The organism is Serratia sp. CY31944, from assembly GCF_052169175.1.
In the GTDB taxonomy this organism is placed as follows: Bacteria; Pseudomonadota; Gammaproteobacteria; order Enterobacterales; family Enterobacteriaceae; genus Serratia; species Serratia sarumanii.
The window spans coordinates 171193-286535 of the sequence record NZ_JBJNLG010000002.1 but is presented as its reverse complement, the minus strand read 5'-3'; the positions used below and the strand labels follow the sequence as shown (position 1 = coordinate 286535).

The 115343-nt window shown below is 61.1% G+C and carries 104 protein-coding genes, 3 tRNA genes and 1 other annotated feature (2 of these 108 only partly in view); of the genes, 71 read left to right on the top strand and 36 right to left on the bottom strand.

Annotation, left to right across the window (positions count from 1 at the left end; translation table 11 throughout):
- From hpaX to hpaC, 4 genes are all read left to right on the top strand, one after another.
- Window positions 1-260 carry the 3' portion of a 4-hydroxyphenylacetate permease gene (gene hpaX, locus ACJ8IN_RS03655; RefSeq protein WP_033636986.1) on the top strand. 1111 nt of this gene lie to the left of the window's left edge, so 260 of the gene's 1371 nt are visible here — the last part of the coding sequence; its start codon lies off the left edge, out of view; the stop codon is at window positions 258-260.
- A gap of 34 nt (window positions 261-294) precedes the next feature.
- Complete coding sequence (gene hpaA, locus ACJ8IN_RS03650) at window positions 295-1191, top strand: 4-hydroxyphenylacetate catabolism regulatory protein HpaA (protein ID WP_308325404.1); 897 nt, start codon at window positions 295-297, stop codon at window positions 1189-1191.
- A 178-nt stretch (window positions 1192-1369) separates the two neighbouring features.
- Window positions 1370-2932, top strand: a complete 1563-nt coding sequence (gene hpaB, locus ACJ8IN_RS03645; RefSeq protein ID WP_047569441.1) for a 4-hydroxyphenylacetate 3-monooxygenase, oxygenase component — start codon at window positions 1370-1372, stop codon at window positions 2930-2932.
- 16 nt (window positions 2933-2948) lie between these two features.
- Window positions 2949-3464 (top strand): 4-hydroxyphenylacetate 3-monooxygenase, reductase component, encoded by a 516-nt coding sequence (gene hpaC / locus ACJ8IN_RS03640; RefSeq protein ID WP_308325405.1) that lies wholly within the window; start codon window positions 2949-2951, stop codon window positions 3462-3464.
- 33 nt (window positions 3465-3497) lie between these two features.
- Here hpaC and ampH read toward each other — a convergent pair whose 3' ends face one another.
- Both ampH and ACJ8IN_RS03630 read right to left on the bottom strand, forming a co-directional pair.
- Complete coding sequence (gene ampH, locus ACJ8IN_RS03635; RefSeq protein WP_047569437.1) at window positions 3498-4640, bottom strand: D-alanyl-D-alanine-carboxypeptidase/endopeptidase AmpH; 1143 nt, start codon at window positions 4638-4640, stop codon at window positions 3498-3500.
- 125 nt (window positions 4641-4765) lie between these two features.
- Entirely contained in the window at window positions 4766-5524 is a 759-nt protein-coding gene (locus tag ACJ8IN_RS03630) for a FadR/GntR family transcriptional regulator (RefSeq protein ID WP_033636991.1), read from the bottom strand.
- A 235-nt stretch (window positions 5525-5759) separates the two neighbouring features.
- Here ACJ8IN_RS03630 and ACJ8IN_RS03625 point away from each other — a divergent pair, with 235 nt between their 5' ends.
- From ACJ8IN_RS03625 to fucP, 7 genes are read left to right on the top strand one after another with little or no spacing between them, the layout of a single operon-like run.
- Window positions 5760-6500, top strand: a complete 741-nt coding sequence (locus ACJ8IN_RS03625) for an SDR family oxidoreductase (protein WP_016929185.1) — start codon at window positions 5760-5762, stop codon at window positions 6498-6500.
- Between the two features lie 25 nt (window positions 6501-6525).
- A complete protein-coding gene (locus tag ACJ8IN_RS03620) occupies window positions 6526-7371 on the top strand; it encodes a fumarylacetoacetate hydrolase family protein (protein ID WP_033648523.1) in 846 nt (281 codons plus the stop codon).
- Between the two features lie 14 nt (window positions 7372-7385).
- Window positions 7386-8663 carry an L-fuconate dehydratase gene (locus ACJ8IN_RS03615; protein ID WP_308325408.1) on the top strand — a complete coding sequence of 426 codons (1278 nt, stop codon included), beginning with the start codon at window positions 7386-7388 and terminating at the stop codon, window positions 8661-8663.
- Window positions 8664-8677: 14 nt separating this feature from the next.
- Entirely contained in the window at window positions 8678-9541 is an 864-nt protein-coding gene (locus ACJ8IN_RS03610; protein ID WP_060427246.1) for an amidohydrolase family protein, read from the top strand.
- Window positions 9519-10295, top strand: a complete 777-nt coding sequence (locus tag ACJ8IN_RS03605; protein WP_033636997.1) for an SDR family oxidoreductase — start codon at window positions 9519-9521, stop codon at window positions 10293-10295. Before ACJ8IN_RS03610 ends, ACJ8IN_RS03605 begins: the two co-directional genes overlap by 23 nt.
- Window positions 10292-10651, top strand: coding sequence for an L-rhamnose mutarotase (locus ACJ8IN_RS03600; protein WP_060426860.1), 360 nt, complete (start codon window positions 10292-10294; stop codon window positions 10649-10651). The genes ACJ8IN_RS03605 and ACJ8IN_RS03600 overlap by 4 nt, the downstream gene beginning before the upstream one ends.
- A gap of 40 nt (window positions 10652-10691) precedes the next feature.
- Window positions 10692-11921 carry an L-fucose:H+ symporter permease gene (gene fucP / locus ACJ8IN_RS03595; RefSeq protein ID WP_060427244.1) on the top strand — a complete coding sequence of 410 codons (1230 nt, stop codon included), beginning with the start codon at window positions 10692-10694 and terminating at the stop codon, window positions 11919-11921.
- Between the two features lies 1 nt (window position 11922).
- Here the strand turns inward: fucP and ACJ8IN_RS03590 are convergent, their stop codons facing one another.
- Window positions 11923-13122: an MFS transporter gene (locus ACJ8IN_RS03590; protein ID WP_060427243.1), complete on the bottom strand. Its 1200-nt coding sequence runs from the start codon at window positions 13120-13122 to the stop codon at window positions 11923-11925.
- A gap of 108 nt (window positions 13123-13230) precedes the next feature.
- On the opposite strand from ACJ8IN_RS03590, the gene ACJ8IN_RS03585 reads away from it, so the two are divergent.
- Entirely contained in the window at window positions 13231-14142 is a 912-nt protein-coding gene (locus ACJ8IN_RS03585) for a LysR family transcriptional regulator (RefSeq protein ID WP_033637002.1), read from the top strand.
- A 10-nt stretch (window positions 14143-14152) separates the two neighbouring features.
- On the opposite strand, the gene ACJ8IN_RS03580 is transcribed toward ACJ8IN_RS03585, so the two are convergent.
- Window positions 14153-15349 (bottom strand): MFS transporter, encoded by a 1197-nt coding sequence (locus tag ACJ8IN_RS03580; RefSeq protein ID WP_033637003.1) that lies wholly within the window; start codon window positions 15347-15349, stop codon window positions 14153-14155.
- Window positions 15350-15486: 137 nt separating this feature from the next.
- On the opposite strand from ACJ8IN_RS03580, the gene ACJ8IN_RS03575 reads away from it, so the two are divergent.
- Window positions 15487-16083 carry a TetR/AcrR family transcriptional regulator gene (locus ACJ8IN_RS03575; protein WP_060427242.1) on the top strand — a complete coding sequence of 199 codons (597 nt, stop codon included), beginning with the start codon at window positions 15487-15489 and terminating at the stop codon, window positions 16081-16083.
- 13 nt (window positions 16084-16096) lie between these two features.
- Here the strand turns inward: ACJ8IN_RS03575 and ACJ8IN_RS03570 are convergent, their stop codons facing one another.
- Window positions 16097-16999, bottom strand: coding sequence for a GGDEF domain-containing protein (locus ACJ8IN_RS03570; RefSeq protein WP_370739131.1), 903 nt, complete (start codon window positions 16997-16999; stop codon window positions 16097-16099).
- A gap of 442 nt (window positions 17000-17441) precedes the next feature.
- On the opposite strand from ACJ8IN_RS03570, the gene ACJ8IN_RS03565 reads away from it, so the two are divergent.
- Window positions 17442-17726: a DUF1435 domain-containing protein gene (locus tag ACJ8IN_RS03565; protein ID WP_033637006.1), complete on the top strand. Its 285-nt coding sequence runs from the start codon at window positions 17442-17444 to the stop codon at window positions 17724-17726.
- A gap of 89 nt (window positions 17727-17815) precedes the next feature.
- On the opposite strand, the gene ACJ8IN_RS03560 is transcribed toward ACJ8IN_RS03565, so the two are convergent.
- The 4 genes from ACJ8IN_RS03560 to ACJ8IN_RS03545 form a co-directional block, all read right to left on the bottom strand.
- Window positions 17816-17902: transfer RNA gene (locus ACJ8IN_RS03560), tRNA-Leu, on the bottom strand.
- Window positions 17903-17944: 42 nt separating this feature from the next.
- Window positions 17945-18031: transfer RNA gene (locus ACJ8IN_RS03555), tRNA-Leu, on the bottom strand.
- A 36-nt stretch (window positions 18032-18067) separates the two neighbouring features.
- Window positions 18068-18154 (bottom strand) — tRNA-Leu (locus tag ACJ8IN_RS03550).
- 72 nt (window positions 18155-18226) lie between these two features.
- Window positions 18227-19171 carry a LysR family transcriptional regulator gene (locus ACJ8IN_RS03545; RefSeq protein WP_041037819.1) on the bottom strand — a complete coding sequence of 315 codons (945 nt, stop codon included), beginning with the start codon at window positions 19169-19171 and terminating at the stop codon, window positions 18227-18229.
- Window positions 19172-19289: 118 nt separating this feature from the next.
- Between ACJ8IN_RS03545 and ACJ8IN_RS03540 the strand changes: the two genes are divergently transcribed.
- A complete protein-coding gene (locus tag ACJ8IN_RS03540) occupies window positions 19290-20282 on the top strand; it encodes an aldo/keto reductase (protein ID WP_308325409.1) in 993 nt (330 codons plus the stop codon).
- 50 nt (window positions 20283-20332) lie between these two features.
- On the opposite strand, the gene rsmC is transcribed toward ACJ8IN_RS03540, so the two are convergent.
- Window positions 20333-21373: a 16S rRNA (guanine(1207)-N(2))-methyltransferase RsmC gene (gene rsmC / locus ACJ8IN_RS03535; protein ID WP_308325410.1), complete on the bottom strand. Its 1041-nt coding sequence runs from the start codon at window positions 21371-21373 to the stop codon at window positions 20333-20335.
- A gap of 146 nt (window positions 21374-21519) precedes the next feature.
- Between rsmC and ACJ8IN_RS03530 the strand changes: the two genes are divergently transcribed.
- From ACJ8IN_RS03530 to yjjJ, 16 genes are all read left to right on the top strand, one after another.
- A complete protein-coding gene (locus ACJ8IN_RS03530) occupies window positions 21520-21957 on the top strand; it encodes a DNA polymerase III subunit psi (protein ID WP_033637012.1) in 438 nt (145 codons plus the stop codon).
- The gene (gene rimI, locus ACJ8IN_RS03525) at window positions 21902-22345 is read left to right on the top strand and encodes a ribosomal protein S18-alanine N-acetyltransferase (protein ID WP_033649119.1); all 444 of its coding nucleotides are present in this window, start codon (window positions 21902-21904) and stop codon (window positions 22343-22345) included. The genes ACJ8IN_RS03530 and rimI overlap by 56 nt, the downstream gene beginning before the upstream one ends.
- 155 nt (window positions 22346-22500) lie before the next feature.
- Entirely contained in the window at window positions 22501-22806 is a 306-nt protein-coding gene (locus tag ACJ8IN_RS03520) for a helix-turn-helix domain-containing protein (RefSeq protein WP_103772810.1), read from the top strand.
- Window positions 22807-22809: 3 nt separating this feature from the next.
- Window positions 22810-24075, top strand: a complete 1266-nt coding sequence (locus ACJ8IN_RS03515) for a type II toxin-antitoxin system HipA family toxin (protein ID WP_103772809.1) — start codon at window positions 22810-22812, stop codon at window positions 24073-24075.
- Between the two features lie 146 nt (window positions 24076-24221).
- Window positions 24222-25811: a peptide chain release factor 3 gene (prfC, locus tag ACJ8IN_RS03510; protein WP_004933094.1), complete on the top strand. Its 1590-nt coding sequence runs from the start codon at window positions 24222-24224 to the stop codon at window positions 25809-25811.
- A gap of 516 nt (window positions 25812-26327) precedes the next feature.
- Window positions 26328-26942, top strand: coding sequence for a molecular chaperone OsmY (osmY, locus tag ACJ8IN_RS03505; RefSeq protein WP_033637016.1), 615 nt, complete (start codon window positions 26328-26330; stop codon window positions 26940-26942).
- Between the two features lie 161 nt (window positions 26943-27103).
- Window positions 27104-27265, top strand: a complete 162-nt coding sequence (locus ACJ8IN_RS03500) for a DUF1328 domain-containing protein (protein ID WP_004857650.1) — start codon at window positions 27104-27106, stop codon at window positions 27263-27265.
- A gap of 68 nt (window positions 27266-27333) precedes the next feature.
- Complete coding sequence (locus ACJ8IN_RS03495; protein ID WP_033649120.1) at window positions 27334-27519, top strand: CsbD family protein; 186 nt, start codon at window positions 27334-27336, stop codon at window positions 27517-27519.
- Between the two features lie 10 nt (window positions 27520-27529).
- Window positions 27530-28648 (top strand): patatin-like phospholipase family protein, encoded by a 1119-nt coding sequence (locus ACJ8IN_RS03490; RefSeq protein ID WP_308325411.1) that lies wholly within the window; start codon window positions 27530-27532, stop codon window positions 28646-28648.
- Window positions 28645-29427, top strand: a complete 783-nt coding sequence (locus tag ACJ8IN_RS03485; RefSeq protein ID WP_033649122.1) for a TatD family hydrolase — start codon at window positions 28645-28647, stop codon at window positions 29425-29427. Before ACJ8IN_RS03490 ends, ACJ8IN_RS03485 begins: the two co-directional genes overlap by 4 nt.
- A 183-nt stretch (window positions 29428-29610) precedes the next feature.
- Window positions 29611-30888 (top strand): NupC/NupG family nucleoside CNT transporter, encoded by a 1278-nt coding sequence (locus ACJ8IN_RS03480; RefSeq protein WP_033637021.1) that lies wholly within the window; start codon window positions 29611-29613, stop codon window positions 30886-30888.
- A gap of 370 nt (window positions 30889-31258) precedes the next feature.
- On the top strand, window positions 31259-32038 hold the full coding sequence (deoC, locus tag ACJ8IN_RS03475; protein WP_033641793.1) for a deoxyribose-phosphate aldolase: 780 nt from the start codon (window positions 31259-31261) through the stop codon (window positions 32036-32038).
- Window positions 32039-32104: 66 nt separating this feature from the next.
- Entirely contained in the window at window positions 32105-33427 is a 1323-nt protein-coding gene (gene deoA / locus ACJ8IN_RS03470; RefSeq protein ID WP_060457174.1) for a thymidine phosphorylase, read from the top strand.
- A 70-nt stretch (window positions 33428-33497) separates the two neighbouring features.
- Window positions 33498-34721 carry a phosphopentomutase gene (gene deoB, locus ACJ8IN_RS03465; RefSeq protein WP_033649124.1) on the top strand — a complete coding sequence of 408 codons (1224 nt, stop codon included), beginning with the start codon at window positions 33498-33500 and terminating at the stop codon, window positions 34719-34721.
- Between the two features lie 96 nt (window positions 34722-34817).
- Entirely contained in the window at window positions 34818-35549 is a 732-nt protein-coding gene (gene deoD, locus ACJ8IN_RS03460; protein ID WP_004933059.1) for a purine-nucleoside phosphorylase, read from the top strand.
- A gap of 137 nt (window positions 35550-35686) precedes the next feature.
- Window positions 35687-37030 (top strand): type II toxin-antitoxin system HipA family toxin YjjJ, encoded by a 1344-nt coding sequence (gene yjjJ / locus ACJ8IN_RS03455; protein WP_049213065.1) that lies wholly within the window; start codon window positions 35687-35689, stop codon window positions 37028-37030.
- A gap of 1 nt (window position 37031) precedes the next feature.
- Here yjjJ and ACJ8IN_RS03450 read toward each other — a convergent pair whose 3' ends face one another.
- On the bottom strand, window positions 37032-37715 hold the full coding sequence (locus ACJ8IN_RS03450) for a YtjB family periplasmic protein (RefSeq protein WP_033637029.1): 684 nt from the start codon (window positions 37713-37715) through the stop codon (window positions 37032-37034).
- A gap of 110 nt (window positions 37716-37825) precedes the next feature.
- Here ACJ8IN_RS03450 and serB point away from each other — a divergent pair, with 110 nt between their 5' ends.
- The 4 genes from serB to ACJ8IN_RS03430 all read left to right on the top strand — a co-directional run bounded on the left by serB (window position 37826) and on the right by ACJ8IN_RS03430 (window position 43107).
- A complete protein-coding gene (serB, locus tag ACJ8IN_RS03445; protein WP_041037833.1) occupies window positions 37826-38803 on the top strand; it encodes a phosphoserine phosphatase in 978 nt (325 codons plus the stop codon).
- A 19-nt stretch (window positions 38804-38822) separates the two neighbouring features.
- Window positions 38823-40208 (top strand): DNA repair protein RadA, encoded by a 1386-nt coding sequence (gene radA, locus ACJ8IN_RS03440; RefSeq protein ID WP_025159617.1) that lies wholly within the window; start codon window positions 38823-38825, stop codon window positions 40206-40208.
- A 58-nt stretch (window positions 40209-40266) separates the two neighbouring features.
- The gene (gene nadR / locus ACJ8IN_RS03435) at window positions 40267-41541 is read left to right on the top strand and encodes a multifunctional transcriptional regulator/nicotinamide-nucleotide adenylyltransferase/ribosylnicotinamide kinase NadR (protein WP_060423293.1); all 1275 of its coding nucleotides are present in this window, start codon (window positions 40267-40269) and stop codon (window positions 41539-41541) included.
- A 132-nt stretch (window positions 41542-41673) separates the two neighbouring features.
- On the top strand, window positions 41674-43107 hold the full coding sequence (locus ACJ8IN_RS03430; RefSeq protein ID WP_060423296.1) for a glycosyltransferase family 39 protein: 1434 nt from the start codon (window positions 41674-41676) through the stop codon (window positions 43105-43107).
- Between the two features lie 31 nt (window positions 43108-43138).
- Here the strand turns inward: ACJ8IN_RS03430 and ACJ8IN_RS03425 are convergent, their stop codons facing one another.
- Complete coding sequence (locus tag ACJ8IN_RS03425) at window positions 43139-44140, bottom strand: zinc-binding alcohol dehydrogenase family protein (RefSeq protein WP_047569390.1); 1002 nt, start codon at window positions 44138-44140, stop codon at window positions 43139-43141.
- 97 nt (window positions 44141-44237) lie between these two features.
- Between ACJ8IN_RS03425 and ACJ8IN_RS03420 the strand changes: the two genes are divergently transcribed.
- The gene (locus ACJ8IN_RS03420; protein WP_060427236.1) at window positions 44238-45149 is read left to right on the top strand and encodes a LysR family transcriptional regulator; all 912 of its coding nucleotides are present in this window, start codon (window positions 44238-44240) and stop codon (window positions 45147-45149) included.
- A 41-nt stretch (window positions 45150-45190) separates the two neighbouring features.
- Here the strand turns inward: ACJ8IN_RS03420 and ACJ8IN_RS03415 are convergent, their stop codons facing one another.
- Both ACJ8IN_RS03415 and ACJ8IN_RS03410 read right to left on the bottom strand, forming a co-directional pair.
- Window positions 45191-46186, bottom strand: a complete 996-nt coding sequence (locus tag ACJ8IN_RS03415; RefSeq protein WP_308325412.1) for an NADP-dependent oxidoreductase — start codon at window positions 46184-46186, stop codon at window positions 45191-45193.
- A 13-nt stretch (window positions 46187-46199) separates the two neighbouring features.
- Window positions 46200-47168, bottom strand: coding sequence for an SDR family NAD(P)-dependent oxidoreductase (locus ACJ8IN_RS03410; protein ID WP_308325413.1), 969 nt, complete (start codon window positions 47166-47168; stop codon window positions 46200-46202).
- Window positions 47169-47331: 163 nt separating this feature from the next.
- On the opposite strand from ACJ8IN_RS03410, the gene ACJ8IN_RS03405 reads away from it, so the two are divergent.
- Window positions 47332-48237 carry an AraC family transcriptional regulator gene (locus ACJ8IN_RS03405; protein ID WP_161725373.1) on the top strand — a complete coding sequence of 302 codons (906 nt, stop codon included), beginning with the start codon at window positions 47332-47334 and terminating at the stop codon, window positions 48235-48237.
- A 29-nt stretch (window positions 48238-48266) separates the two neighbouring features.
- On the opposite strand, the gene ettA is transcribed toward ACJ8IN_RS03405, so the two are convergent.
- The 4 genes from ettA to ACJ8IN_RS03385 all read right to left on the bottom strand — a co-directional run bounded on the left by ettA (window position 48267) and on the right by ACJ8IN_RS03385 (window position 52468).
- A complete protein-coding gene (ettA, locus tag ACJ8IN_RS03400) occupies window positions 48267-49934 on the bottom strand; it encodes an energy-dependent translational throttle protein EttA (protein WP_025159620.1) in 1668 nt (555 codons plus the stop codon).
- A gap of 142 nt (window positions 49935-50076) precedes the next feature.
- Entirely contained in the window at window positions 50077-50574 is a 498-nt protein-coding gene (locus ACJ8IN_RS03395; protein ID WP_033649136.1) for an OmpA family protein, read from the bottom strand.
- A 38-nt stretch (window positions 50575-50612) separates the two neighbouring features.
- Window positions 50613-51860 carry a diguanylate cyclase domain-containing protein gene (locus ACJ8IN_RS03390; RefSeq protein WP_033649137.1) on the bottom strand — a complete coding sequence of 416 codons (1248 nt, stop codon included), beginning with the start codon at window positions 51858-51860 and terminating at the stop codon, window positions 50613-50615.
- A complete protein-coding gene (locus ACJ8IN_RS03385; protein ID WP_369783288.1) occupies window positions 51857-52468 on the bottom strand; it encodes a YfiR family protein in 612 nt (203 codons plus the stop codon). Before ACJ8IN_RS03385 ends, ACJ8IN_RS03390 begins: the two co-directional genes overlap by 4 nt.
- Before the next feature lie 633 nt (window positions 52469-53101).
- Here ACJ8IN_RS03385 and sltY point away from each other — a divergent pair.
- Both sltY and trpR read left to right on the top strand, forming a co-directional pair.
- Complete coding sequence (gene sltY, locus ACJ8IN_RS03380) at window positions 53102-55030, top strand: murein transglycosylase (RefSeq protein WP_442519481.1); 1929 nt, start codon at window positions 53102-53104, stop codon at window positions 55028-55030.
- Between the two features lie 54 nt (window positions 55031-55084).
- Entirely contained in the window at window positions 55085-55414 is a 330-nt protein-coding gene (gene trpR, locus ACJ8IN_RS03375; RefSeq protein WP_004933017.1) for a trp operon repressor, read from the top strand.
- An 11-nt stretch (window positions 55415-55425) separates the two neighbouring features.
- Here the strand turns inward: trpR and yjjX are convergent, their stop codons facing one another.
- Window positions 55426-55944, bottom strand: coding sequence for an inosine/xanthosine triphosphatase (gene yjjX / locus ACJ8IN_RS03370; RefSeq protein WP_033637040.1), 519 nt, complete (start codon window positions 55942-55944; stop codon window positions 55426-55428).
- Between the two features lie 101 nt (window positions 55945-56045).
- Between yjjX and gpmB the strand changes: the two genes are divergently transcribed.
- Window positions 56046-56693, top strand: coding sequence for a 2,3-diphosphoglycerate-dependent phosphoglycerate mutase GpmB (gpmB, locus tag ACJ8IN_RS03365; protein ID WP_025305227.1), 648 nt, complete (start codon window positions 56046-56048; stop codon window positions 56691-56693).
- Here the strand turns inward: gpmB and robA are convergent.
- Window positions 56690-57559 (bottom strand): MDR efflux pump AcrAB transcriptional activator RobA, encoded by an 870-nt coding sequence (gene robA, locus ACJ8IN_RS03360; protein ID WP_033637041.1) that lies wholly within the window; start codon window positions 57557-57559, stop codon window positions 56690-56692. The genes gpmB and robA overlap by 4 nt on opposite strands.
- 342 nt (window positions 57560-57901) lie before the next feature.
- On the opposite strand from robA, the gene creA reads away from it, so the two are divergent.
- Complete coding sequence (gene creA, locus ACJ8IN_RS03355; protein ID WP_033652887.1) at window positions 57902-58381, top strand: protein CreA; 480 nt, start codon at window positions 57902-57904, stop codon at window positions 58379-58381.
- A gap of 50 nt (window positions 58382-58431) precedes the next feature.
- Here the strand turns inward: creA and arcA are convergent, their stop codons facing one another.
- Window positions 58432-59148: a two-component system response regulator ArcA gene (gene arcA / locus ACJ8IN_RS03350; RefSeq protein ID WP_004933003.1), complete on the bottom strand. Its 717-nt coding sequence runs from the start codon at window positions 59146-59148 to the stop codon at window positions 58432-58434.
- Between the two features lie 629 nt (window positions 59149-59777).
- On the opposite strand from arcA, the gene ACJ8IN_RS03345 reads away from it, so the two are divergent.
- The 5 genes from ACJ8IN_RS03345 (at window position 59778) to thrC (ending at window position 65509) form a co-directional block, all read left to right on the top strand.
- Window positions 59778-60464 (top strand): tRNA/rRNA methyltransferase, encoded by a 687-nt coding sequence (locus tag ACJ8IN_RS03345; RefSeq protein ID WP_033652888.1) that lies wholly within the window; start codon window positions 59778-59780, stop codon window positions 60462-60464.
- Between the two features lie 194 nt (window positions 60465-60658).
- Complete coding sequence (thrL, locus tag ACJ8IN_RS03340; protein ID WP_071525951.1) at window positions 60659-60745, top strand: thr operon leader peptide; 87 nt, start codon at window positions 60659-60661, stop codon at window positions 60743-60745.
- Window positions 60684-60801, top strand: a sequence feature (Thr leader region). (Overlaps the previous gene by 62 nt.)
- 24 nt (window positions 60802-60825) lie before the next feature.
- Window positions 60826-63285, top strand: coding sequence for a bifunctional aspartate kinase/homoserine dehydrogenase I (gene thrA / locus ACJ8IN_RS03335; protein WP_033637046.1), 2460 nt, complete (start codon window positions 60826-60828; stop codon window positions 63283-63285).
- Window position 63286: 1 nt separating this feature from the next.
- A complete protein-coding gene (gene thrB, locus ACJ8IN_RS03330; RefSeq protein WP_047569370.1) occupies window positions 63287-64216 on the top strand; it encodes a homoserine kinase in 930 nt (309 codons plus the stop codon).
- A 3-nt stretch (window positions 64217-64219) separates the two neighbouring features.
- Window positions 64220-65509, top strand: coding sequence for a threonine synthase (gene thrC / locus ACJ8IN_RS03325; protein ID WP_308325415.1), 1290 nt, complete (start codon window positions 64220-64222; stop codon window positions 65507-65509).
- Between the two features lie 46 nt (window positions 65510-65555).
- On the opposite strand, the gene yaaA is transcribed toward thrC, so the two are convergent.
- Complete coding sequence (yaaA, locus tag ACJ8IN_RS03320; RefSeq protein ID WP_033638662.1) at window positions 65556-66332, bottom strand: peroxide stress protein YaaA; 777 nt, start codon at window positions 66330-66332, stop codon at window positions 65556-65558.
- Window positions 66333-66438: 106 nt separating this feature from the next.
- Window positions 66439-67875 carry an alanine/glycine:cation symporter family protein gene (locus ACJ8IN_RS03315; protein WP_033637048.1) on the bottom strand — a complete coding sequence of 479 codons (1437 nt, stop codon included), beginning with the start codon at window positions 67873-67875 and terminating at the stop codon, window positions 66439-66441.
- Window positions 67876-68258: 383 nt separating this feature from the next.
- On the opposite strand from ACJ8IN_RS03315, the gene tal reads away from it, so the two are divergent.
- The 3 genes from tal (at window position 68259) to ACJ8IN_RS03300 (ending at window position 71382) form a co-directional block, all read left to right on the top strand.
- Complete coding sequence (tal, locus tag ACJ8IN_RS03310) at window positions 68259-69212, top strand: transaldolase (RefSeq protein WP_033637049.1); 954 nt, start codon at window positions 68259-68261, stop codon at window positions 69210-69212.
- Between the two features lie 150 nt (window positions 69213-69362).
- On the top strand, window positions 69363-69950 hold the full coding sequence (gene mog, locus ACJ8IN_RS03305; protein ID WP_004932980.1) for a molybdopterin adenylyltransferase: 588 nt from the start codon (window positions 69363-69365) through the stop codon (window positions 69948-69950).
- A 124-nt stretch (window positions 69951-70074) separates the two neighbouring features.
- Window positions 70075-71382: an MFS transporter gene (locus ACJ8IN_RS03300; protein WP_033637050.1), complete on the top strand. Its 1308-nt coding sequence runs from the start codon at window positions 70075-70077 to the stop codon at window positions 71380-71382.
- 44 nt (window positions 71383-71426) lie between these two features.
- On the opposite strand, the gene satP is transcribed toward ACJ8IN_RS03300, so the two are convergent.
- Window positions 71427-72026 (bottom strand): acetate uptake transporter, encoded by a 600-nt coding sequence (satP, locus tag ACJ8IN_RS03295; RefSeq protein ID WP_033649275.1) that lies wholly within the window; start codon window positions 72024-72026, stop codon window positions 71427-71429.
- 324 nt (window positions 72027-72350) lie between these two features.
- Here satP and dnaK point away from each other — a divergent pair, with 324 nt between their 5' ends.
- From dnaK to nhaR, 4 genes are all read left to right on the top strand, one after another.
- Window positions 72351-74264 carry a molecular chaperone DnaK gene (gene dnaK, locus ACJ8IN_RS03290; protein WP_004932972.1) on the top strand — a complete coding sequence of 638 codons (1914 nt, stop codon included), beginning with the start codon at window positions 72351-72353 and terminating at the stop codon, window positions 74262-74264.
- Window positions 74265-74370: 106 nt separating this feature from the next.
- The gene (gene dnaJ / locus ACJ8IN_RS03285; protein ID WP_033637051.1) at window positions 74371-75495 is read left to right on the top strand and encodes a molecular chaperone DnaJ; all 1125 of its coding nucleotides are present in this window, start codon (window positions 74371-74373) and stop codon (window positions 75493-75495) included.
- A gap of 236 nt (window positions 75496-75731) precedes the next feature.
- Window positions 75732-76898 carry a Na+/H+ antiporter NhaA gene (nhaA, locus tag ACJ8IN_RS03280; RefSeq protein ID WP_308325416.1) on the top strand — a complete coding sequence of 389 codons (1167 nt, stop codon included), beginning with the start codon at window positions 75732-75734 and terminating at the stop codon, window positions 76896-76898.
- Window positions 76899-77090: 192 nt separating this feature from the next.
- Complete coding sequence (gene nhaR / locus ACJ8IN_RS03275) at window positions 77091-77990, top strand: transcriptional activator NhaR (RefSeq protein ID WP_004932962.1); 900 nt, start codon at window positions 77091-77093, stop codon at window positions 77988-77990.
- 71 nt (window positions 77991-78061) lie between these two features.
- Here the strand turns inward: nhaR and rpsT are convergent, their stop codons facing one another.
- Window positions 78062-78325 (bottom strand): 30S ribosomal protein S20, encoded by a 264-nt coding sequence (rpsT, locus tag ACJ8IN_RS03270; protein WP_004932960.1) that lies wholly within the window; start codon window positions 78323-78325, stop codon window positions 78062-78064.
- A gap of 390 nt (window positions 78326-78715) precedes the next feature.
- On the opposite strand from rpsT, the gene ribF reads away from it, so the two are divergent.
- Genes ribF through ispH form a run of 5 tightly spaced genes read left to right on the top strand, consistent with a single transcriptional unit; the run spans window position 78716 to window position 84432 of the window.
- Window positions 78716-79654, top strand: a complete 939-nt coding sequence (gene ribF / locus ACJ8IN_RS03265; protein WP_308325417.1) for a bifunctional riboflavin kinase/FAD synthetase — start codon at window positions 78716-78718, stop codon at window positions 79652-79654.
- Window positions 79655-79686: 32 nt separating this feature from the next.
- Entirely contained in the window at window positions 79687-82503 is a 2817-nt protein-coding gene (ileS, locus tag ACJ8IN_RS03260) for an isoleucine--tRNA ligase (RefSeq protein WP_197846571.1), read from the top strand.
- Between the two features lie 13 nt (window positions 82504-82516).
- Complete coding sequence (lspA, locus tag ACJ8IN_RS03255; RefSeq protein WP_041033196.1) at window positions 82517-83026, top strand: signal peptidase II; 510 nt, start codon at window positions 82517-82519, stop codon at window positions 83024-83026.
- Window position 83027: 1 nt separating this feature from the next.
- Window positions 83028-83498, top strand: coding sequence for an FKBP-type peptidyl-prolyl cis-trans isomerase (fkpB, locus tag ACJ8IN_RS03250; RefSeq protein WP_033637057.1), 471 nt, complete (start codon window positions 83028-83030; stop codon window positions 83496-83498).
- A complete protein-coding gene (gene ispH, locus ACJ8IN_RS03245; protein ID WP_033637058.1) occupies window positions 83479-84432 on the top strand; it encodes a 4-hydroxy-3-methylbut-2-enyl diphosphate reductase in 954 nt (317 codons plus the stop codon). Before fkpB ends, ispH begins: the two co-directional genes overlap by 20 nt.
- A 274-nt stretch (window positions 84433-84706) precedes the next feature.
- Here the strand turns inward: ispH and ACJ8IN_RS03240 are convergent, their stop codons facing one another.
- Entirely contained in the window at window positions 84707-85612 is a 906-nt protein-coding gene (locus ACJ8IN_RS03240; RefSeq protein WP_225369078.1) for a LysR family transcriptional regulator, read from the bottom strand.
- 211 nt (window positions 85613-85823) lie between these two features.
- On the opposite strand from ACJ8IN_RS03240, the gene pvcA reads away from it, so the two are divergent.
- The 8 genes from pvcA to kefC all read left to right on the top strand — a co-directional run bounded on the left by pvcA (window position 85824) and on the right by kefC (window position 97559).
- A complete protein-coding gene (gene pvcA / locus ACJ8IN_RS03235; RefSeq protein WP_033637062.1) occupies window positions 85824-86789 on the top strand; it encodes an L-tyrosine isonitrile synthase in 966 nt (321 codons plus the stop codon).
- 96 nt (window positions 86790-86885) lie between these two features.
- Window positions 86886-87749, top strand: coding sequence for a TauD/TfdA dioxygenase family protein (locus ACJ8IN_RS03230; protein ID WP_060427226.1), 864 nt, complete (start codon window positions 86886-86888; stop codon window positions 87747-87749).
- A 24-nt stretch (window positions 87750-87773) separates the two neighbouring features.
- Window positions 87774-89033 carry a glycosyltransferase gene (locus ACJ8IN_RS03225; RefSeq protein WP_060427225.1) on the top strand — a complete coding sequence of 420 codons (1260 nt, stop codon included), beginning with the start codon at window positions 87774-87776 and terminating at the stop codon, window positions 89031-89033.
- Between the two features lie 263 nt (window positions 89034-89296).
- A complete protein-coding gene (dapB, locus tag ACJ8IN_RS03220) occupies window positions 89297-90118 on the top strand; it encodes a 4-hydroxy-tetrahydrodipicolinate reductase (protein ID WP_060427224.1) in 822 nt (273 codons plus the stop codon).
- A 470-nt stretch (window positions 90119-90588) separates the two neighbouring features.
- A complete protein-coding gene (carA, locus tag ACJ8IN_RS03215; RefSeq protein ID WP_072021635.1) occupies window positions 90589-91737 on the top strand; it encodes a glutamine-hydrolyzing carbamoyl-phosphate synthase small subunit in 1149 nt (382 codons plus the stop codon).
- A gap of 17 nt (window positions 91738-91754) precedes the next feature.
- Complete coding sequence (gene carB, locus ACJ8IN_RS03210) at window positions 91755-94979, top strand: carbamoyl-phosphate synthase large subunit (protein ID WP_038873387.1); 3225 nt, start codon at window positions 91755-91757, stop codon at window positions 94977-94979.
- Window positions 94980-95155: 176 nt separating this feature from the next.
- Window positions 95156-95713: a glutathione-regulated potassium-efflux system oxidoreductase KefF gene (kefF, locus tag ACJ8IN_RS03205; RefSeq protein WP_033637069.1), complete on the top strand. Its 558-nt coding sequence runs from the start codon at window positions 95156-95158 to the stop codon at window positions 95711-95713.
- Complete coding sequence (gene kefC, locus ACJ8IN_RS03200; RefSeq protein ID WP_060427223.1) at window positions 95706-97559, top strand: glutathione-regulated potassium-efflux system protein KefC; 1854 nt, start codon at window positions 95706-95708, stop codon at window positions 97557-97559. The genes kefF and kefC overlap by 8 nt, the downstream gene beginning before the upstream one ends.
- A gap of 35 nt (window positions 97560-97594) precedes the next feature.
- Here kefC and ACJ8IN_RS03195 read toward each other — a convergent pair whose 3' ends face one another.
- On the bottom strand, window positions 97595-98209 hold the full coding sequence (locus ACJ8IN_RS03195) for a LysE family translocator (RefSeq protein WP_015376619.1): 615 nt from the start codon (window positions 98207-98209) through the stop codon (window positions 97595-97597).
- Window positions 98210-98336: 127 nt separating this feature from the next.
- Here ACJ8IN_RS03195 and ACJ8IN_RS03190 point away from each other — a divergent pair, with 127 nt between their 5' ends.
- The 4 genes from ACJ8IN_RS03190 (at window position 98337) to ACJ8IN_RS03175 (ending at window position 102294) form a co-directional block, all read left to right on the top strand.
- Window positions 98337-99137 carry a threonine/serine ThrE exporter family protein gene (locus ACJ8IN_RS03190; RefSeq protein ID WP_033637071.1) on the top strand — a complete coding sequence of 267 codons (801 nt, stop codon included), beginning with the start codon at window positions 98337-98339 and terminating at the stop codon, window positions 99135-99137.
- On the top strand, window positions 99134-99598 hold the full coding sequence (locus ACJ8IN_RS03185) for a threonine/serine exporter (RefSeq protein ID WP_033637072.1): 465 nt from the start codon (window positions 99134-99136) through the stop codon (window positions 99596-99598). Before ACJ8IN_RS03190 ends, ACJ8IN_RS03185 begins: the two co-directional genes overlap by 4 nt.
- 143 nt (window positions 99599-99741) lie before the next feature.
- Window positions 99742-100224 (top strand): type 3 dihydrofolate reductase, encoded by a 483-nt coding sequence (folA, locus tag ACJ8IN_RS03180; RefSeq protein ID WP_033637073.1) that lies wholly within the window; start codon window positions 99742-99744, stop codon window positions 100222-100224.
- A gap of 180 nt (window positions 100225-100404) precedes the next feature.
- Entirely contained in the window at window positions 100405-102294 is a 1890-nt protein-coding gene (locus tag ACJ8IN_RS03175; RefSeq protein WP_060427222.1) for a PhoX family protein, read from the top strand.
- Between the two features lie 44 nt (window positions 102295-102338).
- Here the strand turns inward: ACJ8IN_RS03175 and apaH are convergent, their stop codons facing one another.
- The 6 genes from apaH to lptD form a co-directional block, all read right to left on the bottom strand.
- On the bottom strand, window positions 102339-103190 hold the full coding sequence (gene apaH, locus ACJ8IN_RS03170) for a bis(5'-nucleosyl)-tetraphosphatase (symmetrical) ApaH (protein WP_060427221.1): 852 nt from the start codon (window positions 103188-103190) through the stop codon (window positions 102339-102341).
- Between the two features lie 2 nt (window positions 103191-103192).
- Window positions 103193-103570: a Co2+/Mg2+ efflux protein ApaG gene (gene apaG, locus ACJ8IN_RS03165; RefSeq protein ID WP_016929119.1), complete on the bottom strand. Its 378-nt coding sequence runs from the start codon at window positions 103568-103570 to the stop codon at window positions 103193-103195.
- A gap of 12 nt (window positions 103571-103582) precedes the next feature.
- Window positions 103583-104401 carry a 16S rRNA (adenine(1518)-N(6)/adenine(1519)-N(6))-dimethyltransferase RsmA gene (rsmA, locus tag ACJ8IN_RS03160; RefSeq protein WP_033637076.1) on the bottom strand — a complete coding sequence of 273 codons (819 nt, stop codon included), beginning with the start codon at window positions 104399-104401 and terminating at the stop codon, window positions 103583-103585.
- On the bottom strand, window positions 104394-105386 hold the full coding sequence (pdxA, locus tag ACJ8IN_RS03155) for a 4-hydroxythreonine-4-phosphate dehydrogenase PdxA (protein ID WP_033649277.1): 993 nt from the start codon (window positions 105384-105386) through the stop codon (window positions 104394-104396). Before pdxA ends, rsmA begins: the two co-directional genes overlap by 8 nt.
- On the bottom strand, window positions 105373-106674 hold the full coding sequence (gene surA / locus ACJ8IN_RS03150) for a peptidylprolyl isomerase SurA (protein WP_033637077.1): 1302 nt from the start codon (window positions 106672-106674) through the stop codon (window positions 105373-105375). Before surA ends, pdxA begins: the two co-directional genes overlap by 14 nt.
- 65 nt (window positions 106675-106739) lie before the next feature.
- Complete coding sequence (gene lptD / locus ACJ8IN_RS03145; RefSeq protein WP_049234050.1) at window positions 106740-109100, bottom strand: LPS assembly protein LptD; 2361 nt, start codon at window positions 109098-109100, stop codon at window positions 106740-106742.
- 227 nt (window positions 109101-109327) lie between these two features.
- Between lptD and djlA the strand changes: the two genes are divergently transcribed.
- The gene (djlA, locus tag ACJ8IN_RS03140) at window positions 109328-110149 is read left to right on the top strand and encodes a co-chaperone DjlA (RefSeq protein ID WP_033637079.1); all 822 of its coding nucleotides are present in this window, start codon (window positions 109328-109330) and stop codon (window positions 110147-110149) included.
- Between the two features lie 142 nt (window positions 110150-110291).
- Here djlA and rluA read toward each other — a convergent pair whose 3' ends face one another.
- From rluA to ACJ8IN_RS03125, 3 genes are all read right to left on the bottom strand, one after another.
- A complete protein-coding gene (rluA, locus tag ACJ8IN_RS03135; protein ID WP_033637080.1) occupies window positions 110292-110942 on the bottom strand; it encodes a bifunctional tRNA pseudouridine(32) synthase/23S rRNA pseudouridine(746) synthase RluA in 651 nt (216 codons plus the stop codon).
- 57 nt (window positions 110943-110999) lie between these two features.
- The gene (rapA, locus tag ACJ8IN_RS03130; protein WP_033637081.1) at window positions 111000-113906 is read right to left on the bottom strand and encodes an RNA polymerase-associated protein RapA; all 2907 of its coding nucleotides are present in this window, start codon (window positions 113904-113906) and stop codon (window positions 111000-111002) included.
- 246 nt (window positions 113907-114152) lie between these two features.
- Window positions 114153-115343, bottom strand: partial view of a DNA polymerase II gene (locus tag ACJ8IN_RS03125; protein ID WP_308325419.1) — the 3' portion only. It continues 1176 nt past the right edge of the window; the window shows 1191 of its 2367 coding nt (coding positions 1177-2367); the start codon falls outside the window, past its right edge — the gene reads right to left on this strand; its stop codon occupies window positions 114153-114155.

Here is a 115343-nt window from a genome sequence, read left to right as displayed (position 1 = left end):
GCTCCTTCACCGCCATGGCGATCTTCTGGACCACGCCGGATCAGTCGATCAGCCTGGAAGCGCGCGCGGTGGGGATCGCGGTGATCAACGCCACCGGCAATATCGGATCGGCGCTCAGCCCGCTGTTGATCGGCTGGTTCAAGGATCTGACCGGCAGCTTCAACTCCGGGCTGTATTTCGTCTCGGCGCTGCTGATCGTCGGCGCCGTGCTGGTGTGGCGCATCCCGATGAAGGATTCGCGCCCGAGGGCGACGCCTTGATGCGCAAGTGGGCATGATTGCAGGAGGTCATGAGGTGCGGAAAAGTACCGGCTTTATCGCCAACATCGATATTTGCAAAGAGTATGACGCGCGCTACGCCGCCGACGAGGTGCACTACGAAACCTTCGCCGGGCTGGCGGCATTCTTCGGCCGCGACATGCAGGTGCACTGGCACGACTGCTTCTTTCAGGTGCATTTCCTGGAAACCGGCAAGATAGAGCTGCAGCTCGACGATCAGCACTATTCGGTGCAGGCGCCGCTGTTCATCCTCACGCCGCCGTCGGTGCCGCATGCGTTCTTTACCGAACCGGACAGCGACGGCCACGTGCTGACGGTGCGCCAGGAGCTGATTTGGCAGCTGCTGGAGCGCCTGTATCCCGGCAGCAACCTGGCGCTGGACATGCCGGGCATCTGCCTGTCGCTGGCCGACGCGCCGCAGGAGCTTACGGCGCTCAGCCACTACTGGGCGCTGATCCGCCGCGAGTTCGGCCAGAACCTGGCCGGGCGCGAACAGACGCTGGCGCTGCTGGCGCAGGCGGTGTTCACGCTGCTGCTGCGCAACACCGCGCTGGAAGACAACGCCAACAGCGGCGTGCGCGGCGAACTGCAGCTGTTTCAGCGGTTCAACAAGATGGTGGACGAGCGTTTTCGCGAGCACCTGCCGGTGCCGGAGTATGCGCAGGCGCTGGGAGTGACCGAATCGCGGCTCAACGACCTGTGCCGGCGCTTCGCCAACCGGCCGCCCAAGCGGCTGATCTTCGATCGACTGCTGCGCGAGGCCAAACGCATGCTGCTGTTCAGCGCCTGCACGGTGCATGAAACCGCCTACAGCCTCGGCTTCAAGGATCCGGCCTATTTCGCCCGTTTTTTCAATCGGCTGGAAGGCTGTTCCCCCTCGACCTACCGCGCGGCGCAACACGCCCTTTCGTAACCGCGATCACAGTTTGCCGCGAAAGCGGCAAACTGACCTGAAAAGTACCGGCGATTGCCGCAAAAGTCTCTTCTCGAAAACGGCTTTGGCAGCTTCAATTAAGCAACCAAAAGAAAACATTATTTTAACAAATGGCCGGATCCACGGCCTGAAAAATGCCGATGACGAGGAAGACCCGATGAAACCAGAAGACTTTCGTGCCGACAGCAAACGCCCGTTTACCGGCGCCGAATACCTGAAAAGTTTGCAGGACAGCCGCGAAATCTACATTTACGGCGAGCGCGTGAAAGACGTCACCACCCACCCGGCGTTCCGCAACGCGGCGGCGTCTGTCGGCCAGCTGTATGACGCGCTGCACGATCCGGCCAGCCAGGATCGCCTGTGCTGGAATACCGACACCGGCAACGGCGGCTATACCCATAAATTCTTCCGCTATGCCCGCAGCCCGGAAGAGATGCGCCAGCAGCGCGACGCCATCGCCGACTGGTCGCGCCAAAGCTACGGCTGGATGGGGCGCACGCCGGACTACAAGGCGGCCTTCGGCTGCGCGCTGGGCGCTTATCCGGAGTTCTACGGCCAGTTCGCCGACAACGCGCGCCACTGGTACAAACGCATTCAGGAAACCGGGCTCTATTTCAACCACGCCATCGTCAACCCGCCGATCGACCGCCACAAGCCGGTCAACGAGGTGAAGGACGTTTACATTCAGGTGGAGAAAGAGACCGACGCCGGTATCGTGGTCAGCGGCGCCAAAGTGGTGGCCACCAACTCGGCGTTGACCCACTACAACTTCATCGGCTTCGGTTCGGCGCAGGTGATGGGCGATAACCCGGACTTCGCGCTGATGTTTGTGGCGCCGATGGACGCCGAAGGGGTGAAGCTGATTTCGCGCGCCTCTTACGAGCTGGTGGCCGGCGCCACCGGATCGCCGTTCGACTACCCGCTCACCAGCCGCTTCGACGAGAACGACGCGATCCTGATTATGGATCATGTGCTGATCCCGTGGGAAAACGTGCTGATTTACCGCGATTTCGACCGCTGCCGCCGCTGGAGCACCCAGGGCGGTTTCGCCCGGCTGTTCCCGCTGCAGGCCTGCGTGCGCCTGGCGGTGAAGATGGACTTCATCACCGCGCTGCTGCAAAAGAGCCTCTCGTGCACCGGCGTGCTGGAGTTCCGCGGCGTGCAGGCCGATCTGGGCGAAGTGGTGGCCTGGCGCAACCTGTTCTGGTCGCTGAGCGACGCGATGTGCGCCGAAGCCACAAAATGGGAAAACGGCGCCTACCTGCCGGATTCCGCCGCGCTGCAAACCTACCGCGTGATGGCGCCGATGGCCTACACCAAGGTGAAACACATCATCGAGAAGAACGTCACCAGCGGCCTGATCTACCTGCCGTCCAGCGTGCGCGACATGAACAACCCGGAGATCGACAAGTACCTGGCGCGCTACGTGCGCGGATCGGACGGTATGGATCACGTCGAACGCATCAAGATCCTCAAGCTGATGTGGGATGCGATCGGCAGCGAATTCGGCGGCCGTCACGAGCTGTATGAGATCAACTACGCCGGCAGCCAGGATGAGATCCGCCTGCAGTGCCTGCGCCACGCGCAGGGATCCGGCAACATGGATCGCATGATGCAGATGGTCGACAAGTGCCTGGCCGATTACGATCAGCACGGCTGGAAGGTGCCGCACCTGCGGAACAATGACGATATTAATCAGTTGGATAATCTGCTGAAGTAATTCAGGAGGAGGTTGTATGTCTCAGGAAAATGAACAGCGCCTGCGCTTTCGCGACGCCATGGCCAGCCTGTCGGCGGCGGTGAATATCGTCACCACCGACGGCCCGGCGGGGCGCTGCGGCATCACCGCCACGGCGGTGTGCTCGGTAACCGATACGCCGCCGACGCTGCTGGTGTGCATCAATCGTAGTAGCGCGATGAACCCGGTGTTTCAGGAAAACCGCAGGCTGTGCGTCAACGTGCTCAACCACGAGCAGGAGCTGATGGCACGCCACTTCGCCGGCATGACCGGCGTCAGCATGGAAGATCGTTTCCGGCTGGAGGAGTGGCAGCTCGGCGCGCTGGGGCAGCCGGTGCTGCGCAATACCCTGGCCAGCCTGGAAGGGGAGATCGAGCAGATCCAGAGCATCGGCACCCACCAGATGTACCTGGTGCAGATCAAGCAGATCGCGCTGAGCGAAGCCGGCAACGGGCTGATCTACTTCAAGCGCAACTTCCACCCGGTGATCCACCCGATGGCGGTGCCGGCCTGAGGCGTTGGGGCGCAGCAGGCTGCGCCCCGCATATCAGCTCTTGTTGGCCGCCAGATCGCTCACCAGGCGGTTGACCGGATCGCTCATGTTGGTGAACTTGCTCAGCTCAGAGCGGGTCACCACCACGAACACCCCGACGTTTTTCGCCGGGATCATCGCCATGTAGGTAATGAACCCGCCGCCGCCGCCGGTCTTCTGAATGATGCCCGGCAGCCCGTCCTTCGGCGCCATATACACCCAGCCCAACCCCAGCGCATCCGCTTGCCCCGGCACATCCATGCCCTTCAGCGACACCAGATCGTGGCGCTGGAAGTACATGGTTTGCTCGCTGGCGGCGGTGGCTTTGCGCGGGCCGCTGGCGCTGGAGGAGAGGAACTGCTGCATCCAGCGCTGCATGTCGCGCGGGGTGGAGTAGACGCCGCCGCTGCCGGCCGCGGCGGTGGTGTCGCGGCAGGCGCTCGGGCCGGCCGCCGCCACCATCAGGCGCGAGCACTGTTCGGGGCTCGGCGTCAGCGTGGTGTCGACCATGCCGAGCGGCGCGGTGATTTTCTCTTTCAGCAGCGCGTTGTAAGGCTTGCCTGCGGCGCGCGACAGCGCGTCGGCCAGCAGGTCATACGCCAGATTGGAGTAGGCGGCGCGTACGCCCGGCGGCACCGTGACGTTGGCATGCGCCAGCCACTGCCAGCGCTGGGCCTTGGTCGGCCAGGTGAACACCGGCGTTTTCGGCGGCTTTTTGCCCGGCTGCTCGCGCGGCAGCGCGCTGGTGTGCGTCGCCAGGTTCAGCAGGGTAATCGGTTGGCCGGCGTTGTAAGCCGGTACATAGGCGCCTTTGGGGGCGTACTTGCGCAGCGGGTCGGTCAGTTTGACCTGGCCTGCCGCCGCCATTTTCACCATCACTTCGCTGGTCATCAGCTTGGTGATCGAGGCGATGCGGATCAGCGAATCCGGGCGCGGGCGCAGGTTGTTGCCGGGTTTGGTATCGCCAAAGCTGCGGTTAACCACCTGATTGCCGTCGATCACCACCAGCGCCATGCCGGTGGCGCCGCTGTTGTAGAAAATATGTTCGGCATACTGGTCGACGATTTGCGAAGCCAGCTGCGGGGGGGCGGCCAGCGCGGCCAGCGGCGCGGCGCACAGGCCCAGCGCCAGCAATAAAGCGGAGACAGAGTTCTTCAACGGTCGTTATCCATTTAACAATGCAGCGGGAAAGGGCGTTATTCGTCGCCCAGTGTAATGCGCTCAGGCCCCGGCTGCATGTAGAAAAAAGAGCGGTGACGATAAATTTTTTAACCGCCGGCGGCCTACTGCGCGCGGGCGAAAATGGCGATCACTTCATCGAGGTGCGCCTTCATCGCCTTGCGGGCGCCGCGCACGTCGCGCGCTTCGATCGCTGCCAGGATCGCCCGGTGTTCCAGCTCGGAACGGTGCGGCATGTCGTCCGGCGTATAGTGGCGCTGCAGCACGCGAAACATGCTGCCGTAACGGTGGCCGAGCAGGTGGCCGATAATGAACGCATAGGCCGGGTTGCCGCTGGCCTGGGCGATGCGGATGTGGAACAGCCGATCGCCGGGGTGAGTGGCGGAGCCAGCGCGGTTATCGCGGCAGTTCTGCTCGTAGGCGGCGCGGATGCCCGCCAGCTCTTCGTCGGTGGCGTGGCGCGCGGCCAGCGCGGCGGTCTCCGGTTCGATCAACAGGCGGGTTTGCAGCAGTGAAAACGGCGGCAGCTCGGCGTTGAAATCCAGTTCGATATTCAGTTCGTCGTCGATCTCCGCCCACTGGTTGCGGCCGGCCTGCGCCATCACCGGCTCCTGCGACGGCGCCAGCGGCGTTTGCGAGCGCACGATCACCCCGTTGCCGACCTTGACGTCCACCAGGCCGATCACTTCCAGCGCGATCAGCGCTTCGCGCACCGACGCGCGGCTGACCTGCAACTGCTGGGCGAGATCGCGCTCCGAGGGCAGGCGGCTGCCCGGCGGAAATTCGTTATTTTCGATCAGACGTTTGAGCTGGTCTGCTATCTGTCTGTAAATTCTTGGGTTTTCCAGTCGGGTAATCGGCATTTTTGACCTTTGACGATTCGGCGTTCAGTGATTTGGCGCACAATTATGCGACAAGGCGCTTGAGTAATCGTTATTCAAGTGTAAAAAAATGGTTAATTGAAATGCGGTTTCAAGGCTGTTTTATTAACTTCTTCCCCCAACGATAACGCGTAAAGCGTCTTTTGTCATGTTAGAGGCCTGACCTTTAACCGCCTTTAGTGGCCTGACCATTAGACCTTTAGGCCGAGGAGTCAAGATGGATTTAACCGGGAAACGCGTACTGATCACCGCCGCCGGGCAAGGGATCGGTTTTACCACCGCCAGGCTGTTCGCCGCCGCCGGTGCCGAGGTGATCGCCAGCGACATCAACCTCGAGCGCCTGCAGGGCTGCGCCGGGATCCGCGCACTGACGCTGAACGTCACCGATCCGGCCGCCATCGCGGCGGCGGCGGAAGCGATCGGCCCGATCGACGTGCTGTTCAACTGCGCCGGCGTGGTGCACAGCGGATCGATCCTCGATTGCAGCGAAGATCAGTGGGCGTTCGCGCTCGATCTCAACGTTACCGCGATGTTCCGCATGATCCGCGCCTTCCTGCCGGGCATGTTGGCGCGCGGCAAAGGCTCGATCATCAACATGTCCTCGGTGGCCTCGAGCGTGAAAGGGGTGCCGAACCGCTTCGCTTACAGCGCCAGCAAGGCGGCGGTGATCGGCCTGACGCGCTCGGTGGCGGCGGACTACGTCACGCAGGGCATCCGCTGCAACGCCATCTGCCCCGGCACGGTGGAGTCGCCGTCGCTGCGCCAGCGCATTGCCGAGCAGGCGCGCGAGCAGGGGCGCAGCGAGCAAGAGGTGTATCAGGCGTTCGTCGCCCGTCAGCCGATCGGGCGCATCGGCACCACCGAGGAAATCGCCCAACTGGCGCTGTATCTGGCCTCCGACGCCAGTTCGTACACCACCGGCACGGTGCAGATCATCGACGGCGGCTGGAGCAACTGAGCCGCCATTTTTGAGAGAGGAACGCATGAAACTTTTACGTTACGGGCAACCCGGACAAGAGCGCCCCGGCATGTTGGATGCGCAGGGCCGCCTGCGCGATCTGTCGCAGCATATCGCCGACGTGGGGGGCGCCGCGTTATTGCCGGCGTCGCTCGCCAAACTGCGCGCTCTGGACAGCGCCGCGCTGCCGCTGGTCGAAGGGCAGCCGCGCCTCGGCGCCTGCGTCGGCGGCATCGGCAAGTTTATCTGCATCGGCCTGAACTATGCCGATCACGCGGCGGAAACCGGCGCGGCCATTCCTGAGGAACCGGTGGTATTCAACAAATGGACCAGCGCGGTGGTCGGCCCCTATGACCAGGTGGAGATCCCGCGCGGCTCGCAGAAAACCGACTGGGAAGTGGAGCTGGGCGTGGTGATCGGCCAGGGCGGGCGCTACATCAGCGAAGCGGACGCCATGCGCCACGTCGCCGGCTACTGCGTGATCAACGACGTTTCAGAACGCGAATATCAAATTGAACGCGGCGGCACCTGGGACAAGGGCAAAGGCTGCGACACCTTCGGGCCGATCGGCCCCTGGCTGGTCACCGCCGATGAGATCGCCGATCCGCACAGCCTGAACCTGTGGCTGGAGGTGGACGGCAAGCGCTATCAGGACGGCAACACCAGCACCATGATCTTCCGCATTCCGCAGATCGTCAGCTACCTCAGCCGCTTTATGAGCCTGCAGCCGGGCGACGTGATCTCCACCGGCACGCCGCCGGGCGTCGGCATGGGGCAGAAACCGCAGCCCATCTACCTGCGGGCGGGCCAGACGATGCGTCTGGGCATCGAAGGGCTGGGCGAACAGCGCCAGCAAACCGTACAGGCCTAACCGGGAGCGCCGCCATGACCACCATTACCGCACTGCGGGTTGAAGACATTCGTTTCCCCACGTCGCTGGGGCTGGACGGATCCGACGCCATGAATCCGGATCCCGACTATTCCGCCGCCTACGTGATCCTGGAGACCGATCGCGCGGATCTCAGCGGCCACGGGCTGACGTTCACCATCGGCCGCGGCAACGAGATCTGCTGCGCGGCTATCCGCGCGCTGGAACATCAGATCGTCGGCGAGCGGCTGGAAGATATCGCCGCCGACATGGGCGCCTTCTGGCGGCGCTTCACCAGCGACAGCCAGCTACGCTGGATCGGGCCGGACAAGGGCGCCATTCACCTGGCGACCGGTGCGGTGGTCAACGCGGTGTGGGATCTGTGGGCCAAATCGGTCGGCAAGCCGGTGTGGCGGCTGGTGGCGGAGATGACGCCGGAGGAGCTGGTGCGCTGCATCGACTTCCGTTACATCACCGACTGCATCACGCCGCAGGAAGCGCTGGCGCTGCTGAAACAGCGTGCCGAGGGCAAAGAAGAGCGCCTGGCGCGGCTGCTGCAGGAGGGGTATCCCTGCTACACCACCTCCGCCGGTTGGCTGGGTTATCCGGACGACAAGCTGCGCCGCCTGTGCCAGGAAGCGGTCGACGCCGGTTTCTCCTACCTGAAGCTGAAGGTCGGGCGCGATCTGGAAGATGACATCCGCCGGGTGCGCATCGCCCGCGACGTGATCGGCCCGGATCGCCGGCTGATGATCGACGCCAACCAGGTGTGGGAGGTGAACGAAGCCATTCCGTGGGTGAAGCATCTGGCGTTCGCCAAACCCTGGTTTATCGAAGAGCCGACCAGCCCGGACGACGTGGAAGGGCACCGCCGCATCCGCGAAGGGGTGGCGCCGGTCAAGGTGGCCACCGGCGAGATGTGCCAGAACCGCATCATGTTCAAGCAGTTCATCATGCGCGGCGCGGTAGACGTGGTGCAGATTGACGCCTGCCGCCTCGGCGGCGTCAACGAAGTGCTGGCGGTGATGCTGATGGCAGCCAAATACCAACTGCCGGTCTGCCCGCACGCCGGCGGCGTCGGGCTGTGCGAGTACGTGCAGCACCTGTCGATGATCGACTACCTGTGCATTGCCGGCAGCCACGAAGGCCGGGTGATCGAGTACGTCGATCATTTGCATGAACACTTTGTCGATCCCTGCGTGATCAACGGCGCGGCCTACATGCCGCCGAGCCGCCCCGGCTATTCGATCGAGATGCATTCGTCGTCGATCGAGCAATACCGATTCCGCGGATGAGGCGGGAGGATCGCATGCCGCGCATCGATGCTCACCAGCACTACTGGCGCTATCAGCCACGGCACTACCCGTGGATCGACGAGCGGATGCGCGTGCTGCGGCAGGATTTCGATCCGCCCCGGCTGCGGCCGCTGCTGCAGGAACAGGGTTTCGACGGCGCGCTGGCGGTGCAGGCGCGCCCCAGCGAGGACGAGACGCTGGCCCTGCTGGCGCTGGCTGAGCAGAGCGAGGGCGTATGCGGCGTAGTGGGCTGGCTGGATATCGCTTCGCCACAGCTGGCGCAGCGTCTGGAGGCCTTGCGGCCTTATAGCGCGCTGCGCGGGGTGCGCCATCAGGTGCAGGACGAAGCGGATCCGGCGGCCTGGCTGGCGCGGCCGGAAGTGAAGCGCGGCATGCAAACGCTGCAGCGCGCCGGGTATGTGTACGAGATCCTGGTGACGCACCGGCATCTGGCGGCCGCGGCGGCGTTCGCCGCCCGCCACGATGAGCACTGGTTGGTGCTGGACCATCTCGGCAAGCCGGACATCGCGCGCGGCGCGCGGCACTGGGCGCAGCAAATCCGGCCGCTGGCGGCGCTGCCGCACGTGGCCTGCAAGCTGTCGGGGCTGATCACCGAGGCGCCGGGTGGCCGGTGGCGGGCGGAAGAACTGCTGCCGTTCTTCGACGCCGCGCTGGAGGCGTTCGGCCCGCAGCGGCTGATGTTCGGCTCCGACTGGCCGGTGTGCCTGCTGGCCGGCGACTACCGCCAGGTGGTGCAACTGTGCGAACGGGCGCTGTCGACGCTGGGAGCCGCCGAGCAGGCGGCGATTTGGGGCGACACCGCCTGGCGAATTTACGGTTTAACGGAGTCTGGTTATGGATCTGTATCTGCAAGATAAGGTGGTGCTGGTCACCGGCGGCGGTGCCGGCATCGGCGCGGCGATTGCACATGTGCTGGCCGAGGAAGGGGCGATCCCGGTGTTGGTCACCAACGCCGCGCCGGAGGCGGCGCTGCTGGCCGATTTGCAGCGGCTGCAGCCGCGCACCGAGGTGATCCTCACCGAACTGTGCGACGAGGCGGCCTGCCGCCGCGCGGTCAGCCAGACGCTGGCGGCCTTCGGCCGCATCGACGGGCTGGTGAATAACGCCGGGGTCAACGACGGCGTCGGGCTGGAGGCGGGGCGCGAAGCCTTCGTCGGCTCGCTGGAAAAGAACCTGGTGCACTACTACCTGATGGCGCACCTGTGCCAGGCGGCGCTGCAGGAAAGCCGGGGCGCTATCGTCAACATCGCCTCCAAGACCGCGCTCAGCGGCCAGGGCGGCACCAGCGGTTACACCGCCGCCAAGGGCGCGGTGCTGGCGCTGACGCGCGAATGGGCGGTGTCGCTGCGCCATGACGGAGTGCGGGTGAACGCGGTGGTGCCGGCGGAGGTGATCACCCCGCAGTACCAGCGCTGGCTCAACACCTTCGCCGAGCCGCAGCGGCAGATGGCGAAAATCACCGCGCGCATTCCGCTCGGGCAGCGCATGACCACGCCGCAGGAGATCGCCGATACCGTGGCGTTTCTGCTGTCGTCGCGGTCATCGCATACCACCGGGCAGTGGCTGTCGGTGGACGGCGGCTACCTGCATCTCGATCGGGCGTTGACGTGAGCGGCGCGACGGCAGGGCGGCGCCGTTTCTGCCAGGCGCTCGATCTGATTGACTCACCGGCGCTGATTGCGGAGTACCTGCAGCATCATCAGCGCATCTGGCCGGGCATCGCCGCGCATTTGCGCGAGCACGGCATTCTGGACATGGAGATTTACCGGTTGGGCACCCGGCTGTTCATGATCGTGGAGGTCAGCGCCGATTTCGACGCTGCGCGCTTTGACGCCGCCAGCCTGAACAACCCCGAAGTACAGCGATGGGAAGCGCTGATGTGGCACTACCAGGCCGCCACCCCCTGGACGCCGCAGGGCGAAAAATGGGTGGAAATGGCGCGGATATTTTCTCTGCAACAGCAATAACGCCAACATCATCATCGCCAGACGATACGAGGGTATCACCATGCTTGCTGAAAAAAGTGCGGCCTCCGCGCAGCCGGGCGTCGCCGTGACCGCCAATCTGCGCTGGGCCTTTATCCTGGTCACCAGCCTGTTCTTCATGTGGGGTCTGTCCTATGGCCTGCTGGACGTATTGAACAAACATTTTCAGGAGACGTTGCACGTCACCAAGGCGCAGTCGGGGCTGCTGCAGGCGGCCTATTTCGGCGCCTATTTCCTGGTGGCGCTGCCCGCCGGGTACTTTATGGACCGCAAGGGCTATAAGGCGGGCATTCTGGTCGGGCTGTGCCTGTATGCGCTGGGGGCGCTGCTGTTCGTGCCGGCGGCATCGGCCAACAGCTTCGGCGTGTTCCTGTTCGCGCTGTTCGTTATCGCCAGCGGTTTGGGCTGCCTGGAAACGGCCGCCAACCCGTACGCCACGGTGCTGGGCGACGCGCAGGGCGCCGAACGGCGGCTCAACCTGGCCCAGTCGTTCAACGGCCTCGGGCAGTTTATCGGCCCGTTGATCGGCGGCACGCTGTTCTTCTCCGCCAGCCAGTCCGCCGGCGGCGGCGATCAGAGCGCGGTGAAGATGACCTATGTGGCGATCGCCGTGCTGGTGCTGCTGATCGCGCTGTTGTTCAGCCGCACCCGGCTACCGGCGATCCGCGAAGAGGAAAAACCGGTGCACGGCGTGATAGCGCAGGGATTGTGGCAGCATCCGCATTTCGTCGGCGGGGTTATCACGCAGTTCTTTTACGTGGCGGCGCAGGTGGGCGTAGGGGCGTTCTTCATCAACTATGCCACCGAACACTGGCGCGAGGTGTCTAACCAGAGCGCCTCTTACCTGCTGTCGATCGCCATGATCTGCTTTATGGTCGGGCGCTTCTTCAGCACCTGGTTGATGGGGCGAGTCAAGCCGGCGACGCTGTTGGCGGCCTATGCGCTGATCAACATCGCGCTGTGCGGCGTGGTGATGCTGAGCGTTGACGGCGTGTCGGTGGTGGCGCTGATCGCGGTATTCTTCTTTATGTCGATCATGTTCCCGACCATTTTCGCCCTGGGGGTGAAAAACCTGGGTAAACACACCAAGCGCGCCAGCTCCTTTATGATCATGGCGATCGTCGGCGGCGCCATCATGCCGTACTTTATGGGAGCGCTGGCCGACCGTTACAGCACCGCGCTCTCTTATCTGCTGCCGCTGCTGTGCTTCGTGGTGGTGCTGGTTTACGGCCTGCGGCAGCGCCGCGTCTGATTCAACCCGGCGGCGAATCGGCCTTCGCCGCCGTTGTCAGCGCCTGTGGGCGGGTTCGCATCAGGATCGCCAACGCCAGCAGCAGCACGATGCCGGACAGCACGCCGTTTATCGTCAAGCCTCCGGCATCCACCACCAGCCCGCCCGCCAGTGAACCGCAGGAAATCGCCAGATTAAACAGCGCGATATACAGCGAAGAGGCGACCTCGACCGCATTGGGCGCCGCCTTGAGCATCCACGCCATCAGCGACACGGAAACGCCGCCATAGGCGATGCCCCACAGCAGGAGGAAAGCGCCGCCGCTCAGCGGCGCGCGGCTCAGCAGCGGCAGCAGCAGGACGGCGAGCGCCAGCCCGAGGGCGATCAGCGCCAGGGTGCGGCGCAGCCGTTTGGCGGCGGCCTGGCCGGCGATGAAATTCCCGACGATACCGGCGACGCCGTAGGCGAACAGCAACGCCCCCACCCAGCGGCTCTCGATGCCGGCGACCGTCTGCAGCAGCGGGCGGACAAAGGTGTAGGCCATAAAGTGGCCGGCGACCAGCAGAAACGTCAGCAGCAGCCCGAGGAGCAACCGGCGATTCGCGCGCTGCGCGGTGAACGACCGCCAGCTCACCGCCTGCGTGACCGGCAGCGGCGGCAGCACGCACAGCAGCAGGAGCAGGGTCAGCGCCGCCAGAACGGCGACGGCCAGAAACGCCATGCGCCAGCCCAGCGCTTCGCCGAGGAACACCCCGAGCGGCACGCCGAGCACCGAGGCCGCCGCTACGCCGCCGAAGATGACGGACAGCGCCAATCCGACGGAGGCCGGCGGCACCAGACGTTCCGCCAATCCGCCGGCGATGGCCCAGATACCGCCGATGCAAAAGCCCAGCAGGATGCGCGCAGCGAACAGCAGCGCCATGGAGGTAGCGGCGGCGGCCAGCAGGTTGGCGGCGATCAGCAGTAGCAGAAAGACGATCAGCAGGCTGCGGCGATCTGTGCGCCGGGCGCCCAGCACCACCAGCGGGGCGAACAGCGCGGCGAACAGGGCAGGCAGGGAAATCAGCAGCCCGGCGCGGCCTATCGATGCGTTCAAGGTGCTGACTATCGGGGTCAGCAGCCCGACGGGCAGCATTTCTGCCGTGACGACGGTAAAGGTGGATAGGCCGATGGCGAAGGTCGCCAGCCAGGGTTTTGCGCCGCCGGCTTGTAAGGCACTCATAATGACTCTCCCAACAGATGAAGAGCCTCAGTGTATCCGCGCCAAAATGGCTGATAAACTGGCCTGAATGCGCAACATTGGGGACAAATCGTGGCTAATTTACCGTCTATGCCGTTGGATAACCTGACCGACCTGCTGGTGTTCATTCGCGTCGCCGACGCCTGCAGCTTCACGCTGGCGGCCGAGAGGCTGGGCATCTCCCGCTCGGCGGCGGGCAAATGCGTGATCCGATTGGAGGAGCGATTGGCCACCCGGTTGCTGCAGCGCACCACGCGCAGCGTCAGCCTGACCGAAGACGGCGCGGTGTTTTACGAGTATGCGCAGCGCATCCTGTCGCAGGCCGAAGAGGCGGAAACGGCGCTCAATACGCGGCGGCAAACCCCACGCGGGCGGCTGCGGCTGGATCTGCCGGTCTCGTTGGGGCGGTTGCATATCCTGCCGATTCTGCGGGAGTTTTTGGCGCAGTGGCCGGAGGTGGACGCCGACGTCAGCTTCTCCGATGATTACAGCGATCTGGTGCGCGACGGCATAGACGTGGCTGTCCGCGTCGGCGGCAACGACGACAGCCGGCTGGTGCGGCGGGTGCTCGCGCCACATCGCCTGATCACCTGCGCGGCGCCGGATTATCTGGCGCGGCACGGCACGCCTGCAAAACCGGAGGCGTTGGGCGATCACGAGACGCTGGTCTTCAGCCATCAGGGGCTGCCGGCGCCCTGGCGCTATTTGGTCAACGGCCAACTGCACGAACAGCCGGTGCGCGGCCGGATGCGTTTCAACAACGTCGAGGCCTTGCGGGATGCGGCCGTCGCCGGAGCCGGCCTGTGCCAGGTGGGGGCGTTTCTGGTCGGCGAGCAGATTGCGGCCGGCACGCTGGTGCCGGTGCTGGAGCGCTATTGCCGCCCGGGGCCGCCGATCTGCGCCGTCTATCCCAGCCGGCGCCATCTCTCCCCCAAGGTGAAACTGTTCCTGGCGGCGATCGAACGGCGCTGGCAGGGCAAGGCGATTTGGGAAACCGCTTAGCGCGAGCGATTCACGCCGCTTTCAAGGCCAGCGTTCGCCGCATCAAGCGGTAGCCGCCGGCCGCCACCAGCAGCACGATCAGCCCGGCGGTGAGCGTGACGCCGAAGCCGGCCGCTATCCCGGCGGCATCGATCGCCAGGCCCGCCAATGCGGCGCCGAGCGCCACGCCTATCCCCAGGCCGGTGACCATCCAGGTCAACCCCTCCGTCAGCCGGGAGGGCGGCACGATGTTTTCAACCAGCCCCATGGCAATGATCATGGTCGGCGCAAAAAACAATCCCGCGACAAACATCGCCGCCGCCAGCGTCAAGACATCGTGCACCCACAGCAGCGGCAGGGTGGTGAAGGCGGTGGCGAACGCCGCGTATAAGAACAGGCGAGGCAAGGGGACGGGGATCTTCATTGCGCCGAAAATCAGCCCGGCCAGGCAGGAGCCGAACGCGTAAACCGACAGCACGATGCTGGCGGCGGCCGGCTGTCCTTGCTGCTCGGCGAAGGCCACGCTGATGACGTCCACGGTGCCGACGATGGTGCCCAGGGCGATCAGCGCCAGCAGCAGGATCTGCATTGACGGCATGGCCAGGATGGCGCGCTGCCGCTGGTTATTGCGGGTGTAGACCGGGGGCTGAGTGCTTTTTTGGGAGGCGAATGCCGCAACGCCCGCCACCAGAAGCAGCGCGGCTACCAGAGGGCCGGCTTCTGGGAAGAGTGAAACGCTAAGCCCCACGGCGATCGGTGGGCCGACGATAAAGGCCACTTCATCTAACACGGACTCGAATGAAAATGCCGTGTGCAGCTGTGGCGTGCCGCGATAAATTTCGCTCCAGCGGGCTCTGACCATCGCGGAGATGCTGGGCATGCCGCCCGCGAGCGCGGCGAAGACGAACAGCGTCCAGTCCGGCGCCCGATAGTGGGTGCAGAGCAACAGCAGTAGCAGGGCGAGCGTGCTGATCCCGGTGGCATACGGCAGCACGCGGCTTTGGCCGTGACGATCCGCCGCGCGCGCGATTTGCGGCGCAAGCAGCGCCATGGAAAAGGCGAACGTCGCCGCCACCGCGCCCGCCAACCAATAAGAGCCGCGTACCTGTGAGAGCATGGTGATGATGCCGATACCGGTCATCGAGACCGGCAGGCGCGCGATCAGCCCGGCAGAGGAAAACGCCTTGCTGCCCGGGGCGTTGAACAGGTTGAAATAAGGATTTGCCATGGAAAGGGCTCCAGAAGTTGGCGGCTCAGTATTCGCTCAATGGCCATCATTGACATACGCCACGTATGTTACGTTAATTGACATACATGGCGTATGTCAATTATAACGTTCATCAATAACGAGGCGGGAGTGGATTCATGGCACGTAAAGCGCGCGCAGAAATGATTGAAGAAACCCGACAAAAACTGGTGGCGGCCGCCCGTCAGCAGTTCGGCAGCGTGGGGTATGCCGAGACGGTGATGGATGAACTCACCGCGCAAGCCGGCATGACGCGCGGTGCGCTCTACCACCACTTTGGGGACAAGAAAGGTTTGTTTTTGGCCGTCGTGCAAGAAATCGACGCCGAGATAGATGCGCGCCTGGCCGACATTACCGCGAGTTCGGCGGATGGCTGGGAGGCGTTTGCGGCGCGTTGTCGCGGTTATTTGATCATGATGACGGAGCCGCAAGCGCAACGCATTTTGTTGCGCGATTCACCTTCGGTGCTGGGGGCTGAATATTTGCAGGCCAGTAAGCTGCAATGCATTGTCTGGATGACGGGCGCATTGCAGGTGTTGATGGCGCAGGGGCGCATCGCCGTCGCCGAGCCGGAATCGCTGGCGCATTTGATCAACGGCGGCCTGATGGATGCCGCGCTTTGGATCGCGCACCAGCCGGATGAGAAAACCGCTTTGGAGCAGGCGTTGGCCAGTTTGTCGCTGTTGCTGAACGGCTTGCGGCCAACGGCCGCTTAACCGGGCAGGGTATTTACTCCTGCGGCAGCAGCAGGGCGGGCTGGACGTTTTGCGCCAGCTGAATATTGTTGCGGCCGCTGTGCTTCGCCAGATAGAGCGCGGCGTCGGCCGCGCCGATCGCCGATTCGACGTCCAGTTTTTCCAATGCCGAGATGCCGGCGCTGAGCGTCAGCGTACCGCTGTGCTGCGAGCTGGCGCCGTGCGGGATATTCAGTTCCGCCACCCGTTGGCGCACCCGTTCGGCCAGCTGCGCCGCGTAGCCTTCGTGCACGTTGGTCAGCAGCACCAAAAACTCTTCCCCGCCGTAGCGCACCACGATGTCGCGCGAACGCACCGCATCGCGGATGGCGATCGCCACCTGCACCAGCGCCCGGTCGCCCATGGCGTGGCCGTAGCTGTCGTTGTAGACCTTGAAGTGGTCGATATCCAGCAGCAGCACGTAGTGGCGGCCGGTTTGCGGTTCCAGCAGCATGTTGATCTTATTCTCCAGCCCGCGACGGTTATAAAGGCCGGTCAGGGGATCGAGCATGCTCAAATTATTGAATTTGTCCCGCTCGTTATACAGGTTGGCCACCAGCGCGTGGGTAAAGATTTCACTGCGTTTCAACATCAGGTGATGAATGGAGAAAGCGATAATAGGCAATAGCGTGGTGAATAATATCCGCAGGGTATTATGCATACCGTCTAAAGCCAGGATCATCATTGCGGAAGGCACGGCGTGTAAACAAAAGGCGGTAAAGTTGTCCGTCAGAGAAATAGCGCTGATAAAAAAGATGCTGAACAAACTAATTAATAAAAAATCTTGGTTATTCGGCAGGCAATATTGACTTTTAACGTAGATATGTGCAGCCCACAGCAGGCCAAGCACGCTGGCGAACAGGTTGAGTTTGTACAGGTATTGCCGCGGCGTATGCAGAGAAAATAGCGCCGCCGCCAGACAAAATAACGGGATGCATAATAAAGGCAGAGTAAAAGAAGGGACATCCCTAAAAGGGAACAATAACGTAAATATGGAAGAGGCGGCATTCATCATTAGAAAAAGAAATAATGCCAGGCGCTGCTTGCTGTTCAGTAATTCCTGATAAGAACGGGCGTTCATACGGAGGTCACTCTTTGCAAAGTCGTACTGTCGAATAATTAAGGTTGAGAAGCATTCCCTTGGCGCGAAATATCCACTTGAATTGCATGGTTGACCGTTGTGATTATTATCATGCAAACAGGACTAGGAATTTTCTTATGTCAAATTATCATTTTTTCCTGCTGGTGTCATCTGGGTTTGGTCATCGCAGCGAAAATGATGCGGCGGCCAAAAAAGTGTTATATGATATTGGTTATCATTATCACTTGAGGGGGTTGTCATGCTCACTGCCATGATTGCCGCATGCGGGCTGTGGGGCGTCAGCTGGTGCCTCGGCGATCGCCTGGCCAGCGCCTGGGGCGTTTTGCTGCCGTGCGCGCTGATGCCGCTGCTGGCCTTGATCGATCTCGATATGATGCAGCTGCGCAGCTTGATCGTGATAGCGATGTTGGCGACGCTGGTGATGCTGTTCAACAGCCGGCTGCGTCATTATCTGCTGCTGCCTTCCTGCATGGCGCTGGCGGGCGGCCTGGCGGCGGTCAGCCTCAACTTCAGCTTCGGGTAAAACGCCGGAAACGACAAAACCACGCTTAGGCGTGTTTTTCATCAATGCGTTGGGATTTTTTCGAAGGGACTGCCGGAGAGATCATCAATTGGTGCGAAGAGAGGGACTTGAACCCTCACGTCCGTAAGGACACTAACACCTGAAGCTAGCGCGTCTACCAATTCCGCCACCTTCGCACAGTCGATGTTGTTGCTTTGATTTATATTACGTCGCCAGCGTGGTGCGAAGAGAGGGACTTGAACCCTCACGTCCGTAAGAACACTAACACCTGAAGCTAGCGCGTCTACCAATTCCGCCACCTTCGCATCGATGCTGAGTGCAATATAAATCATGTGGTTATTTGGTGCGAAGAGAGGGACTTGAACCCTCACGTCCGTAAGGACACTAACACCTGAAGCTAGCGCGTCTACCAATTCCGCCACCTTCGCGTACCAGAAACATTACCGGAGTAACGTTACCACGGAGGCGAATTCTAGAGATTTTGGCGGGCACGTCAACAGTTATTTCCCCGCATTGCGGGCGTTTGCTGGAAAAACAGCCATATCACCGCTTTTCCGCTGGTCAAACAGCCAAATCAGCCAATCAATCAACACCCTGACCCGTGGCGCCAGGAAACGGCCGGGCGGATACATGATGTAAATCGGCATCGGCGGCGGCGGCGTGTCCGCTAGCACTTCCACCAGTTCGCCTCGTTCCAGCCAGGGGGCAAGCGAATAGCGCGCCGCCTGAATCAACCCCATGCCGGCCCGCGCGCCGGCGATGTAGGCGTCGGCGCCGCTGACGCTCAGCCGGGCGGGGAGTTCGCGCAGTTCCACTTTGCCGCCGCGGCAGAATTCCAGCGGGTAATCGCGGTTGCTGGCCAGGGAAAAATACCCTACCGCGCGGTGCGGCTCCAGGCTATCAATGTCGCGTGGCATGCCGCAGGCCTGCAGGTAAGCGGGAGAAGCGCAGGTGACCTGTGGCAGCTGGGCGATGCGCCGCGCCACCAGGCTGTCGTCTTCGGTTTCCCAGGCGCGCAGCACGCAGTCCACGCCTTCGCGCAACAGATCGACGTGGGTGTCGTTGGCGCCCAGCGCCAGCGTGATGTCGGGATAGCGGCGGTAAAAGTCGTCCAGCGCCGGAATGACAATCTGGCGCGCCAGCGAATGGGGCATATCGATGCGCACTTTGCCGGACGGTTGCAGCTTATGGTGGCTGAACAGCGTGTCCGCCTCCTCAAGCGCCCCCAGCAACTGTACGCAGCGTTGATAGTAGAGGCTGCCTTCGCTGGTCACCTGCACCTGGCGGGTGGTGCGGATCAGCAGGCGCACGCCCAGCCGCTGCTCCAGCCGTTTCAACGCGTTGCTGACCGTGGCGCGCGGCAGCTGCAGGCGCTCGGCCGCCCGGCTGAAGCTGCCCAGTTCGACGATGCGGGTAAAAATGCGCATGGCTTGAACCTGATCCATGTCCACTCCGGATTGTTGGTGATTTTTGAACAGTGATGTGCAATCTGCATTATTTATCTTTGTAGCGTAAACAACCAGACTTTGCTGCGTTATCCGTTCATCGCATGAGGGCAGCACAATGCAACAACGTAAACTGGGTTCTCACGGCCCCCTCGTCTCCGCCCTGGGGTTGGGATGCATGGGCATGAGCGACTTCTACTCCACCGGCGCCGATCGGCAGGAAGCCATCGCCACGCTGCACCGGGCGCTGGAGCTGGGCGTCACGCTGCTCGACACCGCCGACATGTATGGCCCGCACACCAACGAGGAATTGGTGGGGGAAGCGATCAAGGGCAAACGGCAACAGGTGTTCCTGGCCACCAAGTTCGGCATCCTGCGCGATCCGGTGGATCCTTCGGCGCGCGGCGTCAGCAGCCGGCCCGAGTATATCCGGCGCTCGGTGGAAGGCAGCCTGCGGCGCTTGGGCGTAGAAGAGATCGATCTTTATTATCAGCATCGGGTCGATCCGCAGGTGCCGATCGAAGACGTCGTGGGCACGATGGCGGATCTGATCCGCGAAGGCAAGATCCGCCATATCGGCCTGAGCGAGGCGTCGGTCGCCACGCTGGAGCGGGCGCACAAGGTGCATCCGATCACCGCGCTGCAGACCGAGTATTCGCTGTGGACGCGCGATGCCGAACAGGGCGTGCTGGCAGCCTGTGAGCGCCTCGGCATCGGCTTTGTGCCTTACAGCCCGTTAGGGCGCGGTTTCCTCACCGGCGCTATCCGGCGGCCGGAGGATCTGGCCGAGGACGATTTCCGCCGCGGCAACCCGCGCTTCCAGGGGGAAAACTTCGCCCGCAACCTGGCGCTGGTGGAGAAGGTGGGTGAGCTGGCGGCACAGAAGGGCGTCAAGCCTTCACAGCTGGCGCTGGCCTGGGTGTTGGCGCAGGGCGAGCACATCGTGCCGATCCCCGGCACCAAACGCCGTTGCTACCTCGAAGAGAACGTCGCGGCGGCGGAGATAACGCTGAGCGCGGCCGAGCTGGCGGCGATAGACGCGGTGTTTCCGCTGAGTGCGGCGGCCGGCGAACGCTACGGCGCGGAGTCGATGACCTATATCAACGGCTAAAAAAAAGCGCGGCCTCAGGCCGCGCTCTGTCGTTTTCCGCCAACGGCGAATTATTTCTTCTTCGGCGCGCGCGGCGGGCGGCCGACGGTGGCCTGATACACCTTGAAGCGGCCGTTCTGCGCCAGCACTTCGTGGCTGCCGAAGGTGGCGTCCAGAATGTCTGGGTACGGCAGGAAGGCGTTGGCGACGATGCGCAGCCGGCCGCCGATCGGCAGGTGTTTCACCGCGCCGCGGATCAGGGTTTCGGCGGCGGTCAGGCTGGTCTGCAGCCCGTCGTGGAACGGCGGGTTGGAGATGATCATGTCGAAACGGCCGGTGATGTCGGAGTAAACGTTGCTGACGATCACTTCGCCTTCGATGCCGTTGGCGGCCAGCGTCGCGCGGCTGGATTCCACCGCGGCGGCGTTGACGTCGCTGAGGGTCAGTTTCACCTTCGGCGACAGCTTGGCCATCACCGAGGCCATCACGCCGGCGCCGCAGCCGATATCCAGCACCTTGCCTTTCATGTGTTTTTCCAGCGTCGACAGCAGCAGCGAGCTGCCGACGTCCAGGCCGTCGCGGCTGAACACGCCCGGCAGCGTTTTCACTTCCAGATCGTGCAGCTGATAGCTGTCCCACCAGTCGTCCAGGCTGAACTCGGTCTGTGCGTCCAGGCGGCCGTGATACAGGCCGCAGCGGCGCGCGCTGTCGATTTTCACCAGCGCAACGTGGCCTTCCAGCGTTGGCTCGGCGCTGCGCACGCCGCTGCGGTTTTCACCGACCACGAACACCTCCGCGCCCACCGGCAGCAGCGCCAGGATGTTGCACAGCTGGAATTGCGCTTCCTGCTTGCTCTTCGGCCAGTAGTAAACCAGCGTGTCGCAGTCGGCGACGAAAGCGGGATCGACGGTCAAACCGAACTGCACGTTATCGCCCATCGTCCGGTTCAGTAACTGCCAGTGATGGTATTGCTGAGTGTGGACGCGCACGTCCGCGGCCTCGAATTGGGCCGGCAGGCTGTCCTGCAGGTCGCCGGCAAACAGCACGCGGCGTTCGATAAATTCATCACTGTGGCGCAGCATGACTTCACTGGCGGGGGTTAATGCAGACATCAGATATTGGCTCCTGGAAATGAGACCGGGGATTATAGAGCTTTGTGGCGATATGTTCGACGGGTTTGTTGGCGCGGGCTGCGCGGGTTTGTTAGCATAGCGCGGCGCATGGCAGGCATGGCGCACCACAACGGGTAGGAATCGGCATGGCATCAAAACGCGACTGGCTGTTACAACAACTGGGTATTACGCAGTGGACATTGCGCCGCCCGGGCGTGTTGCAGGGCGAAGTGGCGGTCAGTCTGCCGCCCGAGGCGCGCCTGCTGGTGGTGGCGCAGACGCTGCCCGCACCGGACGATCCGCTGTTTTGCGACGTGCTGCGCAGCCTGGGGCTGACGCCGGCGCAAACCTACAGCCTGACGCCGGAACAGGCGGCGATGCTGCCTGAAGAGACCGCATGCAACAGTTGGCGGCTGGGCGTGGCGGAACCGCTTGCGGTCGCCGGCGCGCAGCTACACAGCCCGGCGCTGGCCGAGCTTTCCCAAGACGCGGGGGCCAAACGCGCCCTCTGGCAGCAGATTTGTCATCATGAACACGATTTCTACCCTGACGGCGGCCGACCTGGCCACGGCCTTCACCATTGAGCAAGCCAGCCACGCTTTTCCCTGGACGGAAACCACTTTCGCCAGCAATCAGGGCGATCGCTACCTTAACCTGAAGCTGAGCGCCGACGGGGAGATGGCGGGATTCGCCATCACGCAGATCGTGCTGGACGAAGCCACGCTGTTCAACATCGCCATTCATCCGCAGTACCAGCGCCGTGGCTTTGGCCGCCTGCTGCTCAACGCGTTGATTGAACGGCTGGAGAGCCGCGGCGTGGTCACGCTGTGGCTGGAAGTGCGCGCCTCCAACCAGGCGGCGATCGCGCTGTATGAAGATCTCGGTTTCAACGAAGTTACCGTGCGCCGCAATTATTACCCGAGCGCCCACGGCCGCGAAGACGCGATCGTGATGGCGCTGCCGCTGGCGTAATCTAAACACATCCTGTTTATTGTTTTCCTTTCCTTTTACAACTAAAAAGTTGTTTTCTGATTAATTTACATCGAATAAGTTGTTTTTTGCCATGGCGACAACTAATTTGTTGTTTATTGTTGGTGAGACAATCAATGCGTAGTTGGGAGGTGCGGATGAGAAAATTATCAGAAATATCAGCGTTGCTGAAAGAAAAACGCATTGAGTTGGGCTGGAGCCAAAAAGACTTTTTAATGAAGATTGGCATGACCCAACAGCAATATCAGCGTATTGAAACGGGTAGCGATATGCGGGTAAGCACGCTGCTACGGATATTGGCGGCGATGGATTTGGAATATGTCATCGTGCCGAAAAAGTCTGCCCGTGATGTGGAGTGCTTGCTGCAACAGGAAGTGAGTCGCGCGCCGGAAGCCGGTAAGCCGCATAATTTTGAAAAAAAACTGAAAGATCTCGAGGACTAGCTGATGAAAGGGCCGCGACAGGTTGAATCGGTGCAGGCATTAGCCTTGATCTTGCATGGCGTGCGTGTTGGCGTGCTGGCGCATTACAGCGGCGGCAGAAACATCCTGACCTTTGATCCGCACTACCTCGCTTTGCCGGAGCATGCTCGTCCCTTGTTTACGCTAAGGCAGAGGGCGCACCCGGGGTATCTTGAGCAAGTTTTACAGTCATCGCAGCGCCTGCCGCCCGTCTTATCCAATTTGTTACCCGAAGGCGCACTGCGCGGTTGGGTGGCCCAGTCGTTGAAAGCCCATGTGAACGAGGAGTTTCCCTTAATTGCCTGGGCCGGGGGAAACCTGCCGGGAGCGCTTGAAGCCCGGCCGCTGGCTGCCAGTGACATACCCACCTGGGCGTTAACGTCGCGCGGCGAGCTGGAAGCCGTGCAAATTAATGTTGGCGTGGAGGCGCAAAAGTTTTCTTTGGCAGGGGTACAAATGAAGTTTTCCTCTGTGCGCAAAGAGGGCCGTTTCAACATTTCTTCTCAGGTCGGCGCCGATAGCTGGATCATTAAAACGCCTTCAACGGTCCATCGTCATCTCCCTGAAAATGAATATACGGCAATGCGCTTGGCGCAAGCCATCGGCGTGGATATTCCTGATATTGAGTTGGTTGAGCTGACACGACTTGAGCACTTGCCTGATATTCGCTTGGCGGATGAACCTTATGCTTATGCCATCCGTCGTTTTGACCGCAGCGAAAACGGGCGAGTACATGCAGAAGATTTTGCTCAGATATTCGAGATTTACGCGCACGATAAATACCGCGGTAAAAATTACGATCAGATAGCGGCTTATCTCTATGAGTATGGCAGTGAACCTTTAGCGGATGCGCAGCAAATGGCACGCCGTCTGTTGGCGAATATTTTGCTCGCCAATGGCGATGCTCACGTAAAGAATTGGTCCATGATCTATCCAAACCAGACCGATGTTCGGCTTTCTCCCGCTTATGACATCGTCACTACGTTGGCCTATATTCCTGGTGAATCTGAGGCCGCGCTCAATATGGCGAAGGAAAAACGCTGGGATAGGATCTCAATGCAAACCTTCGAACGCTGGGCTGAGCGGGTCGATATTCCCTGGCCTGCGATTCGTGTGCACCTTGTGGATGCCATCGACAAGGCGCGAAATTTGTGGCCGGAATTATTGGAAAACCTGCCGATGGCGGACGATCACAAATCGGTATTGCGTCGGCATTGGGCCGCTTTGTCCCCCGATTTCCGCCTGCGTTAGCGGGAAATCGGATCCATTGATTGTCACCGGTTGGCAAATCGGCGAAAATGCCCGGCTGTTATCTTTTATTCACCGCTTTGCCCGGCGCCGCGATCGGCGCGTTCTGATGATGTCGCAGGGCGGACTAACCGTAGAACCTGAAAACCATGTCTCCTAGTGAATTTGCCCGCGAAGTCTCCAAAAGAAGAACTTTCGCCATCATCTCGCACCCCGATGCCGGTAAAACCACCATTACCGAAAAAGTGCTGCTGTTCGGACAGGCGATCCAGACCGCCGGTACGGTAAAAGGCCGCGGCTCCAGCCAGCACGCCAAATCCGACTGGATGGAAATGGAAAAGCAGCGTGGGATCTCGATCACCACCTCGGTGATGCAGTTCCCGTACCGCGACAGCCTGGTCAACCTGCTGGATACCCCGGGGCACGAAGACTTCTCCGAAGATACTTACCGTACTCTGACCGCCGTCGACTGCTGTCTGATGGTGATCGACGCCGCCAAGGGCGTTGAGGATCGCACCCGCAAGCTGATGGAGGTTACCCGTCTGCGCGACACGCCGATCCTGACCTTCATGAACAAACTGGACCGCGATATCCGCGATCCGATGGAAGTGATGGATGAAGTCGAGCGCGAACTGAAGATCGCCTGCTCGCCCATCACCTGGCCGATCGGCTGTGGCAAGCTGTTCAAGGGGGTTTACCACCTGTACAAGGATGAAACCTACCTGTACCAGACCGGTAAAGGCCACACCATTCAGGAAGTGCGCATCGTCAAGGGTCTGAACAACCCGGAGCTGGATGCGGCGGTGGGTGAAGATCTGGCGGCGCAGCTGCGCGATGAGCTGGAGCTGGTGCAGGGCGCTTCCCACGAGTTCGATCAGGAAGCCTTCCTGAGCGGCGAGCTGACCCCGGTGTTCTTCGGTACCGCATTGGGCAACTTCGGCGTGGATCACATGCTGGACGGCCTGGTGGCCTGGGCGCCGGCGCCGATGCCGCGCAAAACCGACACCCGCGAAGTGACGGCGGCGGAAGAGAAATTCACCGGCTTCGTGTTCAAGATCCAGGCCAACATGGATCCGAAACACCGCGACCGCGTGGCCTTTATGCGCGTGGTTTCCGGCCGCTACGAGAAGGGCATGAAGCTGCGCCAGGTGCGCACCGGCAAAGACGTGGTGATCTCCGACGCGCTGACCTTTATGGCCGGCGACCGTTCGCACGTGGAAGAAGCCTATCCGGGCGACATCATCGGCCTGCACAACCACGGCACCATTCAGATCGGCGATACCTTCACCCAGGGTGAAGACATGAAGTTCACCGGCATCCCGAACTTCGCGCCGGAACTGTTCCGCCGCATTCGCCTGCGCGATCCGCTGAAGCAGAAACAGCTGCTGAAGGGGCTGGTGCAGCTGTCCGAAGAGGGCGCGGTGCAGGTGTTCCGTCCGATCGCCAACAACGATCTGATCGTCGGTGCGGTCGGTGTGCTGCAGTTCGACGTGGTGGTAGCGCGCTTGAAGAGCGAGTACAACGTGGAAGCGCTGTACGAGTCGGTCAACGTGTCGACCGCGCGCTGGGTCGAGTGCGACGACGTGAAGAAGTTCGAAGAGTTCAAGCGCAAGAACGAGATCAACCTGGCGCTGGACGGCGGGGACAACCTGTCCTATATCGCGCCGACCATGGTGAACCTCAACCTGACGCAGGAACGTTATCCTGATGTGACCTTCCGCAAGACGCGCGAACACTGATCAATCGGCAGGGCGCCCAGTGCGCCCTGCACGCCTCTCCTATTCCCACTGTGCTAATTAATAAACCTCCCTCATATTTTTCTTGCGAACCTAGGACACCAGGCGATGTTCGTTCGGCCTGCATTTTCCGTCTAATGGTCTATCTTTAACGGGACGTCCGCACATTGCTTGAGAGTAAATCACTGTAATATGTTGTTTGTTTGGTGAGTTATTCTGATGTGTTGCCGATAGGAGACAGTCAGTGTCTTTAAATATCAATGAGATAGCTATATTTCAGTTTTGTGTGACTTAGCCTGTCGTCAATAGGCGACAGTTTTTTGGCTAAAAATCCAACGTCTGATTTATTTTATTTGATTTTTAAGGGTTTTTTTGAGTTGGCACGGCCGTTGCAATATTCCTGTCGTGAACGCTTAATCGTATAGCGATGATGAAGTATTTACCGAGAAGGCCGCGTGAAGGTGGCCGCAGGGTTCCGGCGCTCTGGCGTTGTGAGCCCCCAACAAAAGGAAGAGATCGATGAAAAAGACCAAATTTGCACACTCGCTGATGGCTGTTGTATTGGGTTCTGTGTTGGTCAGCGGCAGTGCGCTGGCCGAAGAGAGTCTGCTCAACAAGGCGTCTAACGCCGCGGACAGTGCCGGTGCCAAAATCGATAGCTCCATGAAAAAAGTTGACGGTTACATGGATGACAGCGCGATAACGGCTAAAGTTAAAAGTGCGTTGGTGGAAGATAAAACCATCAAAAGTTCCGACATTTCGGTGAAAACCGAAAAAGGCGCCGTGACCCTGAGCGGGTTCGTCGGCAGCCAGGCGCAGGCGGAGCATGCGGTCGCTGTCGCCGGCAAGGTGGAAGGCGTCAAGACCGTCAGCGACAAGCTGCACGTGAAAGATGAAGCCAACCAGTCGATCAAATCGTATGCCGGCGACACCGCCACCACCAGCGAGCTGAAAGCCAAGCTGCTGGCCGATGACATCGTGCCGTCGCGCAATGTGAAAGTGGAAACCACCGATGGCGTGGTGCAGCTTTCCGGTGAGGTGAAAACGCAGGCGCAGTCTGAGCGTGCGGAAAGCATCGCCAAGGCCATCGACGGCGTGAAAAGCGTGAAAAACGACCTGGTGGTCAAGCCGTAATCCCGCCAGGCGCCCGTAACAAGTAACAACAAGCCGCATCGGTCGGGCCGTGAAGGCGGCCCGACATGTACCACCAAAAAAAGAAACTGATTTGCCGTCGACGCCCCGTTGTCGGGGCGGTAGACAGCAGCGAATTTTTTCACAATGGTAAGGAGAAGCTTATGTTTCGTTGGGGCATTATCTTTTTAGTCATCGCGCTTATCGCTGCGGCACTGGGGTTCGGTTCGCTGGCGGGCACCGCCGCCTGGGCGGCTAAAATCGTGTTTGTCGTCGGCATTATCCTGTTCCTGGTCAGCCTGTTCACCGGCCGCCGGCGCCCTTAGCCGGCCGGTATTTTCCTGCAAACTGTAACAAAGCTTAATTCCTTTTCTCACGTCGGGGAGGGCCGGCCATGAACAGCGACATCATCGTCGGGCGCTGGAAACAGCTGAAAGGCCAGGTATGGCAGGCATTGGCCGAATGGTCCGGCAGCGATTGCGTCTGGCTGGCCGGCAGCAATGATTTCCTCGCCGGCGTGCTGCAAGAGGATTACGGAAGAGAGCGAGACGCGGTATCCTCGGAGAAAACGTCTCACTGAGGATGCCAAGTTGGGATACAGAATACCCATCACGCTCGGCAATATAGAACCGCTGGCGTCTAAGCCCTTTCGGCCAGGCAAGATGGCGCTGGTCTGCGAAGGCGGCGGCCAGCGCGGCATTTTCACCGCCGGCGTGCTGGACGAGTTTCAGCGCGCGGGCTTTAACCCTTTCGACCTGCTGATCGGCACGTCGGCCGGCGCCCAGAATTTGTCCGCCTACATTTGCGGGCAGGTGGGCTACGCGCGCCGGGTGATCACCCGTTACACCACCTCGGCTCAATTCTTCAATCCGCTGCGCTTCGTGCGCGGCGGGCATCTGATCGATCTCGATTGGCTGGTTGATACGGCGGCGGCGCAGATGCCGCTGGCGATGGACGTGGCGGAACGGCACTTTACCGACGGGCGCGAGTTTCTGCTGTGCGCCTGCCGCAGCGACGATTTCGAACCGACCTATCTGCCGGCGCAGCGCGAGCGCTGGCTGCCGGCCATCAAAGCGTCCAGCGCCATTCCCGGCTTCTATCGCCAGGGCGTGGAGCTGGACGGCATCAGCTATCAGGACGGCGGCATCAGCGATGCGATCCCGGTGGAAGAGGCCTATCGCCGCGGCGCCGACACCATCGTGGTGATCCGCACCGTGCCTTCGCAGATGTACTACACCCCGCAGTGGATGAAGCGCATGGAGCACTGGCTGAGCGACAGCAGCCTGCAGCAGATGGTGCGCATCCTGCAGCATCACGAGGAAAGCTATCACCGCATCCAGCGCTTTATCGAGAAGCCGCCGGGCAAGCTGCGCATCTTCGAGATCTTCCCGCCGAAGCCGCTGGCCAGCAATGCGCTGGGCAGCCGACTGGGGTCGCTCAATCAGGATTATCACCTGGGGCGCCGCTGCGGCCGCTATTTCCTGGCCACCGTCGGCCAGTGGATGGCGCAGCCGGAGCCGGACGGCATGAAGGTGAAAAAAGCGCTGTCGCGCCGCCTGATCCAGCCGGAGAACGTCAGAATGCCTTCGCCGATCGTGACCGATCTCGTCATGCCGTCCGATCTTGGCGCGCAGCCGGAGGCCGCGGTGGTGGCGCCGAAGATCATTCTGCCGGGCGATCTGCCGCCGGGTGAAGGGGGCGCGCTGTGAGCTATGCCTTTACCGACACCCACTGCCATTTCGATTTCCCGCCCTTTACCGGGCATGAGGGCGAGAGCCTGGTGCGAGCGGCAAGCGCCGGCGTCACGCGCATCATCGTCCCGACGGTCACCGCCGATCGCTTCGCGCGGGTGCTGCGGCTGGCGCAGGATCATGCGCCGCTGTTCGCCGCGCTGGGGCTGCATCCGCTGTATATCGCGCAGCATCATGAGCCGCAGTTGGAGCAACTGGCGGCGCTGCTGGCTGAACGGCCGCGCAAGCTGGTGGCGGTGGGGGAGGTCGGGCTCGATCTGTATATGGACAACCCGCAGTTCGAGCGCCAGCAAAGCGTGCTGCTGGCCCAGCTGCGGCTGGCGAAACAGCATGACCTGCCGGTGATCCTCCATTCGCGCCGCACCCACGATCAGCTGGCTGCGGCGCTGCGGCGCGTGCAGCTGCCGCGCCGCGGCGTGGTGCATGGCTTCGCCGGCAGCCTGTCGCAGGCGCAGGCGTTTATCCGCCTCGGCTATTACATCGGCGTGGGCGGCACCATCACCTATGAGCGGGCGCAGAAAACGCGCGGCGTGATGGCGCAGCTCCCGCTCGAGGCGCTGTTGCTGGAGACCGATGCGCCGGACATGCCGCTGGCGGGCTATCAGGGGCAGCCGAATCGCCCCGAACGCGCCGCCGAGGTGTTTCAAACGCTGTGCGAGCTGCGGCCGGAACCGGCCGACGAGATCGCCGCCCATCTGCAGCGCAATGCTCAGGCGCTGTTTGCCATGCCGGATTGATGAGGTGATAACGTGACCTGTGTCACGTTATAAGATTTTCATTTGCGTCTCGTTGTATGCATTTGTGACATAAATCGGTGCGAGAGTGACCTCGCTCAGTATAATCCCCCCGAAACTCTCCAATAGCAGACCTCTCTTTATGAGCAGGGATGTATTTTATTTTTTGCAACAGGGAAACTTTGCATGCAACTCATCATGAGCCTAGTCGGCATGGCGGTGCTGATCGCCATTGCGGTGCTGCTCTCCAGCAACCGCCGGGCCATCAAACTGCGCACCGTCGCGTGGGCGTTCATCATTCAGGTCGGCATCGGCGCGCTGGTGCTGTATGTGCCGCTGGGCCGCAGCATCCTCGGCAGTATGTCGAACGGCGTGGCAAACGTTATCGCCTACGGCAATCAGGGCATTTCGTTCATTTTCGGCGGGCTGGTGTCCGACAAGATGTTCGAGGTGTTCGGCGGCGGCGGCTTCGTGTTCGCGCTGCGCGTCCTGCCGGTGATCGTGTTCTTCTCCTCGCTGATTGCGGTGCTGTACTACCTCGGCATCATGCAGTTGGTGATCCGCGTGCTGGGCGGCGGGCTGCAAAAGCTGTTGGGCACCTCGCGCACCGAATCGCTGTCGGCGACCGCCAACATTTTCGTTGGTCAGACCGAAGCGCCGCTGGTGGTGCGTCCGTATATCGCCACCATGAGCCAATCAGAACTGTTCGCGGTGATGTGCGGCGGCCTGGCCTCGGTGGCCGGTTCGGTGCTGGCGGGATATGCGCAGATGGGCGTGCCGCTGGAATACCTGATCGCCGCGTCCTTCATGGCCGCGCCGGGCGGGCTGCTGTTCGCCAAGCTGATGGTGCCGGAAACCGAGCAGACCCACGATAAAGACGATGCGATGAAGCTGATCGCCGAAGAGGATCGTCCGGCCAACGTGATCGACGCGGCGGCTTCCGGCGCGGCCTCCGGCATGCAGCTGGCGCTGAACGTCGGTGCGATGCTGCTGGCGTTTATCGCGTTGATCGCCTTGCTTAATGGTATTCTCGGCGGCATCGGCGGCTGGTTCGATTATCCGCAGCTGTCGCTTGAACTGATCCTCGGCTGGGTGTTCTCGCCGATCGCCTTCCTGATCGGCGTGCCGTGGAGCGAGGCGATGACCGCCGGTTCGTTCATCGGCCAGAAGATCATCGTCAACGAGTTCGTCGCCTACATGAACTTCGGCGCCTATCTGCGTCCGGACGACGTAGTGGCGGCGGAAGGCCTGCAGGTGCTGTCGGCCCATACCAAGGCGATCATCTCCTTCGCGCTGTGCGGCTTCGCCAACCTTTCCTCGGTGGCGATCCTGCTGGGCGGTCTGGGCAGCATGGCGCCCAATCGTCGCCACGACATCGCGCGCTTCGGTCTGAAGGCCGTGGCGGCGGGCACGCTGTCCAACCTGATGAGCGCCACCATCGCCGGCTTCTTCCTGGCGCTGTAAGCCATCCCGAGTCCCGCGACGGCGCGACCGATCGCGGGACTCAGCCTATACTCTAAGCAACGCGGGTGCGTGCCGCACCCGCGATCTTCAGCCGCTTCTTTAGCGAATTTGTGAACGATATCGCGTTATTTTGTGATGTTCTTCACATATAATTCCGGTCTGTTACAGTGCTATTTCATATAGTGTGACGATGAACGCGAATCGCCTCCGGCATTCGTGTTCAAATAGCTATTACTGGCCGGCCGCAAGGCGGGTGGCCATGTGCGGTGAGAAGGATCTCAGTTGCCGCCGCGGGAACGCCGTTCCCCAGCGCTATCTTCATGGAACCAAGTCCGCTCGCCAACACCCAGATACTCAGTTGGAGAGTTTTATGACCGAATTAACCGCAGCAGCGCAACGTGCGCTGAATTTGATGGATTTAACCACGCTGAATGATGATGACACCGACGAGAAAGTGATCGCGCTCTGTCGTCAGGCCAACAGCCCGGCTGGCCACACGGCGGCCATCTGCATCTACCCGCGTTTTATCCCGGTGGCGCGTAAGGCGCTGCGCGAGCAAGGCACGCCGGACATCCGCATCGCCACCGTGACCAACTTCCCGCATGGCAACGACGATATCGACATCGCGCTGGCGGAAACCCGCGCGGCCATCGCCTATGGCGCGGATGAAGTGGACGTGGTGTTCCCTTACCGCGCGCTGATCGCCGGCAACGAACAGGTCGGCTTCGAGCTGGTGAAACAGTGCAAGCAGGCTTGCCAGGCGGCCAACGTGCTGCTGAAAGTGATCATCGAAACCGGTGAGCTGAAGCAGGCCGATCTGATCCGCAAGGCGTCCGAGATCGCCATCAAGGCCGGGGCGGACTTTATCAAGACCTCCACCGGCAAGGTGCCGGTCAACGCCACGCTGGAAAGCGCCGAGCTGATGATGTCGGTGATCCGCGATATGGGCGTGGCGAAGACGGTGGGCTTCAAGCCGGCCGGCGGCGTGCGCACCGCGGAAGACGCGCTGCATTATCTGCAGCTTGCCGATCGTATTCTGGGCGAAGGCTGGGCCGATGCGCGGCATTTCCGCTTTGGCGCTTCCAGCCTGCTGGCCAGCTTGCTGGCCGCGCTGGGCCACCAGACCCAGACCGCCGGCGGCGGCTACTGATCGATTTCGTTGGCGGGCGCCAGGCGCGCCCGTCTGCACTGACTCTCGGCGACACAGGGGGATGTCTTGTTCCTGGCTCAAGAAATTATTCGTAAGAAACGCGACGGCCAGCCGTTAAGCGAAGCGGAAATCCGCTTTTTCATCAACGGCATTCGCGACAACGTGGTGTCGGAAGGGCAGATCGCCGCGCTGGCGATGACCATTTATTTCCATGACATGAGCATGCCGGAGCGCGTGGCGCTCACCATGGCGATGCGCGATTCCGGCACCGTGCTGGACTGGAAAAGCCTGGCGCTGAACGGCCCGATCGTCGACAAGCATTCGACCGGCGGCGTGGGCGACGTGACCTCGCTGATGCTCGGCCCGATGGTGGCGGCCTGCGGCGGCTATGTGCCGATGATCTCCGGCCGCGGCCTGGGGCATACCGGCGGCACGCTGGACAAGCTGGAAGCCATTCCGGGCTTCAATATTTTCCCGGACGATAACGCCTTCCGCAAAATCATTCAGGACGTCGGCGTGGCGATCATCGGCCAGACCAGCTCGCTGGCGCCGGCGGACAAACGTTTTTACGCCACCCGCGACATCACCGCCACCGTGGATTCGATCCCGCTGATCACCGCCTCCATTCTGGCCAAGAAGCTGGCGGAAGGGCTGGATGCGCTGGTGATGGACGTGAAGGTCGGCTCCGGCGCCTTTATGCCGACCTATGCGCTGTCACAAGATTTGGCGCAGGCGATCGTCGGCGTGGCCAACGGCGCGGGCTGCAAGACCACCGCGCTGCTGACCGACATGAACCAGGTGTTGGCCTCCAGCGCCGGCAACGCGGTGGAAGTGCGTGAAGCGGTGCGCTTCCTGACCGGCGAATACCGCAACCCGCGCCTGCTGGAAGTGACGCTGGCGCTGTGCGTGGAAATGCTGCTGTCCGGCGGCCTGGCGCAAGACGAGGCCGACGCGCGCGCCAAACTGCAGGCGGTGTTGGACAACGGCAAGGCGGCGGAGGTGTTTGGCCGCATGGTGGCGGCGCAGCAGGGGCCGATAGACTTCGTCGAACGCTACGATAGCTATCTGCCGGCGGCAACGCTGAGCAAGCCGGTGTATGCTGAAAAGCTGGGCATCGTCAGCGCCATGGATACCCGCGCGCTGGGCATGGCGGTGGTTGCGCTGGGCGGCGGCCGTCGCCGGGCGAGCGACGCCATCGATTACAGCGTTGGCCTGACCGAGGTGGCGCGCCTGGGCGAGAAAGTGGATGCCCAGCAGCCGCTGGCGATGATCCACGCCAACGATGAAGAGAGCTGGCAGCAGGCGGCCGATGCGGTGCGCAGCGCGATGATGCTGAGCGACAAGGCGCCGGAAGCGACGCCGGTGGTGTATAAGCGCATCACGGAATAACCCAAGAATCAGGAACGGTCGCGGCTTTTTCGCGGCCGTCCAAAGCGTGAGAACACGCAGGAGAGCACAGATGAAACGCACATTTATTATGGTATTGGACTCCTTCGGCATCGGCGCCAGCGAAGACGCCGAACGTTTTGGCGATCAGGGTTCCGACACCCTGGGCCACATCGCCGAGGTTTGCGCGCGCGGTGAGGCCAACGTGGGCCGCCAGGGCCCGCTGACGCTGCCTAACCTGAGCCGTCTGGGCCTCGGCAAAGCGGCGGAAGAGTCCACCGGCAACTTCCCGCAGGGGTTGGATCGCAACGCCGACATCATCGGCGCTTACGCTTACGCCAGCGAACTCTCTTCCGGTAAAGACACGCCGTCGGGCCACTGGGAAATCGCCGGCGTGCCGGTGCTGTTCGACTGGGGGTATTTCAAGGATGAGCACAACAGCTTCCCGCAGGCACTGCTGGACAAACTGGTCGAACGCGCCAAGCTGCCGGGCTACCTGGGCAACTGCCACTCATCCGGCACCGTGATCCTCGATCAGCTGGGTGAAGAGCACATGAAAACCGGCAAGCCGATTTTCTACACCTCCGCCGACTCGGTATTCCAGATCGCCTGCCATGAAGAAACCTTTGGCCTGGATCGCCTGTACGAGCTGTGCGAAATCGCGCGTGAAGAGCTGACCGAAGGCGGGTATAACATCGGCCGCGTGATCGCGCGTCCGTTCGTCGGCGACAAGCCGGGCAACTTCCAGCGTACCGGCAACCGTCACGATCTGGCGGTAGAGCCGCCGGCGCCGACCGTGCTGAAAAAGCTGGTGGACGAGAAGGGCGGCGAAGTGGTGTCGATCGGTAAAATCGCCGACATCTACGCCAACGTCGGCATCACCAAGAAGGTGAAGGCGACCGGCATCGACGCGCTGTTCGACGCGACCCTGATCGAAATGGAAAAGGCCGGCGACAACACCATCGTGTTCACCAACTTCGTGGACTTCGACTCCTCCTATGGCCACCGCCGCGACGTGGCGGGCTACGCCGCCGCGCTGGAGCTGTTCGACCGCCGCCTGCCGGAGCTGCTGAAGCTGGTGAAAGACGAAGACATCATCATCTTCACCGCCGACCACGGCTGCGACCCGACCTGGCCGGGCACCGACCACACCCGCGAGCACATCCCGGTGCTGGTTTACGGCCCGAAAGTGAAACCGGGCTCGCTGGGCCACCGCGAGACCTTCGCCGACATCGGCCAGACCGTTGCCAATTATTTTGGCCTGTCGCCGATGGATTACGGTAAGAGCATGTTTTAATCCGTGAGTTTAAGGCGGCGGCGCAGTTGGCCGCCGTCTGACATGCCACGGCTTATACGTTTAACGCTATTTAATACGATTTAAAGGAAGAGAATTATGGCTACGCCGCACATTAATGCTGAGATGGGTGATTTCGCTGACGTAGTACTGATGCCGGGCGATCCGCTGCGTGCAAAATACATCGCCGAAACCTTCCTGGAAGGCGCGGTGGAAGTGAACAACGTGCGCGGCATGTTGGGCTTCACCGGCACCTATAAAGGCCGCCGCATCTCCGTAATGGGCCACGGCATGGGTATCCCATCCTGCTCCATCTATGCGCGCGAGCTGATCGCAGAATTCGGCGTGAAGAAGATCATTCGCGTGGGCTCCTGCGGCGCGGTGCGTGACGATATCAAACTGCGTGACGTGGTGATCGGCATGGGCGCGTGCACCGACTCCAAGGTGAACCGTCTGCGCTTCAAGGACAACGACTACGCGGCGATCGCCGACTTCGACATGGTGCGCAACGCGGTTGACGCAGCGGCGGCGCAGGGCATCCCGGCGCGCGTGGGCAACATCTTCTCCGCCGATCTGTTCTACACCCCGGATCCGGACATGTTCCAGGTGATGAAGAAGTACGGCATCCTGGGCGTGGAAATGGAAGCGGCCGGCATCTACGGCGTGGCGGCAGAGCTGTACGAAGAGTTCGGCTGCAAGGCGCTGACCATCTGCACCGTGTCCGACCACATCCTGCGTCACGAAGCGACCACGGCGGCGGAACGCCAGACCACCTTTAACGAAATGATCGTTATCGCGCTGGAATCCGTGCTGCTGGGCGACAAAGCATAATACCCCGGCGGGCGTCATCATGGCGCCCGCCTGTCAATCTATTCATTCCGCTTGGCCAGTTTTGGCTAACGCTTTACCTTTCTGCCATTTAACGCTATTACTTCCTTTATCAATCTATTCACCAATCTATTCATCCGATGCTCACCGTTGAACAAGTTTTGCGTCATGGGCCGGCTACGGCTCGTCAACTGACAGAAGCGTTAGGCATCAGCCAGCCGACGCTATCGCGCCGTCTCCGTGAACTGGCGGGCGCCGTATTGATCCTCGGTAAAGGTAAGGCGACGCGCTATGCGTTGCGGCGCGGGATCGGCGGTGAGAGGCAGTTTCCGCTATATCGGGTTGATGAACGGGGTAAGGCGCACCTGTTTGCCACGCTTTGCCCGCTGTATCCTGCCGATAACTGTGCGGTGTGCGATGAGCGCAGCGGAGAGTGGCAGCTCTATGACGGCATGCCATGGTATTTGAACGACCTACGGCCGATTGGCTTTCTCGGGCGAGCCTGGGGAAAAGCAGCGGCGCGCGAGTTGAATTTGCCGGAGGATGTGCGGCGATGGGATGAAGGTCAACGCTTGTTGGCGCTCTGCCGTTATGGCGAAGACATGACCGGCGATCTGTTGCCTGGTGCCGACAGCTATCAGCGTTGGTTAATGCGGGATACAGCCGTCGCCATCACGGTGGAAGATAAAATCGAGCGTTACGCCGCATTGTCTGTCCAGGCGCTGGCCGGGGAGCTGGTAGGCTCTTCCGCCGGTGGCGAGCAACCCAAGTTTGCCGCCTATGCTGAGCTGGCGCCAGGGCGCCGTGCGCATGTTTTGGTGAAGTTCAGCCTGGCGCCGACGCATGTCATTGCACAGCGCTGGAGCGATTTGCTGATCGCCGAGTCGCTGGCGTTGCAGACGGTCGCCGCTGCGGGATTGCCTGCCGCATCGGCGCAAATCCTGTTCGGTGCTGACCGACAATGCTTTTTAGAGATCGAGCGCTTTGATCGCATCGGTGAAGAAGGGAGGGTAGCGATGGTGTCGCTGGAGGCGCTGGATGCCGAGTTCAGCGGCAGCGGCCACGCCAACTGGGTCGTGGCCGCCGAGCGGTTATTGCAGCAAGGGGTGATCGATCACTCAGTCTACCAACGGGTTGCCCTGTATTGGGCCTTTGGCCGGTTGATCGCCAACAGCGATATGCACCAAGGCAACCTGTCGTTCTTGCGGATAACCCAGCGGCCGGTCATGTTGGCGCCTTTGTATGATATGTTGCCGATGGCTTTTGCCCCGGCAAGCAGCGGTAATCTGCGCCACGACGCGCTGGAGATCCGCTTGAGCAACGAGGTGAGCGGCGCCGTCTGGCGGCAAGCGGAGCTATTGGCTCTCGAGTTCTGGCGGCGAACGGCGCAACATGACGACATCAGCGAGGCGTTTCGGGCGATTGCCGAGCAAATGTTGGTGCAACTGCAGAAGCTGCACGAGCGCATTCAGCGCCTGGCCTGAGTTACCCCTTCTTCGGCGCTTCCTGTTTTGCCTCAGGCGCATCCTCTTCGTCGTCTTCCACCGTATTGCCTTCTGCCAACGGCGTGTTGGCGGTCAACAGGTACGGTGACTGCTGCCAGCGGCTGCGGCGGTGTTGCAATAGGGTGCGCGCCAGAATGATGCCGATCGCCAGCGCCAGCAGGATCATCAGGCGCAGCAGGTTGGTGGTGTTGTCCACCTGCTTGGATTCGGTCGCCAGCACGTGGGTGTCGAGGGTGATGCGGATAAAGCCGATCGGGCCGTCTTTGCCCTGAATGGATTCGACCAACTGGTGGTTGAAGTAGCTGCCGGCGCGCTTGCCGTCGAGCGACAGCCGATCGCGTATACTTATCTGCTCCCCGGCGTGGGAGACCAGCGTGCCGTCCAGCTGATACACGCTGACGTCGAGAATGCGGCTGTGATCGGTGAGCTGCTTGAGGATGGCGTCGATGCGCGGGTTGTTGCCGTCGTCGTCCAGCAGCGGCGCCAGGCTGTAGGCGACCTGTTTGGTCAGCGTCTGCGCCAGCTCTTCGACCTGTTCGGATCGCGCCATTTGGTGACTCAAGCTAAAATAAGAGGCACCCTGCATCAGAAGCACCAGCAAAGCCAGGCAAATCAGGATAATAGCGGTACGGTGCAGGCGAAATTTCAGTTTAGCGCGAGCCATGCAGGTTCCTTGGGCATCGGGGACACTTTATGTTGCCAGAACCGCTGGCGATAGGATAGCTTGATGCGTCGTTTTATCATGCAGCGTTTTTGTCCATTCAGGAGTCAATGATGTCAAACAGTCTGACCTATTGCGATCTTCCGGCGGAGATCTCTCAATGGCCGGGTCTTCCCCTTTCGCTCAGCGGCGACGAAGTGATGCCGCTGGACTACCGGGCGGGCAATACCGGGTGGCTGTTATACGGCAGAAAGCTGGACAAGGCGCGCATTACACAATTCCAACGCAAGCTGGGCGCGGCGATGGTGATCGTCACCGCCTGGGGCGTGGACGACTATCAGGTGGTGCGCCTGGCGGGCACCTTGACGCCGCGCGCCAAGCTGCTGGCGGCGGAAAGCGGGCTGGACGTGGCGCCGCTCGGCAAGATCCCGCACCTGCGCACGCCGGGGCTGCTGGTGATGGACATGGATTCGACGGCGATCGAGATCGAGTGCATCGACGAGATCGCCAAACTGGCGGGCGTCGGCGAACAGGTGGCGGAAGTCACCGAACGCGCGATGCGCGGCGAGCTGGACTTTACCGCCAGCCTGCGCCAGCGCGTCGGCACGCTGAAAGGAGCCGACGCCAACATCCTCAAGCAGGTGCGCGACGAGCTGCCGCTGATGCCGGGGCTGACCAGCCTGGTGGGCAAGCTGCAGGCGATGGGCTGGCATGTGGCGATCGCTTCCGGCGGCTTCACCTACTACGCCGAATACCTGCGCAACCGGCTGCGGCTGGTGGCAGCGGCGGCCAATGAGCTGGAGATCCGCGACGGCAAGCTGACCGGCCAAGTGCTGGGGCCGGTGGTGGACGCGCAGTTCAAAGCCGATACGCTGCTGCGGCTGGCGGAGAAGCTGGAGATCCCGCTGGCGCAGACCGTGGCCATCGGCGACGGCGCCAACGATTTGAAAATGATGCAGGCGGCGGGGTTGGGCATCGCCTACCACGCCAAGCCGAAAGTGTATGAAAAAGCGCAGGTGGCGATCCGGCATGCGGATCTGATGGGCGTGCTGTGCATTCTCACCGGCAGCCTGAAACACGAAGTGCGATAACGAAAGATTGAGGTAAGACGTGGCAAAAGCGGCAAAACGGGCATTTGTGTGCAATGAGTGCGGGGCGGACTATCCGCGTTGGCAGGGGCAGTGCAGCGCCTGTCATGCCTGGAACACCATCACGGAAGTGCGTTTGGCCGCGTCGCCCGCAGCGGCGCGCAACGATCGCCTCAGCGGCTATGCCGGCGACGCCGGCGTCAGCAAGGTGCAGAAGCTGTCGGAAATCAGCCTTGAGGCGCTGCCGCGCTTCACCACCGGCTTTCTCGAGTTCGATCGCGTGCTGGGCGGCGGCGTGGTGCCCGGCAGCGCCATTCTGATCGGCGGCAACCCCGGCGCCGGCAAGAGCACCCTGTTGCTGCAGGTGCTGTGCAAACTGTCCGAGCAGATGAAAACCCTGTACGTCACCGGCGAGGAGTCGCTGCAGCAGGTGGCGATGCGCGCTCATCGGCTGGGGCTGCCGACCGGCGGCCTGAACATGCTGTCGGAAACCAGCATCGAGCAGATCTGCCTGATCGCCGAGCAGGAACAGCCGAAGCTGATGGTGATCGACTCGATCCAGGTGATGCACATGGCGGACATTCAGTCTTCGCCGGGCAGCGTGGCCCAGGTGCGCGAAACCGCCGCCTACCTGACGCGCTTCGCCAAGACGCGCGGCGTGGCGATCGTCATGGTCGGCCACGTCACCAAAGACGGCTCGCTGGCCGGGCCGAAAGTGCTGGAACACTGCATCGACTGTTCGGTGCTGCTGGACGGCGACGCCGATTCCCGCTTCCGCACCCTGCGCAGCCACAAGAACCGCTTCGGCGCGGTCAACGAGCTGGGGGTGTTCGCCATGACCGAACAGGGGCTGCGCGAAGTCAGCAACCCTTCGGCGATCTTCCTCAGCCGCGGCGATGAAGTCACTTCCGGCAGTTCGGTGATGGTGGTGTGGGAAGGCACCCGGCCGCTGCTGGTGGAGATCCAGGCGCTGGTGGATCACTCGATGATGTCCAACCCGCGCCGCGTGGCGGTGGGCCTGGAGCAGAACCGGTTGGCGATCCTGCTGGCGGTGCTGCACCGGCACGGCGGGCTGCAGATGTCGGATCAGGACGTGTTCGTCAACGTGGTCGGCGGGGTGAAGGTCAGCGAGACCAGCGCCGATCTGGCGCTGCTGATGTCGTTGGTCTCGAGCCTGCGCGATCGGCCGCTGCCGAACGATCTGGTGGTGTTCGGCGAAGTGGGGCTGGCGGGAGAAATCCGTCCGGTGCCGAGCGGCCAGGAGCGCATCTCCGAAGCGGCCAAGCACGGTTTCAAGCGCGCCATCGTGCCGCACGGCAACATGCCGAAGAAGCCGCCGGCCAACATGCAGGTGTTTGGAGTCAAGAAGCTGGCGGACGCGCTCGACGTGCTGGAAGAGTTTTATTAATGTCGCCGACGGCGAGTAAGATATGCTATTTTGTTTAGCATACTAAACGGAGGTGGCCATGCCGCAATTTGATTACCTGAAGACGTCCATTAAGCAAAAGGGCTGTACTTTGCAGCAGGTGGCGGATGCCAGCGGCATGACCAAGGGCTATCTGAGCCAGCTGTTGAACGACAAAATCAAAAGCCCGAGCGCGCAAAAGCTCGAGGCGCTGCACCGTTTTCTCGGGCTGGAGTTCCCGCGTAAAGAGGTCAAAGTCGGCGTGGTGTTTGGTAAATTTTACCCGCTGCACACCGGCCACATCTATCTGATCCAGCGCGCCTGCAGCCAGGTGGACGAACTTCACGTTATCTTGTGCCACGACGAACCGCGCGACCGCGAGCTGTTCGAGAACAGTTCGATGTCGCAACAGCCAACGGTCAGCGATCGCCTGCGCTGGCTGCTGCAGACCTTCAAGTACCAGAAAAACATCCATATCCACTCGTTCGACGAGCAGGGCATCGAACCCTATCCGCACGGCTGGAACGTGTGGAGCGACGGCATGAAGGCCTTTATGGAACAGAAGGGCATCGTGCCGAGCTTCATCTATTCCAGCGAAGCGCAGGATGCGCCGCGCTACCGCGAGCATCTGGGCATCGAAACCATCTTGGTCGATCCCGAGCGTTCGTTCATGAACATCAGCGGCAATCAGATCCGCCAGGATCCGTTCCGCTATTGGGACTATATCCCGACCGAGGTGAAGCCGTTTTTCGTACGCACCGTGGCGATCCTCGGCGGCGAGTCGAGCGGCAAGTCGACGCTGGTCAACAAGCTGGCCAACATCTTCAACACCACCAGCGCCTGGGAATATGGCCGCGATTACGTGTTTTCGCACCTGGGCGGCGACGAGATGGCGCTGCAGTACTCCGACTACGACAAAATCGCTCTCGGGCAGGCGCAATACGTGGATTTCGCGGTCAAGTACGCCAACAAGGTGGCGTTTATCGATACCGATTTCGTTACCACCCAGGCGTTTTGCAAAAAGTATGAGGGGCGTGAACACCCCTTCGTGCAGGCGCTGATCGACGAATACCGTTTCGATCTGGTGATCCTGCTGGAAAACAACACGCCGTGGGTGGCGGACGGCCTGCGCAGCCTCGGCAGCACCGCCGATCGCCTGGCGTTCCAGCGCCTGTTGGAGGAGATGTTGCGCGCCAACAACATCGAGTATGTGCACGTTGAATCCAGCGATTACGAAGAGCGTTTCCTGCGCTGCGTCGAGCTGGTGCAGCAGCTGCTGGCGGCGGACGCCGGCCGGTTGGCGAATGCGCCCGCCCATCGCCACGCCGCAGGCTGAGAAAATTAGCGGAATGTGCGGTCGCGGCGGCAGAAACGCCTCTGTGGCGCACATTTAACGGCTTGTTTAAACATGGTTCATTCGGTAGCGACTAGGTTAAGATTTTCTTTACAATAACGCTCAGAAGAAGACATGTCTTATCGCTTACTCGCTCTCTGGTTGATCTGCTATGCCGCAGCCTGGACGCTGCTGACCGTTCATCTCGATCCCACCCTGCCTTACGACGCCGTCGAGGCGCTCAACTGGGGCCTCAACGCCGAGTGGGGCTCACCGAAAAATCCTTGGCTGGTCGGTGCGGCGATGCAGCCGGCGATCTGGCTCCCGTGGCTGCCGCTGAACCTGTACTGGTATGGCGGGCACTTTATCGCCATCGCCATCGGCATGTTGGGCGTCTGGCTATTGGCGCGCCGCCTGAGCGGCAGCACCTCGCTGGCCTGGATGGCGCTGCTGACGCTCAATCTGTCCGGCATCATCAATTTCGACATCATTCCCTACAACGACAATTACCTGTTGGTGATGCTGTGGCCGTGGATGGCGCTGTTCTTCCACCTGGCGATCTCGCGTTCGGCCAACTGGTGGCCGGCTTTCGCATTGGTGGCCGGTCTGGCGATGATGGCGAAATACTCGACCTTCGCCTTCGTCTATTTCGCGGCGCTGTCGACGCTGTTCGTACCGCAGATCCGCCGTTGCTATCGCCAGCCGCAGTTCTATCTGGCGGTGGCGATCTGGTTGGCGCTGGTGCTGCCGAACCTGTTCTGGCTGTGGAACCATGACTTCGCCGCCTTCAAGTGGGTGGATTCGCAGATCAAGATGCAGCTCAACCTCGATATGCTGCAGTCGCTGCTGTTGGTGTTCTATCCGTCGCTGGCGCTGTGGGTGATCCTGCGGCGCAGCGGGGCGCTGCTGGCCTGGCCAGCGGCGTTGCCGATGCGGGTGTTGCTGTGGGTCTACCTGTTGCCGCTCGGCATCATTACCTTCTGGTTCTCTTTCAACGTCGGCGGCCGGCTGACCGAGTGGCTGCAGCCGTTCTTCATGCTGGCGCCCGCGCTGCTGGTCGGCTGCGTGCGCCAGCCGCCGGTGCGTTCGCTGCGCGCGGCGACCATCGGGCTGATGTGCGCGGCGCTGGCGGTCTATCTGGGGTATGCCGCGGTGATGCTGGGCAACGTGCGCAACGCTGGCCAGAAAATGGTGGGTATCAAGGCGTTCAGCGTCGGAGTGGAGCGGCTGTGGCAGGAGCGGTATGGCGTCAGCCTGCGCTACGTCGGCGGCGAATACCTGTCGCAGTGGATGACGGTGTACGCCGGCTCCCGGCCGCAGACCATTACGCGCTGGTCCAATCATACGCGGCCGAATATCTACAACGTCAACATCAGCTATCCGCAGATTGCGCAGCACGGCGTCGCTCTGTTCGGGCGGTTGGGTGAAGACTGCGCGCACAGCGACTTCGGCGGCGAGCTGGCCCACTGGCCGAAGATGCGCCTCGATTGGCAGCAGACGCTGACGTTCCGCGCCGATCCGCATGCCGACGAGCAAGCGCTGTGCGTCGGCTTCGTTCGTCCGCAGTAACGGCGGCGCAAAACGCCGCCGCGATTCAGGCTTAGTAAGCGATAACCAGCTTGCCTTGCATATGGCCGCCGAGCAGCTGTCGATGCGCGGCGGTCAGCGTTTCTACCGACAGCCCGTGCAGAGTTTCGCTCAGCGTGGTGCTCAGCTTGCCCTCGTCCAGCAGCTGCGCCACCTGTTGGAGGATCTGGCCCTGCTGCGCGATGTCTGGGGTGGTGAACATGCTGCGGGTGAACATGAATTCCCAGTGCAGCGCGGCGCTCTTCAGCTTCAGCGCGTTTTGATCCAACGGCTGCGCGTTCTCGACGATGGTGCAGATATGGCCCAGCGGCGCGACCAGCTCGGCCATCGCCGGCCAGTGGCCGTCGGTATCGTTCAGGCACAGGATGTAATCCACCTGCTCGATGCCGTGCTGCGCCAGCTCGCCCTTCAGATCGCGGTAGTCCACCACCAGATCGGCGCCGCGCTCACGGCACCAGGCGGCGGATTCCGGCCTTGAGGCGGTGGCGATCACTTTCACCTTGCTGCGCAGCGCGGCCAGCGGAATGGCCAGCGAGCCGACGCCGCCGGCGCCGCCGATGATCAGCAGCGTCTTGTTCTCCGGCGCGTCCTGAATGTTCAGGTGTTCGAACAGCGCTTCCCAGGCGGTGAGGGCGGTGAGCGGCAGGGCGGCGGACTCGGCCCAGTTCAGGCTGCGCGGCTTGTGCGCGGCGATGCGTGAGTCGATCAACTGGTGGCTGCTGTTGCTGCCGGGGCGGGTGATGTCGCCGGCGTACCACACTTCATCGCCGGGCTTGAAGCCGCTGACGCCGCTGCCCACGTCTACCACCACGCCGCTGGCGTCCCAGCCGAGGATGCGCGGCTGCTGCAGGCCGCTCTTTTGCAGACCGGCGTGCACTTTGGTGTCCACCGGGTTGACCGACGCCGCTTTCACTGCCACCAGCAGATCGTACTGGCCGGGAACCGGCATCTCCGGTGATATTTCGATGAAACCGGCGGGGTTCTGCGGGTCTACGGCAATGGCTTTTATCGACATGATTGTGCTCCTTTTAAATGATGTCCCCAGTGTAGACCCGCGGCAGTGGGGTGATAAGATGGACAATATCTAACGGAGTGTTCGTTTAAGGTAAACAATGGAATTCAAACAGCTGCAGGACATGGCGCTGTTCGCGCTGGTGGCGGAGTGCGGCAGCTTCACCGCCGCCGCGCAGCGCGTCGGGTTGCCGAAGTCCAGCGTCAGCCAGCGCATCAGCCAGCTCGAACAGACGCTGGGGCTGCGCTTGCTCAATCGCACCACGCGCCAGCTGAACCTGACCTTCGCCGGTGAGCGCTATCTGGAACATTGTCAGGCGATGATGTCCGCCGCGGAACGCGCCGATCTGGCGTTGCAGCGGCTGCGCGATAACCCGAGCGGCCGCCTGCGCATTTCAACGCCCGCCGGGCTGGGGGCGACCCTGGTGGCGCGGCTGGCGGCGGATTTTCAGCGCCAATACCCGGACGTTACGCTGGAGGTGTCGGTGTCCGACGCCATGGTGGATCTGGTGCAGGAAGGCTTCGACGCCGCGCTGCGCACCGGCAAGCCGCAGGATTCTTCGCTGATCGGTCGCCGTCTCGGGTATGCGCCGCGCTATCTGTTGGCCGCGCCGTCTTATCTGGCGCAGCATCCGCCGATCGAACACCCGCAGCAACTGCAACAGCATCGCTGCATTGCCCACCGCGCCTGGACGGCCTGGAACCTGCGCTGCGGCGACGACTACTACCGTTGGCAGCTGCCGCTGGCGCACACCACCGACAACCTGCTGTATGCGCGTGAATGCGCTATCGCCGGCGCGGGGATCACGCTGTTGCCGGCGTTTCTCAGCCGCGAGGTGGTGGCGCAGAAGCTGTTGGTGGAAGTCTTGCCGGCGTGGCGCGCGGAGGGCAACGAGCTGTATCTGGTTTACCCGAGCCGCAAACTGAATTCCCCGGCTCTGGCCTGCTTCATCGATGTGGTGCTGCAGCATCCGGCGTTCGACGACTACGCCCGCGAGCTGCCGCGGGAATAGGAACCAAGGAAGCCCAGGCCGCTCCTGGGTTAAACAAGATATTACGTCACTTGCACGATGCGCTTTCCTGTGTTCTCCCCCGCCAGCAGGCCAACCAGGGCCGCGGGCAGCAGCTCAAAACCGGCGATCAGATCTTCGATGACCGCTAATTTCTCCTCCGCGACCCAGGCCGTGAGTGCCGTCAGCGCCTGTTCTTGTCGGTGAAGGAAGTCGGCCAACAGGAACCCCCGCATCGTCAAGCTGTTGACGATCAGCAAACCGGGGATCCCGGCCGGCGCGGCCGGTGGGGAGGCCGTATCGTACTGCGACACCGCGCCGCAGCAAACAATGCGCCCCTGTTTCGCCATGTGCGGCAGGCAGGCCGCCAAAATATCGCCGCCGACGTTGTCGAACAGCACGTCAATGCCGTTGGGGCACGAGCGGCGCAGGCCGTCATGCAGATTCCCCGCCTTATAATCTATCGCCGCATCGAAACCCAGCCTGTCCGTCAGCAGAGCCGTTTTGGCGGCGCCGCCGGCAATGCCCACCGTGCGGCAGCCGTGGAGCCGGGCGATTTGTCCGGCGAACATGCCTACCGCCCCCGCGGCGGCGGAAATGACGACGGTTTCACCGGCCTTGGGGCGTCCGCATTCCAGCAGGCCGAAGTAAGCGGTGAGTCCGGGCACGCCGTAAACGCTGAGCAAGTGCGTATGCGGAACGATGTCCGGCTGTTTGAGCGCCTCAGCCGCCGGCAGGGCCGTGAAGGTTTGCCAGCCGGTTTCCGCCAACACGATATCGCCGGCGGCCAGCAGGGGAGAGCGCGACGTGACGACTTCGGCCAGCGTCTTCGCGGCCATGATGTCTCCTGGCTGCAATCCGGAACGGTAGGTGACGCCCTGCATCCAGGCTCTGCTGGCCGCATCCAAAGGCACGTAAAGCGTGCGCAACAGAACCTCTCCGGGGCCGGGGATCGGCATCGGGGTCTCGCGAGTCTGAAAACAATCGACGGTCAGCTTTCCCTGTGGGAGTTTGCCGAGGATGATTTGGCGATTCTGCATAGGGGGCTCCTGTTTAAATCTTGCCGAAGATGTCGATGCCGGTGAGTTGCGCCGACAATTCCCACAGGCGTTGGGCCTGTTCAGGATCGACGGCGTAGCTTTTTACGCCGCTGAAGGAAAGGCCCTCGTCATCGTTGCGCCGGGCGATATCGCAGTCTTCGCAATACAATCCGCCAAGGCCATTGAGTTGAGGCGATGTCGCCGCCCACACCTGGGTTGCCGCACCCTGTTGCGGCGTTTTCAGCATTTCCGGGTGGGCGGGTTTGCCGTCGGCGTCGATCCAGTCCAATGCGAGCATCTCTTCCTGCGAGAGGTAACGCTGCAGTGGCGTGGGGATCATGCCGGGATGCAGCGTGAAGGCGCGTACACCGGCGGCTCGTCCTCGTTTGTCGAGGTGCACGGCGAATAACGCATTAGCGGTTTTCGACTGGCCGTAGGCCCGCCACTTGTCATAGCCGCTGTGAAACTGCACGTCATTCCAGCGTATGGCGCTGGCATGGTGGCCGGAAGAGGAGATGACGACAACGCGGGCGCCGCCCGCCAAAGCCGGCCAGAGGTGGTTCACCAGCGCGTAATGCCCCAGGTGGTTGATCGCGAATTGTGCCTCCCAGCCTGGGCCGATGCGGGTTTCAGGACAGGCCATGATGCCGGCGCCGCAGATCACCATATCGAGGTGGACGCCGGTCGCCAGAAGATGTTGCGTGAACTCTCTGATGTTGTTCAGATCGGCCAAATCAAGCTCATAAATGTCGACGTTGCTGATACCGGCGAGGGCCAGACGAGTGCGGGCGATTACGGGAGCGCGGGCGGCGACAATCACCTGTGCTCCCGCCTGCGTCAATGCGCGAGTCGTTTCCAACCCCAGGCCGGAATGGCCGCCGGTGACCAGCGCCGTCATGCCGGCCAGTCGACGATCTTTGAGCACGTCGGCGGCGGTGGCGGTGGCGTTGAAGCCAGAGCCGATGGGCGTTTGTTTGTTCATTGGGGATTCCTCGCTGTGGTTGGCTGTGACACAGGGAGTGTAAATCGGCGCTATCCGGCGGATGAATGCAACAAAAACCTAATTTCTGTCGCCATCGTCCTAAAGTCTTCGACCAGCGCATCGCGCGGGTTATGCTCTTGCAAGATCTTTATGGGGAGAGGATATGGATCCTTTATCGGAAGTGCTGGCGCCACTGAACAGCCAGAATGCGTTTTTCGGCGGCCTGAAGGCCGGCGGCGACTGGGCCGTTCATTTTCCCGCTCCGCAAGGCGGGAAGTTCAACGCGGTGGTGCGCGGCGGCTGTTGGTTGGCGGCGGAAGGGCTGGCAGAACCGCTGTGGCTGGCAGCCGGCGACTGTTTACTGCTGACTCGCAGCCTGCCGTTGACCGTCGGCAGCGACTTGTCTCTTCCGGCGCTCGACGCCGACGCGCTTTATCTGCAGGCGCAAAACGGCGTGGCGCGCTGCGGCGAGGGGGACACGTGCCTGTTTATCGGCGGCCGTTTTAGCTTTGGCGAGGAGGTGGAGCGGCTGTTCGGCAGCCTGCCCGCGTTGATGGTGATCCGCGGGGGCACGGAAGAGGCAGCCGTGCTGCAATGGGCGCTGCAGCGGCTGGCGGATGAGCTGGTGAGGCCTTCGCCGGGCAGTACGTTGATGGCGCATCATCTTGGGCAAATCATGTTGACCCAGGCGCTGCGGATTTACCTGATGGGGGAGGAGAGTGCGGCGTCCGGCTGGCTACCCGCTTTGTTCGATCCGCGCATCGGCGCCGCGATGCAGGCGGTACATGCCGATCCGGCCCGGCGCTGGACGGTGGCGGCGTTGGCCGACGCGGCGAGCGTTTCCCGTTCGACGTTGGCGCTGCGCTTCAAGCAGAAAGCCGGCATGGCGCCGCTCGAGTACGTGTCGCGCTGGCGCATGCTGCTGGCGGCGCGGGCGCTGCGTACCGGCGGCGAACCGGTCTCCGCTATCGCGCAGCGTTTGGGGTACGATTCCGACAGCGCTTTCAGCCACGCGTTCAAACGCGTGATGGCGTGCTCACCGCGTGACTATCGCCGGGCGCAGGCGTAAAAAAGGCGCCGCATGCGGCGCCTCGGGCATTACTTGGCGATCTTCTTGTACTTGATGCGGTGCGGCTCGAGCGCGTCGGCGCCCAGCGTACGCTTCTTGTACTCTTCGTACTCGGTGAAGTTGCCTTCGAAGAATTCCACCTTGCCCTCGTCCTGGTAGTCCAGGATGTGGGTGGCGATACGGTCGAGGAACCAACGGTCGTGCGAGATCACCATGGCGCAGCCAGGGAATTCCAGCAGGGCGTTTTCCAGCGCGCGCAGGGTTTCGATATCCAGGTCGTTGGTCGGTTCATCGAGCAGCAGCACGTTGCCGCCAACCTGCAGCAGCTTGGCCAGGTGCAGACGGCCACGCTCACCGCCGGACAGCTCGCCCACGCGTTTGCCCTGATCGACGCCCTTGAAGTTGAAGCGGCCGACATAGGCGCGGCTCGGCATCTCGGTGTTGCCGATGCGCATGATGTCCTGCCCGCCGGAGACTTCTTCCCACACGGTTTTCGAACCGTCCATGCTGTCGCGGAACTGATCGACGGACGCCAGCTTGACGGTGTCGCCCAGCACGATGCTGCCGGAATCCGGCTGTTCCTGGCCGGACATCATGCGGAACAGCGTGGATTTACCCGCGCCGTTCGGGCCGATGATGCCGACGATTGCCCCTTTCGGCACCGAGAACGACAGGTCGTCGATCAGCAGGCGGTCGCCGTAGGACTTGCGCAGGTTGCTGACTTCGACCACTTTGTCGCCCAGGCGTGCGCCAGGTGGAATGAACAGTTCGTTGGTTTCGTTACGTTTCTGGTATTCGGTGTTGTTCAGCTCTTCGAAACGGGCCAAACGGGCCTTGCCTTTGGACTGACGGCCTTTGGCGCCCTGACGCACCCACTCCAGCTCTTTCTCGATCGACTTGCGGCGAGCGGCTTCGGCGGACGCTTCCTGCGCCAGACGCGCGTCTTTCTGCTCCAGCCAGGAAGAGTAGTTGCCTTCCCATGGAATGCCCTCGCCGCGGTCCAGTTCGAGGATCCAGCCGGCCACGTTATCCAGGAAGTAACGGTCGTGGGTGATCGCCACCACGGTGCCTTCGAAGTCGTGCAGGAAGCGTTCCAGCCAGGCCACGGACTCGGCGTCCAGGTGGTTGGTCGGTTCGTCCAGCAGCAGCATGTCCGGTTTTTCCAGCAGCAGGCGGCACAGCGCGACGCGGCGGCGTTCACCCCCGGACAGGTGGGCGATTTTGGCGTCCCAGTCCGGCAGGCGCAGCGCGTCGGCGGCGCGTTCCAGCTGGGCGTTGAGGTTGTGACCGTCGTGCGCCTGAATGATCTCTTCCAGGCGGCCCTGTTCGGCGGCCAGCTTGTCGAAGTCTGCGCCTTCTTCGGCGTACAACGCGTACACTTCGTCCAGGCGTTTCAGCGCGCCGACCACTTCCGCCAGCGCTTCTTCCACCGACTCACGCACGGTGTGTTCGAGGTTAAGCTGCGGCTCCTGCGGCAGGTAACCGATCTTGATGCCCGGCTGCGGGCGCGCTTCCCCTTCGATATCGGTATCGATGCCGGCCATGATGCGCAGCAGGGTGGACTTACCGGCGCCGTTCAGGCCCAGTACGCCGATTTTGGCCCCGGGGAAGAAGCTCAGGGAGATGTTTTTCAAAATATGACGCTTCGGCGGTACCACCTTGCCGACGCGGTGCATGGTATAGACGTATTGAGCCACGTTGCTCTAAGCCTCTCTATATCAGTATTTATAGGATGTCTGGCGGCATGAGTGTAGCCCGTTTCGATCTCGGATCCCAGACATCGCTCAGCGATCGCTAAGTATAACCGTTTATGCGCCGATAAAGGCGCATATTGGTGGCTTATGGCGTGACGACGATCGCGACGCGGCGGTTTTCCGCGCGGCCGCTGGAGGTGCGGTTGTCGGCAACGGGATCGCGTTTGCCCATGCCGCGGGTTTCGATATTGGCGCGCGGAATGCCGACGCTGGCCAGCAGATCGGCCACCGCATCGGCGCGGCGCAGAGAGAGCTGGTCGTTATAGCTGTCTTCACCGTAGTTGTCGGTATGGCCGTCCAGGCGGAACTTGGTGATGCCGACGCTCAGCAGCGCACGGCCCATCTTCTGCACCGTCTCGGTGCTTTCCGGGTTCAGCTTGCCGATGTTATTGCCGAACAGCACTTTATCCGACAGGCCGAACTCCCAGCCGTTATCGGTCAGCTTGAAGCCCTGCGATTGCAGCAGCGCGATCTGCTCGGGCGTCAGGCCCTGCGGTTTGCTCTGGCAGCCGGCGAGCGCCAGCAGGGCGACGAACACCATCGTCAGCAGTGAAAAACGACCTTTAAACAGTTGCTGTATCATAGTCAAAATCCCTAGTTCAAGTGTTATAGCCGGGGCTCTTATTTATGTATAGCCAGCCGCCAGCCTCCGTTATAACGATGCTTTGCCTGATACATCGCATCGTCAGCTTCGTGCAAAAGACCCTGAGGCGTCGACGCGTGATCAGGGTACAGCGCAATACCGATACTCAGAGAGGTAATGACCGCCTCGTCGTTCGGCAAAATGACCGGTTGCGTCATGCAGTCGATGATGTTGTCAGCGATCTGCAGGACATCTTCCGTGCCGTGTACCGGCGCCAGCAGCACGGCGAATTCATCCCCGCCCAGACGCGCGACCAGATCGGTCTCGCGCAGCTGCGCGCGAATGCGCCCGGCAATGGTGGTCAGCACCGCATCGCCTGCGGCGTGGCCGTAACTGTCGTTCACCTCCTTGAAGCGATCGCCGTCGATAAACAGCACTGCCAATTTCGCCGGCGGTTCGATATCGCCCAGCGCCCGGCTCAGCCGCCCTTCGAAGAAGGCGCGGTTCGGCAAGCCGGTCAGGCTGTCGTGCGTCGCCCGGTGAGCCAGCGAGTCGTTCTCCTGCTTCAGATGGGCCTGCCAGGCCTCCAGCTCGTCGAGCAAGCCGTTGAAATCGTTGCTGAGCTCATGCAGCTCGGCGATCGGCGCCGACGGCACCCGCAGGCCGAAGGTGCGATCGCGGCGCACCGCGTGCGCCACGTTGGCGATGTCGTCCAGCGAACTGACGATGCCGACCAGCATACGCCGTGACAACACCAGGGCGCACAGGGTGCTGAGCACCATGCAGGCGATCATGCCGACCAGGCCGCGCAACAGGAAACGCAACAGGCTGCCGCCGTTGCCGCTCAACCAGACCTGGCCGACCTGTTTGCCCCCGTGAGAAATAGGCAGGATGACCGGCTCGGGCAGCGCCCAGTGCGCAACCATCTGCTCCAGACCGTGCAGCGGGCTGTCGGAGGGATGGCGCCAGCTGGCCAGCATCTTGCCTTTATTATCCAGAATGCGCGCCTCCAGGATCTCTTCGTTGGAGGCGATCAACATCAGCGCCTCACGCGCGGCGGCGCCGTCTTCAAACACCACGGCGGCCTCGACGGTATAGCTGATGGAGCGCGCGATCAGGTGCAGGTTGTGGTCGGCATAGGCGCGCAGCGCAAACAGCGCCACCAGCGTCAAAAAGATGCCGGCGGTGCCGACGGCGATCAGCGCCAGCCCAAGATGCACCCGCTGCAGCACTCGGCCCAGCGTCGGGCGCGCATTGCCGGCGCGGTTTCTGTGCAACAGCCTCATAGCGGCGGCGCCTGTTTGCGTGCCAGCTGCAGCACGTTGGGGTGAACGCGCACGCCGCTGCGCGCCAGAGCGTCCAGGTTGACCTTGAAACTGGCCTGGTCCCCATCGATCTGCAGGCAAAATGCGCTGCCGGCGGAGCATTCGCTATCGTTCTCGCTGATGCTGAGAATGGAGTTGCCGGAAATGCGCTGCATGAAATTTTGTCTCTGCGCGGCGGTGATGTTCCCTAAGTAGATGACATCGCAGCCGGTACTCAGCGTTGGGCTGTCGAACGGCACACGCTCGGCTTTAATCGGACGCGGGGCGCTCAGCAGGATCGGATCGAACAGCCCTTCGGCATACTGGGTGGGTGCGGTCACGCACAAGCGGATCGGATTGGGTTCACGCGACCAGCGGGCGTAGCTGATGATGCCTACCACCACGGTCGTCACGGCGTGCGTGCGTTTTTGATAGGGATCATCGGCGGCGCGCGCAGGCCCGGACAACGTCAGCAGCACCAACAACACGATCAGCAGCAGGCGACCGATATTCAGACGTGCGCCAAGGAAGCCCGGCACGGGGCTTTTTGCGCAACGCATCGCTATCGCGGTCTTATTCGCCATCTTCACCCGCCATTCCGGCCTGATCCACCGCCCGCAGGCCGTGGCCTGACAAGGAAAAGTTCGGCCCGCTTGAAGGGACAATCGTTTTGCTGAAAGCTGTCAGTCGCACTGCCTAATGAACACTATCTCACCCATAATTGGCGCGGATTGTATTATAAGATGTCTTCGTTGGGCGCTTTATGTGCTGTTTTCTCGGAATTATCCTACTTATTTTTGATAGTATAAAAATGCCTACCCGGGTTTGCCACCGCTTTTCTGCAAAGTTGGCGCGTTTGGCCAGCTGTCAGGCGATTTGCGCAACGGCGGTGTCATCTCACAAATGCAATAATGTCATAGCTAATAATTAAAAATTATTTTACTTCTCTTATAAATGCCGCGGTGGCTAATAAAAATCCGGTGGCTGGAAATATCCCGTCGGCCTGATTTGTCAGCCAAAGTAAACGTTTTTTACCTGGCTCCCGTCATGGCGATACACTTCTTCTTCTACAGTATTGAATGGATGAGCGATTGCGCTGTCTATGGTAGATATCTGCGTCCGGGCCGTGCGCCCGGCTTTATTTTGTCCCGCTGTGCCGTGGCGCGGCGGTCACCGGGGAGCTGGGCGGCTCCTGCGGTCCAACCAGTGAGGAAAGAGCGAGGATGGTCAAGGTGGACAAGCGACGGCTGTTGGCAATGGGCCTGTGCCTGACGGCGTTTTCAGGCGCGGCGCTGGCGGATTCTCTGGATGCGCAACGTCAGCGCTACCAGCAGATCAAACAGGCATGGGACGGCAATCAGATGGGCGTGGTGGCGCAGCTGATGCCGACGCTGCGCGATTATCCGCTTTATCCTTACCTGGAATACCGCGAGCTGACACAGGATCTGAGCCAGGCGGGGTTCTCCGAGGTGAACGACTTTATCAAACGCAACCCGACGCTGCCGCCGGCGAAATCACTGGCCCCGCGCTTCGTCAATGAGCTGGCGCGGCGCGAAGACTGGCGCACCCTGTTGGCCTTCAGCCCGCAGCCGCCCAAACCGGTGGCGGCGCGCTGCAATTATTACTACGCCAAGTGGGCCACCGGCGATCAGCAGGCGGCCTGGAGCGGCGCCGACGAACTGTGGCTGAACGGCAAAACGCTGCCGGGCGCCTGCGATCGGCTGTTCAGCGTCTGGCGCGGCGCAGGCAAGCAGACGCCGCTGGATATTCTGGCGCGCATGAAGCTGGCGTTGAAGGAGGGCAACAGTTCGCTGGTCAGCAACCTCTACAGCCAGCTGCCGGCCGACTACCAGACCATGGGCAACGCCCTGGTGCGCTTGCAAAACGATCCGACCACCGTGGAAGCCTTCGCCCGCAGCGTGGGGCCGACCGACTTTACCCGCGCCGCCACCGGCATCGCCTTTGAGCGCCTGGCGCGGCAGGATGTGGAAAACGCGCGGGCGATGATCCCGACGCTCGCGCGGCTGCAGAAAATGAGCGACGACGAGCGGCTGGGACTGGAAGAGGCGGTGGCCTGGCGCCTGATGGGCAGCGATGCCACCTATGAACAGGCGCAGTGGCGCGATCGGGTGATTCTGCGCAGCCGTTCGCCTTCGCTGCTGGAGCGCCGGGTGCGCATGGCGTTGGGCAACGGCGATCGGCAGGGCGTGGCGACCTGGCTGGCCCGCCTGCCGGAAGAGTCGCGCAACAAGGATGAGTGGCGCTACTGGCGCGCCAGTCAGTTGATGGACGAAGGCAAACGCGCCGAAGGCGAGGAGATATTGCGTAACCTGATGACCGAACGCGGCTTCTATCCGATGGCGGCGGCGCAGAAGCTGAACGCCACTTATCCGGTGATGGTGGCGGTGGCGGCCAAGCCGCGCGCGTCGCTGGTCGACGGGCCGGAGGTCGCCCGGGTGCGCGAGCTGATGTACTGGAACATGGACAACCTGGCTCGCAGCGAGTGGGGCTCCTACGTCGCCAGCCGCAGCCGGCCGGAACAAGAGGCGCTGGCGCGCTACGCCTTTGAGCAAAAATGGGTCGATCTGAGCGTGCAGGCGACCATCGTCGGCAAGCTGTGGGATCATCTTGAGGAGCGCTTCCCGGTCGCCTGGCCGCAGGAGTTCCGCCGCGCCACCGATGACAAGGGGATCACCACCAGCTACGCGATGGCGATAGCGCGCCAGGAGAGCGCCTGGAATCCGAAGGCGCAGTCGCCGGTTGGCGCTTCCGGCCTGATGCAGGTGATGCCGCGCACCGCGCAGCATACGGTGCAGATGTTCAATATTCCCGGCTACGTCGGCCCGAGCCAGCTGTTCGATCCGCAGACCAACATCACCATCGGCACCAGCTATCTGGAGTCGGTCTATCAGCAGTTCGGCCGCAACCGGATTCTGTCGAGCGCCGCCTATAACGCCGGCCCGTCACGGGTGAACACCTGGCTGGGCAACAGCGCGGGGCGTATCGATCCGGTGGCGTTCATCGAAAGCATTCCGTTCTCGGAAACCCGCGGCTACGTCAAGAATGTGCTGGCCTACGACGCGTTTTACCGCTATCTGACGCACCGGCCGGCCAAGGTGCTGACCGACGCCGAGTGGCAGAGACGTTATTGATTTTGACGGCCCTATGGTATGCTGCTGTACTAGTTAAATAGTATGGTGGCTGCCATGACGCAATTATCGTTAAACGACCCCGCTCTTTCAGAACAAGGCAATGAGGATTGGCTGCGCTTCGTCGCGCTGCTGCAGAATTCGTTTGCGCAAGAGCTGCATCAACCGCTGCTGCAGCTGATGCTGACGCCGGACGAGCGCACCGCGCTGGGCACCCGGGTGCGGATCATTCAGGAGCTGATGCGCGGCGAGATGAGCCAGCGCGAGCTGAAAAATGAACTGGGCGCGGGGATCGCCACCATCACCCGCGGCTCGAACAGCCTGAAAGCGGCTTCACCCGAGCTGAAACAGTGGCTTGAGCAGCAGCTGTTGCACGACGCGCCCTAGCGGGATCGGTGCTATTGCTGATAGATGGCGTTGTGAAACGGCACCAGCGCCAGCAGCAGCGCCTGGTGGTAAACACTGGTGCGGCTCAGCCGGCCGTCGGTGAAGACGCCGATGGCGCCGCCCTGGCGCTTAACCTCGGCATTGCCGGTGATCGCCGCCATTTCGCTGCCCAATTCGCGACCGGCGCGAATTCCTTGTAAGATGACTTCCGGCAGCATCAGGCTCGCCGAGCGGGATTCGCCGCGAATGTGCGGGTTCTCGATGGTCATCCAGGCGAAGGTCATATTCTCTTCAATCCCGGCTTCCACGCCGACCCAAAAATCGGCCTCGGGCCTGACCTGGCGCGCTTCCATGACGCGTTGACGCGAGCCGGTGCGGGTTTCGTGGTTGCCTATCGGCTGCAGCGAGACGCCGCTGGCGACGTCAACGGATTCAATGCGGTATTGGTTCGCGCCAAAGACGTCATCGAAGGCCAGTTGAATAGCCTTGATCTTTGCCGGGTTGGTAGTTGCAGCGACAACATGGTACATAACGGGTTTGATATCCTTCTGGCCGATACGCCGGGCAGCGGCAAAAGCGCCGCCGGGCCGGGGATAAACGCAAATTTCACGCAGTATAACGGAAAACAAAAATGTTACAGGTATACCTCGTTCGCCATGGCGAAACGGAATGGAACGCGGCTCGCCGCATCCAGGGTCAGTCCGACAGCCCGTTAACCGCCATGGGTGAACACCAGGCCCGTCTGGTCGCCAGGCGCGTCAGTAAGGAAGGCATTACGCACATCATTACCAGCGATCTGGGGCGCACGCGCCGCACCGCGCAGATCATCGCCGAAGCCTGTGGCTGCGAAGTGATAGGCGATCCGCGTTTGCGTGAGCTGCACATGGGGGTTCTGGAAGAACGCCTGATCGACAGTTTGACGCCGCAGGAAGAGCAGTGGCGCAAACAGATGGTCGATGGTACTCCTGACGGCCGTATCCCTCAAGGCGAATCCATGGAGGAGCTGGGCGAGCGCATGCGCGCCGCGCTGGAGAGCTGCCTGATGCTGCCGGAAGGCAGCAAACCGCTGCTCGTCAGCCATGGCATCGCGTTGGGGTGTTTGATCAGTACGGTGCTGGGGCTGCCGGCCTATGCGGAACGCCGCCTGCGCTTGCGCAACTGCTCACTGTCGCGCGTCGATCACCAGCAGAGCCCGTGGCTGGCTTCCGGCTGGATCGTGGAGACGGCGGGCGATGTCACGCATCTGGACATGCCCGCGTTGGACGAACTGCAGCGTTAACGCCGAATCGGGATCAGGTAATCGCACTTGATCTCGATAGGTGCCTGATGCGGACGGCGCTCGCCTTTCGGGTAGAAGCGTTCGATGTCGTGCCCTTTGCGGCGCGTCAGTTGAAGCGCCGGCAGGCAGGTGCCGTAGACCGTCAGAATAAAGTCTTGCAGGCCCTCAGTGGGCCCTTCGTAGCTGAACATCGCAAACTCACCGCCCGGCAACACCAGCGGCTGGCCTTCCTGTGCCTTGTCAGGCACCTGATCCGGCTCCAGCGCCGTGGTGTACAGCACTTCCTGTTCGTCGTCCTTCTCCTGGCTCGGCCGCGAGTGGTGCAGCCCGTACAGTACCGGCGGCAGGGTTTCGACGTCACCGAGGAACTGGCGCCAGAATTGCGAGCGCAGCTCGGTGCGCACGGTGGTGATCTGTTCCAGCGTACAGGAGTAGCTTTGGGTCAGGCCGACCAGGCGCTTGTCCGGCAGCGAGACGAATTCCGGCTGCGGCAGGGTAAAAGCCCCCAGACGGATCGGCGGGCAGATGCCGAATGCGTTCCAGTCTTCGGCGCGGCGGTACAGCGCCGGCGTTTGCGCAAACTGTTTTTTGAAGGCGCGGGTGAAGGTCTGCTGCGAGTCGAAGCGATACTGCAGGGCGATATCCAAAATCGGCCGGCTGGTCAAACGCAGCGCGACGGCGGCTTTGGACAGCCTCCTTGCCCGGATGTAAGCACCGATGGCGTTACCGGTAATATCTTTGAACATCCGTTGCAGGTGCCATTTGGAATAGCCGGCCTTGGCCGCCACGTTATCCAGCGACAAGGGTTGGTCCAAATGGCTTTCCAGCCAGCTAAGCAGATCACGAATGATACCGGCTTGATCCATAGATCTTCCTCGTAAAGCTTGGGGGTAGGAACCCGAACTGTTGATTCGTCACGCTGGTGCTGCGCTATCAGACCGATCCATGAGCCATTATGCGTTGCACTCTTTGCCTCTGCTGCGCTTGCCGCGCCAGAGTTGGATTGGGGTACACCGTAGTGGGCGCAAAGAAATAACGACGCCGCATCATAGCAATTTTTTTACTCCGCGACTCTCAAAGATTTTTGTCACGCTCTGTGCTAAAACGGACGGTGCGGACCCGTAAAAAACCGATTCCGTGAGCTTAGACATAAATAATGGCGATCGCCGAACCTATTTTTGCGGCAAGGTTATATCGGAGTTAAGTAAATGAAAAAAGGCTGGATATTTTTATTCGGTTTGGTTTGCGCAACCGTTGGCAGCGCGCAGGCGGAGCAGGTGGGCTCCGTTGATACCGTGTTTAAATTGTTGGGGCCGGACCACAAAATCGTGGTGGAAGCGTTCGACGATCCGGATGTTAAAAATGTAACTTGTTATATCAGCCGCGCCAAAACCGGCGGCATCAAAGGCGGCCTGGGGCTGGCGGAAGACACCGCCGACGCGGCCATTTCCTGCCAGCAGGTGGGGCCTATCGAGCTGAGCGACAAGATCAAAAACGGCAAGGCGGAAGGCGAGGTGGTGTTCCAGAAACGCACCTCGCTGGTGTTCAAGAAGCTGCAGGTGGTGCGCTTCTACGACGCCAAGCGCAATTCGCTGATTTACCTGAGCTACTCCGACAAGGTGATCGACGGTTCGCCGAAGAACGCGCTGAGCGCGGTGCCGATCATGCCGTGGGCTGAGACGAAATAAAAAACGGGGTTCAGCATGCTGAACCCCGTTTTCATGACGGCAGGCCGGAATTACTCTTCCAGATCGCCGCAGAAGCGGTAGCCTTCGCCGTGAATGGTGGCGATGATTTCCGGCGTGTCCGGCGTCGATTCGAAGTGTTTGCGAATGCGACGGATGGTGACGTCCACGGTGCGGTCATGCGGCTTCAGCTCGCGGCCGGTCATTTTCTTCAGCAGTTCGCCGCGGGACTGGATCTTGCCCGGGTTTTCGCAGAAGTGCAGCATGGCGCGGAATTCGCTGCGCGGCAGCTTGTACTGTTCGCCGGCCGGGCTGATCAGCGAGCGGCTGTTGATGTCCAGCTCCCAACCGTTGAACTTGTAGCTCTCGACCAGGCGGCGCTCTTCGCCCAGGCTGCCCAGGTTCATGGTGCGCGACAGCAGGTTGCGCGCGCGGATGGTCAACTCACGCGGGTTGAACGGCTTGGTGATGTAATCGTCGGCGCCGATTTCCAGGCCGAGGATTTTGTCCACTTCGTTATCGCGACCGGTCAGGAACATCAAGGCGACGCTGGCCTGTTCACGCAGTTCGCGCGCCAACAGCAGGCCGTTTTTGCCTGGCAGGTTGATGTCCATGATGACCAGATTGATATCATTTTCAGACAGGATATTGTGCATCTCTGCACCATCATTGGCTTCATGAACAATGTAGCCTTCCGCCTCGAAAATGCTCTTCAGGGTGTTACGAGTGACTAACTCGTCTTCGACAATCAGAATGTGCGGGGTCTGCATATTTGCTACCTAAAATTGCCAACAAAATAGAAAATAGGAAGTACAGAAGTCTTTGTTTTCTTAGAGGAGGGCAGAGATAGCGCCACGTTCCCTCTCAGCAAATGACTAAAGTACGTAAACTCGTTCTTGATGCACTTTCCATCTCATGTCAACAAGATCGCTAGCCTGGTGGGGATGCTGTTCCCTACAACCCCTGGGGTGCCAAATTGGCGCATATCCTAACCCCATTAACAGCAATATAACAGCGCGTGCCGAATTCATCACCCAACAAAACTACGCTTTGTTGACATATATCAAATTCAATTGTAGCACGTTAACAGATTTGTGAAAAACACTTACAGAAATGCCAGTTTAAGTCACAGAACCTCAAATTCTGTGAACGATTCAGCATTATCCTGCCCGATAGGATACAATTATTCGCTTATTGATCATCGCCTTGTTTTAACTCATTGATAAATAGATGCAGTAAAACATAAGCACGAATAATGACTATTACGACGGGTTTATTAGCTCAACGAGCCGTTTAATCTTGTTTGTTGCTATTAACGCGTTTATTGTTACGCAATTGTAAATATAAGCGGGCGCTGCGCCACCGTCAAAAGCGCAGGCCTGCCTTCGGTGGAAGAGTGATGCAGCTTCATATTGTTTTAGTGGCTCCGGCGCGGCCGGAAAATGTCGGCGCGGCGGCGCGCGCGATGAAAACCATGGGCTTCACGTCGTTGCGCATCGTCGACAGCGAGGCGCACCTGCAGCCGGCGGCGCGCTGGGTGGCGCACGGAGCCGGCGAGATCCTCGACGGCGTGCAAACGTTCGCCACGCTGGAACTGGCGCTGGCGGACGTGGATTTCACCGTCGCCACCACCGCCCGCAGCCGCGCGCGTTTTCACTATTACTGCACGCCGCCCGAGCTGCTGGAACAGCTGAGCGAGCGCAAGCAGTGGGTCGGCCAGGCCGCGCTGGTGTTCGGCCGCGAAGATTCCGGCCTGACCAACGAAGAGCTGGCGCTGGCGGATTTGCTGACCGGCGTGCCGATGCAGGCTGACTATCCGTCGCTTAACCTGGGCCAGGCGGTGATGGTGTACTGCTACCAGCTGGCGAGCCTGATGGGCGTCAGCACGCCGCAGGAAACGGCGGCCTCGGAAGGGCAGCTCAAGGCGCTGCGCCGCCGCGCCGATGCCTTGTTGAACGCATTGGATGTCGGCGATGACCAAAAATTGCGCGACTGGCTGCACCAGCGGCTCGGCGCGCTGCAACAGCGCGATACGGCGATGTTGCATACGCTGCTGCACGACATCGAAAAAAAACTCGCCAAGTGATAGCGGCTCCATCAGACGGTTACCCAGCGTGATCCACTGGTAAATCGGCTTTAAGTTGTTTTTTTGTTCTGTCGTTTTGCTTTTCACCTGTTGCATCGCGCATTACCGCCACTGAACGGAAAATAAGCAAAAAAAAGAAATCGTTTGACTTGGGATAGCGATTGCTTTAACCAATAGAGGGGACAGAGTATTTCATGAGACAGACAGACAACATGCGCAACATCAGCCTGAAAACCACAATTATTACCACCACCGATACCACAGGTAACGGGGCGGGCTGACGCGCACAGGAAACACAGAAAAAAGCCCGCACCTAATCAGTGCGGGCTTTTTTTTCGGCTTAAATTCGGAGAGATCACACATGCGAGTGCTGAAATTTGGCGGAACCTCGGTGGCGAATGCAGAACGTTTTCTGCGCGTTGCCGACATCATGGAGAGTAATGCGCGTCAGGGACAGGTAGCCACGGTCTTGTCCGCCCCTGCAAAGATCACCAACCATCTGGTGGCGATGATCGACAAAACGGTGGCGGGCCAGGACATTCTGCCGAATATCAGCGACGCCGAGCGGATCTTTGCCGATCTGCTGAGCGGCCTGGCGCAGGCGCTGCCGGGCTTTGAATACGATCGCTTGAAAGGCGTGGTCGATCAGGAGTTCGCGCAGCTCAAACAGGTGCTGCACGGCGTTTCGCTGCTGGGGCAGTGCCCGGACAGCGTAAACGCGGCGATCATCTGCCGCGGCGAAAAGCTCTCCATCGCCATCATGGAAGGGGTGTTCCGCGCCAAGGGCTACCCGGTCACGGTGATCAACCCGGTGGAGAAACTGCTGGCGCAAGGCCACTACCTGGAGTCCACCGTGGACATCGCCGAGTCTACGCTGCGCATCGCCGCGGCGGCGATCCCGGCCGACCACATCGTGCTGATGGCCGGTTTCACCGCCGGTAACGACAAGGGTGAACTGGTGGTGCTGGGCCGCAACGGCTCCGACTATTCCGCCGCGGTGCTGGCCGCCTGCCTGCGCGCCGACTGTTGCGAAATCTGGACCGACGTCGACGGCGTGTATACCTGCGATCCGCGCACCGTACCGGACGCCAGGCTGCTGAAGTCGATGTCGTATCAGGAGGCGATGGAACTCTCCTATTTCGGTGCCAAAGTGCTGCACCCTCGTACCATCACGCCGATTGCCCAGTTCCAAATCCCTTGCCTGATTAAAAACACCTCCAACCCGCAGGCTCCCGGCACGCTGATCGGTAAAGACAGCACCGATGACGCGATGCCGGTGAAAGGCATCACCAACCTGAACAACATGGCGATGATCAACGTCTCCGGCCCGGGCATGAAAGGCATGGTCGGCATGGCCGCGCGGGTGTTCGCCGTGATGTCGCGCGCCGGCATTTCGGTGGTGCTGATCACCCAATCCTCTTCCGAATACAGCATCAGCTTCTGCGTGCCGCAGGGCGAACTGCTGCGCGCGCGCCGCGCGCTGGAGGAGGAGTTCTATCTGGAGTTGAAAGACGGCGTGCTGGATCCGCTGGACGTGATGGAACGCCTGGCGATCATCTCGGTAGTCGGCGACGGCATGCGCACCCTGCGCGGCATCTCCGCGCGCTTCTTCTCCGCGCTGGCGCGCGCCAACATCAATATCGTCGCCATCGCCCAGGGCTCTTCCGAGCGTTCAATCTCGGTGGTGGTCAGCAATGAATCCGCCACCACCGGCGTGCGCGTCAGTCACCAGATGCTGTTCAACACCGATCAGGTGATCGAAGTGTTCGTCATCGGCGTCGGCGGCGTCGGCGGAGCGCTGATCGAGCAGATTTATCGCCAGCAGCCGTGGCTGAAGCAAAAGCATATCGACCTGCGGGTGTGCGGCATCGCCAACTCGCGCGTGATGCTGACCAACGTACACGGCATCGCGCTGGACAGCTGGCGCGACGAGCTGGCCGGCGCGCAGGAGCCGTTCAATCTCGGCCGCCTGATCCGGCTGGTGAAGGAGTATCACCTGCTGAACCCGGTGATCGTCGACTGCACTTCCAGCCAGGCGGTGGCCGATCAGTATGTGGACTTCCTGGCGGACGGTTTCCACGTGGTGACGCCGAACAAAAAGGCCAACACCTCGTCGATGAACTATTATCAGCAACTGCGCGCGGCGGCCGCCGGTTCGCACCGCAAGTTCCTCTACGACACCAACGTCGGCGCCGGTTTGCCGGTGATTGAGAACCTGCAAAACCTGCTGAACGCCGGCGATGAGCTGGTGCGTTTCTCCGGCATCCTGTCCGGCTCGCTGTCCTTTATCTTCGGCAAGCTGGATGAAGGGCTGTCGCTGTCGGCGGCGACCTTGCAGGCCAGGGCCAACGGCTATACCGAGCCGGATCCGCGCGACGATCTGTCCGGTATGGACGTGGCGCGCAAGCTGCTGATCCTGGCGCGCGAGGCCGGTTACAAGCTGGAGCTGAGCGATATCGAGGTCGAGTCGGTGCTGCCGCCGTCCTTCGACGCGTCGGGCGACGTGGAGCATTTCCTGGCGCGCCTGCCGGAGCTGGATAAAGAGTTCGCGCGCAACGTGGCCAACGCCGCCGAGCAAGGCAAGGTGCTGCGCTATGTCGGCCTGATCGACGAAGGCCGCTGCAAGGTGCGCATCGAGGCGGTGGACGGCAACGATCCGTTGTATAAAGTGAAGAACGGCGAGAACGCGCTGGCCTTCTACAGCCGCTACTATCAGCCGCTGCCGCTGGTGCTGCGCGGCTACGGCGCCGGTAACGATGTGACCGCAGCGGGCGTGTTCGCCGATCTGCTGCGCACACTGTCATGGAAGTTGGGAGTTTAATATGGTTAAGGTGTATGCACCGGCCTCGATCGGTAACGTCAGCGTCGGTTTCGATGTGCTGGGCGCGGCGGTTTCGCCGATCGACGGCACGCTGCTGGGCGACTGCGTCAGCGTAGAAGCCGCCGAGACGTTCAGTTTGCAGAATGCCGGGCGCTTCGTCAGCAAGCTGCCGGCCGAGCCGAAAGAGAACATCGTTTATCAATGCTGGGAGCGCTTCTGCCAGGAGATCGGCCGCGAAGTGCCGGTGGCGATGCGGTTGGAAAAGAACATGCCGATCGGATCGGGGCTGGGCTCCAGCGCCTGTTCGGTGGTGGCCGGGCTGATGGCGATGAACGAATTCTGCGATCGGCCGCTGGATGAGACGACGCTGCTCGGCCTGATGGGCGAGCTGGAAGGCCGCATTTCCGGCAGCGTGCATTACGATAACGTGGCGCCATGCTACCTGGGCGGCCTGCAGCTGATGCTGGAAGAAGAAGGCATCATCAGCCAGGAGGTGCCGTGCTTCGACGATTGGCTGTGGGTCATGGCCTATCCGGGCATCAAGGTCTCCACCGCCGAAGCGCGCGCCATTTTACCCGCGCAATACCGTCGCCAGGATTGCATCAGCCACGGTCGCTATCTGGCCGGCTTTATCCATGCCTGCCACACCCGTCAGCCGCAGCTGGCCGCCAAATTGATGCAGGACGTGATCGCCGAACCGTACCGCACCCGGCTGCTGCCGGGCTTCGCCGAAGCGCGCAAGGCGGCGCAGGACATCGGCGCGCTGGCCTGCGGCATCTCCGGCTCCGGCCCGACGCTGTTCGCCGTCTGCAACGACGGCGCCACCGCGCAGCGCATGGCCGCCTGGCTGCAACAACACTATCTGCAAAACGACGAAGGTTTTGTTCATATTTGCCGTCTGGATACCGCAGGCGCTCGACTACTGGGATAACGCATGAAACTGTACAACCTTAAGGATCACAACGAGCAGGTCAGCTTCGCGCAGGCGATCAAACAAGGCCTGGGCAAGCAGCAGGGGCTGTTCTTCCCGCTGGAGCTGCCGGAGTTCGAACTGACCGAGATCGACCAACTGCTGGAGCAGGACTTTGTCACCCGCAGCAGCCGTATTCTGTCGGCCTTTATCGGCGAAGAGGTACCGGAAGCGGCGCTGAAGAAACGCGTGCAGGCCGCTTTTGAGTTCCCGGCGCCGGTGGCGAAAGTGACCGAAGACGTCTCCTGCCTGGAGCTGTTCCACGGCCCGACGCTGGCGTTCAAAGACTTCGGCGGCCGCTTTATGGCGCAGATGCTGGCGGAAGTGGCCGGCGATCAGCCGGTGACCATTTTGACCGCCACCTCCGGCGACACCGGCGCCGCCGTGGCGCACGCCTTCTACGGCCTGAAAAACGTCCGGGTGGTGATCCTCTATCCGCAGGGCAAAATCAGTCCGCTGCAGGAGAAGCTGTTCTGTACTCTGGGCGGCAACATTCACACCGTAGCGATCGACGGCGACTTCGATGCTTGCCAGGCGCTGGTGAAGCAGGCGTTCGACGATCGGGAATTGAAGGACGCGCTGCACCTGAACTCGGCCAACTCGATCAACATCAGCCGCTTGCTGGCGCAGATCTGCTACTACTTCGAAGCGGTGGCGCAGCTGCCGCAGGAAGCGCGCAATCAGCTGGTGATTTCGGTGCCGAGCGGCAACTTCGGCGATCTGACCGCCGGGCTGCTGGCCAAGTCGCTGGGCCTGCCGGTGAAGCGCTTTATTGCCGCCACCAACGCCAACGACACCGTGCCGCGCTTCCTGACCAGCGGCCAGTGGCAGCCGCACGCCACGGTCGCGACGCTGTCCAACGCCATGGACGTCAGCCAGCCAAACAACTGGCCGCGCGTGGAAGAGCTGTTCCGTCGTAAGGTCTGGCAGCTGAAAGAGCTGGGCCACGCGGCGGTTAGCGATGAGACCACCAAGGAAACGATGCGTGAACTGGCCGAGCTGGGTTATATCTCCGAACCGCACGCGGCCATTGCCTATCGCGCGCTGCGCGATCGGCTGCAGGAAGGGGAGTTCGGTCTGTTCCTCGGCACCGCGCATCCGGCCAAGTTTAAAGAGAGCGTAGAAGTGATCCTCGGCCAGGAGCTGCCGTTGCCGAAAGCGCTGGCGCTGCGGGCCGATCTGCCGCTGCTGTCGCACACGCTGCCGGCCGGCTTTGCCGAGCTGCGCAAGTTCCTGATGGCGCTGCCGGCCTGAAGTTCGGCAGGCTAGAATCTGAAAAGCCGTCTTGCGACGGCTTTTTTTATGCCTGCTCCGGGCGTTTAAATACCAGTTCATTGCCCTGCGAGGCGGCTTCGTCGAAGGCGTAGCCTTCCAGGTTGAAGTCCACCAGCTGCTCGCTGCGCGTCAGGCGATTTTTGATGATAAAGCGGCTCATCAGCCCGCGCGCTTTCTTGGCGTAGAAGCTGATGACCTTGTACTTGCCGTTCTTCTCGTCGAGGAACACCGGTTTGATCAGCGCGCCGTGCAGTTTGGCCGGCTTCACCGCCTTGAAATACTCGTCGGACGCCAGGTTGACCACCACGTCGTCGCCCTGCTGCTCCAGCGCTTCGTTGAGTTTTTGGGTGATTTTATCGCCCCAGAAGCTGTACAGGTCTTTGCCTTTCGGGTTTTCAAGCCTGATGCCCATCTCCAGCCGGTACGGCATCATCAGATCGAGCGGGCGCAGCACGCCATACAGGCCGGACAGCATGCGCAGATGCTGCTGGGCGAAGTCGAAATCGGCTTCGCTGAAATCCTGCGCCTGCAGGCCGGTGTAAACGTCGCCCTTGAACGCCAGCAGCGCCTGACGGGCATTGTCTGGGGTAAATTTCGGCTGCCACTCGCTAAAGCGCGCGGCGTTCAGCCCGGCCAGCTTGTCGCTGATGCTCATCAGGCTGGCGATTTGCGCCGGTGTCAGCTCGCGGCAAATTTTGATCAGCTGTTTCGACTTGTCCAGCATTTCGGGCTGCGTGAAGCGTTCTGTTGCCAGCGGGCTGTCGTAATCGAGAGTTTTTGCAGGGGAAATAATAACGAGCATGGCCAGATCCTGTTTATCCAAGTGCGGATACTGTAGCAAAAAGCGCGGGAAAAAGGGGCAATCGGTCCAATAGGCAGGGGCGCGCACCGCACGCGCCCCGGAAAACTCAGCGCGGCGGCTTTTGGTCGTCCCACACGCCCGGCTCCAGCTGCGACTTCAGCTCCGGATAACGGTTGGCGTCGAAGGTCGGCAGCTTGCCCAGACGGCGTTGGCGATGGTAGTCGTCGGCCAGCTTCAGCGCCACCCGCGACAGCAACAGGATGGCCGTCAGGTTGGTGATGGCCATCAGCGCCATGGAGGTATCCGCCATTTTCCACACCAGCGGCAGCTCCGCCAGCGCACCGAACATCACCATGCCCAACGCCACGCAGCGGAAAATCAGCAGGCCGCCCGGATGGTTGTGCTCGAGGAACACCAGGTTGCTCTCGGCATAGGCGTAGTTGGCGATGATCGAGGTGAAGGCGAAGAAGAAAATGGCGATGGCGACGAACGGCGCCCCCCAGCTGCCGACGGCGGTCGACAGCGCGCGCTGGGTCAGATCGATGCCGCTGATGCTGTCGGTCGGCTGATCGAGAATGCCGGAGGAGAGGATGATCGCCGCGGTGGCGCTGCAGATGACGATGGTATCGATAAACACCCCGAGCATTTGCACATAGCCCTGTGAGGCCGGATGCGGCGGATAAGGCGAAGCGGACGCCGCCGCGTTGGGCGCCGAGCCCATGCCGGCTTCGTTGGAGAACAGGCCGCGCTGCACGCCCTGGGTCATCGCCTGGGAGATGCCGTAACCGACGGCGCCGGCCGCGGCTTCCTGCAGGCCGAAGGCGCTTTTGAAGATCAGCGTCAGGATCGCCGGCATGTGTTCGATGTTATGGCCAATCACCCAGAGGGCCAGCAACAGGTAGGCGCCGGCCATCAGCGGCACCACCAGCTCGGCCACTTTGGCGATGGAGCGGATGCCGCCGAAGATCACCACGCCGCTCAGCAGCACCAGGCCGATGCCGACGTGCAGCGGCTGCAAATGGAAGGCGACGGCGGAGGCCTGCGCGATGGAGTTGGCCTGCACGGCGTTGAACACCAGGCCGAACGCGATGATCAGGAAGATCGAGAACAGCACGCCCATCCAGCGCATGCCGAGACCCTTTTCCATGTAGTAGGCCGGGCCGCCGCGGTAGTTGCCGTTATCGTCTTTGGTTTTGTAGAGCTGCGCCAGCGAGCTTTCCACAAAGGAGGTGGCCATGCCGATAAACGCCACCACCCACATCCAGAAGATGGCGCCGGGGCCGCCGGCGGTCAGGGCGATGGCGACGCCGGTCAGGTTGCCGGTGCCGACGCGCGCCGCCAGCGTGGTGCACAGCGCCTGGAAAGAGGAGATGCCGGCGCTGTCGCTCTTATTGCTGTTTTTCAACACCGAGAACATGTGGCTGAAGTGGCGGAGCTGGATAAAGCGGGTGCGCAACGTGAAGTAGATGCCGGTGCCGAGCAGCAGATAAATCAGCACCGACCCCCACAAAATGTTGTTTATAAAATTCATCAGGTCCGTCAAGGGATCCCTCCTTTTATCGAAATTTAATGCGCACCTTGCAGCATCCACCGCAGGTGAAAAACATTGGCCTATTTTTTACAAGAGCTTAGCTGGAATCTGTCCGGCGTCAGTCGATTAAGATTTTTCGCAGATTAGCGGACGAATTGCATCAATTTTTTCGAATTTAACATAATTTATTCGGACAATAGCACGTTATTGCCTTTCCATCCGCTCGGTAATGGCGAAAGATATCGGCGTAAACGGTTGCTCGCCCAAGGATAAAACAGATGCCTGCGCGCCGCGGTTTTCCAGCCTTGCACCGGGCTTGGCGCATGTTATTATCAGGGCAGGGCATGGTTGAACAATGCCAAAAGTTCATGCACAAACGATGAGATAATGCCAACATGACCGACAAATTAACTTCCCTGCGCCAACTGACCACGGTGGTTGCAGATACGGGTGATATCGCGGCAATGAAGCTGTATCAACCGCAGGACGCCACAACCAACCCTTCGCTGATCCTCAATGCAGCCCAAATTCCTGAATACCGTAAACTGATTGACGAAGCCATCGCCTGGGCGCGCGGCCAGAGCAGCGATCGCGAGCAGCAAATCGCCGACGCCGCCGACAAGCTGGCGGTCAACATCGGTCTGGAAATCCTCAAACTGGTTCCGGGCCGCATCTCCACCGAAGTGGATGCACGCCTGTCTTACGACACCGATGCCAGCGTGGCCAAGGCCAAGCGCCTGATCAAGCTGTACAACGAAGCCGGCATCAGCAACGATCGCATTCTGATCAAACTGGCCTCGACCTGGCAGGGCATCCGCGCGGCGGAGCAGTTGGAGAAAGAAGGCATCAACTGTAACCTGACGCTGCTGTTCTCCTTCGCTCAGGCTCGCGCCTGTGCCGAAGCCGGCGTTTACCTGATCTCGCCGTTCGTCGGCCGTATCCTCGACTGGTACAAAGCCAACGGCGACAAGAAAGAGTTCGCCCCGCATGAAGATCCGGGCGTGATCTCCGTGACCGAGATTTACCAGTACTACAAACAGCACGGTTACAACACCGTGGTGATGGGCGCCAGCTTCCGTAACGTCGGCGAAATCATCGAACTGGCCGGCTGCGACCGTCTGACCATCGCCCCTGCGCTGCTGAAAGAGCTGGCGGAGAGCGAAGGCGCGCTGGAGCGCAAACTGTCTTACACCGGTGAAGTGAAGGCGCGTCCTGCCGCACTGACCGAACCTGAGTTCTACTGGCAGCACAACCAGGATCCGATGGCGGTTGAGAAACTGACCGACGGCATCCGCAAGTTCGCCGTAGATCAGGGCAAACTGGAAAAAATGATCGCCGACCTGCTGTAATTCCGGCAGATCGCGCAGTAAAAAGGTGGCTCAGGCCACCTTTTTTTATGCCCGACGCTCCCGCCGGCGGGGGAAGCCCTTATACTCTCGGCAATGACAACAGAACGGGGACGAACCCGTTCGGACCCCATCAGGCTGTAGAGGTTACGCATGGATATTTTACGTATTGGTTTGGTTTCCGTTTCCGACCGCGCTTCCGGCGGCGTTTATCAGGATAAAGGCATTCCGGCGCTGGAGGAATGGCTGAGCGGTGCGCTGGCGACGCCGTTCAAGCTGGAAACCCGGCTGATCCCCGATGAGCAGACGCAAATTGAACAGACGCTGTGCGAGCTGGTGGACGAAATGGGTTGCCATCTGGTGCTGACCACCGGCGGCACCGGGCCGGCGCGACGCGACGTCACCCCCGACGCCACGCTGGCGATCGCCGATCGCGTGATGCCTGGCTTCGGCGAGCAAATGCGTCAGATCAGCCTACACTATGTGCCAACGGCAATTCTTTCTCGCCAGGTGGGGGCGATCCGCAAGCAGGCGCTGATCATCAACCTGCCCGGCCAGCCGAAGTCGATCAAGGAAACGCTGGAAGGGGTAAAAGATGAGCAGGGCAATGCGGTGGTGCACGGCATCTTCGCCAGCGTGCCTTATTGCATTCAACTGCTCGACGGGCCTTACGTCGAAACGCACGCCGCGGTGGTAGCAGCATTTCGGCCAAAGAGCGCGCGTCGCGAGATAAACCTCTAAATTTCAGCGTTCTGCGAGATCGGCTTCAGCCCGTCTGGTGTGAAAATAATTTGCCGCTATAGTAAGGATTCTTTTACAGAAAGCCTGCGGCTTTTATTTTTACAGCCTTTACCGACGGTGCCCTATGCCTCACGACAATAATCGCCGGCTGAACCGGCAAGACTACAAAACGCTGACGTTGGCCGCGTTGGGCGGCGCGCTGGAGTTTTACGACTTCATCATCTTCGTGTTCTTCGCCGCCGTGGTCGGCGATCTGTTCTTCCCGGCGGACATGCCGGAATGGCTGCGGTTGGTGCAAACCTTCGGCATCTTCGCCGCCGGCTATCTGGCCCGTCCGCTGGGCGGCATCGTGATGGCGCACTTTGGCGATCTGGTCGGCCGCAAAAAGATGTTTACCCTGAGCATTCTGCTGATGGCGTTGCCGACGCTGGCGATGGGCCTGCTGCCGACCTACGCCAGCATCGGCATCGCTGCGCCGCTGCTGCTGCTGTTGATGCGCGTGCTGCAGGGGGCGGCGATCGGCGGTGAGGTGCCGGGCGCCTGGGTCTTCGTCGCCGAACACGTGCCGCGCCGGCGCATCGGCTTCGCCTGCGGCACGCTGACCGCCGGGCTGACGGTGGGCATCCTGCTGGGCTCGGTGGTGGCGACGGTGATCAACACCACGCTCAGCCCGCAGAGCATTGCCGGCGGCGGCTGGCGCATTCCTTTCCTGTTGGGCGGCATGTTCGGCCTGGTGGCGATGTACCTGCGCCGCTGGCTGCAGGAAACGCCGATCTTCATCGAGATGCAGGCGCGTAAAGCGCTGGCCGAAGAGCTGCCGCTGAAGTCGGTGGTGCTCAACCACAAACGGGAGGTGGCGGTATCGATGCTGCTGACCTGGCTGCTCTCCGCCGGCATCGTGGTGGTGATCCTGATGACCCCGACCTATCTGCAAAAGCAGTTCGGCATCGCGCCGGCCTTGACGCTGCAGGCCAACAGCATCGCTACCATCATGCTGATCGCCGGCTGCATCGTCGCCGGTTTGTCGGCCGATCGCTTCGGCGCCAGCAAAACGCTGGTGGTCGGCAGCGTGCTGCTGGCCGGCTGCAGTTGGCTGTTCTATCAAACGGTGGGCGTGCGCCCGGAAATGCTGTTCGCCTGCTATGCCCTGGTGGGGTTCAGCGTAGGCGTGGTGGGGGCCGTGCCGTACGTGATGGTGCGGGCTTTCCCGGCGGAAGTGCGGTTTACCGGTATCTCGTTCTCATATAACGTCTCGTACGCTATTTTTGGCGGTCTAACCCCTATTTTTGTGACGCTGATCATGAAATTAACCCCGTTAGCACCCGCTTACTACGTGTTGGCGCTGTCGCTCATCGGGCTGCTGCTCGGCGTCTACCTGCATCGCGACCTGAACAGCGAAGCCGGGGAGCGGCAAGCCGATTCCTACAGCTAAAAAAAAGCCCTGCAATGCAGGGCTTTTTCGTCAGGGAAGGGCGATTATGCGGTGACCGGTGAGGTCGCGACGCGGGCCGGGGCCGGTTCGCCAATCGGCAGCACGGTGCGGCCGTATTGCTCGTTGAGCACTTCGGCCATCGCCAGGTAAATGGCGCTGGCGCCGCAGATGATGCCTTCATAACCGGCGAAGGTCAGCAGCGCGTGGTTGCCGGTGATGTTGCCGACGGCCAGCAGGGCGAACAGCAGCGTCAGGCTGGCGAACACGAACTGCAGTACGCGGTTGGCGCCCAGGGTGCCGAAGAACATGAACAGGGTGAAGACGCCCCACAGCGCCAGGTAGATGCCCAGCACGTGCGCCTCGGTGGCCTCAGCCAGGCCCAGACGCGGCAGCAGCAGCAGGCCGACCAGGCTCAGCCAGAAGCTGCCGTAGGCGGTGAAGGCGGTCATGCCGAAGGTGTTGCCCTTCTTGTATTCCAGCAGACCGGCCAGGATCTGGGCCAGGCCACCGAAGAAAATCCCCATGCTGATGATGGCGGAGTTCAGTGGGAAAAAGCCCGCGTTGTGCAGGTTCAGCAAGACGGTGGTCATCCCGAAGCCCATCAGGCCGAGAGGGCCGGGATTCGCCAACTTGTTGGTGTGCATAAGTCCTCTGCGATAACAGAAAATTAACGGAAACAGCGAAGTAAAATAATAAATGGTCTGAATGGCCAAAAAATCGAAGTTTTCCACCAGAGCGCGCGCATCATAATGATCCCCGCAGCCGGAAACAATGATCTGAATGACGATAAAAAAAGAAATTTTTTTCGCCTTGCCCCTTGATGCCGGATTGGATGGCCCCATCTTATTTGCAACCGCAGCTGCTAACCGCGGGTCGCACTGAGATATCGGGCAGTTGAAAAGCAAAAAATCGCCCGCATATAGGTTAGCAACCTGACTGATTATGAATTTTTTAGTGGAGACGTTTAGATGGGCAAAATTATTGGTATCGACCTGGGTACTACCAACTCTTGCGTAGCAATTATGGATGGTGCCAAGGCACGCGTGCTGGAAAACGCCGAGGGCGACCGCACCACTCCTTCTATTATCGCATATACCCAGGACGGTGAAACTCTGGTTGGCCAGCCGGCTAAGCGTCAGGCAGTGACCAACCCTGAAAACACCCTGTTCGCCATCAAGCGCCTGATCGGTCGCCGCTTCCAGGATGAAGAAGCGCAGCGCGACAAAGCGATCATGCCGTACAAAATCGTCGAAGCCGACAACGGCGACGCCTGGCTGGAAGTGAAAGGCCAGAAAATGGCTCCGCCGCAGATCTCTGCGGAAGTGCTGAAAAAAATGAAGAAAACGGCGGAAGATTACTTGGGCGAACCGGTAACTGAAGCGGTTATCACCGTACCGGCTTACTTCAACGACGCCCAGCGTCAGGCGACCAAAGACGCCGGCCGCATCGCGGGTCTGGAAGTAAAACGCATCATCAACGAACCGACCGCTGCGGCCCTGGCCTACGGCCTGGACAAAGAAGTCGGCAACCGCACAATCGCGGTTTATGACCTGGGCGGCGGTACTTTCGATATCTCCATCATCGAAATCGACGACGTTGACGGCGAAAAAACCTTCGAAGTGCTGGCGACCAACGGTGACACCCACCTGGGTGGCGAAGACTTCGACAGCCGTCTGATCAACTACCTGGTGGAAGAGTTCAAGAAAGATCAGGGTATCGATCTGCGCAACGATCCGCTGGCGATGCAGCGCCTGAAAGAAGCCGCTGAGAAAGCGAAGATCGAACTGTCTTCCGCTCAGCAGACCGACGTTAACCTGCCGTACATCACTGCAGACGCGACCGGTCCAAAACACATGAACATCAAAGTGACTCGCGCCAAACTCGAGTCGCTGGTTGAAGATCTGGTTGCGCGCTCTATCGAGCCGCTGAAAGTGGCGCTGAAAGACGCAGGCCTGTCGGTTTCCGACATTCAGGACGTGATCCTGGTGGGCGGCCAGACCCGTATGCCAATGGTGCAGAAGAAAGTCGCAGACTTCTTCGGCAAAGAACCGCGTAAAGACGTGAACCCGGACGAAGCGGTTGCCGTGGGCGCGGCGGTACAGGGCGGCGTGTTGGCCGGTGATGTGAAGGACGTTCTGCTGCTGGACGTGACCCCGCTGTCGCTGGGTATCGAAACCATGGGCAGCGTGATGACGCCGCTGATCACCAAAAACACCACGATCCCGACCAAGCACAGCCAGGTGTTCTCTACCGCTGAAGACAACCAGTCTGCGGTAACCATCCACGTGCTGCAGGGTGAGCGTAAGCGCGCCAGCGATAACAAATCTCTGGGCCAGTTCAACCTGGACGGCATCCAGGCGGCACCGCGCGGCATGGCGCAGATCGAAGTGACCTTCGATATCGATGCCGACGGCATCCTGCACGTGTCCGCCAAAGACAAGAACACCGGCCGTGAGCAGAAGATCACCATCAAGGCATCTTCTGGCCTGAACGAAGACGAAATCCAGAAAATGGTGCGCGACGCCGAGCTGAACGCTGAAGCTGACCGCAAGTTCGAAGAGCTGGTGCAGACGCGTAACCAGGCGGATCACCTGATCCACGGCACGCGCAAGCAGCTGGAAGAAGCGGGCGACAAACTGCCGGCGGAAGACAAAACGGCGATCGAAGCGGCGCTGAAAGATCTGGAAGCGGCGGTGAAAGGCGAAGACAAAGCCGAGATCGAAGCGAAGACTCAGGCTCTGGTGCAGGTTTCCGGCAAACTGCTGGAAATGGCTCAGGCGCAGCAGGCTCAGCAGGGTGCTGACGCCGGCGCGGACAACGCGGCGCAGAAAGACGACGACGTGGTTGACGCTGAGTTCGAAGAAGTTAAAGACAAAAAATAATCGCCCTTAAGCGGGCACGGGGCGGCCGAGGTGCCGTTCCCGGAAACCAGCACGGGCGTCGAGGCAACTCTGCGCCCGTGCACGCATGTTAAGGGTAAGCAAAAGAATGGCGAAGAAAGACTATTACGAGATTCTCGGCGTCAGCAAGACGGCGGATGAACGTGAGATCAAAAAGGCGTACAAACGCCTGGCGATGAAATACCATCCTGACCGCAACCAGGAACAAGACGCCGAAATCAAGTTTAAAGAAGTTAAAGAAGCTTACGAAGTCCTGACCGACGACCAGAAACGCGCGGCCTACGACCAGTATGGGCACGCGGCCTTTGAACAGGGCGGCATGGGCGGCGGCGGCTTTGGCGGCGGTGCCGACTTCAGCGATATCTTTGGCGACGTGTTTGGTGACATCTTCGGCGGAGGCCGCCGTCAGCGCGCCAGCCGCGGTTCCGATCTGCGCTATAACATGGAGCTGACCCTCGAGGAAGCGGTACGTGGCGTCACCAAAGAGATCCGCATCCCGACGCTGGAAGAGTGCGACGTCTGCCACGGCAGCGGCGCCAAGCCGGGCAGCTCGCCGGTGACCTGCCCAACCTGTCACGGCCAGGGCCAGGTGCAGATGCGCCAGGGCTTCTTCACCGTGCAGCAGGCGTGTCCGCACTGCCATGGCCGCGGTCAGATCATCAAAGATCCGTGCAACAAGTGCCACGGCCACGGCCGGGTAGAGAAATCCAAAACGCTGTCGGTGAAAATTCCGGCCGGCGTCGATACCGGCGACCGCATCCGCCTGGCGGGTGAAGGCGAAGCCGGCGAGCACGGCGCACCGGCGGGCGATCTGTACGTTCAGGTGCAGGTGAAGGCGCACCCGATCTTCGAGCGTGAAGGCAATAACCTGTACTGTGAAGTGCCGATCAACTTCGCCATGGCGGCGCTGGGCGGCGAGATTGAAGTGCCGACGCTGGACGGCCGGGTGAAACTGAAGGTGCCTTCGGAGACCCAAACCGGCAAGCTGTTCCGCATGCGCGGCAAGGGTGTGAAATCGGTGCGTGGCGGCAGCCAGGGCGACCTGCTGTGCCGCGTGGTGGTGGAAACCCCGGTCAATCTGAACGACAAGCAGAAGCAGCTGCTGCGTGAGCTGGAAGAGAGCCTGGGTGGCCCGTCCGGCGACAAGAACAGCCCGCGTTCGAAGAGCTTCTTCGACGGGGTGAAAAAGTTCTTTGACGATCTGACTCGCTAACCTGCTGTTTCTGTTGGTTTATGTTCTAACCCCGGGCGTTTGTCCCGGGGTTTTTATTTGCACGCCATACCCCTAATCCCCTATAAATAATGTGACTTATTCGCGCTTTTTATCGGTTTTATCGAGCTATTTAGCATTTATAAACTTATTTTTTCGAACTAAAACGCCCTCTATACTCACTTCATGACTGTGGTTTGCAGGGCGCTGCGCCCTGCACAGATTTGGAGAGACGTACTGTGACCAATATCATTCGTCAATTTTTACGTCAGGAAGCTGCGGGCGGCATCATTCTGATCGCGGCGGCAATCGTCGCCCTGATCATGGCCAACACCCCGGCGCAGGGGATCTATCAGGCATTCCTTAACCTGCCGGTGATGGTGAAGATTGCTTCGCTGGAGATCGCCAAGCCGCTGCTGCTGTGGATCAACGATGGCCTGATGGCCATCTTCTTCCTGGTGGTGGGGCTGGAGGTCAAGCGCGAGTTGATGCAAGGCTCGCTGTCCGGGCGCGACAAGGCGGTGTTTCCGGCGATCGCCGCGCTGGGGGGCATGCTGGCGCCGGCGCTGATTTACCTGTTGTTCAACGGCGCGGATGAAGTCACCCGCCAGGGCTGGGCGATCCCGGCCGCGACTGATATCGCCTTCGCGCTGGGCGTAATGGCGCTGCTGGGCAACCGGGTGCCGACCAGCCTGAAAGTGTTCCTGCTGGCGTTGGCGATCATCGATGACCTGGGCGTGATTATCATCATCGCGCTGTTCTACACCCACGAAGTGTCGATGATGGCGCTGGGCGTGGCGGCGGCGGCGACGGTGCTATTGGCGGTAATGAACTGGCGTGGCGTGGGTAAAACCTCGCTGTATATGATGGTCGGCCTGGTGTTGTGGGTAGCGATCCTCAAGTCCGGGGTGCATGCGACGCTGGCCGGGGTAATCGTCGGCTTTATGATCCCGCTGAACGTGAAGAAGGGGCCGTCGCCGTCGGAAACGCTGGAACATGAGCTGCACCCCTGGGTTGCGTTTATGATCCTGCCGCTGTTCGCTTTCGCCAACGCCGGGGTTTCTTTGCAGGGCGTATCGCTGGAAGGATTGACGTCGCTGCTGCCGGTTGGGATTGCGGCCGGCCTGTTTATCGGTAAGCCGCTGGGGATTTTCCTCTTCAGCCTGCTGGCGGTGAAAATGGGCATCGCCCGTTTGCCTGAAGGCATCGGCTTCAAACAGGTGTTTGCCGTTTCGGTGCTCTGCGGCATTGGTTTCACCATGTCGATTTTTATCGCCTCGCTGGCGTTCGGCGATGCGGATGCGGCGCTCAGCATCTATTCCCGCCTGGGGATCTTGTTGGGCTCCACCGCTGCGGCGGTGGTAGGGTATGGATTGCTGCGTCTGGCGTTGCCGCGCGTACGTTAATCCTGAATGTGCCCGGTAAGGGCACATAATAAAATGGCTGGTCGGAGCTGCACGGTATAAAATATGTGCAGCTTCGGCCGTTGTTCGTTGGGACTAATGGGGCTATACGTTGTCTGAAGCAGGGAAAGGAAGTTTGTCGCTCGTCACGGCACACCGTTTGCCGCTGCGAAACGTTGTTAAGGAGAGCCGCTCGTGAGGATGTCGCATATCAACTTTAATCACCTTTACTATTTCTGGCAGGTCTGCAAGGCCGGTTCCGTGGTCGGTGCCGCCGAAGCGTTGTTTCTGACGCCGCAGACCATCACCGGCCAGATCAAGGCGCTGGAAGAGCGGTTGGACGGCAAGCTGTTCAAACGCCAGGGGCGCGGGTTGGTGCCTTCGGAGCTGGGGCAACTGGTGTTTCGTTATGCCGACAAGATGTTTATGCTCAGCCAGGAAATGCTGGATATCGTCAACTACCGCAAAGAGTCGAATCTGCTGTTCGACGTCGGCGTGGCCGATGCGCTGTCGAAGCGCCTGGTCAGCCAGGTATTGGAAACGGCGGTGGTGGTGGACAACGAACAGATCCACCTGCGTTGCTTTGAATCGACGCACGAGATGCTGCTGGAGCAGCTCAGCCAGCACAAGCTGGATATGATCCTGTCGGATTGTCCGGTGGACTCCAGCCAGCAGGAAGGGCTGTTCTCGCTGAAGCTGGGCGAGTGCGGCATCAGCTTCTTCTGCCGCCAGCCGGCGCCGGAGCTGCCGTTCCCGGCTTGTCTGGAGCAGCGCAAACTGCTGATCCCCGGCCGCCGCTCGATGCTGGGGCGCAAGCTGCTCAACTGGTTCAATACGCAGGGCATTCAGGTGGAGATCCTGGGCGAGTTCGACGATGCGGCGCTGATGAAGGCCTTCGGCATGTATCACAATGCGATTTTCGTGGCGCCGACGTTGTATGCGCAGGATACCTACAACGATGACAACGTGGTGGAGATTGGGCGCATCGACAGCGTGCAGGAGGAGTATTACATCATCTTCGCCGAGCGCATGATCCAGCATCCGGCGGTGCAGCGCGTGTGCAACAAAGATTTTTCCGCGCTGTTTTCCTGCTAGCGGTTCACTGAACGCAGGACGTAAAAAAACCGGCCTGAGCCGGTTTTTTTATCAAGCAGATAACGAAATGCTTATTGCATTGCGTTGATGCGTGCAGTCAGGTTTGACTTATGACGCGCTGCTTTGTTTTTGTGGATCAGGCCTTTAGCTGCCTGACGGTCCACCAGGGGCTGCATTACCAGGAATGCATTTTGTGCTGCTTCTTTGTCGCCAGCTGCGATAGCTGCGTCTACCTTCTTGATGAAGGTACGCACCATTGAGCGACGGCTTGCGTTATGCTTGCGGCGTTTCTCAGACTGTACGGCGCGTTTCTTAGCTGATTTGATATTAGCCAAGGTCCAACTCCCAAATATATTCTATTGAGGACAATTCAAAGGCCGAGGAATATGCCCTTTTAGCCTTCGTTTGTCAATGGATTTGTGCAAATAAGCGCCGTTTGTACAGGCGGCACTCGCTACGTTGTGATGGCGCAGGATTTTACCAGCTTCGCTCTTGGGAATACAGTGTTTCGCGAGAAAATTCGCCAATGTTTTGCCGCGGCGGGCGCAAGCCGTTGGCTGCGGTCGAGAATCGGCCCGGCGGCGCCGGATAAACTGCGGCGAAGCCGTTTCACGCGCAGATTATCTCCGGTATGGTGTGTCTATTACATAAAGGCACCAATCGCGGGTTAACCTTACCGGCTGTACAAGGTATAATCCGCCGATTTCCACTGTTTTGAGCCAGCTATGGAGCTAATTCGCGGCATTCACAATATCCGGGCGCGCCACCATGGTTGCGTGCTCACCATCGGCAACTTTGACGGCGTGCATCGCGGTCATCAGGCGTTGCTGGAGCAGTTGAAGCAACAAGGGCAACGCCTCGGGCTGCCGGTGATGGTCATGATCTTTGAGCCGCAGCCGCTGGAGATGTTCGCCGCAGACAAGGCGCCGGCCCGCTTGACGCGCCTGCGCGACAAGGCCAACTACCTGGCGCAGGCGGGCGTCGATTACCTGCTCTGCGTCAAGTTCGATCCGCGTTTTGCCGCCAACACCGCGCAGGCGTTCGTCGCCGAGCTGCTGGTGGAAAAGCTGGGCGTCAAATTCCTGATGGTGGGGGATGATTTTCGCTTTGGCGCCGGGCGCCAGGGCGATTTTCCGCTATTGCAGCAGGCCGGAAAAGAGTACGGCTTCGAGGTGGTCAGCACCCCGACCTTCCGCGAAGGCGATCGGCGCATCAGCAGCACCGCGATCCGCACCGCGCTGAGTGAGGACGATCTGCCGCTGGCGGAGACCCTGCTGGGCCACCCGTACAGCATCTCCGGGCGCGTGGTGCATGGCGACGAGCTGGGCCGCACCATCGGCTTCCCGACCGCCAACCTGCCGCTCAAGCGCCTGGTGGCGCCGGTGAAAGGGGTGTATGCGGTGGAAGTGTACGGCCTGGGGCTGCAGCCGCTGCCGGGCGTGGCCAATATCGGTACGCGCCCGACCGTCGCCGGCGTGCGCCAGCAGCTGGAAGTGCATCTGCTGGATGTCACAATGGATCTTTACGGGCGCCATATTGAGGTGGTGCTCCGCGCAAAATTGCGCAATGAACAGCGGTTTGCTTCGCTCGATGCCCTGAAGCAGCAAATCGCCAATGATGTGGTGACGGCCCGGAAGTTCTTCGGGCTACAGACACCGGTTTAATCTCTATAGCCGAAAACGGAACCGAGAATCTAATGAGTGACTACAAGAATACCCTGAACTTGCCGGAAACAGGGTTCCCGATGCGCGGCGATCTCGCCAAGCGCGAACCTGGCATGCTGCAACGTTGGTATGAACAGGATCTGTACGGGATTATTCGTACTGCCAAAAAGGGCAAAAAAACCTTCATTTTGCATGACGGCCCTCCGTATGCGAACGGCAGCATTCACATTGGTCACTCGGTTAACAAGATTCTCAAAGACATTATCATCAAGTCGAAAGGGATGGCCGGCTTCGACTCGCCTTATGTGCCGGGTTGGGACTGCCACGGTCTGCCGATCGAATTGAAGGTTGAACAGCTGTACGGCAAGCCGGGCGAGAAGCTGACGGCGGCCGAGTTTCGCCAGAAGTGCCGCGAGTACGCGGCCGAGCAGGTTGAAGGCCAGAAAAAGGACTTCATCCGCCTGGGCGTACTGGGCGACTGGGATCGTCCGTACCTGACCATGGACTTCAAAACTGAAGCCAACATTATCCGCGCGCTGGGCAAGATCATCAGCAACGGCCACCTGCTGAAAGGCGCCAAGCCGGTTCACTGGTGCACCGACTGCGGATCGTCGCTGGCGGAAGCGGAAGTGGAGTATTACGACAAGACTTCGCCGTCGATCGACGTGACTTTCCATGCGGCCGACGCGGCTGCCGTGGCGGCCAAGTTCGGCGTGAGCAACTTCAGCGGCGCCATCTCCCTGGTTATCTGGACCACCACCCCGTGGACCCTGCCGGCCAACCGCGCGATCTCGCTGCACCCGGACTTCACCTATCAGCTGGTGCAGGTTGACGGCCAGTGTCTGATCCTGGCGGCCGAACTGGTGGAAAGCGTGATGAAACGCGCCGGCATCACCGAATGGACGGTGCTGGGCAGCTGCAAAGGCGCCGATCTGGAGCTGCTGCGCTTCAAACACCCGTTTATGGGCTTCGACGTGCCGGCCATTATGGGCGAGCACGTGACGCTGGACGCCGGTACCGGTGCGGTGCATACCGCAGGTGGCCACGGTCCGGATGACTTCGTCATCAGCCAAAAATACGGTCTGGAGATCGCCAACCCGGTAGGGCCGAACGGCTGCTACCTGACCGGTACTCATCCGCTGCTGGACGGCAAGTTCGTCTTCAAGGCCAACGATCTGATCGTCGACCTGCTGCGTGAGAAAGGCGCGCTGCTGCACGTCGAGAAGTTCCTGCACAGCTACCCGTGCTGCTGGCGCCACAAGACGCCGATCATCTTCCGCGCCACGCCGCAATGGTTCATCAGCATGGATCAGAAAGGCCTGCGTCAGCAGTCGCTGGAAGAGATCAAAGGCGTGCAGTGGATCCCGGATTGGGGCCAGGCGCGTATCGAAATGATGGTGGCCAACCGCCCGGACTGGTGCATCTCGCGTCAGCGCACCTGGGGCGTGCCGATGTCGCTGTTCGTGCATAAAGAAACCGAGCAGCTGCACCCGCGCAGCGTTGAGCTGATGGAAGAAGTGGCCAAGCGCGTCGAGCAAGACGGCATTCAGGCCTGGTGGGATCTGGACGCGGCCGACATCCTCGGCGCGGACGCCGCCGACTACGTGAAAGTGCCGGATACGCTGGACGTGTGGTTCGACTCCGGCTCCACCCACGCTTCGGTGGTCGACGTGCGTCCTGAGTTCCACGGCCACAGCGCCGACATGTATCTGGAAGGCTCCGACCAACACCGCGGCTGGTTCATGTCATCGCTGATGATCTCCACCGCGATGAAAGGCAAGGCGCCTTATAAAGAAGTGCTGACCCATGGCTTCACCGTTGACGGCCAGGGCCGCAAGATGTCCAAGTCGATCGGCAACACCGTCAGCCCGCAGGACGTGATGAACAAGCTGGGCGGCGACATTCTGCGTCTGTGGGTGGCGTCGACCGATTACACCGGCGAGATTGCGGTGTCCGACGAGATCCTCAAGCGTTCCGCCGACTCTTATCGCCGCATCCGCAACACCGCGCGCTTCCTGCTGGCCAACCTGAACGGGTTCGAGCCGAGCACCGATTGCGTGGCGCCGGAAGACATGGTGGTGCTGGATCGCTGGGCGGTCGGCCGTGCGCTGGCGGCGCAGCAGGATATCGAGCAGGCTTACGCCAACTACGATTTCCACGAAGTGGTGCAGCGTCTGATGCAGTTCTGCTCGGTCGAGATGGGCTCCTTCTACCTGGATATCATCAAGGATCGTCAGTACACCGCGAAGAGCGACAGCGTCGCCCGCCGCAGCTGCCAGACCGCGCTGTATCACATCGTGGAAGCGCTGGTGCGCTGGATGGCGCCGATCATGTCGTTCACTGCGGACGAGATCTGGGGCTTCATGCCGGGCAAGCGCGCGCAGTACGTGTTCACCGAAGAGTGGTACGACGGCCTGTTCGGGCTGGCGGAAGGCGAGCCGATGAACGACGCTTTCTGGGCCGAGCTGCTGAAAGTGCGCGGCGAAGTGAACAAGGTGCTGGAGCAGGCGCGCGCCGACAAACGCCTCGGCGGTTCGCTGGAAGCGGCGGTGACGCTGTATGCCGACAGCGAGCTGTCGGTGCGCCTGAACAGCCTGCAGGATGAGCTGCGCTTCGTGCTGCTGACCTCTGCGGCCAGCGTGGCGCCATTGGCGGAGGCGCCGGCCGACGCGCAGGCTTCCGAGCTGCTGAAAGGGCTGAAGATCGCCTTCAGCACGGCGCCGGGTGAGAAGTGCCCGCGCTGCTGGCATTACACCACCGATATCGGCCTGGTGGCGGAGCACGCAGACATCTGCGGCCGCTGTGTAAGCAACGTCGCCGGTGACGGCGAGAAGCGTAACTTTGCCTGAGAACTCGCGCCTGATGAGTAAATCAATTTGTTCGACCGGCCTGCGTTGGCTGTGGGTTGTGGTGGCGGTGCTGGCGCTGGATTTCGGCAGCAAGCAGTGGATCCTCGCTAACTTTACGCTGGGGCAGTCCCAGCCGTTGATCCCGTCGTTCAACCTGTTTTACGCGCGCAACTACGGCGCCGCGTTCAGCTTCCTCGCCGATCACGGCGGCTGGCAGCGCTGGTTCTTCGCCGGCATCGCCATCGCCATCGTTGCGGTGCTGCTGGTGATGATGTACCGCAGTGCGGCGCAGCAGAAGCTGAACAACATCGCCTACGCCTTTATCATCGGCGGGGCGCTGGGCAATCTGTTCGACCGCCTGTGGCACGGTTTTGTGGTCGATTTCATCGACTTCTACGTCGGCGACTGGCACTACCCGACCTTCAACCTGGCGGACAGCTTTATCTGCGTGGGCGCGGCGATGATCGTGCTGGAAGGTTTCCTGTCGCCGGCGAACAAAAGCGCAAAGAGTAAAGGTGAGTAATATGACGGCTCAGGTTATCAGTGACAGCGCGGTACTGGTTCACTTTACGCTGAAACTGGAAGACGGTTCGACCGCCGAATCCACCCGCAGCAGCGGTAAACCGGCGCTGTTCCGCCTGGGGGACGGCAGCCTGTCGGCGCCGCTGGAAGCGCAGCTGCTTGGCCTGCGCGCGGGCGACAAATGCGCCTTTACCCTGCAGCCGGAAGCGGCGTTCGGCGCGGAGAACCCGGATCTGGTTCAGTTCTTCTCGCGCCGCGACTTCGCGGAAACCGGCGTGCCGGACGTGGGCACCATCATGCTGTTTACCGCCATCGACGGCAGTGAAATGCCGGGCGTGGTGCGCGCGGTGGCGGAAGATTCGATCACCGTCGATTTCAACCATCCGCTGGCGGGCCATCCGGTGACCTTCGATATCGAAGTGCTGGAGATCGATCCGCAGCAGGAGGAGATGCATGCAAATATTGCTGGCTAACCCGCGCGGCTTCTGCGCCGGGGTTGATCGTGCGATCAGCATCGTGGAACGTGCGCTGGAGCTGTATGGCGCGCCGATCTACGTGCGGCATGAAGTGGTGCACAACCGCTACGTGGTCGACAGCCTGCGTGAGCGCGGCGCGGTGTTTATCGAAGAGATCGCCGAAGTGCCGGACGGTTCTATCCTGATCTTCTCGGCGCACGGCGTTTCTCAGGCGGTGCGTGCCGAAGCCAAGGCGCGCGATCTGACCATGCTGTTCGACGCCACTTGCCCGCTGGTGACCAAGGTGCATATGGAAGTAGCGCGCGCCAGCCGCCGCGGCACCGAAGCGATCCTGATCGGCCACGCCGGGCACCCGGAGGTGGAAGGCACCATGGGCCAGTACAGCAACCCGCAGGGTGGCATGTACCTGGTCGAATCGCCGGAAGACGTGTGGAAGCTGCAGGTGAAAGACGAAAACAACCTGTGCTTCATGACGCAGACCACGCTGTCGGTGGATGATACCTCGGACGTGATCGACGCCTTGCGTCAGCGTTTCCCGAAAATTATCGGGCCACGTAAGGATGATATCTGCTACGCCACTACCAACCGTCAGGAAGCGGTGCGCAACCTGGCCGGCGATGCGGACGTGGTGCTGGTGGTGGGGTCGAAGAACTCCTCCAACTCCAACCGTCTGGCGGAACTGGCGCAGCGCGTCGGCAAACCGGCTTATCTGATCGACTCGGCGGCGGATATTCAGGAAAGCTGGCTGAGCGAAGCGCGCAATATCGGCGTTACCGCCGGCGCCTCGGCACCGGACGTGCTGGTGCAGGAGGTGATCTCTCGCCTGAAAGCGCTGGGTGGCCTGGACGTGCATGAAATCAGCGGGCGTGAAGAGAACATCGTGTTTGAAGTGCCTAAAGAGCTGCGCGTGGACGTTCGTCAGATCGACTGACATGCGCCGGCGGATGACAACGGGGAGCTTAGGCTTCCCGTTTTTTTTGGAAAGCGCGCCGCGTAAAAAAATAATATTCCATGCATATTCAAATTTTCTGCTAACTAAAGTCAAATTTATTCTGAGTATTTGAAATAACGTCGATGTGATTAATTATATAGGCTGGCGAAAAGTCATTAATAAAAATATCATTAGGCTGCAATCTAAAAGGAGCCCGGTGTTGGCAAGGTGATTACAATAATTACAATAATAGATGTTGCAGATGTTTCTTATTTTATTCCTGCCGAATATGTTCTACGGCGCTTAATCCCTTCTCCTGCAAATAGAGTTTCATATGTTCAAGCAATCGTCTGACTTTTAATGGCTGGATCTCCCTGCGCGGCATAATGGCATAGCAATTAATTTCCGGTAACCGCCAATCGGGCAATATTTCAATCAGCTCGCCGCTGCGCAATTCACGTTCAACGTTGGCGAAGAAATTGCGAATGATACCCTTGCCGGTCAGCGCCAACTCCTTCATCGCCATACCGCTGTTGGTGAACAAGCGCCCGGTCATACGCATGCGGTGTTCACCGCCGTTGCGATGGATCAGACGGACAAACTGCGGGTTGCCGAGCGGCGTAAAGGTGACCCATTGGTGGTGCGTCAGCGCCTGTGGCGAATCCGGCACGCCGTGATGCGCCAGGTAAGCCGGCGAGGCGCACAGCACTTCGCGGCAGCGCGCCAGCCGCGTGGAAACGTAGCTGGAGTCGGCCAGCACGCCGCCGCGTATCGCCAGATCGATGCGCTGCGTGATGAGATCTATCTTCTCATCGTGAATTTCCAGCCGCAGCGTGAGACGGGGATGTTCGTCGAGAAAACTTTGCAGCGCCGGCACCAGATAGTGAGTGGCGAATTCGGTGGAGGTGGCGACGCGCAGCTCACCGACCAGTTCGCCGCGCAGCGCGGCGATCCGTTGTTGGCCACGTTCGGCGGCGTGGATCATCAGCAGGCAATCTTCATAAAAGCACAATCCGGCTTCGGTCAGACTCAATGAACGCGTCGATCGCAGCAGTAATTGAATGCCCAGATGTTCCTCCAACTGGCGAATATGCTGGCTGACGGCGGAAGTCGTCATGCCCAATTCTTTTGCCGCCATGCTGAATGCGCCGCAATCGACCACTTTTGAGAAAATGGCCATGCGTTTTAAAATATTGCTCATAGTTTGTTAAGCACAACTTAACCAAGATTGTGAATTATACGGGCTAATAATATAGCACTATCTCTTCTATATTGCCTGAAGCATATAAACGCCGGGCTGATTATTATTTCGCAGGGTTTTTTCTCTTTTTGATAAATCTTATTGCGCTTATCAATAATTCACCCGCGCCACATCGCAACAGGAGCTCATTGTGGACAGCGCTCAGAAAGAAGAAATATCGTTAAAAATCCTACGTGAATTATTGCAATACCGCCGCCGCTTCCCCGGCGACGATACCTCGATTGCTGAAGAAGAACGGCGGGTCACTCAGGTGCAATTGCCGCGCATTCGGGCATTCATTGAAAACGAGCAACGTATCGAATTCGTGCTGCCGGCCTTTCCCACCAAGTCGCCCAACACCAACAAGGTGATCGGCGCGGTGCCGGACATGGCGGAGCGGCTGTCGCTGATCTTCCTCAACTCGCTGTGCCAGCGCATTCAACTCTATTACCCGCCGGGGGCGCATATCGTTATCTGCTCCGACGGCCACGTGTTCGGCGATCTGATCCGCGTCAGCGATGAAGCGATCAACCACTATCAGCGTGAGATTGAAAGCCTGCTGCATGAAGTGGGCGCGACGCACCTGAGCGTGTTCAACCTCGGCGACGTCAAAGGCCTGGCGGAACATACCGATGATTACGATCTGCTGCGCCGGCTGTTGGTGGAGGGCTATGCCGAATCGGAAGAGGCGATCAAGCAACAGCTGATGCAGGACGAACAGGGCCTCTTGCTGTACCGCGCCATCACGCGCTTCCTGTATGAAGACAGCCAGCTGCCGGGCTACAGCGGTTCCAACGCCGCGCTGCAGAAAGACGCCAAACAACGTGCCTGCGGCGTGATCCAGCGCAGCTGGGCCTGGGGCAACCTGCTGGCGCAGCATTTCCCGGCGGCGATCCGCCTGTCGATTCACCCGCAACCGGCCGACAGCCTGAAAATGGGCATCCACATGATGCCGACCAAAGACGACTGGCTGACGCCGTGGCACGGCGTGGCGGCCAACGTGAACGGCCAGTTCGTGCTGATGAAGCGTAAAGACGCGCAGAGCCTGGACGGCGAACTGGTGGAGATCCGCGGCACGCCGAGCCATTACCTGATCGAACAACCGCAGATGGCCTGAGGCCGTGGCGGGCTTTTGCGCCCGAAATCCTGGCGGGCGCGTTTTTGACGGCACGTTGCCGTGTGAGCAGCACATTCGATGCAAGGAGAATCACCGATGAACAACCAACCGCTTAATTGCCATATTCAACCGAATACCCCGTTTGGCGCGATCCTGACGCCGCAGCATCCGGGGCAAAAGATCGGCGAGCTGCCGGTGGCGGCGCTGCGGGCGCTGGCGCAGGAACACCACTTGCTGGTGCTGCGCGGATTCGACTCGGGTTTCAGCGAGGCGGAAGTTCTGACTCGCTACGCCGAGCAGTGGGGCGAGATCATGATGTGGCCGTTCGGCGCGGTGCTGGACGTGAAGGAGCATCCGGACGCCAAGGATCATATTTTCGACAGCAGCTACGTCCCGCTGCATTGGGATGGCATGTATAAGCCGACCATCCCCGAGTTCCAGCTGTTCCACTGCGTGGCGGCGCCGTCGCCGGACGAAGGCGGATGCACCACCTTCGTCGACACCACGCGGCTGTTGGCCAATGCGGAAGAAGCGCTGCTGGATCAGTGGCTGTCGGTCTCGATCACCTACCGCATCAAGCAGGTGGTGCATTACGGCGGCGAAGTCTGTTCGCCGCTGGTGGTGCAGCACCCGAACGGCAGGGGCTTAATCATGCGCTACAATGAACCGCCGACGGAAGGAAAAAAATTCCTCAATCAACATGCGCTGGAATACCACGGCGTGCCGGAACACCAGCAGGAACAGTTCCACCACACTCTGCAGCAGCACCTGTACGATCCGCGTCACTATTATGCCCATCAGTGGCAGCAGGGCGACGTGGTGGTGGCGGACAACTTCTCGCTGCTGCACGGCCGTGAGGGCTTTACCGCCCGTTCCGCGCGTCATTTGCAGCGCGTGCATATTCAGAGCAACCCGGTGTGCGCCAATCTGGCGCTGAAGCCGGCCAACGCAGAAGCGTAAAGGAGCATTATGGCAAGGATACTGATGGCGGCGGTCGCCACTCCGGGGCACGTCTACCCGATGTTAGCCATCGCTCGCCACCTGATTGCCCAAGGGCATCAGGTGCGGGTGATGACCGGCGCGCTGTTTCGCGAACGCGCCGAGGCGGCGGGCGCGAGCTTCGTGCCGGTCGACGCGCAGGTGGATTTCGATTACCGCCACCTGGAAGAGCACTTCCCCGAGCGCGCCGCGCTGCCGCCGGGCAATGCGCAGATGGCGCTGGCGCTGAAGGATTTCTTCGCCGCGCCGATCCCGTTGCTGGATCGGCAGCTGCGTGCGGCCATCGCCGCCGAAAAGACCGATCTGCTGATGGTGGAGAACTGCTTCTACGGCGTGCTGCCGCTGCTGCAGTCCGCCGCGCGGCCGCCGGTCTTCGGTATCGGCGTTACGCCGCTGTCGTATTCTTCGCGCGATGCTATTTTTTATGGCCCGCGTATCCCGCCGGCGCTGCTGCCGCAGGCGTTGACCCGTGAGCAGCTGGTGGATGAGGAAACGCGCGTGCTGATCGATGACGTGCAGCAGAGCTTCGATGCGGCGCTGCTGCAGGCGGGCGGGCGGGCGCTGGATCGCCCGTTCACCGACGCGCTGATCGGCGGCTGCGAGCGTTTCCTGCAGCTGGCTACCACGGCGCTGGAATATGAGCGTGACGATCTGCCGAGCGGCGTGCGATTCGTCGGCCCGCTGCGCAGCGGCGGCCAGCCGGCGGCGGAAGAGACGCTGTGGGAGGCGGACGATCGTCGGCCGCTGGTGATCGTGTCTCAGGGCACGCTGGCCAATGTCGATCTGCATCAGCTGATCGTGCCGACGCTGCAAGCGCTGGCGCATCTGCCGGTGCGGGTGCTGGCCACCACCGGCGGACGGGCGACGGAGGGGCTGATGGACGCGCTGCCGGGCAATGCCAGAGTGCGGGAGTTTATCTCCTTCGAACGCTGGCTGCCGGAGACGGCGCTGCTGATCACCAACGGCGGTTACGGCTCGATCAACTATGCGCTGGACAGCGGCGTGCCGCTGATCGTCGCCGGCACCGGCGAGGACAAGCTGGAGGCGGCCGCGCGTGTGGTGGCCGCCGGCTGCGGCATCAGCCTGCACACCAGCACGCCGAGCGCCGAACAGATCCTGGCGGCGGCGACGCGCATTCTGCAGCAGCCGATCTATCGGCAACGTGCGGCGCTGGTGCGTGAGGACTATGCCCGCCACGACGCGCTGACGGCGATCGCCAACGAAGTGGCCGCCATTACCGCCTGACCTCGCCGTTCTCCCTTCCGCAGGCGCCGTTTTCGGCGCCTTTTTTCCGCATTTTTTTGCGATGGAAACTGCATGATTATGTACAATCGTCGCAGGTCGCCAAATCGGTTGAATGTTAATCTCACGACAGCGCCGCTGATGAAAGCGGGGGAATATCATAATTTTCTAATTATGAAATGAATCCTCTGGCGACGCTGAAGCGGGGCGGTTACCCTGAATCGATAGCCTAATGGGATAGGCGTCAAATCAAGAAGAGAGCAAGCATGAGTGATACACAAATCCGCATTGCGATTGCGGGCGCCGGCGGCCGGATGGGCCGTCAGTTGATCCAGGCGGTGCAGCAGGCGGAAGGCGTGGTATTGGGGGCGGCGCTGTCGCGCCCGGGTTCCAGCCTGATCGGCGTCGACGCCGGTGAGCTGGCGGGCATTGGCGCGCTGGGCGTCAAGGTGAGCGACAGTCTGGAGAAGGTGGCGAACGAGTTCGATATTTTGATCGACTTCACCCGCCCGGAAAGCACCCGGGGCTACCTGGATTTTTGCGTGGCGCACCACAAGGCGATGGTGATTGGCACTACCGGCTTCGATGACACCGGCAAGCAGGCGATCCGCGATGCGGCGCAGCATATCGGCATCGTGTTCGCCGCCAACTTCAGCGTCGGCGTCAACCTGGTGCTGAAACTGCTGGAGAAGGCCGCGCAGGTGATGGGCGACTATACCGATATCGAAATCGTTGAGGCGCACCACCGCCACAAAGTGGATGCGCCGTCGGGCACGGCGTTGGCCATGGGCGAAGCGATCGCCGGCGCGCTGGGGCGCGATCTGAAAAGCTGCGCGGTCTATGCGCGCGAAGGCCATACCGGCGAGCGCGATCCGAAAAGCATCGGCTTTGCCACCATTCGCGCCGGCGACATCGTTGGCGAGCACACCGCGATGTTCGCTGACATCGGTGAACGGGTGGAAATCACCCATAAAGCCTCTAGCCGTATGACTTTTGCCAGCGGCGCGGTGCGCGCGGCTTCCTGGTTACATAACCGTGATAAAGGTCTGTTTGATATGCGCGACGTGTTGAATTTGGACCAATTATAATTGATTTGCATACCATCGTGATGTGGTTGTATTGATCATAATGCTATGATAATCGGACAATAAATTTATTGTCCTTTTTTTTAACATGAAAAATGAAGTGTTGGTGTGTTTTTGTTGTCTTGATTGTTATTTATCGATGATTATCTCGCTAATCACTCCGTTTTCATCCACCAGATCCCACTTCAGCGTCTTTTTAAGCCCATTCTGGCGCCATTTTCCGTCATTCAGCTTCGCAACCGTTTTCTAGCCTCGGTTTTCTGTGTTTTTATCGACGCTCAAGCCGCATGAGCGCCGAGAACTGCAAAAATAAAACAAAAAACGGCAGTTTGGGTAGACAAGCCGGGCACTCATCATTAAAATGCGCCCAATTTGCCAAAAATTGGCCTCGCGGACGGTTTTTGCATTGATTTAGATCGCGATATCTGAATTAATATGCAAATATTGTGATTGATTATTCCTCGGAGGATGTTTTGATAAAGTCAGCGCTATTGGTTCTGGAAGACGGAACCCAATTCCACGGTCGGGCCATCGGGGCAGAGGGAACGGCAGTGGGGGAAGTGGTCTTCAATACGTCGATGACCGGTTATCAAGAAATCCTCACTGATCCTTCCTATTCCCGCCAGATCGTTACTCTTACTTATCCTCATATCGGCAATGTCGGCACCAATGCTTCCGACGAAGAATCCTCCGCAGTACACGCCCAAGGCCTCGTCATTCGTGACCTCCCGCTGATCGCCAGCAACTACCGCAACGAAGAAAGCCTGTCCGACTACCTCAAGCGTCACAACATCGTGGCGATCGCCGATATCGATACCCGTAAATTAACCCGCCTGCTGCGCGAGAAGGGCGCCCAGAACGGCTGCATCATCGCCGCCGACTCGCCGGACGCCGCGCTGGCCCTGGCCAAGGCGCAAGGTTTCCCGGGGTTGAAGGGCATGGATCTGGCGAAAGAGGTCACCACCCAAGAGGCTTACAGCTGGCAGCAAGGCAGCTGGACGCTTGAAGGCGACCTGCCCGAAGCCAAAACCGCCGCGGAGCTGCCGTTCCACGTGGTGGCTTACGACTACGGCGCCAAGCGCAACATCCTGCGTATGCTGGTGGATCGCGGCTGCCGCCTGACCGTGGTGCCGGCGCAGACCCCGGCCGAGGAGGTGCTGAAAATGAATCCGGACGGCATCTTCCTGTCCAACGGCCCGGGCGACCCGGAGCCGTGCGACTACGCCATCGCCGCCATCAAACAGTTCCTGGAAACCGACATCCCGGTGTTCGGCATCTGCCTGGGCCACCAGCTGCTGGCGTTGGCCAGCGGGGCGAAAACCATGAAAATGAAGCTCGGTCACCACGGCGGCAACCACCCGGTGAAGGATCTGGACAACAACACCGTGATGATCACCGCGCAGAACCACGGCTTCGCCGTCGATGAAAACAACCTGCCGGCGAACCTGCGCGTCACGCACAAATCGCTGTTCGACCACACGGTGCAGGGCATTCACCGCACCGACAAGGCGGCATTCAGCTTCCAGGGGCACCCGGAAGCCAGCCCAGGCCCGCACGATGCCGCGCCGCTGTTCGATCACTTTATCGAACTGATTGAGACTTACCGTTCTAACGCCAAATAATCAGGAGCAGTAAAAAAATGCCAAAACGTACAGACATAAAAAGCATCCTGATCCTCGGCGCTGGTCCGATCGTTATCGGCCAGGCGTGTGAGTTCGACTACTCGGGTGCCCAGGCGTGTAAAGCGCTGCGCGAAGAGGGTTACCGCGTCATTCTGGTCAACTCCAACCCGGCGACCATCATGACCGACCCGGAAATGGCCGACGCGACCTACATCGAGCCGATCCACTGGGAAGTGGTGCGCAAGATCATCGAAAAAGAGCGCCCGGATGCGGTGCTGCCGACCATGGGCGGCCAGACGGCGCTGAACTGCGCGCTGGAGCTGGAGCGTCAGGGCGTGCTGGCCGAGTTCGGCGTGACCATGATCGGCGCCACCGCCGATGCGATCGACAAGGCCGAAGACCGTCGCCGTTTCGACGTGGCGATGAAGAAAATCGGTCTGGATACCGCGCGTTCCGGCATCGCGCACACCATGGAAGAAGCGCTGGCGGTCGCCGCTGACGTCGGCTTCCCGTGCATCATCCGCCCTTCCTTTACCATGGGCGGCACCGGCGGCGGCATCGCCTACAACCGCGAAGAGTTCGAAGAGATCTGCGAACGCGGCCTGGATCTGTCACCGACCAACGAGCTGCTGATCGATGAATCGCTGATCGGTTGGAAAGAGTACGAGATGGAGGTGGTGCGCGATAAGAACGACAACTGCATCATCGTCTGTTCCATCGAAAACTTCGACGCCATGGGCATCCACACCGGCGACTCGATCACCGTCGCACCGGCCCAGACCCTGACCGACAAGGAATACCAAATCATGCGCAACGCCTCGATGGCGGTGCTGCGTGAGATCGGCGTGGAAACCGGCGGCTCCAACGTGCAGTTCTCGGTCAACCCGAAAACCGGCCGCCTGATCGTTATCGAAATGAACCCGCGCGTGTCGCGCTCTTCGGCGCTGGCGTCGAAAGCCACCGGCTTCCCCATCGCCAAGATCGCCGCCAAGCTGGCGGTGGGCTACACCCTCGATGAGCTGATGAACGACATCACCGGCGGCCGCACCCCGGCATCGTTCGAACCGTCCATCGACTACGTCGTGACCAAGATCCCGCGCTTCAACTTCGAGAAGTTCGCCGGCGCCAACGACCGCCTGACCACCCAGATGAAATCGGTCGGCGAAGTGATGGCCATCGGCCGCACCCAGCAGGAGTCGCTGCAAAAAGCGCTGCGCGGCCTGGAAGTGGGCGCCACCGGCTTCGACCCGAAAGTGAGCCTGGACGATCCGGAAGCGCTGACCAAGATCCGCCGCGAGCTGAAAGACGCCGGCTCTGACCGCATCTGGTACATCGCCGACGCCTTCCGCGCCGGTCTGTCGGTTGACGGCGTCTTCAACCTGACCAACGTCGACCGCTGGTTCCTGGTGCAGATTGAAGAGCTGGTGCGCCTGGAAGAGCAGGTGGCCGAAGCGGGCATCAACGGCCTGAACAAAGCGTTCCTGCGCACCCTGAAGCGCAAGGGCTTCGCCGATGCGCGTCTGGCCAAGCTGGCCGGCGTCGCCGAGAGCGAAATTCGCAAGCTGCGCCACAGCCACGGCCTGCATCCGGTGTACAAGCGCGTGGATACCTGCGCGGCGGAATTCGCCACCGACACCGCCTACATGTACTCCACCTATGAAGAAGAGTGCGAGTCCAACCCGACCAACGACCGGCCGAAAGTGATGGTGCTGGGCGGCGGGCCGAACCGTATCGGCCAGGGCATCGAGTTCGACTACTGCTGCGTGCACGCCTCGCTGGCGCTGCGCGAAGACGGCTACGAGACCATCATGGTCAACTGCAACCCGGAAACCGTCTCCACCGACTACGACACCTCCGACCGTCTGTATTTCGAGCCGGTAACGCTGGAAGACGTGCTGGAAATCGTGCGCATCGAGAAGCCGAAGGGCGTGATCGTGCAGTACGGCGGCCAGACCCCGCTGAAGCTGGCGCGTGAGCTGGAAGCCGCGGGCGTGCCGATCATCGGCACCAGCCCGGACGCCATCGACCGCGCCGAAGACCGCGAGCGCTTCCAGCAGGCGGTCAACCGCCTGGGCCTGAAGCAGCCGGCCAACGCCACCGTCACTGCCATTGAGCAGGCGGTGGAGAAGGCGGCGGGCATCGGTTATCCGCTGGTGGTGCGCCCTTCCTACGTGCTGGGCGGCCGGGCGATGGAAATCGTCTATGACGAAACCGACCTGCGCCGTTACTTCCAGACTGCGGTCAGCGTGTCCAACGATGCGCCGGTGCTGCTGGACCGCTTCCTGGACGACGCGGTGGAAGTGGACGTCGACGCCATCTGCGACGGCGAGCGCGTGCTGATTGGCGGCATCATGGAGCACATCGAGCAGGCGGGCGTGCACTCCGGCGACTCCGCATGTTCGCTGCCGGCGTACACCCTGAGCCAGGAAATTCAGGACGTGATGCGTCGCCAGGTGGAAAAACTGGCGTTCGAGCTGCAGGTGCGCGGCCTGATGAACGTGCAGTTCGCGGTGAAAGACAACGAAGTCTACCTGATTGAAGTCAACCCGCGCGCCGCGCGTACCGTGCCGTTCGTCTCCAAAGCGACCGGCGTGCCGCTGGCCAAAGTGGCCGCGCGCGTAATGGCGGGCAAAACGCTGGTCGAGCAGGGCGTGACCGAAGAAATTATCCCGCCGTACTACTCGGTGAAAGAAGTGGTGCTGCCGTTCAACAAATTCCCGGGCGTCGACCCGATTCTGGGGCCGGAAATGCGCTCTACCGGGGAAGTGATGGGCGTGGGCCGCACCTTTGCGGAAGCCTTCTCCAAAGCGATGCTGGGCAGCAACTCGGGCATGAAGAAACAGGGCCGCGCGCTGCTGTCGGTGCGTGAAGGCGACAAGGCTCGCGTGGTCGATTTGGCCGCCAGCCTGCTGAAGCAAGGCTTCGAGCTGGACGCCACCCACGGCACCGCGGTGGTGCTGGGCGAAGCGGGCATCAACCCGCGCCTGGTCAACAAGGTGCACGAAGGGCGTCCGCACATTCAGGACCGTATCAAAAACGGCGAGTACACCTACATCGTCAACACCACGGCCGGCCGTCAGGCGATTGAGGACTCCAAGCTGATTCGCCGCAGCGCCCTGCAGTACAAGGTGCACTACGACACCACGTTGAACGGCGGCTTCGCCACCGCGATGGCGCTGAAAGCGGATCCGACCGAGCAGGTGACGTCGGTGCAGGAAATGCACGCGCGCATCGGCAAGTAACCGCGCGATAACGCTACGCCAGGGGCGCTGCAGTTCAATGCAGCGCCCTTTTTTTATTCAGCGAATTTGTCGGCAGGCGTTAAAAATTTCCGCTATCAATCAGTGGCCAAACTGTCACCCTGTGTGATTGGTATATGCTTGGTGTATTGGCAAGGAACGAAGGAACGACGATAACAATGATTCTGATAATTTACGCTCACCCGTATCCCCGGCATTCGCATGCCAATCAGCGCCTGCTGCAGGCGGTGAGGGATCTCCCCGAGGTAGAGGTGCGCTCGCTGTATGAGCTGTACCCCGATTTCAATATCGATATCAACGCCGAGCAGCGGGCGCTGGAGCGTGCCGACCTGGTGGTGCTGCAGCATCCGATGCAGTGGTACAGCTTCCCGCCGCTGTTGAAGCTGTGGATCGACAAAGTGCTGGAGCACGGCTGGGCCTACGGCCACGACGGCAACGCGCTGGTGGGTAAAGACTGCCTGTGGGCGGTGACCAGCGGCGGCGACGAGCACCACTTCGAGCTGGGCGACTTTCCCAACTTCGCTGCGCTGGCGCAGCCGCTGCAGGCCACGGCGATCTACTGCGGCATGAACTGGCAACCCTATTTTGCCGTACATAATACTTTTACCTGCAACGAACCGGCGCTGCTCGCCGCCGGCGAAGCCTACCGGCAGCGGTTGGTCGACTATCTGATGGAACATGCCGAAGCGGAAACTCGGGAGGCCAGCCATGGATAATCACCACATGATGATCGAGGGGCTGATCTACCTCGGCTCCGCCGCGCTGTTCGTGCCGATCGCGGTGCGTCTGGGGCTGGGCTCGGTGCTCGGCTACCTGATCGCCGGCTGCATCATTGGCCCCTGGGGGCTGAAGCTGGTGTCGGACGCCGAATCGATCCTGACCTTCGCCGAGATCGGCGTGGTGCTGATGCTGTTTATCATCGGCCTGGAGCTGGATCCCAAGCGGCTGTGGACGCTGCGCGCCTCGGTATTCGGCGGCGGCAGCATTCAGATGGTGGGCTGCGGCCTGGCGCTGAGCGCCTTCTGTTACTTCCTCGGCCTCAACTGGAAGGTGGCGCTGCTGATCGGCCTGACGCTGGCCCTCTCATCCACCGCCATCGCCATGCAGGCGATGAGCGAACGCAATTTGACGCCGTCGCCGATCGGCCGCAGCGCGTTTGCGGTGCTGCTGTTCCAGGATATCGCGGCGATCCCGCTGGTGGCGATGATCCCGCTGCTGGCCAGCAGCGGCGCCACCACCACGCTGGGCGCTTTCGTGCTGTCGGCGGCCAAGGTGGTGGGCGCGTTGACGATGGTGGTGCTGCTCGGCCGCTACGTCACCCGCCCGCTGCTGCACTTCGTCGCCCGTTCGGGCATGCGCGAGGTGTTCAGCGCCGTGGCGCTGTTCCTGGTGTTCGGCTTCGGCATCCTGCTGGAGATGGCCGGGCTGTCGATGGCGATGGGGGCGTTCCTCGCCGGGGTGCTGCTGGCGAGCTCGGAATACCGCCACGCGCTGGAGAGCGATATTCAGCCGTTCAAAGGGCTGCTGCTGGGGCTGTTCTTTATCGGCGTCGGCATGTCGATCGACTTCGGCACGCTGTTCCATCACCCGCTGCTGATCGCCTCTCTGTTGCTGGGCTTTATGCTGATCAAGGCGGCGCTGCTGTGGCTGATTGGGCCGCTGCTCGGCGTGCCGAAGCGCCAGCGTGGCCTGTTTGCCATTCTGCTGGGGCAGGGCAGTGAATTCGCCTTCGTGATCTTCAGCGCCGCGCAGCTGGCCGGCGTACTGCCGGTCGAATGGGCCAAGTCGCTGACGCTGGCGGTGGCGCTGTCGATGGCGGCCACGCCGCTGCTGTTGGTGATCGCCGCGCAGCTGGAGAAAAATGCGCCGAAAGAGGAGCGCCCGGCGGACGTCATCGACGACGAAAATGCCAGCGTGATCATCGCCGGCTTCGGCCGTTTCGGCCAGATCGCCGGCCGCTTGCTGCTGGCCAACGGCGTACACACCGTGGTGCTGGATCACGATCCGGACCATATCGAAACGCTGCGCAAATTCGACACCAAGGTGTTCTACGGCGACGCCACGCGCGCCGATCTGCTGGAGGCCGCTGGCGCCGCCCACGCCAAGGTGCTGATCAACGCCATCGATGACGTGGAAGACAGCCTGGCGCTAACCGAACTGGCCAGGCAGCACTTCCCGCATCTGAAGGTGGTGGCACGGGCGCGCGACGTCGATCACTGGTATCAGCTGCGGCAGCTGGGGGTGGAAACACCGGAGCGCGAAACCTTCGAAAGCTCGCTGCGCGTCGGCCGTGAAACGCTGGAGCTGCTGGGGCTGGACGCCTATGAGGCGCGCGAGAAGGCGGACACGTTCCGCCGCTATAACCTGAAGATGCTGGAAGACACGCTGGAGAATTATCAGGACACCGAGTTCCGCATCGCCAGCCTGCAGCGGGCCAAGGAGATGCTCAGCGCGGCCATCGAGCAGGATCAGAATCGGCTGGCGCGGGTGCAGCAGACCGGCTGGCGCGGCAGTATCGATGGCAAGGCGCCGGAGGACGAGGTGGTGGAAGCCAAAGGATAAGAGTAGGGGCGCCAGATCGGCGCCCCTTCTTTTGCTTAGCTCAGTGCGACCTTGATGCCCAAGGCGATCAGCATGCCGCCCAGCAGCTTGTCGACGATCTTCTGGGTCTTTTCCAACCCGCGGCGCACCGGCCCGCTCTGGATCAGGAACACCAGCAGCGGCCACCAGATAACCGACAGGCCGAGAATAATCCCCGCGTACCACAGCTTGTCGCCCAGACCGGAATCGATCTGCAGCACCTGGGTGAACACCGCCAGGAAGAACAGGGTGGCCTTCGGGTTCAGCAGGTTGCACAGGTAGCCTTGCGCAAAGGCGCTCTTCAGGCTGACCTGCTGCTGCGGCAGATTGCTGACGTTCATCTTGCCGCCGCCGCGCGACAGCAGCGCCTGGATGCCGATCCACACCAGATAGACCGCCCCGGCGTATTTCAGCAGGTTAAACAGCCACGGCGTGGTGGTGATCACCACCGCCAGCCCGGCGACGCAGTAGGACATGTGGGTGGCGACGCCGCAGATCACGCCGAAGGCGGTCATCATGGCGGCCAGCCGTGGATAGCGGGCGGCGTTTTTGATCACCAGGAAAAAATCCGGGCCGGGGGAGAGCATGCCGAGGGCGGCAATGCCGGCGACGAACAGCGAAGTTTCAAGCATGGGAGCGTCTCGCGCAAAAGACAGAGTTCTGGCGATAATAACGCCGCTTCCTCTGATGCGCATCAACCCAATGAGGTATTGTTAGGCTCTATGATAATAATTCATCTACCGCCAGCAACGGAGCACCATGCAGCAGACTAACGCCACAGACCGGCCGGAGCCGCACCGGCAACAGCGTGAAATTACCCGCCTGTGCATTCAATGCGCGCTGCTGCTGTTGCAGCACGGCGCCGAGAGCACGGTGGTGGAACAGCTGTCGACCCGCCTGGGGCTGGCGCTGGGGATGGACAGCGTGGAAAGCTCGATCTCCGCCAATGCGGTGGTGTTGACCACCCTCAGCCACGGCGCCTGTCTGACCACCACCCGCAAGAACGTCGATCGCGGCATCAATATGCAGGTGGTGACCGAAGTGCAGCATATCGTGATCCTCGCCGAGCATCGCCTGGCGGATGCGCACGACGTGGCGCGCCGCTTTGACAGGATCCGGCCGCTGCGTTACCCGCGCTGGCTGGTGGTGCTTATGGTGGGGTTGTCATGCGGGTGTTTCAGCATGCTCAACGGCGGCGGCGGCGATGCTTTCCTGGTGACCTTTATCGCCAGCGGCGCGGCGATGCTGGTGCGCCAAATCCTCACCGCCCGCCATATGAATCCGCTGATCAATTTTTGCCTGACGGCGTTTGTCGCTACGTCGATCTCCGGGCTACTGCTGCGCCTGCCGGCGTTTAAAGACACCTCGAGCGTGGCGATGGCCGCCAGCGTGCTGTTGCTGGTGCCGGGCTTCCCGCTGATCAACGCGGTGGCAGACATGTTCAAGGGGCACGTCAATACCGGGCTGGCGCGTTGGGCGATGGCCAGCCTGCTGACGCTGGCGACCTGCATCGGGGTGGTGATGGCGATGTCGCTGTGGGATCTGCGGGGGTGGTCATGAGTCTGCTGTGGGCCTTGTTGCAGGAGATGCTGTTGGCGGCGGTGCCGGCGCTGGGCTTCGCCATGGTGTTCAACGTGCCGCTGCGCGCGCTGCGCTATTGCGCGTTGCTCGGGGCTATCGGGCGCGGCTCGCGCATGCTGATGATGCATGGCGGCATGAACATTGAGTGGGCCTCGCTGCTGGCGGCGATCCTGATCGGTATCATCGGCATCTACTGGTCGCGCTGGCTGCTGGCGCACCCGAAGGTGTTCACCGTGGCGGCAGTGATCCCGATGTTCCCCGGCATTTCCGCCTATACCGCGATGATAACTGTGGTAGAGATCTCGCATCTGGGCTACAGCGAAGCCCTGATGGAGACCATGATCACCAACTTCCTCAAGGCCAGTTTTATCGTTGGCGCATTGTCGATCGGCCTGTCGTTGCCGGGCCTGTGGCTGTACCGCAAGCGCCCCGGCGTGTGAAATGACCCGGCGGGAGATCGTTGGTTATTAGATATACTGATAAGAGCTATCTTATATATTCATCTTGCTTGATTAGCCTATCGACGGCACTCAGGCCTTTACGTATAGTGTCACCAATTTTGCTGCCTACACAGGGTTAAACAATGATTATCAGCCTGATCGCTGCCTTGGCGGCGGATCGCGTTATTGGCATGGAAAACGCTATGCCGTGGCACCTGCCGGCGGACCTTGCGTGGTTTAAACGCAACACGTTGAATAAGCCGGTTATTATGGGCCGCAAGACCTTCGAGTCCATCGGCCGCCCGCTGCCGGGCCGCCACAATATCGTTTTGAGCAGCCGCCCGGGCAATGCCGCCGGGGTGACCTGGGTGACCTCGCTGGATGAAGCGCTGGCCGCCGCGGGCGAGGTGGAAGAAGTGATGGTGATCGGCGGTGGGCGCATCTATACCCAGCTGCTGCCGCGCGCCGATCGCCTGTACCTGACGCACATCGACGCCGAAGTCGGCGGCGATACCCACTTCCCGGATTACGAGCCGGACGAGTGGGAAACCACATTCAGCGAATTCCACGACGCCGACGATCTGAACTCGCACAGCTACTGCTTCGAAATCCTGCAGCGCCGCTGATTTAAGCGCGTTAGCCAACTCTCCCCGGGGGCGCAAGCAATTGCGCCCCCGGCCTTTTTGCGTCCGTCGTTTGTAACCTTTCCGTCACATTACCTGATTAGTATGAAGCCCAACTCCGAGCGCCACGGCAACTCTGGTGAATCTTGACCGCGGCGCCATAACTAAAAAGGTAACCACGCTATGACCAAGCAAATTGAGCAATTAGACGCCGACCGCCTGATCGATCCCACTCGCCGCAAACTGCTGCTCGGCAGCGCCGGCGCCGTCGGCCTGGCCGGTTTTCTCGGCGGCGGCATCTGGTCGGTCTCCAGTGAGGCGTTGGCCGAGGATCTGCCGCCGAACAAGCTGTTGGGCTTTCAGGGTATCGCCGCGTCTACCGCCGATGAGGTGACCATCGCGCCGGGCTACCGCGCCGAGGTGCTGATCTCCTGGGGCGAGCCGCTGGTGGACGGCGCGCCGGCCTTCGATCCGCAGGGCAACAACAGCGCCGCCGATCAGGAAAAACAGTTCGGCGACAATAACGACGGCATGAGCTTCTTCCCGATCGATGACAATCATGGCGTGATGGCCATCAATAACGAATACGTTAACGAGCAGTACCTGTTCGCCCACGGCGGCGCCAAGGCCACCAGCCTGGAAGAGGTGCGCAAATCGCAGGCGGCGCACGGCGTCTCCATCGTGGCGGTAAAGCGCGTCGGCGACGGCCAGCGCTGGGAGGTGGAGCGCCCGTCGCGCTATAACCGCCGCATCACCGCCAATACCGAAATGCAGTTCAGCGGCCCGGCCGCCGGGCACCCGTTGCTGCAGACCGCCGCCGATCCGAGCGGGCGCAAGGTGGTGGGCACTTTCGGCAACTGCGCCAACGGCAAGACGCCGTGGGGCACCTACCTGACCTGCGAAGAAAACTTCGATACCTACTTTGGCACTCATCAGGCTGATTACAAAACCACGCCGGAACAGAAGCGCTACACGCTGAAGGCCAGCGAACCGGAGCGCAACTGGCCGGACTATGACGAGCGCTTCGACGTGGCGAAGAACCCCAATGAATTCAACCGCCACGGCTGGATCGTCGAGATTGACCCGCTGAATCCGACCTCGACGCCCATCAAGCACACCGCGCTGGGCCGCTTCAAGCACGAGAACGCGGCGGTGACCGTGGCCAAAGATGGCCGTTTGGTGGTGTATATGGGGGACGACGAGCGCGGTGAACATATCTATAAGTACGTTTCCAAAGGCGTGGTCGACGCCGCCAATCCGGCCAACAACCGCACGCTGCTGGGCGAAGGGACGCTGTACGTGGCGCAGTTCGACGGCGATGAGGCCGGCACGCCGCTGAAGGGCAAAGGGCGCTGGATTGCGCTCGAGTTCGGCAAGAACGGCCTGACGCCGGAGAACGGCTTCCGCGATGAGGCCGAAGTGCTGATCTTCGCCCGCAAGGCGGCGCAGCAGGTCGGCGCCACCAAAATGGATCGTCCGGAGTGGATCGCGGTGAACCCGCATGACGGCCGCGCGTACTGCACGTTGACCAACAACAGCAAGCGCGGCGAGGAAGGGATGCCGCTGAACGCCGCCAACCCGCGGCCGAACAATATCTATGGCCAGATCATTCGCTGGGACGAGGGCGGCGACGCCACCGCCGGCACCTTCGCCTGGGACATCTATGCGCTGTGCGGCAATCCGATCGCCCACCCGGAAGGCGTCAACCGCGGCACGCCGAACATCACGGCGGAAAATACCTTCAACAGCCCGGATGGGCTGGGCTTCGATCGCGCCGGCCGCCTGTGGATCCTCACCGACGGCAAGTACAGCAACAAGGGCGATTACGCCGGGCAGGGCAACAACCAGATGCTGGTGGGCGATCCGATCAGCGGCGAAATTCGCCGTTTCATGGTGGGGCCGAAGTCCTGCGAACTGACTGGCATCACCTTCACCCCGGACTACAAGACGATGTTCGTCAACGTGCAGCATCCGGGAGAAGAGGGCGATTCGCACTTCCCAAACAACAGCCCGCGCCCGCGTTCATCGGTGTTGATGATCACGCGTGAAGATGGCGGGGTGATTGGGGCGTAAGGCGCTAAAGAGAGCAAAGGCGGCCTGGGGCCGCCTTGATGTTTTCAGAACGCGGCCAGCCTGCCGGCGTGGTCGGGCGCCTCGCCGCGATTAGCGGGCTGCGTGAAGTAACGGCGGTCTTCCCAGCGCAGCATCGTCAGATCGCCGCCCCAGCAGCAGCCTGTGTCCAGCCCGATCACGCCTTCCGGCGTGCCCTTGCCTTCCAGCGAGGCCCAGTGGCCGAAGACGATGGTGTATTCCGGATCCACCAGGCGCGGCAGCTCGAACCACGGTTTCAGCGGCGCGGGTGCGGTGCCCGGCGCATCTTTGCAGATCATGTCGAGCTGGCCGTTGGGGAAGCAATAACGCATGCGCGTCAGCGCATTGGTGCTGAAACGCAGACGCGCCAGGCCGCTCAGCTCCGGCGTCCAGTTGTTCGGCATATCGCCGTACATGGCGTCGAGGAACAGCGGGTAGCTGTCGCTGCTTAATACCGCTTCCACTTCGCGCGCGCACATTTTCGCGGTGTCGATATCCCACTGCGGGGTGATGCCGGCGTGCGCCATCACCAGCTTTTTCTCATCGTCCACCTGCAGCACCGGTTGGCGGCGCAGCCAGTTGATCAGCTCGTCGGCGTCCGGCGCCTCCAGCAGCGGGGTGATGCGATCTTTGGGTTTGTTGCGGCTGATGCCGGCGTAAACCGCCAGCAGGTGCAGATCGTGGTTGCCCAGCACCATGCGCACCGCCGGGCCGAGCGAGCGCACGAAGCGCAGCACGTCCAGCGAGGCAGGGCCGCGCGCCACCAGATCGCCGGTCAGCCACAGTTGATCGCGCTCGGGATCGAACGCAACCTGAGCCAGCAGCGACTTCAGTTCATCGAAACAGCCGTGAACGTCGCCGATAAGGTATGTCGACATAATTAATGGATCAGCGTTGGAATGGCTAAGCGAAACACGGGAATAGCGGTGCGGAACGGCTGACCCTGGTGGTCAACCATTTCGTAATGGCCTTCCATGGTGCCCAGCGGCGTTTCCAGAATGGCGCCGCTGGTGTACTGAAACTCTCCGCCGGGCGGAATGACGGGCTGTTCGCCGATCACGCCTTCGCCCTGAACTTCGGTTTGGCGGCCGTTGCTGTTGGTGATCAGCCAGTAACGGCCCAGCAGTTGCACGTCGGTCCGCCCCAGATTGCGGATGGTGATGGTATAGGCGAAGACGTAACGCTCTTCTTCAGGGATCGACTGTGATTCCACATAGATGCTCTGAACCTGAATACACACGCGGGGCGAATCAATCATGACAACAACTCCTTATTGCTGCGGCGCCGGATTGGCTGACAGCCAGTTCGCCAGCTTGCAGTACTGCGCCACAGAAATATTTTCTGCTCTGAGCGAAGGATCGACGCCCAGCTCCGTCAGCTGCTCCGGCGTGAACAGGTCGCCCAGGCTGTTGCGGATGGTTTTCCGCCGCTGGTTGAACGCCTGCGTGGTGATGCGGCTCAGCATGCGCACGTCGCCCACCGGATTCGGCAGCACGCTGTGCGGCACCAGACGCACCACGGCGGAATCGACCTTCGGCGGCGGCGCGAACGCGGTCGGCGGCACTTCCAGCACCGGAATGACGTTGCAGTAGTACTGCGCCATCACGGTCAAACGCCCGTAGGCCTTGCTGTTAGGGCCGGCCACCAGACGGTTGACCACCTCTTTTTGCAACATAAAATGCATGTCGCGGATTGCCTGAGTATAGCTGAAAAGGTGGAACATCAGCGGCGTCGAAATATTGTACGGCAGGTTACCAAATACGCGCAGCGGTTGGCCAGCTTCCTCGGCCAGTTCGGCGAAATTCACCGTCATGGCGTCCTGCTGGTGGATGGTCAGCTTGTCCTTCAGCCGCGGGTGGTTTTCCAGCCGGGTGGCCAGATCGCGGTCCAGTTCGATCACCGTCATGCGGTCCATGCGCGCGCCGACCGGCTCGGTCAAGGCGCCGAGGCCGGGGCCGATCTCGACCACCGCTTCGCCCGGCTGCGGGTGAATGGCGGAGACAATGCTATCGATGACAAACTGATCGGTTAAAAAGTTTTGTCCAAAGCGTTTGCGGGCAAAGTGCCCTTGGTGGACTCTGTTATTCATTACAATTAATTATCATTTTAATGGCGAGATTCAGGGCCGTTTGGAAACTGCCGACATCGGCGGTGCCGGTGCCGGCCAGCTCCAGAGCGGTACCGTGGTCGACCGAGGTGCGTATGAAAGGCAAACCGAGGGTGATATTCACCGCGCGGCCGAACCCTTGGTATTTTAGCACCGGCAGCCCCTGATCGTGATACATCGCCAGCACCGCATCGGCATCTTGCAGATATTTGGGCTGGAACAGGGTGTCCGCCGGCAGCGGGCCGACAAGATGGATGCCCTCAGCGCGCAGCGCGTCGAGCGCCGGGATGATGGTGTCTATCTCTTCGTGCCCCATATGGCCGCCTTCCCCGGCGTGGGGGTTCAGGCCGCAGACGTAAATGTGCGGCCGGGCGATGCCAAATTTGGTTTTCAGATCGTGGTCGAGGATGCGGATGACTTCGAACAGGCTCTGTTGCGTGATGGCGCCCGGCACCGCCAGCAGCGGCAGGTGGGTGGTCGCCAGCGCCACGCGCAGCTCTTCAGTCGCGAGCATCATCACCACGCGATCGCAGCGGCTGCGATCGGCAAAGAATTCGGTATGGCCGATAAACGGCACGCCGGCGTCGTTGATCACGCCCTTGTTCACCGGGCCGGTGATCAGCGCAGCGAATTCGCCGTTCAGGCAGCCGTCGCAGGCGCGCGCCAGGGTTTCCACCACGTAGGCACTGTTGCCGACGTTCAGCTCCCCTGCGGTGACCGGGTGAGCGAGCGGCACCGGCAGCACGGTCAGCGTGCCTGCGCGTTGCGCTTCGGCCGGTTGCTGCGGCTGGTAGTCGCGCAGCGTCAGCGGCAGGCCCAAACGCTTGGCGCGTTCAAGCAGCAGGGCCGGATCGGCGCACACCACCAGCTCAACAGGCCAATCCTGTTGCGCCAGCGCTGCTACCAAATCCGGCCCTACCCCGGCGGGTTCACCGGGGGTAATGACGACGCGTTTATTGCTGTGCATCGCTGCCATCGAGGATCTTCACGTAAGCCTGGGCGCGCTGTTCCTGCATCCAGGTCTGCGCTTCTTCGGCGAATTTACGGTTGAACAGCATGCGGTAAGCGCGATCTTTCTGCGCGGCGTCGGTCTTATCCACCTGACGAGTGTCCAGCAGCTGAATCAGGTGCCAGCCGAAGGAAGAGTGGACCGGCGCGCTGATTTCACCCTTGCTCAGCTTCAGCAACGCATCGCGGAAGGCCGGATCGTAGATGTCCGGGGAAGCCCAGCCCAGATCGCCGCCCTGCATGGCAGAACCCGGATCCTGCGACAGCTGTTTGGCTTCGTCGGCAAACTTGGCGCGGCCGCTCTTGATCGCTTCCGCCACGGATTGCAGCTTGGCGCGCGCCTGATCGTCGGTCAGCACCACCGAAGGTTTCAGCAGGATGTGACGGGCGTGCACTTCGGTAACCGACACCGACTGGCTCGCGCCGCGGATGTCGTTCACTTTCAGGATGTGGAAGCCGACGCCGGAACGGATTGGGCCGACAACGTCGCCTTTCTTGGCGCTCACCAGACGTTCCGCGAACAGGGTCGGGATCTCTTGCAGCTTGCCCCAGCCCATGTTGCCGCCTTTCAGCGCCTGAGAATCGGCGGAGTAGGTGATCGCCAGCTTGCCGAAGTCGGCGCCGCTGTTGATCTCACCCACCAGGCGTTTGGCCAGCTCTTCGGCTTTGTCGACCTGCTGCTGCGACGGATTCTCCGGCAGCGGGATCAGGATGTGGCTGATGTTCATTTCGGTGTCGCTGCCGTTCTGCGCGCCCACCTGCTTGGCCAGCGCGTCCACTTCCTGCGGCAGGATGGTGACGCGACGGCGCACTTCGTTGTTACGCACTTCGGAGATCAGCATCTCTTTGCGGATCTGCGAACGGTAGGTGTTGTAGTTCAACCCTTCGTACGACAGGCGGCTGCGCAGCTGATCGACGCTCATCTTGTTTTGCGCGGCGATGTTGGCGATCGCCTTGTCCAGATCGGCGTCGGACACGGTGATGCCCATTTTCTTGGCCATCTGCAGCTGGATGTTATCCATGATCAGGCGTTCGATGATCTGATGGCGCAGCGTCTTGTCGTCCGGCAATTGCTGGCCGGCCTGCTGGGCGTTGAGCTTCACTGACTGCAACAGACCGTTGACGTCGCTTTCGAGTACCACGCCGTTATCCACGACGGCGGCGACTTTATCCACTTCTTGGGGTGCTGCGAACGCGGCATTGGCGCAAACCACCAATCCGAGAATAAGCGTTCTCCAGTTCTTCATACATTTCCCATTATGTAATCCGCAAATGCGGGTGAAAGTTCTCGTTTTCAAAGTGTTGCAAAGCGTCAGAATGCGCGCTGATACGGCAGAATGCCGGAGCGCAGCATTTCTGCGGAGCCGAGACTATGATCGCTGCTCAGGCCGCGCAGTTCGACGTTGAACGAAACTCTGTTGTCGTAAACGCTGGTATTGTTGCTGTTGTTCCAATCGGTGATCTTGCGCTCATAGCCCAGGGTCACCGCCCAGCAGCAGGTGTTGTACTTCAGCCCCACCAGCTGATCGGCGGATTGCTTGGCACGGGTGTCGTAGTAATACGCCCCGACCACAGCCCAACGATCGGCGATCGGCCAGCTGCCGGTGATGCCCACCTGCGAGATGCCGTCCTGGAAGGCCGGAACCGTTTTGGTGTTCAACGCCGTCTGGATGTATTCCGGCGTGGCGTAACGGTAGTTCAACTGCACCACGCGCTCGGCGTCCTGGCGGTATTCCACCACGCCGTTGCCCAGCGAGACGCTGTTCAGGCGGGTGTCGTACTGCAGGCCGCCGCGCAGGCCCCAACGATCGTCGATTTTCCAATAGGTATCGCCGGCCCAGGCCACGCTGCCGGTATCGTCGTTGTTGTCGTACCCGGTTACCTGATCGCCGGTGCGCGAACGGCTGAAGTAGTAGATTTGACCCACGGAAGCGTTAAAACGTTCAACCAGCGCGTCATCATAAATGCGGGTGGTCAAACCGGTGGAGACGCGGTTCTGCGAAGCGATGCGATCCAGGCCGCTGTAGGTGCGGTCGCGGAACAGGCCGGAGTAGTCGGTCTGCAGCAGCGTGGTGTCGTAGGTGTAGATGTTACTCTGGTCGCGGTACGGCACGTACAGGTACTGTACGCGTGGCTCCAGCGTCTGGGTGGCGCCTTCGGCCCAGATCATCGGGCGTTCGAACACCAGCTTGCCGTCGACCTTGAACTGCGGCAATACGCGGTTGACCGAATCATCAAGCTCCGGAGCAACGGCGCCTTTGCGGCTCTGGTAGTTGGCGGCGAAACCGTCAGGAATATCCTGCTGGTAGTGGGTCGCCATCACCTTGGCTTCGGTGTTCAGGCTGGCCCAGCCGTTGGTGAGCGGCAGGTTGAGCGTCGGCTCCATATGCAGACGGGTGGCGTCCGGGCTGTACGGGTTGACGCTGGTGAACTTGGCCGCCTGGCCGTAAATATGGAAGTCGAACGGGCCGATGTCGTTTTTGTAGTAGTTCAGATCCAGCTGCGGTTGAACTTTATACGATTCCGACTGCGAGCGATCGGTATCGTCGTAAATCTGGAACTGCTTGGAACTCAGCGTGGCGTTCCAGTTCTCGTTGGCGTAGCCGAGGCTGAATTTCTGCGTGGCGTAGCCGTCGGTGGTGGAACCGTACTTGGAGTCCAGATCGGTGAAGTATTTGGAATCGCTGACCTTGGTGTAGTCGACGTTGAAGCGCCACACCTGATCCATGACGCCGTTGTGGTTCCAGTAGAACAGCCAGCGCTTGCTGTCGTCATGATCTTTGCCGTATTCCTTGTCGTCCGGCAACCAGTCGAACTCCATCAGGCCGAGGCCCGGCTGCACCAGATAGCGGAACTCGGTCTGCCACTGCAGGCCGCGCTTGGACATATAATGCGGCGTGATGGTGGCGTCGTAGTTAGGCGCGATGTTCCAGTAGTACGGCAACATGAACTCGAAGCCGTTGTTGCTGCCGTACTTGGCGTTCGGGATCAGGAAGCCGGAACGGCGCTTGTCGCCGACCGGCAATTGCAGGTACGGGCTGTAGAACACCGGCACGCCGCCGATGCGGAAGCGGGCGTTCCACACTTCCGCCACCTGCTCTTCGCGATCGTGGATCACTTCGGAGCCGACCACGCTCCAGCTGTCGTCGCCCGGCAGACAGGAGGTAAAGGTGCCGTTTTCCAGAATGGTGTAACGGTTGGCGCCGCGCATTTTCATCTTGTCGGCGTCGCCACGCCCCTGACGGCCTACCATTTGGTAGTCGCCTTCATAGACGTCGGTATCTTTGGTGTTCAGGTTCGACCAGGCCTTCGGGCCTTTCAGTTTGATCTGATTGTCGCTGTAGTGCACGTCGCCGGTGGCGGTAACCGTACGCACCGGCTCCGCCTGGCCAGGGTTTTGCGTCTGGTTCAGCTCGACTTCTTTGGCGGTCAGGGTGCTGTTGCCCTGCTCGATATGCACGTTGCCGCTGAACAGGGCGCTTTTCGGATAGTCGGCGCGCGAGTCATCGGCATTGATGGTGACCGGCAGGCTGTTCGGATCGCCGCTGACCAAAGGTTTGTCGTAAACGGGAACGCCAAGCATGCATTGCTCGGCCAGATCAGCCAGCGCGTGCTGACTGTAGAGTGCCGTCCAAATCATCGTGGCCAGCAGTGTTGGGAAACTTTTTTTCATACGCGGTTTTGGTGTTCCGTCATCAGAGGCGTCATGTCCGGCAAACGGTCAGAGACTATATTACTCATCTGCGTTGCGCTAGTGCTAAATCCAGCCGTTTACTTGCGTCGTCGTTAGGCGCAAAGATAAATGACAGGTATGATAATCCAAATTCTGGGAAAAATCGCCTGCGCCCTTTCCTGAAGCGAAGGGGGCGGGCGGCTTTCGGCATGATAATTGAGGAGTATATGCAGTATTGGGGAAAACTGCTCGGCGTCATCGTCGCCATTTGGTCTGGCGCGGGATTCTGGGGTGTAGTTCTGGGGCTGATTATCGGTCATATGATCGATACGGCGCGCAGCAATAAGCGCAGCCGGGGTTTCTTCACCGACCAGCAAACGCGGCAAACGCTGTTTTTCCGCACCACTTTTCAGGTGATGGGCCACCTGACCAAATCCAAAGGACGCGTTACCGAGGCAGATATCCAGATCGCCAGCCTGTTCATGGATCGCCTGCAGCTGCACGGCGAAGCGCGCACCGCGGCGCAGCAGGCGTTCCGCGAGGGGAAACAGAGCCAGTTCCCGCTGCGTGAGACGCTGCAGCAGTTCCGCAGCATTTGTTTTGGCCGCTTCGATTTGATTCGGATGTTTCTGGAAATTCAGATTCAGGCGGCGTTCGCCGACGGCTCGCTGCACCCGAATGAACGCCAGGTGCTGTATGTCATCGCCGAAGAGCTGGGCATTTCGCATGCGCAGTTCGATCAGTTTCTCAGCATGATGGAGGGCGGGCGTCAGTTCGGCGGCGGTCAGCAGGGCGGGTATTCGCAGGGCGGCTATCAGCAGGCTCAGCGCGGCCCGACGCTCGACGATGCGTGCAAGGTGCTCGGCGTGCGCAGCAGCGACGATGCCGCCACCATCAAACGCGCCTACCGCAAATTAATGAGCGAACACCATCCGGATAAGCTGGTGGCGAAGGGCTTGCCGCCGCAGATGATGGAAATGGCCAAGCAGAAAGCGCAGGAAATTCAGGCGGCGTACGATCTGATCAAACGCGAGAAAGGCTTCAAATAACGATACCCGTCATACTTCGAGCTGCAGGTGTGTTGGCTGCCTGCGTTTACCCCGGTTACGTACTTTTTGTACGCTCCCGGGGCAGCGCCTAGTAGCCGCCTTCCTGCAACTCGAATTATTTAGGGTATCCCTGAGATTAGCCTCAGAAATCCGGTTCGGCGCGAAAGTGCATCGGCGTCTGGAAGGCGGGGTGGGTGATGCGCAGCTCTTGCGCATGCAGCTGCAGCCGCGGCGCCATCGCCTTGGCCTCCGGCGGGGCGTAGAAACCGTCGCCGAGGATCGGATGCCCCAGCGCCAGCATGTGCACCCGCAGCTGGTGCGAGCGGCCGGTGATCGGCGTCAGCTTTACGCGCGTGCTGCCGTCGGCGTCGCGTGACAGCACCTGATATTCCGTTTGCGCCGCTTTGCCGGTGTCAAAACACACCTTTTGCAGCGGCCGGTTCGGCCAGTCGCAGATCAGCGGCAAGTCCACCAACCCTTCGTCATGCGCCATATGCCCCCAAACGCGGGCGATATAGGATTTCTTCGGTTCGCGTTCGCGGAACTGACGCTTCAGCTCGCGCTCGGCGGCCTTGTTGAGCGCCACCACGATCACTCCGCTGGTGGCCATGTCCAGCCGGTGCACCGATTCGGCGGCCGGATGATCGGCCTGAATGCGGGTCATCAGGCTGTCTTTGTTTTCCGGCGCGCGGCCGGGCACCGACAGCAAGCCGCTGGGCTTGTTGACCACCATGATGTGTTCATCCTGATACAGGATGTGCAGCGGGTCCTGCGGGGGATTGTAGGGTTCCATCTTGGCTCCGCGAAAAGGGCCGAACGGGGAGGCGGTTGCCGCCCCGCGTCGCGCCGGTTACTGGTGGGTGACCACCACCAGACGAATGGCGTCGAGACGCCAGCCGGCTTCATTAAGGTTGGCCAGCACCTGACGGCGGTTGAACTCCAGCGCTTCGACTTCGTCGTCGCGGATGTTCGGGTTGACCGCCTTCAGCGCTTCCAGACGCGCCAGCTCGGCGCTCAGCTTGTCGTCCGCCTCTTGCTTCGCCTGTTCGATAAGCGTGCGCGCCTGCGCTTCCACCAGGCTTTCCGCCTGCTGCAGCATGGCGTGCACGTCTTGCTGCACGGCGTTGACCAGTTTGCTGGAGGTGTGGCGGTTGACCGCGTTCAACTGGCGGTTGAAGCTTTCGAACTCGACCTGCGCCGCCAGATTGGTGCCCTTGCGATCCATCAGCATGCGGATCGGCGTCGGCGGCAGGAAGCGGGTCAGCTGCAGGTGCTTCGGCGCCTGAGCCTCCACCACGTATACCAGCTCAACCAACAGGGTGCCGACCGGCAACGCTTTGTTTTTCAACAGGGACACCGCACAGCTGCCGGTATCGCCGGACAGGATCAGATCCAGACCGTTGCGGATGATCGGGTGCTCCCAGCTGACGAACTGCGCGTCTTCGCGCGACAGCGCCCGATCGCGGTCGAAGGTGACGGTGCAGCCGTCCTGCGGCAGGCCCGGGAAGTCCGGCACCAGCATATGGTCGGACGGCGTCAGCACGATCAGGTTGTCGCTGCGGTCTTCCTGGTTGATGCCGACGATGTCGAACAGGTTGAGCGCGAAGCCCACCAGATTGACGTCGTTATCCTGCTCGGCGATGGCGGCAGCCAGCGCCTGGGCTTTGTCGCCGCCGTTGGAGTGCATCTCCAGCAGGCGGTCGCGGCCCTGTTCCAGCTGCGCTTTCAACTGATCGTGCTGCTGGCGGCAGGCGTGGATGAATTCGTCAAAGCCTTCCTGTTCGGTCGGCGCGGCCAGATAACCGATCAACTGCTCGTAGCAGCTGTCGTAGATGGTGCGGCCGGTCGGGCAGGTGTGTTCGAAGGCGTCCAGCCCCTCGTGGAACCAGCGGCCCAGCACCGCCTGCGCGGTGTGCTCCAGGTAAGGCACCATGATCTGGATGTCGTGCATCTGGCCGATACGGTCCAGACGGCCGATACGCTGCTCCAGCAGATCCGGGTTGAACGGCAGATCGAACATCACCAGCTGGCTGGCGAACTGGAAGTTGCGGCCTTCGGAGCCGATCTCGGAACACAGCAGCACCTGCGCGCCTTCCTCTTCGGAGGCGAAGTAGGCGGCGGCGCGGTCGCGCTCGATAATCGACAGCCCTTCGTGGAACACCGCGGCGCGGATCGCTTCACGCTCGCGCAGCACCTGCTCCAGCTGCAGCGCGGTGTCGGCCTTGGCGCAGATCACCAGCACTTTTTCGTTGCGGTTGGCCAGCAGGTAGTCCAGCAGCCACTCGACGCGCGGGTCGAAGTTCCACCAGGTGGCGTTTTCGCCCTCGAATTCCTGGTAGATCTGCTCCGGGTACAGCATGTCGCGCGCGCGCGCTTCGACGGACTTCTTGGCGCCCATGATGCCGGACACTTTGATCGCAGTCTGATACTGGGTCGGCAACGGCAGCTTGATCTGGTGCAGGTTGCGGTGCGGGAAGCCCTTCACGCCGTTGCGGGTGTTGCGGAACAGCACGCGGCTGGTGCCGTGGCGATCCATCAGCATGGAAACCAGCTCCTGGCGCGCCTGCTCGGCGTTGTCACCTTCGCTGTTGGCGGCTTTGAGCAGCGGTTCGATGTCCTGCTCGTCGATCAGCTCGCCCAGCAGATTCAATTTGTCGTCGGCCAGGCGTTTACCGCTCAGCAGCAGGGTGACGGCGTCGGCCACCGGGCGGTATTTCTGCTGCTCGGCGACGAACTCGCCGTAGTCGTGGAAACGGTTTGGATCGAGCAGGCGCAGGCGCGCGAAGTGGCTCTGTTGGCCAAGCTGTTCCGGGGTGGCGGTCAGCAGCAGCACGCCGGGGATATGTTCGGCCAACTGTTCGATCACCTGATATTCGCGGCTCGGCGCTTCTTCGCTCCAGGCCAGGTGGTGCGCTTCGTCGACCACCAGAAGATCCCACTGGGCGTCCGCCAGCTCTTCCAGGCGCTGCTTGTTACGGCGCACGAAGTCCAGCGAGCAGATCACCAGCTGTTCGGTTTCGAACGGGTTGCTGCTGTCGAGCTTGGCTTCGGCGTAGCGGCTGTCGTCGAACAGCGAGAAGTAGAGGTTGAAGCGGCGCATCATCTCCACCAGCCACTGGTGCTGCAGCGTTTCCGGCACCACGATCAGCACGCGCTCGGCGCGGCCCGCCAGCAGCTGCTGGTGGATGATCATGCCGGCTTCGATGGTTTTGCCGAGGCCGACTTCGTCCGCCAGCAGCACGCGCGGCGCATGGCGCTGGCCGACTTCATGGGCGATGTGCAGCTGGTGCGGGATCAGGCTGGCGCGCATGCCGCGCAGGCCGGCGAACGGCAGGCGATACTGCTCGCTCTGGTACTTGCGCGCGCGAAAACGCAGCGCGAAACGGTCCATGCGGTCAATTTGGCCGGCGAACAGGCGATCCTGCGGCTTGCTGAAGGTCAGCTTGCTGTCCAGCAGGACTTCGCGCATCGCCACGCCGCTCTCCTGGGTGTCCTGGCGGGTGCCGATATAGGTCAACAGACCGTTTTCCTCTTTCACCTCTTCCACCTGCAGCTGCCATCCTTCGTGGCTGCTGACGGTATCGCCCGGGTTGAACATCACGCGGGTGATCGGCGAATCGTTTCTGGCATAGAGGCGGTTTTCACCGGTGGCGGGGAAAAGCAGGGTAATCATGCGCGCGTCCAGCGCCACGACGGTGCCCAGTCCTAATTCGCTTTCCGTGTCGCTGATCCAGCGTTGACCAAGAGTAAAAGGCATATATTGTCGGCTCGATTCTTTGTAAGTAAGTCTTGTTACCGGGCGGGAAGGGCCGCGGCACCTGTACTGAACGTCTGCTATCCCGGTTTGTTTTAAATTTGACGGGCAATAGCCGTTCACGCCATGCAGACGTCGCGAGACGGCAGGGCTAAGCGTGGTTCAGTTTTGGGAAGGGCGCTATGGTAATGGAAGGCGGCGCGTTCGTCACCTGCAAAACCGGATGATTTTTCTTAACCTGGCGCAATCTCAAAACAGCCCCATCTGCCCGGTGACCAGCGTGGTGAAATCGTCGTGCAAGAAAGGGAGTATAGCGTCTGCCACCGGTTGCAGCTGGCGTTCGAGGTAATGCTGATAGTCGATGGGCGAATGGCGCGTTTCCAGCGGTTCCGGCCCGGCGACGGTCATCACGTAGCTGATCCAGCCGCCGTTCTGATACTGCAGCGGCCGCCCCTGGCTGCGGTTGTAGTCGTCGGCGATGCGCGCGGCGCGGGCGTGCGGCGGCACGTTGCGCTGATAGTCGTCGAGTTTCCTGCGCAGGCGCTTGCGGTACACCAGCTGATCGTCGAAGTCGCCGTTCAGGGTTTTGCCGACGTAGTCGCGCACATAGTCCTGGTAGGGTTGCCGTTTGAAGATGCGCTGATAGAGCTGCTGCTGGAACTGCTGCGCCAGCGGCGTCCAGTCGGTGCGCACCGTTTCCAGGCCTTTGTACACCATCTCTTCCTCGCCGCCGGCGCGTGCGATCAGGCCGGCGTAGCGCTTCTTGCTGCCCTGTTCGGCGCCGCGAATGGTCGGCATCAGGAAGCGGGAATAGTGGGTTTCGAACTCCAGCTCCAGCGCGTTCTCCAGCCCGAACTGCTGCTGCAGATGCTGCTGCCACCAGGCGTTGACCCGCTGCACCAGCGTCCGGCCGATCTGCGCCGCCTGCTGCTCGTCATGCGGCTGTTTCAGCCACACGAAGGTGGAGTCGGTATCGCCGTAAATCACCTGATAACCTTCGGCTTCGATCAGCTCGCGGGTTTGACGCATGATCTCGTGGCCGCGCAGGGTGATCGACGACGCCAGCCGCGGATCGAAGAAGCGGCAGCCGCTCGATCCCAACACGCCGTACAGCGCGTTCATGATGATCTTCAGCGCCTGCGACAGGGGCTTGTTGTGCTGGCGCTTGGCGGCCTCGCGCCCTTGCCAGATCTGCTCGACGATCGCCGGCAGGCAGTGTTTGCTGCGCGAGAAGCGGGCGTTGCGAAAGCCGGGCACCGAATCGGCGTCGTTTGGGTGGCGCATGCCTTCCACCAGCCCGACCGGATCGATCAGGAAGGTGCGGATGATCGACGGGTACAGGCTTTTATAGTCCAGCACCAGCACCGAATCGTACAGGCCGGGCCGGGAGTCCATCACGAAGCCGCCGGGGCTGTGTTCCTCCGGCTGTTCGCCGAGGTT

Coding starts and splice junctions, on each gene's coding strand:
- hpaB (WP_047569441.1), top strand. CDS start 1,370: ATGAAACCAGAAGACTTTCGTGCCGACAGCAAACGCCCGTTTACCGGC.
- hpaC (WP_308325405.1), top strand. CDS start 2,949: ATGTCTCAGGAAAATGAACAGCGCCTGCGCTTTCGCGACGCCATGGCC.
- ACJ8IN_RS03630 (WP_033636991.1), bottom strand. CDS start 5,524: ATGCCGATTACCCGACTGGAAAACCCAAGAATTTACAGACAGATAGCA.
- ACJ8IN_RS03625 (WP_016929185.1), top strand. CDS start 5,760: ATGGATTTAACCGGGAAACGCGTACTGATCACCGCCGCCGGGCAAGGG.
- ACJ8IN_RS03620 (WP_033648523.1), top strand. CDS start 6,526: ATGAAACTTTTACGTTACGGGCAACCCGGACAAGAGCGCCCCGGCATG.
- ACJ8IN_RS03615 (WP_308325408.1), top strand. CDS start 7,386: ATGACCACCATTACCGCACTGCGGGTTGAAGACATTCGTTTCCCCACG.
- ACJ8IN_RS03610 (WP_060427246.1), top strand. CDS start 8,678: ATGCCGCGCATCGATGCTCACCAGCACTACTGGCGCTATCAGCCACGG.
- ACJ8IN_RS03605 (WP_033636997.1), top strand. CDS start 9,519: ATGGATCTGTATCTGCAAGATAAGGTGGTGCTGGTCACCGGCGGCGGT.
- fucP (WP_060427244.1), top strand. CDS start 10,692: ATGCTTGCTGAAAAAAGTGCGGCCTCCGCGCAGCCGGGCGTCGCCGTG.
- ACJ8IN_RS03590 (WP_060427243.1), bottom strand. CDS start 13,122: ATGAGTGCCTTACAAGCCGGCGGCGCAAAACCCTGGCTGGCGACCTTC.
- ACJ8IN_RS03585 (WP_033637002.1), top strand. CDS start 13,231: ATGCCGTTGGATAACCTGACCGACCTGCTGGTGTTCATTCGCGTCGCC.
- ACJ8IN_RS03580 (WP_033637003.1), bottom strand. CDS start 15,349: ATGGCAAATCCTTATTTCAACCTGTTCAACGCCCCGGGCAGCAAGGCG.
- ACJ8IN_RS03575 (WP_060427242.1), top strand. CDS start 15,487: ATGGCACGTAAAGCGCGCGCAGAAATGATTGAAGAAACCCGACAAAAA.
- ACJ8IN_RS03565 (WP_033637006.1), top strand. CDS start 17,442: ATGCTCACTGCCATGATTGCCGCATGCGGGCTGTGGGGCGTCAGCTGG.
- ACJ8IN_RS03545 (WP_041037819.1), bottom strand. CDS start 19,171: ATGGATCAGGTTCAAGCCATGCGCATTTTTACCCGCATCGTCGAACTG.
- ACJ8IN_RS03540 (WP_308325409.1), top strand. CDS start 19,290: ATGCAACAACGTAAACTGGGTTCTCACGGCCCCCTCGTCTCCGCCCTG.
- rsmC (WP_308325410.1), bottom strand. CDS start 21,373: ATGTCTGCATTAACCCCCGCCAGTGAAGTCATGCTGCGCCACAGTGAT.
- ACJ8IN_RS03530 (WP_033637012.1), top strand. CDS start 21,520: ATGGCATCAAAACGCGACTGGCTGTTACAACAACTGGGTATTACGCAG.
- rimI (WP_033649119.1), top strand. CDS start 21,902: ATGAACACGATTTCTACCCTGACGGCGGCCGACCTGGCCACGGCCTTC.
- ACJ8IN_RS03520 (WP_103772810.1), top strand. CDS start 22,501: ATGAGAAAATTATCAGAAATATCAGCGTTGCTGAAAGAAAAACGCATT.
- ACJ8IN_RS03515 (WP_103772809.1), top strand. CDS start 22,810: ATGAAAGGGCCGCGACAGGTTGAATCGGTGCAGGCATTAGCCTTGATC.
- prfC (WP_004933094.1), top strand. CDS start 24,222: ATGTCTCCTAGTGAATTTGCCCGCGAAGTCTCCAAAAGAAGAACTTTC.
- osmY (WP_033637016.1), top strand. CDS start 26,328: ATGAAAAAGACCAAATTTGCACACTCGCTGATGGCTGTTGTATTGGGT.
- ACJ8IN_RS03500 (WP_004857650.1), top strand. CDS start 27,104: ATGTTTCGTTGGGGCATTATCTTTTTAGTCATCGCGCTTATCGCTGCG.
- ACJ8IN_RS03495 (WP_033649120.1), top strand. CDS start 27,334: ATGAACAGCGACATCATCGTCGGGCGCTGGAAACAGCTGAAAGGCCAG.
- ACJ8IN_RS03480 (WP_033637021.1), top strand. CDS start 29,611: ATGCAACTCATCATGAGCCTAGTCGGCATGGCGGTGCTGATCGCCATT.
- deoC (WP_033641793.1), top strand. CDS start 31,259: ATGACCGAATTAACCGCAGCAGCGCAACGTGCGCTGAATTTGATGGAT.
- deoB (WP_033649124.1), top strand. CDS start 33,498: ATGAAACGCACATTTATTATGGTATTGGACTCCTTCGGCATCGGCGCC.
- deoD (WP_004933059.1), top strand. CDS start 34,818: ATGGCTACGCCGCACATTAATGCTGAGATGGGTGATTTCGCTGACGTA.
- yjjJ (WP_049213065.1), top strand. CDS start 35,687: ATGCTCACCGTTGAACAAGTTTTGCGTCATGGGCCGGCTACGGCTCGT.
- ACJ8IN_RS03450 (WP_033637029.1), bottom strand. CDS start 37,715: ATGGCTCGCGCTAAACTGAAATTTCGCCTGCACCGTACCGCTATTATC.
- serB (WP_041037833.1), top strand. CDS start 37,826: ATGTCAAACAGTCTGACCTATTGCGATCTTCCGGCGGAGATCTCTCAA.
- nadR (WP_060423293.1), top strand. CDS start 40,267: ATGCCGCAATTTGATTACCTGAAGACGTCCATTAAGCAAAAGGGCTGT.
- ACJ8IN_RS03430 (WP_060423296.1), top strand. CDS start 41,674: ATGTCTTATCGCTTACTCGCTCTCTGGTTGATCTGCTATGCCGCAGCC.
- ACJ8IN_RS03425 (WP_047569390.1), bottom strand. CDS start 44,140: ATGTCGATAAAAGCCATTGCCGTAGACCCGCAGAACCCCGCCGGTTTC.
- ACJ8IN_RS03420 (WP_060427236.1), top strand. CDS start 44,238: ATGGAATTCAAACAGCTGCAGGACATGGCGCTGTTCGCGCTGGTGGCG.
- ACJ8IN_RS03415 (WP_308325412.1), bottom strand. CDS start 46,186: ATGCAGAATCGCCAAATCATCCTCGGCAAACTCCCACAGGGAAAGCTG.
- ACJ8IN_RS03410 (WP_308325413.1), bottom strand. CDS start 47,168: ATGAACAAACAAACGCCCATCGGCTCTGGCTTCAACGCCACCGCCACC.
- ACJ8IN_RS03405 (WP_161725373.1), top strand. CDS start 47,332: ATGGATCCTTTATCGGAAGTGCTGGCGCCACTGAACAGCCAGAATGCG.
- ACJ8IN_RS03395 (WP_033649136.1), bottom strand. CDS start 50,574: ATGATACAGCAACTGTTTAAAGGTCGTTTTTCACTGCTGACGATGGTG.
- ACJ8IN_RS03390 (WP_033649137.1), bottom strand. CDS start 51,860: ATGAGGCTGTTGCACAGAAACCGCGCCGGCAATGCGCGCCCGACGCTG.
- sltY (WP_442519481.1), top strand. CDS start 53,102: ATGGTCAAGGTGGACAAGCGACGGCTGTTGGCAATGGGCCTGTGCCTG.
- trpR (WP_004933017.1), top strand. CDS start 55,085: ATGACGCAATTATCGTTAAACGACCCCGCTCTTTCAGAACAAGGCAAT.
- yjjX (WP_033637040.1), bottom strand. CDS start 55,944: ATGTACCATGTTGTCGCTGCAACTACCAACCCGGCAAAGATCAAGGCT.
- gpmB (WP_025305227.1), top strand. CDS start 56,046: ATGTTACAGGTATACCTCGTTCGCCATGGCGAAACGGAATGGAACGCG.
- robA (WP_033637041.1), bottom strand. CDS start 57,559: ATGGATCAAGCCGGTATCATTCGTGATCTGCTTAGCTGGCTGGAAAGC.
- creA (WP_033652887.1), top strand. CDS start 57,902: ATGAAAAAAGGCTGGATATTTTTATTCGGTTTGGTTTGCGCAACCGTT.
- arcA (WP_004933003.1), bottom strand. CDS start 59,148: ATGCAGACCCCGCACATTCTGATTGTCGAAGACGAGTTAGTCACTCGT.
- ACJ8IN_RS03345 (WP_033652888.1), top strand. CDS start 59,778: ATGCAGCTTCATATTGTTTTAGTGGCTCCGGCGCGGCCGGAAAATGTC.
- thrL (WP_071525951.1), top strand. CDS start 60,659: ATGAGACAGACAGACAACATGCGCAACATCAGCCTGAAAACCACAATT.
- thrA (WP_033637046.1), top strand. CDS start 60,826: ATGCGAGTGCTGAAATTTGGCGGAACCTCGGTGGCGAATGCAGAACGT.
- thrB (WP_047569370.1), top strand. CDS start 63,287: ATGGTTAAGGTGTATGCACCGGCCTCGATCGGTAACGTCAGCGTCGGT.
- thrC (WP_308325415.1), top strand. CDS start 64,220: ATGAAACTGTACAACCTTAAGGATCACAACGAGCAGGTCAGCTTCGCG.
- yaaA (WP_033638662.1), bottom strand. CDS start 66,332: ATGCTCGTTATTATTTCCCCTGCAAAAACTCTCGATTACGACAGCCCG.
- tal (WP_033637049.1), top strand. CDS start 68,259: ATGACCGACAAATTAACTTCCCTGCGCCAACTGACCACGGTGGTTGCA.
- mog (WP_004932980.1), top strand. CDS start 69,363: ATGGATATTTTACGTATTGGTTTGGTTTCCGTTTCCGACCGCGCTTCC.
- ACJ8IN_RS03300 (WP_033637050.1), top strand. CDS start 70,075: ATGCCTCACGACAATAATCGCCGGCTGAACCGGCAAGACTACAAAACG.
- satP (WP_033649275.1), bottom strand. CDS start 72,026: ATGCACACCAACAAGTTGGCGAATCCCGGCCCTCTCGGCCTGATGGGC.
- dnaK (WP_004932972.1), top strand. CDS start 72,351: ATGGGCAAAATTATTGGTATCGACCTGGGTACTACCAACTCTTGCGTA.
- dnaJ (WP_033637051.1), top strand. CDS start 74,371: ATGGCGAAGAAAGACTATTACGAGATTCTCGGCGTCAGCAAGACGGCG.
- ribF (WP_308325417.1), top strand. CDS start 78,716: ATGGAGCTAATTCGCGGCATTCACAATATCCGGGCGCGCCACCATGGT.
- ileS (WP_197846571.1), top strand. CDS start 79,687: ATGAGTGACTACAAGAATACCCTGAACTTGCCGGAAACAGGGTTCCCG.
- lspA (WP_041033196.1), top strand. CDS start 82,517: ATGAGTAAATCAATTTGTTCGACCGGCCTGCGTTGGCTGTGGGTTGTG.
- fkpB (WP_033637057.1), top strand. CDS start 83,028: ATGACGGCTCAGGTTATCAGTGACAGCGCGGTACTGGTTCACTTTACG.
- ispH (WP_033637058.1), top strand. CDS start 83,479: ATGCAAATATTGCTGGCTAACCCGCGCGGCTTCTGCGCCGGGGTTGAT.
- ACJ8IN_RS03240 (WP_225369078.1), bottom strand. CDS start 85,612: ATGGCCATTTTCTCAAAAGTGGTCGATTGCGGCGCATTCAGCATGGCG.
- ACJ8IN_RS03230 (WP_060427226.1), top strand. CDS start 86,886: ATGAACAACCAACCGCTTAATTGCCATATTCAACCGAATACCCCGTTT.
- ACJ8IN_RS03225 (WP_060427225.1), top strand. CDS start 87,774: ATGGCGGCGGTCGCCACTCCGGGGCACGTCTACCCGATGTTAGCCATC.
- dapB (WP_060427224.1), top strand. CDS start 89,297: ATGAGTGATACACAAATCCGCATTGCGATTGCGGGCGCCGGCGGCCGG.
- carB (WP_038873387.1), top strand. CDS start 91,755: ATGCCAAAACGTACAGACATAAAAAGCATCCTGATCCTCGGCGCTGGT.
- kefF (WP_033637069.1), top strand. CDS start 95,156: ATGATTCTGATAATTTACGCTCACCCGTATCCCCGGCATTCGCATGCC.
- kefC (WP_060427223.1), top strand. CDS start 95,706: ATGGATAATCACCACATGATGATCGAGGGGCTGATCTACCTCGGCTCC.
- ACJ8IN_RS03195 (WP_015376619.1), bottom strand. CDS start 98,209: ATGCTTGAAACTTCGCTGTTCGTCGCCGGCATTGCCGCCCTCGGCATG.
- ACJ8IN_RS03190 (WP_033637071.1), top strand. CDS start 98,337: ATGCAGCAGACTAACGCCACAGACCGGCCGGAGCCGCACCGGCAACAG.
- ACJ8IN_RS03185 (WP_033637072.1), top strand. CDS start 99,134: ATGAGTCTGCTGTGGGCCTTGTTGCAGGAGATGCTGTTGGCGGCGGTG.
- folA (WP_033637073.1), top strand. CDS start 99,742: ATGATTATCAGCCTGATCGCTGCCTTGGCGGCGGATCGCGTTATTGGC.
- ACJ8IN_RS03175 (WP_060427222.1), top strand. CDS start 100,405: ATGACCAAGCAAATTGAGCAATTAGACGCCGACCGCCTGATCGATCCC.
- apaH (WP_060427221.1), bottom strand. CDS start 103,190: ATGTCGACATACCTTATCGGCGACGTTCACGGCTGTTTCGATGAACTG.
- apaG (WP_016929119.1), bottom strand. CDS start 103,570: ATGATTGATTCGCCCCGCGTGTGTATTCAGGTTCAGAGCATCTATGTG.
- rsmA (WP_033637076.1), bottom strand. CDS start 104,401: ATGAATAACAGAGTCCACCAAGGGCACTTTGCCCGCAAACGCTTTGGA.
- pdxA (WP_033649277.1), bottom strand. CDS start 105,386: ATGCACAGCAATAAACGCGTCGTCATTACCCCCGGTGAACCCGCCGGG.
- surA (WP_033637077.1), bottom strand. CDS start 106,674: ATGAAGAACTGGAGAACGCTTATTCTCGGATTGGTGGTTTGCGCCAAT.
- lptD (WP_049234050.1), bottom strand. CDS start 109,100: ATGAAAAAAAGTTTCCCAACACTGCTGGCCACGATGATTTGGACGGCA.
- djlA (WP_033637079.1), top strand. CDS start 109,328: ATGCAGTATTGGGGAAAACTGCTCGGCGTCATCGTCGCCATTTGGTCT.
- rluA (WP_033637080.1), bottom strand. CDS start 110,942: ATGGAACCCTACAATCCCCCGCAGGACCCGCTGCACATCCTGTATCAG.
- rapA (WP_033637081.1), bottom strand. CDS start 113,906: ATGCCTTTTACTCTTGGTCAACGCTGGATCAGCGACACGGAAAGCGAA.